This window comes from candidate division KSB1 bacterium, from assembly GCA_024655945.1.
Taxonomy (GTDB): Bacteria; Zhuqueibacterota; Zhuqueibacteria; order JANLFK01; family Oleimicrobiaceae; genus Oleimicrobium.
On the sequence record JANLFK010000003.1, the window covers coordinates 230,686 to 340,915 of the forward strand.

General features: G+C 62.2%; 92 protein-coding genes, 1 tRNA gene and 1 pseudogene. 54 read left to right on the forward strand and 40 right to left on the reverse strand.

Going from position 1 to position 110,230, the window contains the following annotated elements; translation table 11 throughout:
- Window positions 1-27 precede the first annotated feature (27 nt).
- The 35 genes and pseudogenes from NUW13_05980 to NUW13_06150 all read right to left on the reverse strand — a co-directional run bounded on the left by NUW13_05980 (window position 28) and on the right by NUW13_06150 (window position 33,899).
- The gene (locus NUW13_05980) at window positions 28-909 is read right to left on the reverse strand and encodes a rhomboid family intramembrane serine protease (protein ID MCR4438578.1); all 882 of its coding nucleotides are present in this window, start codon (window positions 907-909) and stop codon (window positions 28-30) included.
- Window positions 910-924: 15 nt separating this feature from the next.
- Window positions 925-1,575, reverse strand: coding sequence for a porin family protein (locus tag NUW13_05985; GenBank protein ID MCR4438579.1), 651 nt, complete (start codon window positions 1,573-1,575; stop codon window positions 925-927).
- 106 nt (window positions 1,576-1,681) lie between these two features.
- Window positions 1,682-2,461 carry a bifunctional hydroxymethylpyrimidine kinase/phosphomethylpyrimidine kinase gene (thiD, locus tag NUW13_05990; GenBank protein MCR4438580.1) on the reverse strand — a complete coding sequence of 260 codons (780 nt, stop codon included), beginning with the start codon at window positions 2,459-2,461 and terminating at the stop codon, window positions 1,682-1,684.
- 13 nt (window positions 2,462-2,474) lie between these two features.
- The gene (gene amrS / locus NUW13_05995; GenBank protein ID MCR4438581.1) at window positions 2,475-3,491 is read right to left on the reverse strand and encodes an AmmeMemoRadiSam system radical SAM enzyme; all 1,017 of its coding nucleotides are present in this window, start codon (window positions 3,489-3,491) and stop codon (window positions 2,475-2,477) included.
- Window positions 3,488-4,051, reverse strand: coding sequence for an epoxyqueuosine reductase QueH (locus NUW13_06000; GenBank protein ID MCR4438582.1), 564 nt, complete (start codon window positions 4,049-4,051; stop codon window positions 3,488-3,490). Before NUW13_06000 ends, amrS begins: the two co-directional genes overlap by 4 nt.
- Before the next feature lies 1 nt (window position 4,052).
- The gene (locus tag NUW13_06005) at window positions 4,053-5,330 is read right to left on the reverse strand and encodes a 1-acyl-sn-glycerol-3-phosphate acyltransferase (GenBank protein MCR4438583.1); all 1,278 of its coding nucleotides are present in this window, start codon (window positions 5,328-5,330) and stop codon (window positions 4,053-4,055) included.
- A gap of 200 nt (window positions 5,331-5,530) precedes the next feature.
- Window positions 5,531-8,203 (reverse strand): T9SS type A sorting domain-containing protein, encoded by a 2,673-nt coding sequence (locus tag NUW13_06010; GenBank protein MCR4438584.1) that lies wholly within the window; start codon window positions 8,201-8,203, stop codon window positions 5,531-5,533.
- Window positions 8,204-8,375: 172 nt separating this feature from the next.
- On the reverse strand, window positions 8,376-9,725 hold the full coding sequence (locus tag NUW13_06015; GenBank protein ID MCR4438585.1) for a TonB family protein: 1,350 nt from the start codon (window positions 9,723-9,725) through the stop codon (window positions 8,376-8,378).
- Between the two features lie 65 nt (window positions 9,726-9,790).
- Complete coding sequence (locus tag NUW13_06020) at window positions 9,791-10,303, reverse strand: biopolymer transporter ExbD (GenBank protein MCR4438586.1); 513 nt, start codon at window positions 10,301-10,303, stop codon at window positions 9,791-9,793.
- Between the two features lie 21 nt (window positions 10,304-10,324).
- Window positions 10,325-10,780, reverse strand: coding sequence for a biopolymer transporter ExbD (locus NUW13_06025; protein MCR4438587.1), 456 nt, complete (start codon window positions 10,778-10,780; stop codon window positions 10,325-10,327).
- Window positions 10,780-11,418, reverse strand: coding sequence for a MotA/TolQ/ExbB proton channel family protein (locus tag NUW13_06030; protein MCR4438588.1), 639 nt, complete (start codon window positions 11,416-11,418; stop codon window positions 10,780-10,782). The genes NUW13_06025 and NUW13_06030 overlap by 1 nt, the downstream gene beginning before the upstream one ends.
- Before the next feature lie 66 nt (window positions 11,419-11,484).
- Window positions 11,485-11,859, reverse strand: a complete 375-nt coding sequence (locus NUW13_06035) for a hypothetical protein (GenBank protein ID MCR4438589.1) — start codon at window positions 11,857-11,859, stop codon at window positions 11,485-11,487.
- 3 nt (window positions 11,860-11,862) lie between these two features.
- The gene (locus NUW13_06040; protein ID MCR4438590.1) at window positions 11,863-14,775 is read right to left on the reverse strand and encodes a tetratricopeptide repeat protein; all 2,913 of its coding nucleotides are present in this window, start codon (window positions 14,773-14,775) and stop codon (window positions 11,863-11,865) included.
- A gap of 1 nt (window position 14,776) precedes the next feature.
- Window positions 14,777-16,150: a tetratricopeptide repeat protein gene (locus NUW13_06045; GenBank protein MCR4438591.1), complete on the reverse strand. Its 1,374-nt coding sequence runs from the start codon at window positions 16,148-16,150 to the stop codon at window positions 14,777-14,779.
- 47 nt (window positions 16,151-16,197) lie between these two features.
- Complete coding sequence (locus tag NUW13_06050) at window positions 16,198-17,208, reverse strand: V-type proton ATPase subunit G (protein ID MCR4438592.1); 1,011 nt, start codon at window positions 17,206-17,208, stop codon at window positions 16,198-16,200.
- 242 nt (window positions 17,209-17,450) lie between these two features.
- Complete coding sequence (locus NUW13_06055; protein MCR4438593.1) at window positions 17,451-19,649, reverse strand: hypothetical protein; 2,199 nt, start codon at window positions 19,647-19,649, stop codon at window positions 17,451-17,453.
- The gene (tsaD, locus tag NUW13_06060) at window positions 19,634-20,662 is read right to left on the reverse strand and encodes a tRNA (adenosine(37)-N6)-threonylcarbamoyltransferase complex transferase subunit TsaD (protein ID MCR4438594.1); all 1,029 of its coding nucleotides are present in this window, start codon (window positions 20,660-20,662) and stop codon (window positions 19,634-19,636) included. The genes NUW13_06055 and tsaD overlap by 16 nt, the downstream gene beginning before the upstream one ends.
- 51 nt (window positions 20,663-20,713) lie before the next feature.
- A complete protein-coding gene (locus NUW13_06065) occupies window positions 20,714-21,652 on the reverse strand; it encodes a hypothetical protein (protein ID MCR4438595.1) in 939 nt (312 codons plus the stop codon).
- Between the two features lie 74 nt (window positions 21,653-21,726).
- Window positions 21,727-21,918, reverse strand: coding sequence for a hypothetical protein (locus tag NUW13_06070; GenBank protein ID MCR4438596.1), 192 nt, complete (start codon window positions 21,916-21,918; stop codon window positions 21,727-21,729).
- Between the two features lie 296 nt (window positions 21,919-22,214).
- A complete protein-coding gene (locus NUW13_06075) occupies window positions 22,215-22,934 on the reverse strand; it encodes a DUF3307 domain-containing protein (protein MCR4438597.1) in 720 nt (239 codons plus the stop codon).
- A 24-nt stretch (window positions 22,935-22,958) separates the two neighbouring features.
- Window positions 22,959-23,402 (reverse strand): 50S ribosomal protein L9, encoded by a 444-nt coding sequence (rplI, locus tag NUW13_06080; GenBank protein MCR4438598.1) that lies wholly within the window; start codon window positions 23,400-23,402, stop codon window positions 22,959-22,961.
- Window positions 23,403-23,420: 18 nt separating this feature from the next.
- Complete coding sequence (gene rpsR, locus NUW13_06085) at window positions 23,421-23,645, reverse strand: 30S ribosomal protein S18 (GenBank protein ID MCR4438599.1); 225 nt, start codon at window positions 23,643-23,645, stop codon at window positions 23,421-23,423.
- 63 nt (window positions 23,646-23,708) lie between these two features.
- The gene (gene ssb / locus NUW13_06090) at window positions 23,709-24,275 is read right to left on the reverse strand and encodes a single-stranded DNA-binding protein (protein MCR4438600.1); all 567 of its coding nucleotides are present in this window, start codon (window positions 24,273-24,275) and stop codon (window positions 23,709-23,711) included.
- A gap of 109 nt (window positions 24,276-24,384) precedes the next feature.
- Window positions 24,385-24,858 carry a 30S ribosomal protein S6 gene (gene rpsF / locus NUW13_06095; GenBank protein MCR4438601.1) on the reverse strand — a complete coding sequence of 158 codons (474 nt, stop codon included), beginning with the start codon at window positions 24,856-24,858 and terminating at the stop codon, window positions 24,385-24,387.
- A 47-nt stretch (window positions 24,859-24,905) separates the two neighbouring features.
- The gene (locus NUW13_06100) at window positions 24,906-26,933 is read right to left on the reverse strand and encodes a sodium-translocating pyrophosphatase (GenBank protein ID MCR4438602.1); all 2,028 of its coding nucleotides are present in this window, start codon (window positions 26,931-26,933) and stop codon (window positions 24,906-24,908) included.
- Between the two features lie 4 nt (window positions 26,934-26,937).
- Window positions 26,938-27,558, reverse strand: coding sequence for an aminoacyl-tRNA hydrolase (gene pth / locus NUW13_06105; GenBank protein MCR4438603.1), 621 nt, complete (start codon window positions 27,556-27,558; stop codon window positions 26,938-26,940).
- 29 nt (window positions 27,559-27,587) lie between these two features.
- Window positions 27,588-28,214 carry a 50S ribosomal protein L25 gene (locus tag NUW13_06110; GenBank protein ID MCR4438604.1) on the reverse strand — a complete coding sequence of 209 codons (627 nt, stop codon included), beginning with the start codon at window positions 28,212-28,214 and terminating at the stop codon, window positions 27,588-27,590.
- A gap of 38 nt (window positions 28,215-28,252) precedes the next feature.
- Window positions 28,253-29,197, reverse strand: coding sequence for a ribose-phosphate pyrophosphokinase (locus NUW13_06115; GenBank protein MCR4438605.1), 945 nt, complete (start codon window positions 29,195-29,197; stop codon window positions 28,253-28,255).
- A 78-nt stretch (window positions 29,198-29,275) separates the two neighbouring features.
- A tRNA-Gln gene (locus NUW13_06120) sits at window positions 29,276-29,347 on the reverse strand.
- Between the two features lie 28 nt (window positions 29,348-29,375).
- On the reverse strand, window positions 29,376-29,675 hold the full coding sequence (locus NUW13_06125) for a SpoVG family protein (GenBank protein MCR4438606.1): 300 nt from the start codon (window positions 29,673-29,675) through the stop codon (window positions 29,376-29,378).
- A gap of 65 nt (window positions 29,676-29,740) precedes the next feature.
- Window positions 29,741-30,643, reverse strand: coding sequence for a 4-(cytidine 5'-diphospho)-2-C-methyl-D-erythritol kinase (gene ispE, locus NUW13_06130; GenBank protein MCR4438607.1), 903 nt, complete (start codon window positions 30,641-30,643; stop codon window positions 29,741-29,743).
- A gap of 233 nt (window positions 30,644-30,876) precedes the next feature.
- A pseudogene (locus NUW13_06135) lies at window positions 30,877-31,140 on the reverse strand (BMC domain-containing protein).
- 33 nt (window positions 31,141-31,173) lie between these two features.
- Complete coding sequence (locus NUW13_06140; protein ID MCR4438608.1) at window positions 31,174-31,470, reverse strand: BMC domain-containing protein; 297 nt, start codon at window positions 31,468-31,470, stop codon at window positions 31,174-31,176.
- A gap of 105 nt (window positions 31,471-31,575) precedes the next feature.
- A complete protein-coding gene (locus NUW13_06145) occupies window positions 31,576-33,258 on the reverse strand; it encodes a M2 family metallopeptidase (GenBank protein MCR4438609.1) in 1,683 nt (560 codons plus the stop codon).
- A 77-nt stretch (window positions 33,259-33,335) separates the two neighbouring features.
- Window positions 33,336-33,899: a manganese efflux pump MntP family protein gene (locus NUW13_06150; protein MCR4438610.1), complete on the reverse strand. Its 564-nt coding sequence runs from the start codon at window positions 33,897-33,899 to the stop codon at window positions 33,336-33,338.
- 243 nt (window positions 33,900-34,142) lie between these two features.
- Between NUW13_06150 and NUW13_06155 the strand changes: the two genes are divergently transcribed.
- The 10 genes from NUW13_06155 to NUW13_06200 all read left to right on the forward strand — a co-directional run bounded on the left by NUW13_06155 (window position 34,143) and on the right by NUW13_06200 (window position 54,904).
- Entirely contained in the window at window positions 34,143-34,589 is a 447-nt protein-coding gene (locus NUW13_06155) for an Hsp20/alpha crystallin family protein (GenBank protein MCR4438611.1), read from the forward strand.
- Between the two features lie 23 nt (window positions 34,590-34,612).
- Window positions 34,613-36,991 (forward strand): endopeptidase La, encoded by a 2,379-nt coding sequence (gene lon / locus NUW13_06160; protein ID MCR4438612.1) that lies wholly within the window; start codon window positions 34,613-34,615, stop codon window positions 36,989-36,991.
- A gap of 126 nt (window positions 36,992-37,117) precedes the next feature.
- A complete protein-coding gene (locus NUW13_06165; GenBank protein MCR4438613.1) occupies window positions 37,118-38,551 on the forward strand; it encodes a UDPGP type 1 family protein in 1,434 nt (477 codons plus the stop codon).
- Window positions 38,552-38,636: 85 nt separating this feature from the next.
- Window positions 38,637-41,837 carry an AsmA family protein gene (locus tag NUW13_06170; GenBank protein MCR4438614.1) on the forward strand — a complete coding sequence of 1,067 codons (3,201 nt, stop codon included), beginning with the start codon at window positions 38,637-38,639 and terminating at the stop codon, window positions 41,835-41,837.
- A gap of 31 nt (window positions 41,838-41,868) precedes the next feature.
- Complete coding sequence (locus NUW13_06175; protein ID MCR4438615.1) at window positions 41,869-42,450, forward strand: YdbL family protein; 582 nt, start codon at window positions 41,869-41,871, stop codon at window positions 42,448-42,450.
- 9 nt (window positions 42,451-42,459) lie between these two features.
- Window positions 42,460-50,727, forward strand: coding sequence for a CHAT domain-containing protein (locus NUW13_06180; protein ID MCR4438616.1), 8,268 nt, complete (start codon window positions 42,460-42,462; stop codon window positions 50,725-50,727).
- Between the two features lie 5 nt (window positions 50,728-50,732).
- Window positions 50,733-52,040, forward strand: a complete 1,308-nt coding sequence (dgt, locus tag NUW13_06185; GenBank protein MCR4438617.1) for a dNTP triphosphohydrolase — start codon at window positions 50,733-50,735, stop codon at window positions 52,038-52,040.
- A complete protein-coding gene (locus NUW13_06190; protein ID MCR4438618.1) occupies window positions 52,037-52,879 on the forward strand; it encodes an ATP-binding cassette domain-containing protein in 843 nt (280 codons plus the stop codon). Before dgt ends, NUW13_06190 begins: the two co-directional genes overlap by 4 nt.
- A 323-nt stretch (window positions 52,880-53,202) precedes the next feature.
- Window positions 53,203-54,294: a sigma-54 dependent transcriptional regulator gene (locus tag NUW13_06195; GenBank protein MCR4438619.1), complete on the forward strand. Its 1,092-nt coding sequence runs from the start codon at window positions 53,203-53,205 to the stop codon at window positions 54,292-54,294.
- Between the two features lie 4 nt (window positions 54,295-54,298).
- Window positions 54,299-54,904 (forward strand): T9SS type A sorting domain-containing protein, encoded by a 606-nt coding sequence (locus tag NUW13_06200; protein MCR4438620.1) that lies wholly within the window; start codon window positions 54,299-54,301, stop codon window positions 54,902-54,904.
- Window positions 54,905-55,250: 346 nt separating this feature from the next.
- Here NUW13_06200 and NUW13_06205 read toward each other — a convergent pair whose 3' ends face one another.
- The 3 genes from NUW13_06205 to NUW13_06215 are packed head-to-tail and all read right to left on the reverse strand — an operon-like array spanning window position 55,251 to window position 58,170.
- Window positions 55,251-56,984: an NAD+ synthase gene (locus NUW13_06205; GenBank protein MCR4438621.1), complete on the reverse strand. Its 1,734-nt coding sequence runs from the start codon at window positions 56,982-56,984 to the stop codon at window positions 55,251-55,253.
- Window positions 56,985-56,991: 7 nt separating this feature from the next.
- On the reverse strand, window positions 56,992-57,945 hold the full coding sequence (locus NUW13_06210) for an SDR family oxidoreductase (protein MCR4438622.1): 954 nt from the start codon (window positions 57,943-57,945) through the stop codon (window positions 56,992-56,994).
- 6 nt (window positions 57,946-57,951) lie between these two features.
- The gene (locus NUW13_06215; GenBank protein ID MCR4438623.1) at window positions 57,952-58,170 is read right to left on the reverse strand and encodes a hypothetical protein; all 219 of its coding nucleotides are present in this window, start codon (window positions 58,168-58,170) and stop codon (window positions 57,952-57,954) included.
- 158 nt (window positions 58,171-58,328) lie between these two features.
- Between NUW13_06215 and NUW13_06220 the strand changes: the two genes are divergently transcribed.
- Complete coding sequence (locus tag NUW13_06220; protein ID MCR4438624.1) at window positions 58,329-58,796, forward strand: 23S rRNA (pseudouridine(1915)-N(3))-methyltransferase RlmH; 468 nt, start codon at window positions 58,329-58,331, stop codon at window positions 58,794-58,796.
- A 149-nt stretch (window positions 58,797-58,945) separates the two neighbouring features.
- On the opposite strand, the gene NUW13_06225 is transcribed toward NUW13_06220, so the two are convergent.
- Entirely contained in the window at window positions 58,946-59,176 is a 231-nt protein-coding gene (locus NUW13_06225; GenBank protein ID MCR4438625.1) for a KH domain-containing protein, read from the reverse strand.
- Window positions 59,177-59,665: 489 nt separating this feature from the next.
- Between NUW13_06225 and groES the strand changes: the two genes are divergently transcribed.
- The 43 genes from groES to NUW13_06440 all read left to right on the forward strand — a co-directional run bounded on the left by groES (window position 59,666) and on the right by NUW13_06440 (window position 109,747).
- Entirely contained in the window at window positions 59,666-59,950 is a 285-nt protein-coding gene (gene groES, locus NUW13_06230; GenBank protein ID MCR4438626.1) for a co-chaperone GroES, read from the forward strand.
- 47 nt (window positions 59,951-59,997) lie between these two features.
- Window positions 59,998-61,617: a chaperonin GroEL gene (gene groL / locus NUW13_06235; GenBank protein MCR4438627.1), complete on the forward strand. Its 1,620-nt coding sequence runs from the start codon at window positions 59,998-60,000 to the stop codon at window positions 61,615-61,617.
- Between the two features lie 155 nt (window positions 61,618-61,772).
- Window positions 61,773-62,147: a dihydroneopterin aldolase gene (gene folB / locus NUW13_06240; GenBank protein ID MCR4438628.1), complete on the forward strand. Its 375-nt coding sequence runs from the start codon at window positions 61,773-61,775 to the stop codon at window positions 62,145-62,147.
- Window positions 62,137-62,688 (forward strand): 2-amino-4-hydroxy-6-hydroxymethyldihydropteridine diphosphokinase, encoded by a 552-nt coding sequence (folK, locus tag NUW13_06245; GenBank protein ID MCR4438629.1) that lies wholly within the window; start codon window positions 62,137-62,139, stop codon window positions 62,686-62,688. The genes folB and folK overlap by 11 nt, the downstream gene beginning before the upstream one ends.
- Entirely contained in the window at window positions 62,685-63,320 is a 636-nt protein-coding gene (locus NUW13_06250; protein ID MCR4438630.1) for a deoxynucleoside kinase, read from the forward strand. The genes folK and NUW13_06250 overlap by 4 nt, the downstream gene beginning before the upstream one ends.
- 6 nt (window positions 63,321-63,326) lie before the next feature.
- The gene (locus NUW13_06255) at window positions 63,327-63,545 is read left to right on the forward strand and encodes a hypothetical protein (GenBank protein ID MCR4438631.1); all 219 of its coding nucleotides are present in this window, start codon (window positions 63,327-63,329) and stop codon (window positions 63,543-63,545) included.
- 107 nt (window positions 63,546-63,652) lie between these two features.
- Window positions 63,653-65,443, forward strand: coding sequence for an ABC transporter ATP-binding protein/permease (locus tag NUW13_06260; protein ID MCR4438632.1), 1,791 nt, complete (start codon window positions 63,653-63,655; stop codon window positions 65,441-65,443).
- Between the two features lie 33 nt (window positions 65,444-65,476).
- Entirely contained in the window at window positions 65,477-66,691 is a 1,215-nt protein-coding gene (locus NUW13_06265) for an O-antigen ligase family protein (GenBank protein ID MCR4438633.1), read from the forward strand.
- A 175-nt stretch (window positions 66,692-66,866) separates the two neighbouring features.
- On the forward strand, window positions 66,867-67,250 hold the full coding sequence (locus tag NUW13_06270; protein MCR4438634.1) for a RidA family protein: 384 nt from the start codon (window positions 66,867-66,869) through the stop codon (window positions 67,248-67,250).
- Between the two features lie 85 nt (window positions 67,251-67,335).
- The gene (locus NUW13_06275; protein MCR4438635.1) at window positions 67,336-67,770 is read left to right on the forward strand and encodes a DUF5683 domain-containing protein; all 435 of its coding nucleotides are present in this window, start codon (window positions 67,336-67,338) and stop codon (window positions 67,768-67,770) included.
- Window positions 67,771-67,798: 28 nt separating this feature from the next.
- Entirely contained in the window at window positions 67,799-69,358 is a 1,560-nt protein-coding gene (locus tag NUW13_06280) for a sodium-dependent transporter (protein ID MCR4438636.1), read from the forward strand.
- A gap of 14 nt (window positions 69,359-69,372) precedes the next feature.
- On the forward strand, window positions 69,373-69,918 hold the full coding sequence (locus tag NUW13_06285) for an HDIG domain-containing protein (GenBank protein ID MCR4438637.1): 546 nt from the start codon (window positions 69,373-69,375) through the stop codon (window positions 69,916-69,918).
- The gene (locus NUW13_06290) at window positions 69,919-70,311 is read left to right on the forward strand and encodes a hypothetical protein (GenBank protein ID MCR4438638.1); all 393 of its coding nucleotides are present in this window, start codon (window positions 69,919-69,921) and stop codon (window positions 70,309-70,311) included.
- 12 nt (window positions 70,312-70,323) lie between these two features.
- A complete protein-coding gene (purF, locus tag NUW13_06295; protein ID MCR4438639.1) occupies window positions 70,324-71,748 on the forward strand; it encodes an amidophosphoribosyltransferase in 1,425 nt (474 codons plus the stop codon).
- Window positions 71,749-71,785: 37 nt separating this feature from the next.
- Window positions 71,786-72,745, forward strand: a complete 960-nt coding sequence (locus tag NUW13_06300) for a UbiA family prenyltransferase (GenBank protein ID MCR4438640.1) — start codon at window positions 71,786-71,788, stop codon at window positions 72,743-72,745.
- Between the two features lies 1 nt (window position 72,746).
- Window positions 72,747-72,944, forward strand: a complete 198-nt coding sequence (locus NUW13_06305; GenBank protein ID MCR4438641.1) for a 4Fe-4S binding protein — start codon at window positions 72,747-72,749, stop codon at window positions 72,942-72,944.
- Window positions 72,928-74,097: an NAD(P)/FAD-dependent oxidoreductase gene (locus NUW13_06310; protein MCR4438642.1), complete on the forward strand. Its 1,170-nt coding sequence runs from the start codon at window positions 72,928-72,930 to the stop codon at window positions 74,095-74,097. The genes NUW13_06305 and NUW13_06310 overlap by 17 nt, the downstream gene beginning before the upstream one ends.
- 18 nt (window positions 74,098-74,115) lie before the next feature.
- Window positions 74,116-74,724, forward strand: a complete 609-nt coding sequence (locus NUW13_06315; protein ID MCR4438643.1) for a CDP-alcohol phosphatidyltransferase family protein — start codon at window positions 74,116-74,118, stop codon at window positions 74,722-74,724.
- Window positions 74,721-75,635, forward strand: coding sequence for a signal recognition particle-docking protein FtsY (gene ftsY / locus NUW13_06320; protein ID MCR4438644.1), 915 nt, complete (start codon window positions 74,721-74,723; stop codon window positions 75,633-75,635). Before NUW13_06315 ends, ftsY begins: the two co-directional genes overlap by 4 nt.
- Entirely contained in the window at window positions 75,632-76,987 is a 1,356-nt protein-coding gene (rimO, locus tag NUW13_06325) for a 30S ribosomal protein S12 methylthiotransferase RimO (protein ID MCR4438645.1), read from the forward strand. The genes ftsY and rimO overlap by 4 nt, the downstream gene beginning before the upstream one ends.
- A gap of 81 nt (window positions 76,988-77,068) precedes the next feature.
- Window positions 77,069-78,367, forward strand: coding sequence for a GWxTD domain-containing protein (locus NUW13_06330; GenBank protein MCR4438646.1), 1,299 nt, complete (start codon window positions 77,069-77,071; stop codon window positions 78,365-78,367).
- Between the two features lie 28 nt (window positions 78,368-78,395).
- Window positions 78,396-79,334 (forward strand): LD-carboxypeptidase, encoded by a 939-nt coding sequence (locus NUW13_06335; protein ID MCR4438647.1) that lies wholly within the window; start codon window positions 78,396-78,398, stop codon window positions 79,332-79,334.
- 25 nt (window positions 79,335-79,359) lie between these two features.
- Complete coding sequence (gene purN / locus NUW13_06340) at window positions 79,360-80,001, forward strand: phosphoribosylglycinamide formyltransferase (GenBank protein MCR4438648.1); 642 nt, start codon at window positions 79,360-79,362, stop codon at window positions 79,999-80,001.
- Window position 80,002: 1 nt separating this feature from the next.
- Window positions 80,003-80,638, forward strand: coding sequence for a D-alanyl-D-alanine dipeptidase (ddpX, locus tag NUW13_06345; protein MCR4438649.1), 636 nt, complete (start codon window positions 80,003-80,005; stop codon window positions 80,636-80,638).
- A gap of 21 nt (window positions 80,639-80,659) precedes the next feature.
- Entirely contained in the window at window positions 80,660-82,213 is a 1,554-nt protein-coding gene (purH, locus tag NUW13_06350; protein MCR4438650.1) for a bifunctional phosphoribosylaminoimidazolecarboxamide formyltransferase/IMP cyclohydrolase, read from the forward strand.
- A gap of 63 nt (window positions 82,214-82,276) precedes the next feature.
- Window positions 82,277-83,293, forward strand: a complete 1,017-nt coding sequence (locus NUW13_06355; GenBank protein ID MCR4438651.1) for a rod shape-determining protein — start codon at window positions 82,277-82,279, stop codon at window positions 83,291-83,293.
- Window positions 83,294-83,327: 34 nt separating this feature from the next.
- Complete coding sequence (mreC, locus tag NUW13_06360) at window positions 83,328-84,140, forward strand: rod shape-determining protein MreC (GenBank protein ID MCR4438652.1); 813 nt, start codon at window positions 83,328-83,330, stop codon at window positions 84,138-84,140.
- The gene (mreD, locus tag NUW13_06365; GenBank protein MCR4438653.1) at window positions 84,137-84,643 is read left to right on the forward strand and encodes a rod shape-determining protein MreD; all 507 of its coding nucleotides are present in this window, start codon (window positions 84,137-84,139) and stop codon (window positions 84,641-84,643) included. The genes mreC and mreD overlap by 4 nt, the downstream gene beginning before the upstream one ends.
- A complete protein-coding gene (gene mrdA, locus NUW13_06370; GenBank protein MCR4438654.1) occupies window positions 84,644-86,458 on the forward strand; it encodes a penicillin-binding protein 2 in 1,815 nt (604 codons plus the stop codon).
- 3 nt (window positions 86,459-86,461) lie between these two features.
- Window positions 86,462-87,667 (forward strand): rod shape-determining protein RodA, encoded by a 1,206-nt coding sequence (gene rodA / locus NUW13_06375; protein MCR4438655.1) that lies wholly within the window; start codon window positions 86,462-86,464, stop codon window positions 87,665-87,667.
- Window positions 87,668-87,685: 18 nt separating this feature from the next.
- Window positions 87,686-88,498: a prolipoprotein diacylglyceryl transferase gene (gene lgt, locus NUW13_06380; protein MCR4438656.1), complete on the forward strand. Its 813-nt coding sequence runs from the start codon at window positions 87,686-87,688 to the stop codon at window positions 88,496-88,498.
- Window positions 88,499-89,188: 690 nt separating this feature from the next.
- Window positions 89,189-95,104 carry a fibronectin type III domain-containing protein gene (locus NUW13_06385; protein ID MCR4438657.1) on the forward strand — a complete coding sequence of 1,972 codons (5,916 nt, stop codon included), beginning with the start codon at window positions 89,189-89,191 and terminating at the stop codon, window positions 95,102-95,104.
- 404 nt (window positions 95,105-95,508) lie between these two features.
- The gene (locus NUW13_06390; protein ID MCR4438658.1) at window positions 95,509-97,452 is read left to right on the forward strand and encodes an SLBB domain-containing protein; all 1,944 of its coding nucleotides are present in this window, start codon (window positions 95,509-95,511) and stop codon (window positions 97,450-97,452) included.
- Entirely contained in the window at window positions 97,449-98,759 is a 1,311-nt protein-coding gene (locus NUW13_06395) for a Wzz/FepE/Etk N-terminal domain-containing protein (GenBank protein ID MCR4438659.1), read from the forward strand. Before NUW13_06390 ends, NUW13_06395 begins: the two co-directional genes overlap by 4 nt.
- Window positions 98,756-99,862 (forward strand): UDP-N-acetylglucosamine 2-epimerase (non-hydrolyzing), encoded by a 1,107-nt coding sequence (wecB, locus tag NUW13_06400; protein ID MCR4438660.1) that lies wholly within the window; start codon window positions 98,756-98,758, stop codon window positions 99,860-99,862. Before NUW13_06395 ends, wecB begins: the two co-directional genes overlap by 4 nt.
- Window positions 99,840-101,591 (forward strand): capsule assembly Wzi family protein, encoded by a 1,752-nt coding sequence (locus NUW13_06405; GenBank protein MCR4438661.1) that lies wholly within the window; start codon window positions 99,840-99,842, stop codon window positions 101,589-101,591. Before wecB ends, NUW13_06405 begins: the two co-directional genes overlap by 23 nt.
- Window positions 101,588-102,886 carry an oligosaccharide flippase family protein gene (locus NUW13_06410; GenBank protein ID MCR4438662.1) on the forward strand — a complete coding sequence of 433 codons (1,299 nt, stop codon included), beginning with the start codon at window positions 101,588-101,590 and terminating at the stop codon, window positions 102,884-102,886. Before NUW13_06405 ends, NUW13_06410 begins: the two co-directional genes overlap by 4 nt.
- Window positions 102,883-103,971 carry a glycosyltransferase family 4 protein gene (locus NUW13_06415; protein MCR4438663.1) on the forward strand — a complete coding sequence of 363 codons (1,089 nt, stop codon included), beginning with the start codon at window positions 102,883-102,885 and terminating at the stop codon, window positions 103,969-103,971. The genes NUW13_06410 and NUW13_06415 overlap by 4 nt, the downstream gene beginning before the upstream one ends.
- Window positions 103,968-105,116 (forward strand): O-antigen ligase family protein, encoded by a 1,149-nt coding sequence (locus NUW13_06420; GenBank protein MCR4438664.1) that lies wholly within the window; start codon window positions 103,968-103,970, stop codon window positions 105,114-105,116. The genes NUW13_06415 and NUW13_06420 overlap by 4 nt, the downstream gene beginning before the upstream one ends.
- Window positions 105,109-106,098: a glycosyltransferase family 2 protein gene (locus tag NUW13_06425; GenBank protein MCR4438665.1), complete on the forward strand. Its 990-nt coding sequence runs from the start codon at window positions 105,109-105,111 to the stop codon at window positions 106,096-106,098. Before NUW13_06420 ends, NUW13_06425 begins: the two co-directional genes overlap by 8 nt.
- A complete protein-coding gene (locus tag NUW13_06430; protein ID MCR4438666.1) occupies window positions 106,095-107,252 on the forward strand; it encodes a glycosyltransferase family 4 protein in 1,158 nt (385 codons plus the stop codon). The genes NUW13_06425 and NUW13_06430 overlap by 4 nt, the downstream gene beginning before the upstream one ends.
- Window positions 107,249-108,637, forward strand: coding sequence for a glycosyltransferase family 4 protein (locus NUW13_06435; protein MCR4438667.1), 1,389 nt, complete (start codon window positions 107,249-107,251; stop codon window positions 108,635-108,637). Before NUW13_06430 ends, NUW13_06435 begins: the two co-directional genes overlap by 4 nt.
- 129 nt (window positions 108,638-108,766) lie before the next feature.
- Complete coding sequence (locus NUW13_06440) at window positions 108,767-109,747, forward strand: undecaprenyl/decaprenyl-phosphate alpha-N-acetylglucosaminyl 1-phosphate transferase (GenBank protein ID MCR4438668.1); 981 nt, start codon at window positions 108,767-108,769, stop codon at window positions 109,745-109,747.
- Between the two features lie 224 nt (window positions 109,748-109,971).
- Here the strand turns inward: NUW13_06440 and NUW13_06445 are convergent.
- A partial coding sequence (locus NUW13_06445; protein ID MCR4438669.1) for a hypothetical protein occupies window positions 109,972-110,230 on the reverse strand: 259 nt, incomplete at its 5' end.

The following is a 110,230-nucleotide window of genomic DNA, read 5'->3' on the forward strand; positions in this document are numbered from 1 at the left end:
ATCACCCGAGGTTGTACCTCCGCCCTTTCACTTCCGCGTCAGGTAGCGGCTGGCCTGCTTCAGCTCCTTCTTTTCCCTCGAGGTGAGGTTGTCATAGCCCACCTCGTTGATCTTGTCCAGGAGCATATCCACGCGCTGGCGATAGCGTTGCATCTTCTCCCAGCGGCGCTGCTGGGCCTCCACACGACGGTTCCGCCACCACTGCCGCACACGTACCAGTGGATTGCCAAACAGCCAGCCGCGACGCAAGTAGAAGTAACCGACGACCATGCCCCCAAGGTGGGCCAAGTGGGCGATGCCCCCCTCGCTGCCGAACAGGCTGCCAATCCCACCCAACAGTGACATCCCGCCGAAAAGCAACACCAAGTACTTCGCCCTGATCTGGATGGGGAGCACGAAGAATAAAAACAGGGTGATGACACGCTCCGGGAAAAGCAGGCCATAGGCCATGAGGAGGCCGTACACCGCCCCGGAAGCGCCCACCACAGGCACTGCCGAGTGCAGACGGAACACCAGATGGAAAACGCCCGCCCCAATCCCGCAGGTGAGGTAGTAGGACAGTAGGCGCCGCCAACCCCAGACCCGCTCCAGCTCCGCGCCGAACACCCACAGGAACAGCATGTTCACCAGGAGGTGGAGCAAGTTCCCGTGCAGGAACATGTAGGTGAAGATCTGCCACCACCATCCTTTGCCCACCACCCAGGCTGGGATGAGGGCAAGGAAGGCCTCCAGGCGAGGAATGCGCACCGGCAGAAGGAGCCTGCCCGAGACAACCATCGGCTGCAGGAATGCGTTCCCCAACTGCTGGACAATGAACATGACTATGTTGGCGGCCAACAGCCACTTCACCGCCCTGGGCATGGCCACCATGGCCAGGCTGAACCTGGTTCTCAGCCGGTCTTCATACATTCGGCTTGGCTACCCTTACCAGAGGCCCATCACCACGGTCACCCTGGCACCGATGCCCGACAGGTCCACCTGGTCCCACACGGGCAGCCCTGCAGGCGTCTCGGTACGATTGCGCGACACCTCGGCGCTGCTGTAGAACACCTCAGCGGAAATGTCCGACCGGCGCCCTAGCCTGTACATGATGCCGCCGCCAACCTGCCAGGTAAAACCGCTGTAGAAGCGCCTCTCTGAAATGTCCTGAGCAAAGTTCTGCTCCTTGTTCCACAGAAGCTCGTAGCCAAGGCTCCCGCGCAACAAGTAGGCATGCACTCTGCTGCCCCGCATTCTCACCAGCAGCTCTGCGAGGAGAGGCACAATCGTGGTGTTGTAGTCAACCTCTTTCTGGATGGTGGTCTCACTGACGCCGCTTTGGTACTCTGTGGTCGCCACTGCGGAAGTCTTCACATAGTGCCTGCGGAACAAGTCGGCGGCAATGCCGATGGACACTGCTTCATCTACCTCGGCGCCTAACGAGGCACCGATGGAAAAGCCAGACTTGGCGTCTTTGGGGCTGAGGAACCCAACTCTTACGCCTAACTGCTTTTCCCACTGCGCCGAAGAGGTGACGGGTACCAGCGCCATGCATAGCACCGTCAACACGACAGCTGTCGCCCACCTGCGTCTCATGGTATGCTCCTCCTCACTTGGGTAAAAGCGTTGCCGAAAGCTATAAAAGGGTACAAATATCACGGGAAAAAATCAAGGGAAATCAAGGTAATGGCTGTGGCGCCTGCTAAGGCTCCACAAAGTGGTTGAGGCCAGCGATGCCATTGCCCACCTGCTCGGCATGAGCGATGGCCTTGGTCACAAAGGCCTTGGCGCCACGCACCGCCTCGACAAGAGGCTTGCCCTTTGCCAGTCCTGCCGCGATGGCCGCCGAGAACGTGCAGCCGCTGCCATGAGTATGCGGATTGGCGAGCCGTTCCCCCCGCAGTTCCAGCATAGCCTGTCCATCGAAGAGCACGTCGGTGGCGTCCGAGGTGCGGTGTCCGCCCTTGACAACCACGGCGCGCGCGCCGCGGGCGAGGATGCGCTCTGCGGCACGCTTCATGTCGTCCAAGCTCTCGATGTGCATCTCTGCAAGAGCCTCCGCCTCGGGGATGTTCGGCGTTACCACCTCGGCCAGGGGCAGGAGCTCCTCCACCAGCGCCTGACGCGCCTCGGGCTGCAACAGAGGCTCGCCCCGCTTGGCCAGCATCACCGGGTCGACTACGACGTTGCGTACCTGGTGCCGACGCAGCTCGGCAGCCACGGCGCGCACGATCTGGACATTGGACAGCATACCCGTCTTCGCTGCATCGGCGCCGATGTCCTCCAGCACGCAGTGAAGTTGTTCGGCCACGAACTCCGCGGGCAGGGCGAAAATACCGTGCACCCCCATCGTGTTCTGCGCCGTCACCGCGGTGATGACCGACATCCCGTAGACCTTGAAGGCACAGAAGGTCTTGAGGTCAGCCTGAATACCTGCCCCGCCTCCGGAGTCGGAACCAGCGATGGTGAGTGCGCGTACCATGACTTCCTCGCCGTTACGGCAGCCCTATGCCATGAATTGGTGCCCCGCAGTGGGCACAGGCGCCTTCCCGCAAGCGCACCTGCCTGACGGAGAACCCGTGGCGCTCGATCACCGTCGCCCCACACTTGTAGCAGTAAGTGTGCTCGCCTTCGTCGCTCGGGACGTTGCCGCTGTACACGTAATGGAGTCCCGCCTCCAACCCTATCTGCCGCGCACGGTGCAGCGATGCCAAAGGAGTGGGAGGAAGATCAGTGAGCCGGTACTGAGGGTAGAAGCGCGTCACGTGCCAGGGGGTTTCTTTGCCCAACTCCTCGACAATGAAGCGGGCGATGGCCCGCAACTGGTCCTCCTGGTCCACGTGGGTTGGGACCAGAAGCGTCGTCACCTCCACCCACATGCCGAGCTCCTTCATCAGACGCAAGGTCTGCAGGACGCTGTCCAGTCTGCCGCCGACCACCTTGCGGTAGAACTGCTCGTCAAAGCCCTTCAGGTCGACGTTGGCCGCATGCAAGACTCCCTGCAGACGCCTGAGCGGTTCCTCGCAGATGAAACCATTGGTGACAAAGACATTCTTGATGCCGTGGGCAACCGCTCCTTGAGCGCACGCCTCCGCGTACTCGTAGAACACAGTCGGCTCCGTGTAGGTGTAGGCGATGGTACGACAATGGTGCCTGAGGGCGGCAGCCACCACCTCGTCCGGCGGGAGATCTTCCCCTGCCACGTGCCCGGTGTTGCGCGGCATCTGCGAAATGTCGGCGTTCTGGCAAAATCGACAGCTGAAGTTGCATCCTACCGTGGCCAGGGAAAACGAGCGCGACCCGGGGTACACATGGAACAAAGGCTTCTTCTCGATGGGGTCCACATGTACGGCGATCGCCTTGCCGTAGACCAGCGAGTAGAGCACCCCACCCTTGTTCTGGCGCACGCCGCAGACGCCCGTCTTTCCCTCGCCTATGATGCAGCGGTGCGGGCACAACTCGCAGCGCACTTTGCCCCCCTCGAGTTTGGCGTAGAACAGCGCCTCCTTCATTTCTCCTCCTGGCCACGGTTCCTGCGGCTGAACAGGCAGCCGCAGTAGTTCTGGCGATAGAGCCCCAGCGCCTTGCTCAGTTCGATGCTGCGCTCGAAGCCATCTTGCTTCTTGAAGTTTGCCCCCAGGAATTCCAGGCCGTATTGTGCGGCCAGCTCCTGCCCGAGCGCGCAAATGGTGCGCGCATCCTTGTGCGGGCTCACCGTCAGGGTGGTGGCGAAGACCGAAATGCTCAGGTGCTTCGCCTGGCGCGCGGTGGCTTCCAGACGCATTCGGAAACAGACATGGCAGCGCCGGCCCTTCTCCGGTTCCTCTTCCAGTCCCTTTACCATCGCCAACCAGAGCTGGTCTTCGTACGGGCCGACAACCAGTGGCACCTCCATCGCCTGCGCCACTTTCCGCATTTCTTCCAGGCGCAGGTCATACTCGGCGCGCGGGTGGATGTTCGGGTTGTAGAAGAACACCGTTACTTCCCACGCCGGCGACAGCCGTTCTATGGCCACGGTGGCGTCCGGGGCGCAGCAGGCAAACAGGAGAATGGGTCGGCGACTCTCGGTCACGCTATTTCTCCCCCAAGGCGAAAATGCGCTGCATGAGGAACTCGGCCACCTCTGGCAAACGATCCGCCGGAAACCGCAAGGCAAAGGGGTGCCCCACGGTGAGCGTGACTCGATGCCGTTGCACGTGACTGTCCCAGCGCGGCAGCACTTCGAATGAGCCACGGATGCGCACCGGCACGATGGGCACGCCGGCGCGGAGCACCAGACGCACGGTCCCCACCTTTGCTGGCAGCGGGCGACCGTCCCAGGTGCGCTCCCCCTCCACAAAAATCCCCACCGGTTCCCCGACTGACAAAATCCTCAGTGCATTGCGCACCACGGACGGGTCGACCTCATGACGACGGACCGGGATGACCCGCAATTGGCGCATCAGCCAGCGGACTGCCCCGTTCTCGAACTCCGAGTTCTTCGCCAGGTAAGCCACTTTGCGCGGCAAGAGCGCGAGCGTGAAGAAGGAATCCAAGTAGCCTTCGTGGTTGATCACCAGGATGAAGGGCCCGTTTCGTGGCACATTCTCGCGACCTTCCACTCGCACGCCGAACAAGGCTCTCAGCAGAAGTGCGAGCGCCATTTTCAGGGAAGAGTAGAGGAGCCTGGTGGCAAGCGATTCCCGCGGCGGTCGCTTTTCCACCTGCCACCGCACCAGATGTCGCCCCTCGGCGCGGCAGGGCCAACGGAAGGTAACCTGGGGTTGAAACTCCACGATTTCCGCTGCCCCGCGCCGACGCCAAAACGCTCGGAGCGCGTCCCGGCAGAGGCATTCATACTTCAACGGGCTTTCGTGGAGAAAGCGAATCTGGAAGTAACGCTGGTCGCGAGCCTTGAGCACAAAATAGTGCGCGTCCGTGGTCACGCAGGTCACCTCTTGCCAGGGAAATGTCCACTGTCGCTCCTTGCCCAAGAAGTGAAAAGCCTCGTCGGTGAGCTTGACCTGCCCTTGATCGACTGGTACCATGCGTTCCAACTCGGCCTCGACCCCCGCGTAGGTGCGGTATCGCCCTGCTGGGCGCGCCTGTCTGAGCACCGCCGCCTGGCTGAGGACAGTGAGGCCCACGTCCTGAGACACCCCTGCCCCTGGACGGTTCGCACGCAGTTCCGGCAGAGGCGCCATCTGGTCGAACCAGAAGGCGCAGTCTCGGAAGCGCCCGTTCACGCCCAGTAAGCGACCACGCCGTTTTACCTCTGCGCCACACTGCCTGCACACCGTCCTGCGCCCAGCCCTGGCAATGGCATCCGGAGTCTTGCACAACGGGCATACGTACAACAGATCGCCGATCATCCTGGCCCTTTTGCTGCGATTAGTGCCTCAACGTCGAGCGCCGATCAATCTGTGCAGCCGGCAAACAGCTGCGCGCGCCTGCTCCAACCTGGAGTCCTGGCAGAGCACCAGCAGCCGCCAGCCTGCTTTGCCAACTGAAAACTACAAAACGCAGGGACATGATGCAAGTTGATTCTTCACGGGTCTCCGGCGGGGAGCATTCAGTGCAGGCGCACAAGCTTCGTGGTCGTCACCAGGTTCGGGAGTCTTGCCTGCACCAGATAGATGCCGGAAGGAACTGGCACGCCTGATGAGTCTCTTCCGTCCCACGGCAGACGGTGCCGACCCGCCTCCAGTGGGCCTCGGGCCAGCAGGCGCACCCTGCGCCCGAGCAGGTCGTACACTGCCACCTCCACGGCGGCACATCCCTTCTCGAGCTGCAGGAGGACCGTCGCACTGGCCTTGAAAGGATTTGGGTAGACAGCGAGCGGCCCCTGTTCACCAACCGCCGTGCGAACCCGGATGGGCAAGGAGAAGTTTTGCTGGCGCGGCGCATTGGTCATCACCAGCAGGCGCGCCCGGGCATCCTGCTGCGCACAGCAGCGGACCGAAAGCGAAACGGTCCCACCTGGTGGCACGGCACCCTCTGTGGGCTCGACTTCCACCCAGGGCGCGAGTACGTGGGTGCGGAGCAGAGCAAGGTCGCCGCCGCTGTAGCCTTGTCCGAGAGGCGGCCATGCCACTGCCTGGCTCTCCAGGGGGCGATCTCCCAGCCGCTGCGCAAAAAACGAAAGGCGAGGCCAGGTCTGGTCCGGGCCAGCGACTGCCTGCAAGGCGATGCGCGCCTCCATCACCGCGCACGGCAGGCCATGTTCATCGACGCCCTGCCCATGCTCTACCGTGAAGGCCGGCTCTGCGTACCAGCGCTGCTCCCGGGCAGCGGCCTGCGACGACGAGCTGGCGATGAGGCTCATGCGCGGTCCGTCCGGCGCCGACTTTAATTGGACGCCGATCACATAGCGATCGGCATCCCGCAAGAAGTACCATTGCTGCCGCACGAAGAGCCAGTCTGCGTTGTTCTTCAGCTTGATGGTGCCGAGCACCTCGCCGTCACTGGCCACGGGCACTTCTGCTGCGTCCCACCAGCGCGCGGCGTCTAAGGCGTGCGGCACAACCTCAGCTGGCGGCGACAGAGCCTCGGTTGTCTCCTTTCCTTCTGGGAGCACCCGCGTCCGAAAGAGCATCAGGCCGTCACCCCGATTGGTCAGGCGGACAGCCTGCTCGCCACAATGCCCCGGGCGCACGAAGAGGCTAATCTCCTCAGGATGCACAGCTGCCAGCACCTGGCCCTGCACTGACGAGGCAAGAAATCCGGCAGATGGGAACCTGGCCTGGCAGCCCGAAGCGTCGCGAGCCACCAAGAAGTAGCGCACCGAGGTACCGCCCTCCTGAGGCGGGACGAGCCCTTGCCACCAACGGTGGCCGAGGGAGGCCAACGGCAGGCAGTGGAACTGCGCAAGGCTGTCCTGGGCATAGCAGAGCGTCACCTCCTCCGCGCGGTGGTCATCGAAGACCTCGCACTCGACCACATGGGGCTCACGCGTGGCAACTGCCGCCGGCAGGGGGCGTACCTGGCCAAACCGTGGCGGCTGATTCGGAACCAAGACGTCCACAAAAATGGTGTCGGCCCTTTGCCCGCGAATCCGGATGGCCACCCCCGTGTCGACGTCCTGCACAAGGCTGTCCGTCGAGCCTTCCACCAGGCGATAGCCCTGCGAACTGGGGTTGGTGAGCGGCCCGAAGTGGTGGCCGCCTGCCGTGGGCGAGCCGCTGCGGAAGAAGTCGGCCGCCGAGCCAGTATAGTCCGGCGAAAGATCCAGCGAGTCCAAACCGGCGATGCGGTCGGGAAGACCGGCCGTGTACAAGCCGGCGGCGCTCTCCACGTCCCACACCTCCGGCCCACTCCTGGGCAAGCCATCGTCCACCTTGATGTGCCAGATGAGCAATCCCCTCCCCGCGTATGCCGCGTCGTAGTCAGTCCCCTGATGGTTGCACACCCAGAAGTACTGGTTTGGCGTGGCGAAGATGCGCAGCACCGTGCCGCCCCGCCGCATGTCCGCCAGCGCAACGTTGCACAGCGTGTCCGTCACTTCCACCACCTGTGCAGCGTCGAGCCACCCCACGCGGTAGAGGTTCTCCACACATAAAGGCACCAGGCGATGGACCTTGGCGTCCATCAGGCAGTAGTCCGCGAAGTATTTTCGCTCATACCCCGGTGGGTGGACAAATCCGAGCAGATGGGCGTACTCGTGGGCGACAAGGCCGAAGAACATCTCCTTCGGCTGCACGTCCACCAGAATGCCCGGGCCGCGGTAGGCCGCGACCGCCGCACAGGGGAGATAGGCCACGCCGGAAACGCCCGGCAGGCAGTCTTGGAGAAAGGCTAACACCAAGACGTCCGTAGCCGCCAGGCCCTCGGGGTGGTCCCTCGCTAATGCGTTAACCACCTCTGTGCACAATCGGGGCAGGTCTGTAGTGGGGTTGAATTCTGCGTAGCTGGAGCTGGCGAGGTAACATCCAGTTCCCGACGCCCGACGCAGGAGGGTGTGCATCCTGGCGTGCTGCCGCCCACGTGACATTTTGAGAAAGTAGTCTGAGAAGAGAGTTTCCAGTTCCTGCCAAAATGGCGGCACCAGCGTGTCCGCCTGGTCGGGGAAGGCAACGTAGGCGATGCTGACCAGGACGCTGTCCCCGCCGGCCTGGGCGGTCACGGAAGCCACGCTCGGCGGCGTCCCGCAAATTCCCAACGCGGGCGCGCGAACGCCGCCGTGCGCCAGGGTTGTGCCCGCCAGCACCACGGCAACTGTCATCCCAACGGCTATTCGGGACTTCATTGTGGCGTCACAGGAAAGGACGATGAGGCATGGTTTCGCGAGGCAGCAGAAAGCACCTGCGCCCCGCGCGTGGCCGGGACCTGGAGTCAGCTCACGACTTGCTTACACTCCCCAGCGTGCCAGCCGCCGAGCGCAGATAAGCAACCTCCCTGCCCAGCTATCCCGACTACCTTCAGCTCTCGCGGTAGAAGACGAAGGGGTAATTCACCACCACGGTGCCACTTTCTATGGGCTCAAAGCGCCAGCGGCGCACCGCATTTACCAGTTCGTTGAGGAACTCGCGATCGGAGATGGTGCTCTCCACCACCTCCACCTTGCTTACCAGCCCACTGGCGGTAATGGTGATGTCCAGGCTGACTTTGCCTTGCAGATTCGGGTTTCGCTTCAGGTACTTGTTGTAGATATAGGTGATGCGCCCCATGTTGGCGCTGACCACCGCGCGCAGAGTTTCTGGGTCGCGACGGCCACGCGCCTCCTCGCTCCCGGTCACTGTGGCGGTGCGCTCAACAGAGACAGTCCCCTCCTTCTTCAACTCCACGCTTGGCACGGATGAGTCCAGGTCGCCGAGCAGGTCGTCGATGCCGCCGCGTTTTGTGGCGTCAAACAGTTCCTCCAGGCCGGAGCCTTTGCTACTGCCGCCTCCGTTGCGCCGCCCCACGCGCAGGTCGGTTTCGCCCGCCACCGCCGCCAACTCATGCACCAGCCCTTTGTCCATCAGGATATCCACCAAACTGCCGGAGCGCCCCCCTTGGCCCGTGCCGGAGATGAGGCCCAGCAACCCCTTGCTGGTGACGGTCCTGCCCTCGCCCCCACTTCGCTCGCCGCCACCGCGTTGTCCTTCCGAGGAACGCTCCGCCCCCTCTGTTTTCGGCTTTTCTGCCGTGGCGGGCGCCACCCCGCCGCGCCCTGTATCCGCGACCGGCGTCAGCTGCGAGCGCACCACAAAGCGTGCAAAGCGCTGCGGCACCTTCTCTAAGTCAACCGGCTTGCGCTCGGTAATGGTCATGCCGCTCAGTTGCCACACGGTCAAACCCACGACCAGAAGCAAGCTCGCCAGCACCAACTTGAAGAGCGGCTCGTCAGTGAACCTCTTGAGCAGGTTGTGGCCAAGTGAAAACTCCGTCGCCTGCGGAAGTACCGCCACTTTGGCCTTTTCGCAGGCAAAATCGACGCGCACCGGCCCGACGGTCAGAGAGCCCTGTTTGCCAGGCAGCAAAGGCAGAAGGTAGGAATTGGCCCGCCTGGGCAGCAAGCCGTGCTTCACCAGGTCGCGCACGTTGAGGCGAGAATCATCAACCCACACTTCACCGTGAACAAAACCCTGGATCTGGGCAACAAACCTCCCATTCAGCCAGCCAATCAGGACGTGGCGCTCCGGAAAGTCCTCTCCATAGACGACCACATCGTTGCCTGGCGACCGCCCCACGGTGAGCCGCTCCCCCTCGCCCAGCACACGCTGGCTCACGCCATCGCCCTGGCTCACCCTGACCCGCAACTGTTGGACTATGCGCTCTTTTGCCATCTGTTCCGCGTCACCCTCACCAACCCTGACCACCCGCGTGCATCGCTCTCGAAACTCATGCCCGTCTACTCGGTGCGCAGCACTGCGAGGTTCATATCGTTGTACCCCATGCGGCCGCACGTGACCATGACCCGCTTAAGCAGCTCAAACGGGGTGCTCTTGTCCCCCTGGATGGTGATGTTGCCGGCAAATGAGCTCACCGCGCCCAGTTGGCCGATCCCTTCGGTCAATGCCCGCAAGTCCTGAAGTTCTTTGAGCAGAGCAGCGATCACCAGGTCGCTGCGCGCCAAAACGTCGGCGTTGCGCACGATGGGCCGCCCGTCCAGCAGAATCCATTCGCGCGTGAGGGCCACGATTGAGGTCGTCTTCGGCGGCAAGGTGGCAGTGGACTGCGGCAGGCGCAAGTCGCGCGCAATAGTCATGATCTGCCCCTCGGCCGAGTAGCTCTTCAGCAGGAACACCAGCAAGATGGTGAACATGTCGATCATCGACGTCAGCCGCAAGGTAAAGCTGCCGGTGCGGCTCCGTCGCCGGGTTGGAAACAGCTGCCACCCTGTGCTCTCTGTGGAAAGGTTCATGGTCGCGATTGCATTCGCCTTTCAACCAGCCAACGAAATGTTAGGAAAACCCGCCTCTCGGCAGGTGTCCATCACCTTGACGATGACTTCGTAGAGAATTGTGGAGGCTGGGGAGATGACGATGTCCTCGCTCTCCGGGTACTTGGCCTTCACCGCCTTCAGCTGCGCGGTCAGGCCCTTGTAGTCAAAGGCGCCACCCACCTTAGGAAGCTTCGGGTGGTTCATGTAGGGGCTGTTCAGCTGAAAGCCATCCTCCTCCACCGCCAGAATGTTGAGGATCGCCGGTTTGTCTTGGGCAGCGACGGCGCTCTTGCGCCCTGCAGCCGGCAGGGAGAGCTCCAACACGGCGATCTTCACGAAAACCGCGGTCAACAGCAAGAAAGGGACGAGGATGAGGAAGAGATTCATGACGCCGATGATATTGACGTCGGCCTCGCCGCGAACCGTGCCCCTGCCGATTGCCGCCTTCAAGTTCATCACTTGCCTCCGCGCACCGTCAACCCTTGAAAGATGCGCGCCACGCTCTCATTGATCTCGTCGACGATGCCGTTGGTCTTCTCCTGCAGGTAGCCGTAGGCCAACAGGCAGGGGATGGCCACAATTAGGCCAAAGGCCGTGGTGTTCATGGCCTGCGAGATGCCCACCGACAATAGCTCCGCTTTCTGCGCTGCTTCTGCTTGCGCCACCGCCTGGAAAGAGACAATGAGACCGAAGATGGTTCCCAAGAGCCCGAGCAGCGTCGCCACATTGGCGATGGTAGAGAGGTAGTGGGTACGTTTCTCCAGCTTGGGCACTTCCACCAAGGCGGCCAGCTCGAAGGCACGCTGCACGTCCTTCTCACCTCCGCCGTTCTGGAACTGTTCCAGGCCAGCCCGCACGATGCGCGGCAGGGGCGCCTCCGAACGCCGCGCGTACTCGATAGCCCTCGCCACGTTGCCGGAATGCACTAACTCCTGAATGCGGTTCACAAATGCAGGGGTATCGATGCGCGTCCTAAACGCTAACACGATGATACGCTCGATGGCTATCGCATAGCCGAATACCATCGCTAAGGCGATGACATACATGAACGGCCCACCGTGCTTGAAAAACGCCGCAATGGTCTCCAAACTCACGCCCTCCTTCTTCTTCCCAAAGCGACTCGACCTTTCTTGTAAAGCTCAGCACCTGCTCACGCTCTCTCACCAGGGGATGTAGTCCCGGGCGTGGCGGTTGAGCGTCTTGCGCACCACGTCGCGTTCCACCGGCCGAAAGATTTCCTGGAAAAAAGACCGGTCGATGCCGATGTCATCCACGCGTGGATCGGTCCCGGGCACGATGAACACCGCCTGCGGCTTCTCAATGCGCCCGAGCACTTCGATCTTGTTCAAGATGATCTTGACCGCATCCTCGCCCACCGACGGGTCACGGCTGCTGACCTTTTGCTCCACGTCGGAGACGATCTTGTTGAGTTTCTCCTCCACAGGCTTCTGCGGCGCTCCTGCCACGCTCACCATCCCGCTGAGCATGGCCAGGCAAATGGCCGCCAGCCAGCGGAGGTTACTACATCCACGCATCGCTTACCCCTTGTTCGTCCCAGGCCTCTGGGCCGGGCCCAGGCCGCCTTCCGTACCGAGTTCGATGAGCAGCGCCTGCATGCGCTTGCGGCTTTCGGCAACCCACTCGTTCTCGATATTGCTCTCCTCAGCCCGCCTGACATTGGCCCGGTAGGTCTCCAGCGCCTGCACCTTGAATGGCTGGGCGGTCTCTGCCAGTTTCTCGTCATAGGTGAGGCGCTCATCAGGCGTCAGGTTGTCAGGCCGGGGCGACTCGAGGAACGCTCGCACAAACTCTTCAAAGGCAAGGCCAATCCGGTAGGACGCGGCCGTAGCCCATTCGGCGACCTTGTACTTGGCCGCTTCCTTGTACGCTTCAAGGACCAGCCTCAGCTCGTCGCGCTTGCGAGCGAGATTCTTGTCCAGCGGTGGCACCAATTGGATGCGACAATATTCATCGAAATGGATTTCGCCGAGCATGAACTGGGCATGGGCGGCCACGTAGTCATCAACCACCACGCCGCGCAGGATGTAGGTGTTGTACTGGCTGATGGTCTTGGCGAATGCATCCTGCGCCGCCCTGAAGTCTCGCTGGCGGAAGGCCATGTCGCCCACCTTGAACATCACCTCCAGGTATTCATCTGGCTCGGCCCCACCAAGAGCAACGTAACGTTCGTAAGCGCGGCGCGCTCCTTGCCAGTCCTGCAGATTTTCGCAGCAGGAGCCGGCGTGGAACAGCGCGCGCTGGGCGTACTTGGAGTTAGGCACCAGCTCCACCAGCCGCCCAAAGTCCTCGGCGGCCTCGCGCCATTGGCCGAGCCCTTGCCGCAGAACGCCGGCGCGGTACAGGGCCTCGTCGACCAGGGCGCTGCGCGGATGTCGGCGCGGTAACTGTTCGAAGAGCGCAACCGCCTTTTCGCTCTCCCCCTCTTTCTCCCGCAGGAGTGCCGCCTCGTACAGGGCCCGCTCTGCTACCTCCGGATCGCTGGCCGAAGCAGCGAGCTGCTCAAAGCCGGCGGCCGCCTCTGGCAATCGCCCTACATCCCGCAAGCTCTCGGCCGCCTTGAAGCGTGAGGAAGCGATCATGCGGTTTGCCCGCTCGGCAAACTCGGCCGAATCCGCGTAGGTAGTTGCCAGTCGCTGGTACCACTCCTCCGCCTTCTGGTAGTCTGCATTCTTGAAGTACGACTGGGCGATCATGTTCATGGCCTGGGCGGTGTAGGGACCGCGTTCCGCCATCTCTGCCACCTTGCGGTACGCCTGCACCGCCAGGTCGAAATTACCCAGCCCGTAGAGTGTCTCGCCCAACTTCATGAGCACCTCGGTGCGCTTGGGACTCTGCGACAGGAAGCGTTCAAAGTCGTTGCAGGCCTCCACCAACCGCGCCTGATTAGGATGCGCCACCACCACAGCCTGCATGATGCCCGAGGCCAAGAAGTCGTCAATGTACGCCGTGACAGTATCGGCCATGGCGCCCTTTTGGCAGAGGTTGTAGTAGCAGAGGATACGGTTGTAAGCTGCCTGCTCCTTGAACGTTGTCTCCTCGTACTGCGTCATGCACTGGTAGTACGCCTCGGCAGCCCCTTCGAAATCTCCCACCTCGTAGAGGCATTCGGCAAAGTAGTAGTTCACCCGATAGGCTTTCTCACCGCGGGGGAACTTGCTCAGGTATTGCGAGAACCTATCGATGGCCAGCCGGTAGTCGCGCACGCTGTTTCCCTCGTGCGCCTTTCGCTGGTAGTAGATGCCCAACTCGTAAAGCGCCTCTTGCGCCAAATGCAGGGCGTCGCTACGGATTTCCCCCTCAGGATACTGGGCAAGCCATGCGCTGCCCGGGCCGAAGTTCGTGGCGAGCACTTCGCGGGCCTCGTTCGCCTTCTCCTCATCGCCGGCGCGCTCATAGGTCTCGACGATCCGCTTGTAGAGCAGCGGCGCATCGTGGTAGAAGGGAAACACCTCCAGCATCGTCTTGTAAGTCTCGATGGCTTCGTCGTAGCCGTTGCGCGCGTTGTAGGTGTCTGCCATCTTCAGGAACACCTGAATGGGGTAGTCTCGGCCTTGCTTCTTCTCGAAAAAGGCGCGCGCCTTGGAAGGCCCGCCGAATTCGGTGAACGAGGCGGCTACGTACTCGATGGCCTCGCGCCGCAAGTCGGCTTTACTCTTGTTCCCTCCTCCGGCAACTCGCTTGCCCGCCGTCAGGGCGGTGGTCTCCTCGATGAGGTAGACAAAACTGCTAATTGCATTGGCAAAGTCGTTGCTGTTGTAATATGACCAACCCAGCTTGTATAGCCCCATCTCAAAGTAAGGGCTATCCCACTTGTCGAGCAGCCGTCGGTAATGGTTGATGGCCTCCTGAAACTCGCGCCGCTCAAAGTAGTACTCGCCCAAGCGAAAGTTCACCTCCGGCGCCAGCGGGCTGGAGGGCACCTCAGCAAGAAGGCGGACAAAGTACTCCTTGGCCTTCTCGCGATTCCCCTCGTCGAGGTAGCTCATGCCCAGCCGGTAGAGGACCCGGTCCTTGAAGTCGACATTGGGGAACTTTTCCAGAAGCTTGCTTGCCGTAGCAATAGTCTTTTGCAGGTTGATACGCGGCATGACCGGCTGGATCGCGAGGAGGCCTTGGTCGTACTTGGCCATCTCTGCCTCGTAGAGCGTCATCTGCCGCTGGAATTCCAAGTCGGCTTTGCGCGCATACAGCTCTGCCAACTGGAACATGACGGTGGGGGCAAACTCGGAGGCCGGGTACTTGCTCAGCAACATCTCGTTTTCCTTGATGGCCTCATCGAGTCGCGCCTCTTCTAAGGGCGAGATCCGGCCCTCCTGGACCGATTGCGCCAGGGGAGCATGCACCGGCATGCCCACAAGAAGACAGACCACACCCAAGATGAGGAAGGCCCTCATGTGCTTGTTGCCAGAGTCATTCCACCTCTGCCGCATGCTACCGCTCCTGTAGCCCTTCCTTCGTTGGCGTTCCACCCGTACCCCTGAGGAACAGGGCCCGCGACTTGCCATATTCCGCGTAGGCACGCCAGGTCTTGCGCTCCAGCTTCAAGTTCAGGTTCTCCCGCAGCGCCGAAATGGTGCTATGCATCTCCAGGAAGCGTTGCTGCTCCTGGACAATGTTCTCCAGGAGGGCGCGCCGTGTCTCGTCGAGCCGCGCCTTTTCCTCCTTGAGATGAGCGGGCACGCGCGATTGCCCACCTACCTGCAGCGCGTCCAGCAGGTTCGCCTCCAGCAGAAGCAAGTCCTCGCGTAAGCGCTCTATCTCTTGCTCCTGCGCACTCAGGAGACGGCTGAGCTGTTGCACCATTGCGGACAGATTGTCCTCTTCGGGAAACAGCTCGATGAGCTTATCGTACACCTTTACCGCATCGTCATAGACACCAAGCTGCACATAACAACGACCCAGCAAAAACAGTGCCTCTTCACTCTTTGGGTCTTGGGGGAAGCGCGACACGAGAGTCATTAGCGGCGCTACGGCCCCTGCATAGTCGGCCATCTTCACCGAGGCCCAGCCACAACCCAAGAGGGCCTCAGGGTAGCGGCGATGCTCGGCTGAAACGTCGGCAAAGTAGCCGCGCGCCTCTTTAAAGTAGCCTAGCTCATAGTAGAGATATCCCAGGGTGAGCCGACCCTCATCGACTACCGCACGACGCTCCTCTGATATTATCGGCAAAGAGACCAACTTGCGAAACACCGCTACCGACTTGGTCACCCGCTTCATCTTGAGTAGGGACAGGCCCACGGTATATAGGCCGTAGCCGTAGTAGTCGCTGCGCGGGTCCAGGTTGAGCAAGGCCTCCAGCGCGCTGGGATAGTCTTTGATGTTGTAGTAGCTCTGCCCCGCATAGTAACGGGCCTCGTCGTCGACGTCCACTGGGCGGGGCGCCTGCAGCAAGGCCTCGTACAGGTTGAGGCTCTCCTGGTACCTGCCCTGCTTGTACCGCGTCTTTTGTAGGCCGAGCAGCCCCTTGGCTAACAAAGGGCTCCCGAAGTGGTTCTTCACCAGGTAGGTGTAGGTGGAACTGGCGGCATTGTAGAGTTCCATCTCATACAGGCAGCCCCCCAGCAGGAGGAGCACCTCGTCGGTTCTCTTGAATTCCGGATAGTAGTCCAACAGGAGCGCGAGGTCGCGTGCCGCTTGCCAATAGGAGCCTGACTTGATGTAAGATTTGGCTTCGCTCAGCAGCCGGTCGGCCACCCGCTCAAGATCGCGGTCGGCAGCGCGCCCCACTGCCTGCGGATAGGCCGAGACGCAACACGCCAGCCAGACGCACGCCGCCAGGGCTATGTATCGCCATCCTGAAGACACCAGCACTCCCATCAGCCCCAAATCGGCCTGGGCAGCGTCGGCTACAGCTACCTTGGCTTCTCCGGCTTTTCCAGTTCCTTCTTCATGTTCTCCAGCTCGCGGGCGGCTTGCTCCCGGCGTTGCCGGAGGCGTTCGGCCTCCCGCTGGGCTTCCAATTGCCTGAGCCTTGCCTCGCGCGCCTTCTTGTCCAGCGTCCTGAACACCGTAAGCCGCCGCGACACGCCGAGAACAACCTTCCAGTCGGCATATCGCTTGTGAAACTCGTCGGTCACCTCCGGCCTGCGCGCCAGACTCACGTCCACCGCCAGGTCGGCCAGCAGTCCAAAGGGCGCAAGGAAGCGTATGCCCTGCGTCAGTCTCTGCGAATTATGATACCAGCGCACTGAGGTGTTGTTCAAGAACAGCTCGCCTGTGTACTCGGTGAAGAGGTAGGAAGAGCGCACAGGGATTTTGATCCCTACACCAAGCAAGACCTGATCGACGCGCGCGGTAAAGAACCGATCGTTGAGGTCGTGGTCGATATACCCCAAGTTGAAATGCGCCTTGAGCGGGGTCAGCGGAAAGGAGCGCCTCAGATCCCACGTGGCCACGCCGAGCAGCGCCACAGCGGTCTTTCCAGAAGAGTACGGCTCGAACGGCACGTTGTGGTACTCTGCCGTGGGCAATACCACCATCGGATAAAAGCCGAGGCGGAAGCTGCTCCATCTGAACGGCACCACTTTCAGGCCAAGCCGCGTGTCTCCGGGCATCGGCGTGAGCTGCTGACCGTCGTCCTGGTACAAAGCCATACCGGCGGTCAACTCAAATGTCTCCGAGAGGGCGAACGTCAGGCTGCTATTGATGGTAAAGTCTTTGACCATCACCGAGGCATTGCCCCGGGCCTCCACGAAACTCAGGCCGTGGAGGGTCATATTCATTTGCCCAGGAATCAAGGCCTCGGCCGACTGCACGCGCAACAAGCCTCTGCCTCCCAACATCGTAGATTGCGCTGGGACCGCCACGGGCAGCAAAAGCACGGTGAGCGCCAGAAATGCCTTGACAGAGGAGTGCTTTGTCACCTTGTCCCTCTCTGTTCCACAAGCCTTGGAGGACCCGCATTGCAGGGTTGCAACGCCACGCGTGCTCTCCCCGGCCGGAAAGGGGTTTTGCGCCTCTTCCCGGCAGGGAGTAGCAGCATTTTGATTTTTAAATTTACACGCAAAGCATCGGATATGCAAGCTCTTTTTCGCCCTTCAGCGGACGCGCCACGCTTCTCGCTCGCTGCACCTCCGCTTGGCACCCCTTGCCTTTGCCCCAGGGGTCACACCATGCCTCTGCGCCGCCGCAGAAACCATTCGCTGGCCAGGAGGGCCACCAGCACCGCCAGCACTGCCTCACAGCGCGCATAACGAAACTGCACCTGCGACTTCTTGCTCACCACGCGCAGGGGGAGCCCCTGGGCAAGAGGTTCTAGGTCGTTCCAAACTACCATGAATCCGCCGGAACGGCTAGCCATCTGCTTCAGCTCTTCCACCCGGCTGGTGGTCGACAGATACTCCACGCTCCAGCGTGTGACCGTGAAGCGCCCGGTGTCGGTAGACGCGACTCCCCTGCGCGGCATGGCCTCCGCAACGAATTCGTAGTCGCCTTCCACATCAGCAGTGGTCTTGGCCTCGTATCGCCCAGCGCCTGCCTCCTCCAACACCAGCTCTTTGCTTCCCGCCGGGCCGCTCACCTTAGCACGCACCTGCGCTCCTTCTAAGGGATTGAGGTCGGGGCCAAAAAGCTGTCCGACAAAGGTGACTGTCTCGCCGCTGCGATAGAACTCGCGGTCAGTTCGCACGTGGAAGAGCTTCTGCTCCTCCCGCAAGGAGAGCCAGCGCACACTGTTTTTTACAAAGGTGAGAAAGAGCGAATTGTCTTTGCCTATCCCCCACATCATCAGGTCCCAGCGCCAGAACCCGGAGGCGAGCAGCGCGACAGACCTGCTCTCTGGCGTCTGGCGGGCGACAATCAGCGGCGCACCCTTCGTTGCCCTTGCCGACGGCTCCGCACCAAAGGCGAGCACTTCGGCGTCGGGCCAGAGAGGGACGTCGGAAAACGACAAAATGACCGGGGGAAGTTCTTCCCAAGCTGCGGCGTTGGCAGGCCCACTCTCGGCGATTGCAGTAAGCGGGTGGAATGGCGCATCCTGCATGCGGACCGTGCGCAACTCAGGGCCGCGCAGGCGGGGCGTCCCGTTGAGGGGAAGGCTATCCCACAGCGTTGCCAGCCGCTCAAAGTCGATGCCCTCCCCTCCGGCCCAAAAGAGGGGCAGGTGGCGCGCGCGGATGGCACCTGCGACCTGGGCAACCAAGGCGGCGTCGCTTTCTGTTGCCGGAAAGTCCACCAGCAGCGCGCAGTCCGCTTCCCTGAGCGCTTGCACAAGGCTCTGCGCCGAGGCCCTGTAAAAGCCGCCCCCCTTGCGGCAGACGTAGATGTGCGCCGCCACATTGGCATCTGCTTCCAGTGCCTTGCCGAGGAAGACCACATCGTGGCTGGGGCGCCCTGCCAAGAGCACCACCTTTATCTTGCTGGCAAGGGCCTTGACGACGAACTCGGCGCGGTTGTTCTCGTAGGTCTGCTCGCCAGGCAGATGCGACACGGTGACCACGTAGCGCCGCGCTCCTGGGGCATCAGGCCGGAAACGGAGCGTCACTTGCGTCTCGGGCTGGCTTGCGGCGAGCGGCACGATGCGCCTGTCGAGCACCCGGCCGGCCGTCTGCAGTTCCACAACGAGGTTCGCCTGGTCAAAACCTCGGTTGAGAAGTCGCACTTCCACAGGCACTTCTGATCCCACGTAGGTGACCTCGTTGGCCAGCGCCGAGTGCACGATCAGATCGCGCGGCGGATTACTGCTGCCCACCGCCACCGGAAAGAGCGGCCATGCACTCTTTTCCCCGAGGCGCACGAGTCGCTCCCCCACATTCGCCGCTCCGTCGGTGGCAATGACCACCCCGGCCACGGGCTGGCCGCGCAGTTGCTCCGCCAAGTCCCTCAGCGCCGCCTCCAGGTTGGTTGCCAGTCCGTCGAAGCGGAGGGTGTCCTGCCCCGGCTGGAACTCCCCATCAAGGCCCGAGGAGAACAGGTAGAACGGCATGTGCGCGCGCGCGGCAAGGGAATGGAGCTGGCTGCTGCCCAGGACGGTAGCCACCTGCTGCGGCCGCGCGCCGCTGTCGTCCACCAACCCCATGCTGCCCGAGCGGTCCACAAGCACGGGCAAGAGTGGTTTTTCGCGCTTTGACAGGAGGAGTTCCAGCACCGGCTGGAAGACCAGCAGTATCACCCCCGCTAAGGAGAGCGCGCGCAGGCAAAGCAGGGTTTGCCGCAAGCGATTCGACACTACCGGATTCGTCCTCCGGTAAACCAAAACGGTGCAGAGCACCGCAACCAGCAAGGCAAGAAGCAGGAGCACTGTGCTCCCCGCCACCTCGAGCCGCACACTTGCCAGTGACCAGTGCCCCATCAGCGGCTTCCCCACGGCATCTGTTCCTCACCGCCGAGCGCCAAAGAGGGCTCTGGCCGGAGCTCATCGCCGGAGCGCTCACCGCGCGCCAGGCGGGAAATCCCGGCACGGGCAACCATTGCCGCATTGTCGGTGCAGAGCGCCGGTGGCGGCACAAAGAGCTTGCAGCCTCGCTCCGCAGCCGCAGCGGCAAGCGCCTCACGCAGGGCCTTGTTCGCGGCCACCCCACCCGCCAAACAGATGGTGTCAAGGCCGCAAAGCTTGGCCGCGGCCATGGTCTTTTGCACCAGCACCTCCACGACTGCGGCCTGAAAACTGGCGGCAATATCCGGGAGTTGTGCCCGAAGCTCCTCCGCTGAGAGGGCGCGCGCGTAGTAGAGGACCGCCGTCTTCACGCCGCTGAAGCTGAAATGGAAATTCCCCTCCTGCAGCAGGGCACGCGGGAAGGCGATTGCCCGAGGATTGCCCTGCTCCGCAAGCTGCGCCACCGCAGGCCCGCCGGGATAGCCAAGGCCCAACACCCGCGCCACTTTGTCAAAGGCCTCCCCTGCGGCATCGTCGATGGTTCGCCCGAGCGTGCGATAGCGACCCTCGTCTTCCACAACCACCAACTGCGTGTGCCCCCCGGAGACGATCAGGCAGAGAAATGGCATACCGGGCTTTTCTTCCAGGAGGAAATTGGCAAAGATGTGGCCCTCCAGATGATTGACGCCCACCCAGGGGATTTCCAGGGCCAACGCCATGCTCTTTGCCACGTTGAGGCCCACGAGAATGGAGCCTGCCAGGCCTGGGCCAAAGGTGACGGCGATGCCCTCGAGGTCGCGTTTGTCGACCCCTGCTTGCTGCAATGCGGCGCTGATCACCGGAAGCAACAGGCGCAAATGGGCACGCGAGGCGTACTCCGGTACCACACCACCATAGTGGCGATGGACCACTTGCGTGGAGATGACATTGGACAGGACGCGGTCGTTTTCGACGACCGCTGCGGCGCTGTCGTCGCAGGAAGTTTCGATGCCTAAGGTTACCATGTCTCAGGCCTGTTGCGGCCTACGGAATGAGCCGGTAGTGGCAGCCCCTGCTCAACGTTCCAGGACCACCTTGAACCGTGGCGGCGTGACGTCGCGCCATGTCACGCCTTCGGGCGTCTCGATGACTGCGGGCAGATCAATCTGTTCTGGCGAGGTGGGCTGGCGCCATTCCACGTAGGCGACGATTTGCTCGGCAGTGACCTTCGTGAGGAGATCGACCCCTCCCTCAAGAGTCAGGCTGAGCTTAGGGGGCACCACGAAGGCCTTGTATCCCGCCGGCACGTTGCGGGCCTCTACGGGAATGTCGTGCAGCACTCGTTCCATGAGCTTCTGCACGTCGGCAAAGGCTACCACTTCCCTGCGGCTCAGGGTCAACTTGTCGACGCGGGGCTGCTCAAGAGGCAGGCGTATGCGCACGTCGCGCGAGACGCGGTTCAGCTCGCGTCGCTCCGTGGGCCAGCGTCCCACCACCTCCCGCACCAGCGAGGCCGGCCCGCTCACTACCACCGACTCCGGCCCCACATGGACGCCGCCCACCACCGTGTAGCCGTTTAACGGCTGAACTTCGAGCCGGCTTTCCACGGCCACGCTCCGCTGCACTTTGGGCTCAAGCACCAGCACCACCTCCTTTGGGGAGAGCACCTCCACCGCCTCAACCTTGCGCCCATAGTGGGGGAGGCTAACGTTGTCCGTCCCGATGGTAATGCGATGGCTGCCCCGCCCCCTGTTGGCGTCGACGAACACTGCCAGGTCGCCTCCTATGCGCAGGGCGATGAACGCGCGTCCCTGGCCCCTGAGCCGCACCTTGGCAACCTGAGGCGGATCATTTGCCACCACCAAGCCAGCCGTCACGCCCTCCAGGCGCACGGGTGCCTCGAAGACCCAGTCGTAATACCCCTCGGTCTTGACGTACAGCCAGAGCAGCAGCGCCAGGAGGAAGACAACGCCCACAATTCTGTAGCGCCGGAGCAGTGAGCGCAGTTTTCCCACCGGGCTACCCGAGCCGTTGCTTGCGCTGCGGTGCTGAGGAGGGTCCATCCGGTCCGGTGCCGTCGGCAGCTGCACTACTTCTGGGAGAGGGTCGGTGCCTTGCCGATGCTAATTTCGCCGTTGTCGATCCGGATGTTGAATCCGCACTCCGGGTTGGAACAGATCCAGGCCTTGTACATGATTGAGGCCCCCTCACGCCCATAGTCGGAAAGAGGCAGCAAGACCCCTTTGCCACACTTCTGACACGCCGGAAATGCGTTCTCCATGGTCAATCCCTCTCCTCACGTTTCTCATTACCGCCCATCCCTCAGCAGCCTGCTGCCCGCAGCCCCGAGGACCTCACCACGTGCCGCACAGAACAAGGCGACACATCCGGAAAAGCCGGACCCACCCCACTGCGCGATGGCCGGTCAACGAAGGCACTCCCAAGAGTGGAGTTCCGGCGATTGTTCACCAAGCTGAACCGTCTTCCACCCCGCGATCTGGCGTGCGGCCCTTGCCCCGCACTCGGATTGCCGAAGCTCACCACCAGAAAGCAGCCAATAGAGGAACCCTGCAACCCCTATGCGGAGGTGAGCACGCGTGCCCACACGCCGCTCACCAGGCAGACTACCATCCCCACCACGGCCTCAATGGTGGCAGGGACGTTCCGCTCTCCACTGCGCAGAAACCACCGCACCACAATGGCGAGCAAGGCGATCAGCCCCAATCCGCCGCAATAGGCACCAGCGCTCGCCACCGTCCGCTCTACGTAGCCGGGCAGGCGGGCCCAGTAGGCAGGAAAGGGCGCCCTTTCTTCTTGCTTTCCCGGCCGCGCCAGTTCCTGCAGGTAGTAGATCAGGGGCGCGCTGGCGAACGATGCCGTCAGCAACGCCGTCGCCACGATGGCCACGTCCGTGTGAATCAGCAACGCCTTCAGCGCAGGCAATGGCGTTGGCGAAAAGCGCGTGCCGCAGAGTGCCACGACCGCCGCCACGATGCCGACAATGTGCAGCGTCTGGTCTCCTAGGAACATCCACAGTGTCTCCAGGCCGCGTCTTCGCCGCAATTCCCCTTTGAACCAATCCAGGAGCAAGTGCCAAGCGGTCAACAGGATGATCAAGGCCCACGGCCGCCAATGGCCAAGAAATGGCAGCAGAACCGCTACCATGGCCACGGCACAGATGCCCACGTGCAGCAAGACACCCCAGCGGCGCGTCAGCTTGTAGGAGAAGACGCGGTCCGTCTGCAGGACAAAGTCGCCCACGACGTGCGCCAGCAGCAGCAACCAGATGCAGTGCATGACGGCCGGGTCCTCCCAGCAGGCTCAGGCCTTCACCACCCAGACTTTCACCTTGGCCTCCACCTCCGGATGCAACCTGATGGCCACATCATAGATGCCCAAGGCCTTGATCGGCTCCTCCAAAAGGATCTTCTTCTTGTCAACGTCAAAGCCCTTCTCCCGCAATAGATCGGCGATTGTCTGGGAGGTCACAGAGCCGAATACGCGGTCTTCTTCGCCCACAGCCACTGGAGCGGTACAGGAGACGCCGTTAAGTTTCTCGGCAAGGGCCAGGGCGCTCCTCTTGGCCCGTTCCAGGCGGTGGCTCTCTAACCTCTTTTGCTCTTCAAACGCTCTCAGATTGCTGGGGGTCGCCTCCACCGCGATGCCGCGCGGCAGGAGGAAGTTGCGGGCATATCCCGCCTTGACTTCCACCACGTCGCCGGCGCTGCCCAGCTTGTCATGGTCCTGCGTCAGAATCACTTTCATAGTCTGTCCACCAGTCTGCTAACGTGTAACCTCTGCCACAAACGGGATCAAGGCAAGATGGCGAGCACGTTTCACTGCCTTCACCAGTTGCCGCTGGTGCCGCGCACACGTACCAGAAGTCCGCCTGGGGATTATCTTTCCCTCATCGGTGGTGAAACGCATCAACCTCTTGTCGTCCTTGTAATCGATGTAGGCAATACCTTCCTCACAAAAACGGCAGATCCGTTTCTTCCGCTTAAGCATGTGTTACTCCCTCATGTGGTTCACCCGGTGCACACCAACCCAGGATGCGAGCCAGTGGATTGGTTACAGCTTCAGCCCCCGATAGCCAAAGTCGAATTCGGTCTCCCCCACCTCCACCTCCTGGCGCTGCTCCCGTCGGTTCTGCTCCTCGCCGGCGGGCCGATCGCTGCGCCTCCCGCCGCTGGTGGGCTGCAGCTGACTGGACGGGTAGGCGACCTCCAACACCCTCTCTTCGGGCTCGGTGATGTCGGCAGTGTCCGGGATCTCGCCGCCCTCTTCGCCAGCCCGTCGATTCAGGAATTGGATGCGCCGCGCCTTGATTTCGACGACGTTGCGCGTGGTGCCGTCTTCGCTCCGCCAGCTCCGGCTCTGCAGCTCGCCATCGATGAGCACAGCGCTGCCCTTTTTCAGCGTCTCATAGCAGCTCTCCGCCAGCTTGTACCATGCAACCACCCCCACATAGCAGACGTTGTCGCGCCACTGTCCAGTGTTGTCTTTGAACTTGCGGTTGCAGGCGATGTAAAAGTTCGCTACGGGCGTGCCACTGGTCGTCTTCCGAAATGTGGGATCACACGTCAAGTGACCAGCAATGATCACGGTGTTGATGTCGGGCATCTTCAAGTCGACCATACGTCATCGCTCCTTCCCAAGCAAAAAGCATTTCAAAGAACAAGGCCTGTTTTGCCTTGTCTTTCTCACCCTGACCACTACACCCACGCGCCCCCTGAGAAAAGGTCTCCTACTGCTCCTCAGCGGGAGGGGCTGCTACCTCTTCGTTCTCCTCGGCCAGCGGAGTGGCCACAGCCTCATCGTCTTCAGTGCCGGCCGGGTCGCCAGGTGCCTCGGCAGGGGCCTCCACAGCCGGTGCAGGGGCTGTAGCAGCCGCCAGCGACTTTTCCTTGCCGAGCGCCTCGGCCTTCAGCGCCTGCTTGCTCAGCACCACGGTCAGGTAGCGTAGGATGGCCTCATTGAGCTGATATTCTCGCTCCAAGGCCCGAATGATTGACCCTTTTCCCGCGAAGCGGATGTGCACGTAGTAGCCGTACTGTCGCTTCTTGATCTCGTAAGCCAACCGTCGTTTCCCCCAGCGCTGCACCTCCAGAACTTGTCCACCGTTGACAGAGATGAAGCGTTCGAATCTCTTGACGATCTCGTCGATCTCACCGCTTTTCAGCTGCGAGTCGATGGCAAAGGTAGTCTCGTACTGCCTCAAACTGTTTACCTCCTCCTGCTATGAGTGAAAAACCCTCTTGCGGCTCCTCACACAAAGAGCGGTACACACACCAGGGCGACGACGGACATCAGCTTGATGAGGATGTTCAGCGACGGCCCGGCCGTGTCCTTGAAGGGGTCGCCCACCGTGTCGCCCACGACCGAGGCCTTGTGCGCGGCCGATCCTTTTCCTCCCAATTGCCCGGCCTCGATGTACTTTTTGGCGTTATCCCACGCTCCACCTGCATTGGCCATGAGCACCGCAAAAAGGAAGCCAGTGACGATGGCGCCCGCGAGCAGCCCGCCCAGCGCCTCGGGGCCGAACACCAGGCCCACCAGCAGCGGTGCCACCACCGCTAATGCCCCAGGCGCCACCATCTGGCGTAGGGCACGGCGCGTGCTGATGTCCACGCACCGGCGGTAGTCAGGCTTGGCGGTCCCTTGGCGCAGGCCCGGAATCTCCCGGAATTGCCGGCGCACCTCCTTGACCATCTCATAGCCGGCTTTGCCCACCGCATCCAAGGCCAAGGCACAGAAGACCACCGGCAACATTCCGCCAATGAACAGCCCGATTAGCGTGTTGGGGTCCTGGAGGCTCATCGCTATTTCGACGCCTCGCTCCCTCAGCGCCTGCGTGTAAGCCCAGAACAGCGCAAAGGCGGTGAACGCAGCCGAAGCGATGGCAAACCCCTTGCTGATGGCGGCAGTGGTGTTGCCCACGCTGTCCAAGGCCTCCGCCCGCCGTCGTGCCTCTTCGCCAAGCTCTGCCATCTGCGCTAAGCCAGCCGCGTTGTCGGTCACCGGACCATAGCCATCCACGGAGAGCACTGCCCCCACGCTGGCCAGTAAGCCCACGGCCACCATGCCCAGGCCGTACAGCCCCCCGAAGTGATAGGCGACAAAGATCGCCACCGCAGCAATGAGAATCGGCATGGCCGTACTGAGCATGCCGACACCAAGGCCGGCAAGGATGTTCATGGCTGCGCCGCTTTCCGCTGCTCTGGCAATTCGCTGCACTGGCTTGTTGCGGTCCGAAGTGTAATACTCGGTGCTCACGCCGATGAGCATCCCACCGATGATGCCCGCAACTGTCGCATAGTAGACGCCCACCTGGCCAATTTGCCAGCGCACCAGGAAGTAGCCACCAATGAGCACCAGCAGCACGGTGACCCACATCCCTGTGTTCAAAGCCATGCGCGCTTTGTGGGTCTGCTGCTGGAACGTCTCGTCCTTGCCCTCCTTCCAGCGTACAAAGAAGGAACCGCAGAGGCTGGCGACGATTCCCATCCCTGCAAACAGAAGGGGCAGTGCCGTGCCGGCGGCGCCGTAGGTAGCCAGCCCTATGGTCATGGCGCCGACAATGGAGGCAATATTCGACTCGAACAGGTCTGCCCCCATACCGGCGATGTCGCCCACGTTGTCGCCCACGTTATCGGCGATGACCGCAGGATTGCGCGGGTCGTCCTCCGGGATGTTCTCCTCGACCTTGCCTACCAGGTCGGCGCCGACATCCGCCCCCTTGGTGTAGATACCCCCGCCCACGCGCGCGAAGAGCGCCACAGAACTTGCCCCAAGGCTAAAGCCCGCTACGGTGTTGACCACACGGTGCAGGTCTCCTGCCAAGGCCCACGTGAGGCCCGCCAGCGTCAGCACCAGACCGAGCGCGCCCAAGCCGACGATGGTGAAGCCAAGCACGCTCCCACCGTTAAAGGCCACGCGCAAGGCGCGCCCGATGCTCTGCGTTGCTGCCTGCGCGGTTGGCGCACTGGCCCTCGTCGCTGCCCGCATGCTCAACCAGCCGGACAACCCCGAGCAGACCGCCCCCACCAGGAATGCGGCCCCGGTGAGGGGTTGAATGAATACGGCCAACAGAACAGCCACGCCCACCACAAAGAAGGACAGCCAGAGAAACTCCCGCCGCAGAAAAGCCATTGCCCCCACTCTGATGGCACTGGCGATCTCCACCACGCGTGCCGCCCCTGGGTCTTGGCGGCGCACCGCCAAGTCGTAAAGCCACGCCGCTGCCAGTCCGATACCGCCCGCACTGCCTACCAACACTAGCGTCCTTGCGTCCATTCCGTCACAACCTCCCAGTGTGTTCCGGTCCGCAACGCGCTGAGCTCTGTGGCTGCCGGTTGAACTGATTCATCGCCTCAGCCAGGGAAGAGGTCAGGAAGGTCAAGCAGGCATCGACCGCCCGGCCAATCACCCCTTCCAGCTGCAGCCATTCCTCATGCCCGAACTTGGACAGCACATACTCCACCATCTTTCCTGGGGGAAAGTGTGAACCGATGCCAATGCGCAGGCGCGGGAACCGCTGGGTGCCCAGCTCCGCGATGATGGAAGCCACCCCGTTGTGCCCGCCGTCACTTCCCTTGCCTCGCAGCCGCAGCCGCCCAAACGGCAAGTTCACGTCGTCGTGGACTACCAGGACTGCCTCGGGGGGGAGCGTCAAGTTTCGGAGGAGGGTGGCCACCGCTTGGCCGCTGTTGTTCATGAAGGTGAGCGGTTTTGCCACCACGAACCCCACACCCTCAACCTCCGCCCGGGCCAGTGTGTAGAGGCCGGTTCTGACCGCAAAGTGTGAGCCCACGCGCTCCGCCAGCGCGTCGGCCACTAAGAATCCGATGTTGTGGCGAGTCCTGAGGTACTTGCGGCCAGGATTGCCGAGCCCAACAACGGCCTTTGCGACCTCCGCCATTTGCCGTGCCGCCACCCTGCAGGAGGTTACTACTGCTCCTGTTCAGCCTCCGGTGCAGCCTCTTCCTCCTCGGCTTCCGCCACCTCAGGGGCCGCAGCCTCTGCCGCCTCGCGCACCACTGCCGGTGCGGTCACGGTGGCCACAGACAGCGTGGGATCTGTCAGGATGTGCGCCCGTTCCAGGACGAGATCCCTGACGTGTATCGACTCGCCGATACCCAGCTTCGAGACATCGACGTCAATGTGCTCCGGCAGGTCACCAGGCAGCGCCTCCACCTCAACCTCGCGCAGCACTTGCTGCAGGATGCCGCCGGCAGTTTTCACACCTTCCGGAATCCCCACCAAGCGCACCGGTACCATCAGGCTCACCTTCTGGTCCATGCGCACGCCCATCAAGTCCACGTGCACCGGCACGTCGCGGAGCGGATCAAATTGCACTTCGCGCACAATGCACTTGACCGCCTTGCCGTCAAGCTTCACATCGACGATGTTGGCTTCACTCTGCAGCACGGCACGCAGCGCCTTCTCCTCGATAGCAATGGGGGTCGGCTCCCCGCGCCCGCAATAGTAGATGCCGGGGAGCATGCCTTTGCGGCGAAGCTGCTTGGCAGCCTGCTTGCCAGTTCTCTCACGCCTCTCACAGATCAGTTCAGACATTGCAATTGCTCCATACGCAACGACCCATCAACCAAGAATCACGTAACGCTAAACAGCTTGCTAACCGACATGTTCCTGTGAATCCGCCATACGCCCTCGGCGAAGAGCTCCGCCACCGAGATCACCTCGAGCTTGTCGATGCGCTTCTCGGGCGGCAAGGCAATGGTATCGGTGACCACCAGCCGCTTGAGAGGGGACGCCTGCAGCTTCTCGACGGCTTGCCCAGAGAGCACGGCGTGGGTGCAGAGCGCGGATACCGCCTTGGCTCCCCGCTGCTCGATCAAGAACTTTGTCACCTCACAAAGGGTGTTGCCGGTGTCCACGATGTCATCCACCAGCAGCACATTCTTGCCCTCCACCTCGCCGATGAGGGTGCGTACCTCCGCTTCGTTCGGCCTCGGCCGCCTCTTGTCCACCAGTGCCAACGGTGCATGCAAACGGCGTGCGTAGGCACGTGCAATCTGGATGCCACCAACATCGGGCGAAGCGATGACCAGGTCGGGGATGCGCATCTTTTCGACAAACTTACACGCCACGGTGGCAGAGTACAGGTGGTCGACCGGTATGTCGAAAAAGCCCTGCAGCTGCGGCGCGTGCAGGTCCATGGTCAGCACGCGGTCGGCTCCGGCAGTGGTGATGAGATTGGCCACCAACTTGGCGGTGATGGCTACCCGTGGCCTGTCCTTGCGATCCTGGCGGGCATAGCCAAAGTATGGAATCACCGCCGTGATGCGCTTGGCCGAAGCACGGCGCGCGGCGTCGATCATCACCAGCAGTTCCATCAGATTGTCCGCCGGCGCATTGGTCGACTGGATGAGGAAGCAGTCTGCGCCGCGGACGTTCTCCTCGTACTTGACCCAGATTTCGCCATCGCTAAAGCGGCCCCGACTGATTACGCCCAGCTTTATGCGAAGGCTCTTGCAAATGGCCGTTGCCAAGGGCACGTTCGTCGAGCCGCTGAAAACCTTCAACCTTTCTGCCATAGGCGAGACTCTTTTCCTGCTCTTCTCCGAACGCACGGCGGAGCACCTTTGTCCTCTGTCAAGAGAAGGAGCACCTTGCTGGGGCGGGAGGATTCGAACCTCCGAATGCAGGAACCAAAATCCTGTGTCTTACCGCTTGACGACGCCCCAGTAGAAAGAGGCCGTCTACCACCCGACCTCAGCGCAACTCCGGCGGGAGTTGCTCCTCAGTCAACCCTTTCTCTTCCATCAACTTCTTGCGATACACCGCAAGGACGGTCTTCTCAAGGTATTCCCGAAATTCGGGCGTGACGGGGTGGGCAATGTCGCGGTAGGTACCGTCCTCAGCCTTGCGACTGGGCATGCTCACGAAGTAACCCGTGTTCCCGTGGATAACCTTCATACCCCGCACGACAAAGACGTTGTCGAAGGTCACGTTGACAAACGCCTTCAGCCTCTCCTCCTCGCGGAGGGTGATCGAGACCTCGGTGATTTCCATATGTAGCTCCCGGGCGGCGTTATCGAGACTGAATACTCGCTGCCGCCCTCCCACGGAAGAATGTCCTACGCGGTGCAAAGTTGACGCGCCACTGCCTCTACCACCTCCCGGCGACCATACCTCACTGGACGAACGAGCACTGCCCTGCTCACCCTGGAGAGGGCCGCGCGGGCGCGTCGCGCCTGCTCCCGGCGCGTGAACAGCCCAAACACTGCACCGCCGCTGCCTGACAAGCTACAGTAGAAGCCTCCCTCGCGACGCAGTTCCGCCTTCAACTGCGCAATAACCGGATACGCAGCAAACACCACCTCTTCAAAGTCGTTGTTCAGAAACTGCTCCCACTGCTGACGATCGCGCAGTTCCGCAACGCGGCAGGGAAATGTAATACTTTTCCGCCTCTTTGTCAAGTCAAATTTGGCCGCGCTGTAGGCCCATCTTGTAGATATTTCGACATTTGGAATTGCCAGCACGCACCAATAATCCGTCGGCAGCTCGATCGGGCGCAGCACTTCGCCCCGTCCCTCACCGACGGCACTCCCTCCCAGGAGGAAGAAGGGCACATCAGAGCCAATCTGAGCAGCTAAGGACAGAAGTTCCTCCTCCGGGAGCCGCGTACCCCAGATTTCGTTGAGCGCAGCCAGCACCACCGCCGCGTTGCTGCTTCCGCCTCCCAAGCCCGCACCCACCGGGATGCGCTTGCGCAAGGTGATGCGCGCTCCTCGTCTGCAACCGGTGGCCATCTGCAAGGCTGCAGCCGCCCGCCAACAGAGGTTGTCCCTCCCTGGGGCTACACCAGGCTGACGGCACACCACCGTGACCTCCTCGCCATCGGGCGCCACGATGATATCATCGCCCAAGGAGACCTGCTGGAAGATGGTGCAAATGTCGTGGTAGCCGTCGCTGCGCCTGCCCAGGACGCGCAGCCCCAAGTTGATCTTTGCAAAAGAACGGAGGTAGACTCTCGCCATAGCGCACAATTGAAAAAGGCCTCACGGGATCGTGAAGCCTTGTCTCATCTGCCGAGGACTCGCCGGAGTTCGGCGAGCAGTGTTTCCCTGTCTGCCCGTGAGACCTCCCTACCGTGAATTTTGACCCCTGGAGTTTCTCGTGCCAGCTGCCGCAACTTGCGCACGGGGAGCCGCTCGAGCTCCTCGCTGGTGAGGGTGGCCCCTTGCTCAGTCGGCGGGCCCCCTTCGTCGTAGACGATCGACTCGGTATCGGCGTGCGGGCGAGGAATGACGTGCGTGGCCACCAGCTCACCCACTCGTGCGGCTGCCGCCTGCCCTGCGGCGACTGCCGCGCGCACCGCTGCCACCTCGCCCACAACCTTGACCACCACCAGCCCGCCGGTGCTCAGCTCCTTGCCAATCAGCCGCACCCGGGCCGCCTTAACCATCGCGTCAGCCGCCTCGATGGCCCCCACCAGTCCCCTGGTTTCAATAAGGCCTAAGGCTCGTTCATACATGCGCGTCACCGACCCTCGTGGTGCGGCGCTCGCCTACTCATTGACCTCCACATTGGGGCGCTTGGGCAGAATCATCTCCACATCAGAGTGCGGCCGCGGGATGACATGCACGGAGACCAGCTCCCCCACCTTCTCTGCGGCCGCCGCACCTGCGTCCACGGCTGCTTTGACGGCGCCCACGTCGCCGCGCACCATCACCGTCACATAGCCTCCCCCCACCTTCTCCTTGCCGATGAGCTGCACCTTTGCTGCCTTGACCATCGCATCTGCCGCTTCGATGGCACCCACCAGGCCCTTGGTCTCGATCAATCCCAGGGCATCGAGCGTCATAGACTCCTCCGCATCTTGCCTGTGCACGTCCTACCGCACTCGCGGCTAAGTTAACAAAACTTTGCCAAATTGTCAACCCATTTTTCCTGGCGCGCCCGCAGAAGGTCACTGCTGTGCATACTGCTGGGCAAAGTAGGTGGCGGTGAGCGGCTCGCCTGTTGCCCGCTGGATGAGCTCATCCCAATGGTAGCGCGAGCCAGGGGCGAATACCCGCTGCCGCAGAAACTCCCCTATGCGCCGCTGCCCCACGTAGCCCAACCCCTGCTCGTCCGCGGCGCGCAGCAGCGAAGTGACAAGGTAGTGATGGAGTTGCGATGCAAACAGCTCGCCAAGCATGTAGTTGTGATAGTACACCGGAGAGGAAGAGAAGTGAATCTTGGCTGCCCAGTCCGGGGCCTTGCGGTTTTCCGGCCTGCGCACCAGTTGATACCTCTCCACCAGATCCCACCACAAGCAGTTCAAGTCCTGGTCAGGATCGCGGTAGAGTTCTCGTTCAAAGTTCACCATCACCTGGCACCAGCGTGCAAACACGAGCTGTTTCAATCGGGCGCTGCGCAGCATTGCCTGCTCACACTCCGCACGTTGCTGGTCGCTGAGCTGCAAGATGCTTTGCAACCAACTGGGATTGAGCGCCAGACGGCCAAACAATTCGGCGATCCCCTCGGTGGTAAAGGCATGTGCCGGCTCGCGCACGAGGTAAGGCAGACGCCGGTCGATGTAGACGTCGTACACGGCGTGGCCGAGCTCGTGCAGCATCGTGTCCATCCAGCGGGCATCGCTACGCACGTTGGCCAGCACCCGGACGTCCCCCTCGCGGTCAATATCCGTGCAGAAAGCGTGCGGGTTCTTGCCCGGCTTCTCGAAGAGGTCACTCCTGGCCAACACGGAGTCCACGTCCAGCCCGATGCCGCGATAGAAAGTGCGCGCCAGCTCCACCACGTCTCGGTCCTGGTAGTAGCGGTCCAGGTCCAATTCCTGGATTCGCGGCGCCTCCTGGAGGAACGGGTCCTGGTAGTGCCACGGTCGCAACTGGTCAGGAGCAATGCCATAACGTGCGGCCAGTACGGAGTCCACCTCCCGTTTGGCACGGCCGAAAGGCTCGTCGGTGAGCTCGGCCAGCTCTGCAAAAATGGCCTCCAGGTTCTCTACGTCTTGTTCGGCCAGGGCGAGCGCCATAACGTAGTAGTCCTCAAACCCCAAGGCACGAGCTGCCTGATTGCGCAGCTTGGCCAATTGAATGAGGTCGGCTGCCACCTTGGCGCCCACTTCCTTGCTGGCCTCCCACGCCCGCTGCCGCAGCTGGCTATCGGTCGAAGTGCGCAGCACCTCGGCAATGTCGTTGGAGCTCACCGGCCTGCCGTCCAGCGTGGGGCGAAAGGTGTTGAACGCCTGCTCAACCTTCGTGCTCAACGCCACAATCTGACCCAGCAACTCGGCGGGGATCTGGTTCGCCAGGAACTGCTTGTAGAGCAGGGTAAGCTGCCGCGCCACCAAGGGGTCGTGCACCGCCTTTGACTCCTTGAATGACTTCACTTTGGCAAACGCTGCGCTGTCGGACAGCACTTGTCGCAAGGCAAGTTGGTACTGGGCGTACTGGTCGTAGAACTCCTGCTCCCCGGTCACGCACGCCCGCCAGTAGGCCAGGTTCATGGCCTTCTCCAGCGGACGGACCTTCTGGACGTGGGCATCCAGGAAAGCGCGTGCCTCCTGTTCGACAGCACGTCGGCCACACCCCCCGAGCATGCCAAGGAGGGCAATTGCCATCATAGCCGCTGCGAACCTTTGCATGTCTTCACCTCCCTTTCCTTGCCGGCAGCCGCTCCCCTACTTGCGGGACGAGACCTGCCAGCCGGTCTCCGGACGACTCATATCCCCCTCTGCAAGTGGGCCACGAGAATGCGCAGCGCCACAGCCACCAAGATCGCGGCCCCCACCAACTGGGTGCTCTTGCCAAACACCCTGTGGGTGTGATGGCCTAACAGGCCACCGAGGCCGCTGAGAGAAAACGCCACCACCCCGATGATCGCGCACGAATAGAGCACGGCCAAACCCAGGAGCGCTAAGGAGAACCCCACCGCTAAGGCGTCGATGCTGGTAGCAACAGACAGCACCACCAGGGTGAGGCCACGGGTAGGATCGTTCTTGGGAAGCTCCGGCGGTCGCTTAGCCTCGTGCACCATGTGTCCGGCCACGCCTACGAGCAGCGCGAAGGCGACCCAATGGTCGTACCTCTCCAGCCAGCTACTGACCACCGCGCCAATTGCCCAGCCGATGAGTGGCATCAGGAACTGAAACAGACCAAAGTGCAAGGACAGACGGAGTATTGCCCGGGCCCGCCAGGGGCGGAGGTTGGCCCCCACTCCTACCGCCACCGCGGTCGCATCCATGGCCAGGCCCACAGCGATAACGAAGACGGTCAGGAACTCCATCCAGTCGGTCCCTTCCGCACGGCACAACGACTACGGCACTTGGCTCACCCGCAGGAGCACGCTTTGGCCAAAGGGCCGGTGGTCAGTCGGACGGCGGCCTAATATACGAAATCTGCGCGCCAATAGCAAAGGGCGAAATTGCCTTGCCCCTTGCGTCGCCTGAAGTTTGGGGTTGAAAATCAACCGCAAGTTGCATATATTTTCTACAGCTTGGTGCAAAGGTGTCCACTGGAGGAAGTAGGTATGCCAATCGCGAGGCGGCTCGCTGCCATGGGCCTTGGCGAGGGAGGCGACGAGCCGGGCATGAGAGCGGGGGTCGTATTCACCAAGAACGTGAGCTATTGGGTCAGTGACCTGGGATGGAGCCCCAACACCGATATCTTCGAGACCGAGCAAGCACTGGTGATCCGCTTGGAGATTGCCGGGGTCGAGCGGGATCACATGGAGATCACCCTGCGGGAGAACACCCTCACGGTGCGCGGCTACCGGCACAGCAGCCCGCATGCGCAGCGGGTGTACTTCCACCAGGCGGAAATTAGCTACGGCCCGTTCGAGAAGGTCATTGTTCTGCCGGAACGCCTGGTTGCCGGCAGGGTTGAGGCACGCTACCGCCAGGGATTCCTGGAGATAACCATCGCCAAGGAGCAAGACGCCTTGCACGAAGCACGCGAAGTTCAGATCGAAGATTGACTCAATCGGAGCAAACTACCTTTATGACCGAGCAGGGTAACAACACAGTCCCGGAATCGCCGTCCAAGATCGAGATACCTGCGGAGTTGCCGGTTTTGCCGCTGCGCGATACCGTGGTGTTTCCTTTCGTGGCCACGCCGCTGATTGTGGCCAGGCGGCCATCCGTGCAACTGATCGACGATGTGCTGAGTGGCGATCGCTTGCTGGCCCTGGTGGCGCAGCGTAAGCCCGAGCTCGAGGAGCCGAAGCCAGAGGATATCTACACCGTAGGCACGGCTGCCATCGTGCTCAAGATGCTCAAGTTCCCGGACGGCAGCCTGCGGGTGCTTGTGCAGGGGATCGAGCGCATCAAGGTGCTGGAGTACTCGTCGTCCGAGCCTTACTACCGGGCGAGAATCAAGGTGGTCAGGGAGTCGTATCGGCCCAGCACCACGATCGAAGCGCTGATGCGCAACGTGCAGATTCAGTTCCAGAAGATTGTCAGCCTGGTGCCGCACCTCCCTGACGAGCTGCAGGTGGTGGCCATGAACCTGCAGGACCCGGGTCGGCTGGCGGACCTGGTGGCTTCCAACATCAACCTGAGCCTGCAGGAGAAGCAGGAAATCCTCGAGCATGCCGACGTCGAGCGGCGCTTGGAGAGGCTCACTGTCTTCCTCACTCGCGAGCTGGAAGTCTTAGAACTCGGCTCCAAGATCCAGAGCCAGGTGCAGAGCGAGTTGGGCAAGAATCAGCGCGAGTACTTCTTGCGCGAACAGCTCAAGGCCATCCAGCAGGAGCTGGGCATCGGCGACGAACGTTCTGCGGAGATCAACGAGCTCCGCAAGGCAATCGAAGAAGCGAAGATGCCGGAGCAGGCCTATAAGGAGGCGATGCGGGAGTTGGATCGCCTCGCCAAGATGCAGCCCGGCGCCGCCGAGTACACGGTCTCGCGCACCTACATCGACTGGCTGGTCGCCCTGCCGTGGTCGGTTTCCACCCAGGACAACTTGGACATCGAAGCCGCGCGCAGAGTGCTGGATGAAGACCACTACGACTTAGAGAAGGTCAAAGAGCGCATCCTCGAATACCTGGCAGTGCGCAAGCTGAAGCCCGATTCCAAAGGGCCTATCCTCTGCTTCGTGGGCCCGCCGGGTGTGGGCAAGACCTCCGTCGGGCGCTCCATTGCCCGGGCGCTGGGGCGCAAGTTCGTGCGCATGTCCTTGGGTGGGGTGCGCGACGAGGCGGAGATCCGCGGCCACCGCCGCACCTACATCGGCGCCCTCCCAGGCCGCATCATTCAGGGGCTGAAGAACGCGCGCGCCAACAATCCGGTGTTCATGCTCGACGAGGTGGACAAGATCGGCGCTGACTTTCGCGGTGATCCCTCGTCGGCGCTGCTGGAAGTGCTCGACCCAGAACAGAACTTCTCCTTCTCCGACCACTACTTGGAGGTGCCCTTCGATCTGTCCAAGGTGATGTTTATCACCACGGCCAACGTCTTGGACACCATTCCCCCAGCGTTGCGCGACCGAATGGAGGTGTTGGAGTTGCCCGGCTACATCGCCGAGGAGAAACTGCATATCGCCTTCAAATACCTCATCCCGCGCCAGATCGAGGAGAATGGCCTCAAGCCGAAGCACATCACTTTCACCCACGCCGCCGTGCGCAAGATCATCCAGGCGTATACACGAGAGGCGGGCGTGCGCAACTTGGAGCGAGAAATCGCCTCCATCTGCCGCAAAGTGGCCAAAGAGGTCGCTGCCCACGGCGACACCAAGCACATCATCACGCCGGACAAGCTGCGGGAGTACTTAGGGCCGGCCAAGTTCTACTCCGAGGTCAAGGAGCGCACCAGCGAGCCGGGTGTGGCCACCGGTCTTGCCTGGACGCCGGTCGGCGGCGACATCCTCTTTGTCGAGGCGACCAAGATGCGCGGCAATAACAAGCTTACCCTCACCGGCCAGCTTGGCGAAGTGATGCGCGAGTCGGCGCAGGCTGCGCTCTCCTACGTCCGCTCCCGCGCTGCGCAGTTGGGCATCAGCGAGGAGGTCTTTGAAAAGCACGACATCCATGTGCACGTCCCCCAGGGAGCCATTCCGAAGGACGGCCCGTCTGCGGGCGTGACCATCGCCACCTCGCTGGTGTCGCTGCTCACCGATCGGCCTATCCGCAGCGACATCGCAATGACCGGGGAGATCACCCTGCGTGGCAAGGTGCTTCCGGTGGGGGGCATCAAGGAGAAGGTGCTGGCTGCCCGGCGCGCCGGTATCCGCCACATCATTCTGCCCAGCAAGAATGAGAAGGATTTGGCCGAGATCCCAGAAGAATTGCGCAAGGAAATCACGTTCTACTTTGTCGACAACATGGATCAGGTCTTGGAGTTGGCCCTGCGCAAGAATGGCCGTTTGCGCTCCCGCAGTTAGCCGGAATTGCTGGCGGGGGCGTGCACCAGGGCTGTTGTCGCACAGCCCTTTTTGCTTGCTGCCGTTTGCAGTCGAGGGCCATGTCCCGTATGAAGTAACAGAATTCAAGCAGAGAGGCTGATCGGCGTGGCACAGGTGGACTACCGAGAGGTGAGACGGCGCTTCGAGCAAGCTGGCCAGGGACATGTGTTCCGCTTTTGGGAGGAGCTGACCCCCACAGAAAGAGAGCGACTCTTGAGGCAAGCAGCCGGCATCGACTTAGCCTTCATGCAGGATTTGTGGCGTCGCTACATTCTCACACCCCAGGACCGCTTTTTTAAGGGCGAGCTTGACCAACCCGACGTCATCCCCATACCGGGCACGCCGGAACAGATGGCGCAAGCGGCGCAGGCACGCCTGCGCGGCGAGGAGGCCCTGCGCACCGGCCTCGTGGGGGTCATTCTGGTCGCAGGGGGACAAAGTTCGCGCTTAGGACAGCCTTATCCTAAGGGACTACTGCCCATAGGGCCCATTACCGGCAAGAGCCTGTTGCAGTTTCACGCCGAGAAGATTTTGGCCATCAGCCGGCGTGTCGGGAAGCCCATCCCCTGGTACATCATGACCAGCGAGACTACCCACACCGCAACAGTCGCCCACTTTCGGGAAAACCGCTTCTTTGGCCTCCCGGAGGACTCGGTGCACTTTTTCCAGCAGAACATGATCCCCGCCATGGACAGTCAGGGCAAGTTCTTCTTGGAGGCCCGCGACCGCATCTTTGTCAACCCTGATGGCCATGGCGGGCTGCTTCGGGCTCTCAGCAGAAGTGGCGCCCTTGACGACATGCAAGCGCGCGGGCTGAAGTGGCTCTTCTACTTCCAGGTCGACAATGTGCTGATCAAGATCTGCGATCCGGTATTTCTCGGCTATCACTTGCGCGAAGGTGCGGAGGTGTCCGCAAAGGTGCTCCGGCGGCGAGATGGCCAGGAGAAGATGGGCATTGCCGGCAAAGTCGGCGGCAGGCCGGTGGTGATCGAGTACAGCGACTTGCACGAGGAGCGATTGGCCTCTCTGCTGCCGGACGGCAACCTTCGCTACTGGGCCGGCAGCATTGCCATTCACGTGTTCAATGTCGACCTGCTGGAGCGGTTACAGGACTCTGGGTTCAGCCTGCCGTACCACGTCGCCCACAAGAAGATCCCCCACCTCGATGCCGCAGGAAGGATGGTGGAACCTAAGAAGGAGAACGGCTACAAGTTCGAGCAGTTCATCTTCGATGTGCTACCGCAGGCCCGCAAAGTTGTCTTCATGGAGGTGGCCAGGGGCGAAGAGTTCAGCGCGCTCAAGTACTCGCAAGGGACTGACTCGCCGGCCACCGCTCAGAAGGACATGATGCGCCTATGGGCTCGCTGGCTGGAGAAGGCTGGCTGCCGGGTAGCGCGTGGCGCCGACGGCGACCCTAAGCATCCCATAGAAATCAGCCCACTCCGCGCCTTAGATGCCGAAGAACTTGCCGCCAGCTTGTCCGCCCCGCTTACCATGGAGGGGCCCATCAATTTGGAGGCGGAAGAGCCTCCCCGGTAGCTTTGACGCGGCCGCTGAAAAGGCCACCCTTGCTATGCATGGTCAGGCACAGACATTCCGACCCACGAGGGGACGCTGGCTAAAGGTGCTGGGGCTTGCGCTGGCCCTCTACGTTCTTGCTTTCGTCGTCGGGGGTCTCCTGCTGCGAGTCTTGGTGCCTGCGGACCGCCTATCTGAAGCGGTGCTGGCTACCCTTGAACAGAGCCTCGGCCGGGAGCTCTCCGTAGAGAGCATCCAGTTCGGGCTGTTCAGAGGCATCACCCTCAATGGGGTGCGCATGACCACCCCTGCGGGCGGCGACAGCATCGCGTTCCCAATCAGGAGTGCGACTGCCGAGCGCTTTGTCCTCCACTATCGTCTGCGTTCCCTTTTCAAACGTCGCCTCGAGATTACGGAGGTCTCCCTGCACAACCCCCGGCTTGAGCTGTTCTTCTCTGGGCCCTCGGCTACAATGCCGGCGGCGACGCCCCAAGACTCGTTGCCACGGGCGGTTTCCGTTCCGGTGAGCGTGGCATTGCAGCGGCTGGAAATCCGCGATGCCCACTGCACGGTGACCATCGCCACCGACACGTCACGCTTGGAATTCGGCCTCGCTGGGCTCACCTTTGTGGCGTCCAAGCTCTATCTGCCGCGGGGCAAGGGTGAGGCATGGCACCAGGCGACCGGTAAGATCGCGCTCACGTGCGACAAGGCTCCCCTCTTTTTCCGGCAGGAACTGGCAAGTGCGGGGCGCACAGAGGTGAAGTGCCTTTTGGACTTGCAACTGGCCGCGGAGTCGCGCGGGCTCGCGGACGTGGAGGCGAGGCTGCTCATCGCCGCGCACCGGGGGCAGGTCCAGCTGTCGGGCGGCCCAGCCTTCTCGGGTACCTTGCCATCTGTGGAAATCACCACCACGCTTCGCGGGAACGTGCCCCAAGGGGAGTTTCTTGTGGACAGGCTGAGTCTGGGCCTTGGCGGACAGGAGCTTCTGGAATGCCGTGGCCAGCTCAGTAGCCTCGGCAGCCAGCCGAAGGTGCACGCGGAGGTGGTAGAGGGCGAGATTTCCTTAGGCAAGCTTCTGGCGACCGTGCGGCCCCTCCTCACCGAGACGGCATTCGCCGGCCTGTTGCCCGAGCGGCTCTCCGGGAGGCTTTCTTTTGCCGGCACGAGCCTCGACTGGGCCTTCCCTTCCCTCGCGGGCGGGAGTTCTTTGGACGCAAATGCTGCGGTGGATCTGCGCGACCTGTCGCTGGTCGTGCGCGACGTAGCGACGGTGGAACACCTCACGCTCTCTGCACGGTGGGCCGCATCGGCGGACAGCGCCGGTCTGCGCACGGGAGGAGCCTCTGCCTCGTTGGCCTTTGACCAGGTGAGGTACAATTCGCCGGGGCTCCCCATGAGCGCTTTCCGGGGGAAGCTGGAGTTGAAGGCACTCGCCGGCGAGCGGCTGAGCTCGTTGATCACGGATTTCACGCTGAAGGTGGCCAGCCTCATGGGAGGGGAGCTGGAGGGCGAAGTGCATCTGTCAGCAGGCCAGGCCGCTGCAGCCTGGCGCGGCAACGTAGTCATGGCCGTGCGCCGTCTCCCCTTGGCGCCACTTACCGCAGGACAGGTACGTGGCAGCACCACCAGCTCCTTAGCTGCAAGGGTACGAGGCCTCAGCGACATCGGGCTGGAGCTCACTGTGGGCGTTGATTCCTTGGCTGCTCTCCTGCAAGGTCGCGAGCAGAGCCTGTCTCCGTTAGAGCTCACCGCGCTCGGCAAGCTGCGCACTAACGTGCGTTTCGATGCGGTGACGGTGGACTCGTTGTTGCTCCAGCTTGCCGACATGGTTTCGGCGCGCCTGGCAGGAAGCTTTGGGCTCCAGGACGAGCGCTTTTCCTTTACTTTGCACGACCTGACGCTCCACCATCGCCCCCTGCCGCGCCTGCTGCCGGTTGAACTTGGCGAGCAGATTGGAGTTATCTCGCTGGCAGGGGCCACTCATGTGCGCGGCAGCGCTTCTGGCCAACTACTCCCCGACAACTCTCGTTTTGAAGTGCAAGGTTCCGTAAGCTCTTCTATCGGCGCGTCGCTGCCGGCGCTGGGGCTGCAGGTATCGGGCGTAAGGCTCGGGGCTGAGCTGGCGATGACGCCCTCCCTTGCCCGGGCCACAATCGAGGCCCGCTTGGATACGGCAATCATCGCGCAGATGCGGGCGGCGCCTATCACCGGCAGCGGCGCTCGTTTTGAGGTGTCCCTGCCAGAGCTGCAGAGCCTCGTGCTGACGCGAGGTGAACTCTGGGTGCCGGCCTTTGCCGCAAAGGGAGAGCTGTCCGGTCACATGGCACCAGGTGCAGCAGGGCCAACAGGCGCGGTGGATGTGGCCTTCTCCCTGGACGCGACAGACACCGTGCACGTCACGGACACGGTGAGTTTGTTGGGCAGGGTACTGGCCAAGGCAAAGCTGCGCATGGATGGCTCGGTGGCGGGTGTGGAAGGCAACATCTCCATCCCCGGCCTTGCCGTGTATCTGCCAGGGGGGACCTCGCTGAAGGGTATCCGCGCCGCAATCCCCTTCTCTCAGGCCTTTGACCTCCAGCGCATGGAGCTTGTCCTGTCACCCCTCGAACGGTACGCTTACTCGGGCCCGGCCGGCGCCTATCCATCGCTCTTCGCCGCCCACTTCGCCGATGCACTGCCCGAGCAGGGGTGGCTGACCATCGATCGGCTATCCTTTGCCGCCTACGGCGCTCGCAACCTCCGCATGCGCCTCTTTGTCGGCGGGGGCAAGCTCATGGTGCCGACCATGCTCCTGGATGCCTATGACGGCAACTTTGGCGGCAGCTTGGCAGTGGAGTTTCCCGCCCTGGATTTGGCGCGGGTGCAGTACAGGGTAGAGGGGCACCTGTCCGGGCTAAATTCCGCCCTTCTGGCAGCAAGGAGCGGACAGCCGCTGGAGAAGGGGATTATCAATGCCAACTTCCGCTTCACCGGTACCGGACTGGATGTGCAGAAGGGGATAGAGGTCGAGGGGTTCTTTCGCATCACCGACATTGGGCCACGGGTGGCCGACAATCTGCTGCGCTCTCTGGACCCTCAGGGCCTGGATGCCGGCATTCGCAGCGCGCGCTTTTTCATCAACCACGGGTTCAAGCCGCGCGAGATGTCCTTTGACCTGCGGCACGCCCACCTCTACCCCAGCATCCACCTCTCGCAACCCTGGTACTTCCCGGTGCGGGTCGGCGGCGGCAAAGTGGAGCTGGCGCGCATTCCGGTGGCCTTCTTCTTGCAGATGATCAAACAGGAAGCCGTACCGACGTACTGAAACAACAAACATTGCGAAAGGAGGACGGCCCATGGCGCGACACATCGCAGCAGCAGTGGTACTGGCCGGCATAGTGGCCAGCTGCAGTATCCGCGCACCTGAAGTGCAGGTGACCGGCGAGAAGACCGCCTTGGAGAACCAGGTGATCGGCACCTACCAACAGGTGGCCGACGAGAGCTGGATGATCGCTTCCACGCGGGCGGCAGACAGCGACCAGAAGGCGCAAATGGCCACCGAGAAGAAAGAGGTTCTCGATGCGGTGCAAAACCGCAAGTTCAACAAAGACGACATCGACGAGTTCAAGCGGGATGGCGCCTTGGGCGAGAACAATCAAGGTTTTCTGGAGCTCCGTCGCCTGCCCAGACTGGATCAGGACCCGGAGTATCGTAGCCTGGTGGTCAGGATCATGAACGAAGAGAATCGGGATCGCAAGATCATCTACGATCGGGTCTTGGAGCTCAACCCCAACGCGGGCCGCGCCGGTACGGCTGCCGTCTATGCGGTCTTTGCCAAGATGAACAGCGAAGAGTCCGTCCCGGGCACCTGGGTACAGGCTGAGGACGGCACCTGGTATCGCAAAGGCAAGGAGGCTGCCCCCAACGAGAAGAAGTAGCGGCAATACATGAGCTCAGTGCGGCGCGACATATTCTCCGTTCTGCCTCTGCTGTGGCTTCTGGCGAGCCCACCGCCGTGCGCTCTGGCGGGCGGGCAACCGCTGCTGCCTCATCAGGTGACCACGCACCCTGCAGACGATTTGAGTCCTGCCCTTTCTCCTGACGGCAAGTGGGTTGCGTTCACCTCCACGCGCAGCGGCAACCAGGATGTGTGGGTGCGGCCAGTCCATGGTGGCAAGGCGTACCAGATTACCACCCACCAGGCGGACGACTATTGCCCGGCCTGGAGTCGCAATGGTGACCGCCTGGTTTTTGTGTCCAAGCGTTCCGACGCGGCCGGCGACATCTGGATGGTGGAGCTTCGCCGCACAGGCAAGGCGATTCTTGCCAGGGGCGAACCAGTCAGACTGACCGACTATTTGGGCGAAGATGCCTTTCCCTCCTTTTCGCCCGACGGCACGGAGGTGGCCTTCTGTTCTGACCGCACCGGTCGGACGGAGATCTGGGTGCTGAGGCTAAAGCCGAGGTCCCTGACCCGGGTGACCTGGCAGGGCGGAAAAGAGCCCAATTGGTCGCCCGACGGGACATGGCTCGTCTACACCGCTTTCGATAGTCTTCGCCGCAACGGTACCATCGCCGTGACCCCCGCGCACCCGGACAGTCGGCCAGAGCTGCCCAAGGAAGTGCCTATCACCGATGGCTCGTGGTTCGATTGCCAGCCGGCTTGGTCGCCCACAGGCCACGAAGTTGTCTTCTGCCGCTTCCCCTACGACACGAATCACGACGGCAGAATAACGCCTGACGACAATCCGGTAATCGTCCGGGCGGCGGTGAGCCTGCCCTCGTCCCCTTCGCAGCTTCCTTCCGCTCCGCGCGAGCTGCAAGTGTGGCTCACCAGTGGTACGGATTTCGCCTTCGGCCCGAACTGGGCGAGCGGCGAATTGGTGTGCTACGCCTCCGATCGCAGCGGCAACCTGGACATCTGGGCAGTGCCTGCAGATGGGCTCATCCCTCGCCATGCATCGGCCATGGGGCAGCTGTCCTATGCGCGTGACGCTTTTCCCCTCCCCGCTTCGCCCCTTTCAGCCTTGTCCGCGCAGCAGAGGACGGGTCTTTACGAACGCCTGTTGGCCCTGCGGCGGGTGCGTGACTTTTTTCCGGCGGAACGGTCCTTCGTGGCCTTGGCCACCTTGGAGATGGCGCGCACCTACCGCGCACTTGGGGACGAAGCCATGGCACGTCAGGCGCTCCAGGAGCTGGAGGCGGAGTTCGCCGAGCAGGAGGAGGCGCGTGTTTTGGCGGCCGTGGAGAACATCGACATGGACATGGCCGAAGGGAGGATCGATTCCCTCGCTGCAATGCGCGCCTTGGCACGCCTTTTGGAAGTTCACCGATCTCAACCGCAGCTGGCGGTGCCCATTGCCATGCGCTTGGGCGGCCTGCAATTTGCCGCCGCTCAGTACGGGGAGGCGCTCACCTCCTACGGTTGGGTGCTGCAGCAGCAGGGCGCAGACCGCGAGGCGGCGGCCGAAAGCCAGCTGCGCATTGGCGACTGCCTTGACGCCCTTAGGCGCGAGGAGGAGGCAGAACGCGCCTACGCTCTGCTGGTGGACCGCTATCCTGAGCAGGAGACGACGGCGGCGCAGGCTATGGAGCGTCTGCTGCGGGAGAGGCAGCTCGCCGGCGACCGGCTGGCACTCTTGCGCCGCTGCCGTGAGGTGAGCAGCGCCTACCGCCTGCGCATGCCGCGCGTCGCGGCCTTTGCACAACTGCGCGCAGCAGAGCTTCTCCTGGCGGCCGGCGACTTCGAGGCGGCCCAGATTGAGCTGGCAGCCCTCCAGTCCGACTTTCCCGACCAGCGCACGCTGGTCGCCCGCAGCCGATTACTCCTTGCCAAGGCCTACCAGGACGGTGGCGACTGGCGCAAGGCAGTGAGCGTTCTTCAACAGGCACAGGCAGAATTCGACACGGTTGCCGGAGGTCGTTGGGCAGAAGCGGCACGGCAGGCACTCTTCCGCGCCCTCATGCAATCTGGCGAGCAGCTACTCCAGGCCGCCTACTTTGCGCTCGCCGCAGCCCGCTATCGCCAGGCGCTGGAAGTGGCACCTAACGACATCGAGGCCCACCGCGGCTACATCCAGGCGCAGTACTACGGCCGAGCGATTGACCAGGCCACCCGCGAATACCAGGCACGCCTGGTGCAACACCCCGATGACCCGCTGCTCCTGTACTGCCTGGGCCTGTGCCTGTCCTTCAAAGCCACCGAGCAAGCGGAGCTCTATGGCCACCAGGGCAGAATCGACCCTGAGCTCCTGGCTCGCTCCAATAGCCTCCTTGACAGGGCCCTGGAGGCCGACTATCGGATGGTCTACGCCTACCTGACCAAGAGCTACAACTACGAGATGTTAGAGACCTATGACCGCCTGCGTCGCAGCAGACCGCAGACCCTCCCGCGAAGGGTCCTTGAGGCGATCTCGGCGCCGCTTGTTTCGGTGCTCAGAACGGTCACCATGGCCAAGGAAGAGGCCCAGGTGGGCAATTACGAACGAGCCATCGATGCACTCACCATTGCCCTCGGCCTCAATGACGAAAATGAAAACCCAAAGTTGGAGGCCCGCCTCTGCCGCAACTTGGCGAACAACTACTACAACCTGGCCGAGTTCGGCTACCAAAAGGCCTACGAGTATTACCACCTCGCCCTGCGGTTTGATTCGACCTTCGCGAGCCGCCGGGATGAAGCAGTGATGATGGAAAGGATGGGCCACTGCGCGTTGGTGGTGGAGGACTTTGAACGGGGGCCCACCTACCTGCGCCGCGCCATCGACTTGTACCGCGACCTCGGCAGAGAGGAGCTGGTGCTGCTCAACATAAAGCGGCTGGCCATGCTCTATCAGATGGCAGAGGACTATCTCTCGGCTGCCGAGTACTTTGAACAAGCCGTCGCCATGGAGACGCGGCGCGGTAACCTCGGGGAGGTGCAGCGCCTCCATCGCAATCTCGCTTACAACTACTGGCTGTTGGGCGAGCCAACCGACGCCTACACGCATGCCATTCGCGCCCGTGACCTTCTGGACAGCGGCAAGCTCAAGGAGGCCAAGGGCACATCCTCGCGCATCCAGGTCGGCGTGCTGGGGTGGTACGTCCCCATTCCCTTTGTCGATCTGAGCAAAATGGGGGCAATTGGCGGCAGCGCAGCCTTCGGCTTCACTACCGTCGAGGAACGAGCTCTGGTCTACACGATCCTCGGCAACATCTTAGTGGAGACGAAACGCTACGAGGAAGCCATCCGCGAAAACGTGAAGAAGCTTGCCCTCTACCGCAAGCGGAAAGATGTCCGCGCTGAGGCAGCGGTGCTCAACAACCTCGGCTATCTACAACTGCTGAAGGGGGATCCACTGGGCGCTTGGCAGCAGTGCGAGCGCAGCTACGACCTTTGCCTGAAGCAGAAGGTGGTAGCCGGCGTGGTCGTCAACGCCATCAATCTTGGCCAACTGGCGCTGCTCCTTTCGGATCCTGCCCTATGCGATGCTGCTGCAACTCGTCTGGACCGCGCGTTGAGTTTCACGGAGGGGCAGTCGCGGGTTCTCGTGCAGCGGCGCGCCCAGCTCCTCAACCTCCTCGGCGCCCTCACCTTGGAGCACCAAGCCCAGCGCGCCGCGGAGGCCGATTTTCAGGATTCCCTGCGCCACACTGTGGAAATATTCCAACGCGCCGGCTATGCGCAGACGTACTTCGAAGAAGCGCTCAACCTCAGTCTGCGGCGGCGGCTGCCGCGCGAAGAGGCCCTTTCCAGGATGAATTTGGCGCGCTGTTGGGCCGTGCTCGGCGAATGGGAGCACGCCGCTCTTCATCTCTTGCAGGCGCGTCGCCTCTGCCAGACCAGGGGGTATGGCGACCTGCTCTGGCAGGTCAACCAGGGGCTCGCCGAGCTTGCTGACCGCCTCGATGAACGGGCCCGGACCGATTTAAGACTCAGCCCCCCACGCGTCTACTTTGCCGAGGCGCTCACCGAATTGCGCGCGGCGAGCGAGGCTGGCATCACCCGTCTGGTGCTCCCCATGGAACGCAGCCGCCACCGCCAACTGTACGAGGAGTATGCATTCCATCTGGCGACCATCGGCGATACGCTTGGCGCTCTCCAGGCTGCAGAGGAGCTGCGGGCCCAGGCTTTCTTGGATGCCACCTCAGGGGAGGCCATTCGCCTAAGCAGCCCCACGCGCACCAATCTGCTCAACTGGGTGCGTACCTTTCGGGAGGAGTTAACCGCCTCAGAGCTCAAGGTGCGGCAGCTGAGCGCCGTGCTGCAGCGGAACGCCCCCGAGCTCATCAGGTGGCGCGCAGCGCAAGACAGCCTCCGCCGCGAATACGAACAGGCATTGGCACGACTCCGCCAGGAAGCGCCTGCACTGGAAGCGCTGGTGACAGTCCACTCCCCCTCGTTGGCGGCCGTGCAGCATGCCCTGGAAGGCGACGAAGTGGCGTTGGCCTTCCTGGTGGGCGCCCGACACACGCTGCTCTGGGCAGTCACTCCCCGGCGTGTAGCCATGTTCCGCATTCCCACTGGCGCCGAAGGGATCCGCCAGCTCACCGAAGGCTTTCTCAAAAGCTCGCCAGACGACAGCTCGCGCCAAATGATAGCCAGGCTCTTCATGCCTGCGGCGGGCCTGCTCCGAAGAGCGCGCCGGGCCATCATCGTCCCGGATGGCTTTCTTTTCCGGTTGCCGATGCAGGCGGCAGTGCTGGCGTCGTTGGGCCAGGAGGCGCCAGCGGTCACTGTCTGCTCCAGCCTGAGCAGCTACGTGCTTGCCGCAAACCGCCGCACAGTCGGTGGCCCAGTCGTTTTCCTCGCCGACACGCTCCTGCAACACCCGCTGCAGGAGCTCGGCTACGAGGTCGTCTCCCTCCCCAGATTGCCGGGTAAGGAAACGCAGGCACGGGAGGTTTCCCAGGTCCTTCTGGGGAGCAACATCGTGCACTGGCGAGCCACCTGGCAGTGGCAAGAGACAGCCCCGCTGCACTCGGCTCTGCAACTCGCCGATGGGCAGGGGGGCTTTACGCTGCGTCTGCTGGATCTTTTCGAGGTCATCTCCAACGCGACCGTGTGCGTCATAGACGGAGGGGAGACGGCCGCGTACGGGTCGGCTGCGCAGTTGGTTGACCGCTTGCTGGCACTGAGTGGCAGCGCTGCAGGCTTGCTGGTGGGCGACGAAACATCACCCGAGGCACGTCTTACCTTCTACGAGGCATTCTACCGCCAGCTCCTGGAGAAACCTCCCGCCGAAGCCTTCCGTGCCGCGGTGCAGGCGGCTATAAAAAAGGGCATGGGCAATCTGTCCGCCCAACTGGTGGGTTACGGCGGCATGAGCAGGGTTGAGGCCAGCACCTATGCCGAACGCGCGCTGGCCGGCAAGGTACGAGCAGGGCTGCAGGCAGAGCAAGACAAGGACTGGGGCGACGCGGTACGGTTCTACGAGGAGGCTTTGGCCATGGCCACCGCGCGCCAGGACAGCGCGAGCATCCAGCGCCTCCGCCTGCTGATCGTGCGCGCCTCTGCCAGCGGCGGCCTTGTGCGCAAGACCATTCAGTACCAGCGCTTGCTGGCCGCCGAGGCCGACCGCAAGGGAGATCCGCAGCTCCAGGTGCGGCGCTCCCGCAATCTCGCTTCGCTCTACGCCCAGGCCGAGGACTATGCTGCGGCCATTGCGGCGATGGAGCACGTCAGAGAGGTTGCGAGCAGCTCTCAAGAACAGCTGTTACCTGAGCTGCACCGGGAGTTGGGGATCGTGCACGAGCGGGCCGGGCATTATCAGGCCGCCCTGGAGCAGTACGAGGCCTCGCGCGCCCTGTATGCCGCGGCGGGCGCCAGCGAAGGTCAAGCGCTGAATCTGAGCGACATGGGGCGCGTGGCCCTGCGCTACCTGGAAGACTACCCCCTGGCCCTCCAGCACTTGTCCGCTGGCCTTGCCCTCTTGGAGGCGCAGGGCCCGTCCGCAACGCTGGTGGAGGTGCTGAACAACCTGGGCCTCGCCCACGAAATGATGGCCGACTACCGCGCAGCCGTCGACGCACAGCGCCGTGCCAGAGAGCAGGCGGAAAGACTCAAACTTCCGGACAAGGTGGCCTTGTGCGAACACTACCTTGCCAACCTTGCCTGGAAAATGGGTGACTATCAGGAAGCCCTGCAGCACAACCGGCGGGCCTTGCAGGCCTTCGAAAAACAGGGCGACTTGTCCCTGCAGGCACTGGCCTTAGCGACCCGGGGCCTCATTCAGCTGAGCATCGGCAACGCACCGCAGGCGTTGCGCGACCAGCACAACGCCTTGGAGATAGCAATTCGCACCGGCGAGCTCCTCGACCAGGCCACCATTCGCAAAAACATCGGGCTGGTGCACGTCACCTTGGGCGAGTATGAAAAGGCGCTGGTGGAATTCACCGCTGCCGCCCACCTCGACAGCACTATCGGTAGGCAACGAGGCCTGTCCTATGACCTGCGCAACATGGGTGCCCTGTTGCTGCAGAAGGGGCAATTGACAGGGGCCGACGAATCGCTGCGGGCAGCCCTGACCCTCAGCAAGGAGGTTGGCGACCGCCGTAACGAAGCGCAATGCCTCTACTACATTGGGGCGGTGCGGCGCGCGCAGCGGAACAGGGAACAGGCTGTCCTTTACCTGGAGCAAGCAGCTGCTCTTGCGCGCTCCCTGTTCGTCCCAGAGGTGGAATGGCGGGCGCTGCACCAATTGGGTCTGTTGCAGCGGGAAGCGCGCCGTCTCGAGGAAAGCCGCGCCAGCCTGCTGCAGGCGGTGCAGGTCGTCGAACAGATGCGCGCGCGCATCAAGGTGGCCGAGCATCAGGCAGGCTTCATCAACGACAAACAAGAGGTCTACGCCGACCTTATCGACCTGCTGATTGAGATGGGCCGTGACGAGGAGGCTTTTGCCATCGCCGAACGAGCTCGCTCACGCGGCTTCTTGGACATGCTCGGCAACCGCCAGCTCGCCTTCGGTGCGCGCACCAGCCAGGAGTTGTACGATGCGCTTACCGGCGTGGAAGCGCAGATGCGCAACGTGCAAGAGGAGATCGCCCGCCTGCGCAGCGTAGAACCAGAACAAGCGAGCGCGGCGCAGAAGGAACGATTGCAACAACTGAGCGCAGAACTGACCAAGCTGCGCAGCACCTATGAGAGCCAGCTGATCAGGCTCAAGGAATCAGATCCTCGCCTGGCAGATATGGTCACCGTCGACCCCTGGCCGCCATCACGTGTGCAGGCGCTGTTGCCCCCAGGCGTGGCCGTGGTGGAGTACTTTGTCGGCAAGGATCGTCTGTTCATCTGGCTGGTGACCAGCGCGACGCTCAAGGCCTGGGCAACACCGCTCGGCCAAGAGGAGCTCTACAAGGAAGTGGGCCAGGTGCGCCAGGCAATCAGCCAGCTCTCCACCGTGAGGCAGCGCAGTGCGCGGCTGTGGCAGGCGCTCATCGCGCCGGCCGCTCCCTCGCTGCAAGGGGTCTCCACTCTGGTCATCATCCCGCACGGGCCTCTGCACTACTTGCCCTTTGCCTGCCTGGTGGACCCGCAGGGCCGGTATCTGATAGAGACTTTTTCCTTGGCAACCGCGCCCAGCGGCACCGTACTGGGCATGTGCATGGAGGGCGGAAGCCGGTTCCTCTCCACGCCACGCCAGGAGTTCCGCGTGCTTGCCTTGGGCAATCCCACACTGCCAGGCCAGCCGCGGCCCCTCCCCATGGCAGCCAAGGAGGTGGAGAGCATCTCCCGGAGTTTTGCCAAGGTGGACAAGTTCCTCGGCACCTCTGCCACCGAGACGGTGGTGAAAGCTGCTCAGAGCCCGTACGATGTCTACCTCTTCTCCTGCCACGGCGAATACGATTCCGCCAACCCTCTGTTTTCGTCACTCCTGCTGGCGCCCGACAAGGAGAACGACGGGCGGCTCGAGGCACGGGAGGTCTTCTCCTTGCGCCTGGAGAGCTATCTGGTGGCCATGAGTGCCTGCGAGACGGCGCTGAGTTCCATTGCCGGTGGCGATGAGATCATTGGCCTCACGCGCAGTTTCGTCTTCGCCGGGGCCTCTTCGTTGTTCGCCAGCCTGTGGAAAGTCGATGACTTGGCCACTGCGGTCATGGTGAAGCGCTTTGTGCGGTACTTGGCGGAGGGCGAAAGCAGAGCCCGGGCGCTGCAGCGCGCCCAACTGCTCGTGATGAGCGAGGTCAATGCCCATCCGGCCTACTGGGCAGCGTTCCAGTTGATAGGGGACTTCCGGTGAACACGATGGATAGAGAACCGTCGCAAGTCATGGCGCATGGCGTAACCATCCGGTCTCGCCTGCAATTGCAGGCAATCGAGGAACGTGTGCTTGCCCCTTATGCGGCGCGCTCATCGCAAGGAGAAACGACCCGCTTGCACCCGGAAGAGCCGCATCCTTATCGCACCGCCTTCCAGCGTGATCGCGACCGGCTGGTGCACTCCCGTGCCTTCCGGCGGCTGAAGCACAAGCGCCAAGTGTTCCTCACCGACGAGGGCGACCACTACCGCACGCGCCTCACGCACACGCTAGAGGTCTCACAGTTGTCGCGCACCTTAGCCAAGGCGCTGGGGCTCAACGAAGAGCTGGTGGAGGCGATCGCTCTTGGCCACGACCTTGGCCACACCCCCTTCGGCCATATAGGCGAAGTGGTCTTGGGCAAGATCATGGCCGGCGAAGACACGCTGGACGGCCTCCTGACCTCGGGACCCTTAGGTGGCTTCAAGCACAACTACCAGAGCCTGCGCGTGGTGGACTACATCGAACGCAAGTACGCGCGCCCCGGGCTGAACCTGACCGCACCGGTGCGCGAAGGCATTCTCAAGCACACGCGACTGCAAGAGGGGATAGACTACCCCAACTTTCAGAGCGAGGGCCTCTCCCTGGAGCAGGAGGTGGCCGGCACCTTGGAGGGACAGGTAGTTGCCATCTGCGACGAGATCGCGCAACACACTCATGACCTGGAAGACGGCATCCGCGCCGGCTTTGTCGCGCTCGAGCAGGTGCGCAAGGTGGGCATTGTCCAACGCCTGGAGCACGAGCACCGCATCGACGCGCTGTGCGAACGCGACCCCTTCCTCTACCGTAACCTGCTCATCAAAGCCCTGATCGATGCCCTCATCTCCGACCTCCTGCACACTACCGTCCGAAACTTGGAGCGCATAAGGAGGAAGGGGCCTTTTCCCAAACGCTTCACGCAGGTGGTCGTGCACTTTGGCGAGGAGTTGGAGCCGCTCCACCGCGAACTCGATGAGTTTGTCGACGAAGAGATCATCTATCACGCCTCCATCTATCGGGCCGACGATGTGGCGGTGCGCACCATCCGCGAACTGTTCAAGTTCTACCTTCGCTTTCCGTCGCAACTACCTGAGTATGTGCTGGGCCGCATCTCCTGTCGGGAGAATCGAGCGCAATTGGTGCGCGCAATCTGTGACCACATCGCGGGAATGAGTGACAACTACGCCCAGACGGAATTGACCCGCGTGGAACAGATCGTGCGCAACATGGACGAGAGCCGCCCGCAAGGAGCCGCCAGCGACCAGGAGCTCGCGTGAGGCTGACCCTCGACAACGTCTCCTACCGCTACCGCCAGGCAGGACCCGCTAGCCGCTTGGCACTTGACGGCGTGAGCCTTGAAATCAAGGAGTGCGAGTTTGTCGCCTTGGTGGGGCCGAGTGGCTCAGGCAAGACCACCCTCATCCAGCACTTCACTGGCCTGCTCCGCCCAAGCGCCGGACGTGTACTGGTGGATGGCCAAGAGCTCCCCGAGCGTGGGCCTGCCCTGACCGCCTTGCGTCGGCGCATCGGGCTGGTATTCCAATCTCCGGAGCTGCAACTTTTCGAGGAAACGGTTTTCGAGGACGTGGCCTTTGGGCCGCGCAGACTGGGTCTGCCGGAACAGGAAATTGCGGCGCGCGTGGACTGGGCCCTGCGAGCAATGGGCCTTGACCCCGCAGCATTTGCCTCGCGCTCCCCTCACCGGCTGAGTGAAGGGGAGAAACGCCGGGTAGCAGTGGCCGGTGTGCTGGCGATGGACCCGGAGATGCTTGTCTTGGACGAACCCACCGCCGGCATGGACCCGGCAAGCGTACGGAGAATTGCCGACATTCTCGAGAATCTGCACCGGGAGGGTAAAACCATCGTCCTTGTGTCCCACAATATCGACTTGGTCTACCGCCTGGCGCAGCGGGTGATCGTCCTTGTGGCAGGGCGGATGGTGCTCGACTGCCCAAAAGAAGAGCTCGTCGCCCACGAGGCCCTCCTCGTGCGCCATGGCTTGGCATTGCCACGTCTGTTGCGCGTGCTGCGAAGAAACCCGCCGCCGCTGCCAATTGACCTGCGCCAGCTTCTCTCGGTGGAGGCAGTGGAGCAAGCGCTGCAGAACTTGAAGTGACCGGATACTTGCCACGCTCCAAGGCCTCTGTTCGGAAAGACGACACGATTACACCCCAATTACGGATTTGAAATTGTGATGCAGAGCACAGGCTCAAATGTGAAGAAAATGACAAGGGCTCGAAGAGGAGCGGTTTCCCGGGCGCTCGCTGCTGCTTGTCCCAAGACCATGTGTTCCTGTGGACTTGCCCTCGCAGCTTGGACGCTTGCCGTGTCGACCATCGCCCCGTCCTTGGCGGCGAGTGGTCGATTTTTTGCACACCTTGGCGTGGCCCCGAGGTGCTCGGGCCATGGCAAGCTGAACCACAACGAGGTGTGCGAGGCATGAGGGACGAGTTGACGGACACCCTTGCCGGGGTGTCAGTGGTGGGGTGCGACTTCCCGGAGGTGGCGGAGAAGAGTGGCAGCAGTGCCTTTGGGTTTGACTACTACTACCCCATGGTCAGTCACAACCCACAGATTCGGCAGATGCTCTCGCTCATCAGGAAAGTAGCGCGGAGCAACGCCACCGTGCTCATCCAGGGCGAGACGGGCACCGGCAAGGAGATGATGGCCGGCCTCATCCAGATGCTCAGCCTGCGTGCCGACAAGCCTTTTGTCCAGGTGAACTGCGCGGCCCTGCCAGACCAGCTCTTGGAGAGTGAGCTGTTCGGCCACGAGCGTGGCGCCTATACCGGCGCCTACACCACGCGCATCGGTAAGTTCGAGCTGGCCGACAAGGGGACGCTCTTTCTGGACGAGGTTGGGGATATGGCCCTGCCCACCCAGGCCAAGATCCTGCGCGTGCTGCAGGAGCAGCGCTTCAATCGCTTAGGTGGCAACCGCATGATCAATGTGGACGTCCGCGTAATCGCAGCCACCAACAAGGACCTGGAGCGGGAGATTGAGCTGGGCAACTTCCGGCTGGACCTGTACTATCGACTGAATGTGGTACAGATCAACATTCCCCCTTTGCGTGAGCGGCGCGAAGATATCCCCATTCTTGCCGAATATTTCCGGCGCAAGTTCGCCTCGGAAATGAAGAAAGAGGTGGGAGGATTCACGCAAGAGACGATGCGCCTGCTACAGAACCATTCCTGGCCGGGGAACATCCGCGAGCTGAAGAATTTGGTGGAGAGGGCGGTCATCGTCGTCGGCGAAGGGCAACAGATTACGCCCAACGACCTCTCCCTCTCCGGCCGTGACTACTTTGCCGCGGGTGGCCAGAATCGCCGCCGCCTGGAAAGCGACTGCGGCGGCAGACTCACCACCCTCAACCTTGCCGAGCTGGAGCGCACTGCAATTCTGCAGGCATTAGAGAGGACAGGCTGGGTGCAGAAGGAGGCGGCTGCGCTCCTCGGCATTTCGCCGCGGGCGCTCAACTACAAGATCAGTCAGCACAACATCACCCACGAGTCGTGGAAAAAGCATGTGTGAGGCGATGGGAAGAGAGGCTACGAAGTTCTTGCTTGCTGTAACCTTGTCCGTATTCTTGTCCACCGTTGCTCAGGCTGGCCACCTGGTGATTGTCTGGGAGCCAAACCACGAACCGGATGTGGCCGGCTACATCGTCCACTACGGCACGCGGCCCGGCACATACGAGGCGTCCCTCGACGTGGGCGCAAAGACCCGCGTTCTGGTGGGCCCATTGGCAGACAGCGTGCGCTACTACTTTGCGGTGTCCGCCTACGACAGGTGGAACAACGAGAGTGCCCTGTCGCGAGAGGTGAGCGGCGTGGTGGGCCAAGGGGAGATTCTACCCACCGAGTTTGTCCTCTACCCCAGCTTTCCCAATCCCTTTGCGACCGATACGTGGCTTGCCTTTGATCTGCCTTCCTCCGAAGAGGTTGAGCTCCGCATTTTCGACATCAACGGCAAACTGGTGCGCACCCTGCGTCCGGCTGCCACCAATCCCGGAGCAAATGCCCCTGTGCTCTGGGACGGTCTTGACGACTCCGGCCGTCCTGTGCCGAGCGGCATCTACTACTGCCGTGGCTTTGCCTCCACTTTCCGCAGCCAGACTATTCGCATCATCCGCCTGCGCTGAGGATTGGACTGGGCCTTGAGCGGATGCGGGGCCCCTGGTCAAGTGACGCTCACGGCCTCCCCGGGTCAGCCTCGCCCGCTGCCGGGAAAGGCTTCAATCCTTGCGCAGCGGACCCCGCCCCTCACAGCGACAGCAAAGGCCCCACGTTCCTCAACAGGGAGCTTGCGCCATCCGATTTGACGCCTACGTTCTTCGCCACCATGCGGAAACGTTCGGCCTGCGGCCTGATTCCTTGCGATGGCCCTGCCGACGCCCAGAGCCAGCCGCCGCCTGCCCTTTGTTCGGCCTTACGCCGTGCCTGCGCGGCGAGTTGGCAGCCAGGAGGTCCGCTCCGCCGGCCGACCTCCTACTCCTCGCGGTAGCGATTGGTGATGGGCATGCGTCGATCCTTGCCAAAGGCGCGCGGCGTGATCTTGATGCCCGGGGCCGCCTGCCGGCGTTTGTACTCGCTCATGTCGACCATCCGCACCACCCGCCGGACGGTCGCCTCGTCGAAACCCTGACCGACGATGTCGGCTATGCTCAGGTCGCGCTCGACGTAGGCCTCAAGAATCGGATCCAGAACCCTGTACGGCGGCAGCGAGTCTTCGTCTTTCTGGTTGGGGCGCAGTTCGGCAGTGGGCGCCCTTTCGATGACCGACCTCGGGATGACCTCTCTGCCGCTGCGCGCGTTGACATGGTGGGCCAATCGATAAACCAACGTCTTCGGCACGTCCTTGAGCACTGCAAAGCCGCCCACCATATCGCCGTAGATGGTGCAGTAGCCCACAGCCACCTCGCTCTTGTTGCCGGTTGCCAGCACCAGCCAATTGAACTTGTTGGCAAAGGCCATGAGAATGTTCCCGCGGATGCGCGCCTGAATGTTCTCCTCGGTGACGTCTTCGGGCAGGCCGCGGAAGTGTTCGGCCAGGAGCTGGCGGTAGACAGTCACGGCCTGCTGAATCGGCACGGTGATGAGGTTTATCCCGAGGTTCATCGCCACCTGCTGCGCATCGGTCATGCTCTGCTCGCTGGTGTAGACCGAGGGCATCCGCACGCCGGTCAGGTGCTGGGGGCCCACGGCCTCAGCGGCAATGGCGGCGACCAGGGCGGAGTCTATGCCACCGCTCAGGCCGAGGACCACGTCCCGGAAACCATTCTTGCAGACATAGTCGCGCGTGCCAAGCACCAGGGCGCGCCAGACCTCTTCCTCCATGTCGAGGTTTTCGAAGGCGCCTGGTGCAAGCGGCTGCTTTGGAAAATGATGCTCTGCGCCGGAGAGCACTACCTCGCGCTGCGGGTAGGGGGCCGCGAAACCCTTTTGCCGCGCGATGAATTCGTTGTCGGCAGCGCGCAGGGCGTGCACTTGCTGTGGGTCGATATCCACCAGGATCATCTCTTCGGCAAAGGCTCTGCCATGCGCCAACACCTCGCCCGAGGGCGCTATCACCAGGCTCTGCCCGTCGAAAACCAACTCCTCCTGCCCGCCGACCAGATTGCAGTAGGCGAGGAACACCCTGCACCTCTTGGCGCGCGCCGTCATCATCTGCGCCCGCTCCTGGCCCTTCAGGGCGTGGAACGGCGAGCACGAAATGTTCACCACCACCTGCGCCCCAGCGGCATACGCGAGCGTCTCCACTACCCCTTCCGGCACCCAGAGGTCCTCGCAGATGGAAACCCCTATCCGCACCCCAGCGACGTCCAGGACGAGTACCTCACCTCCCGGCACAAAGTAGCGCTTTTCGTCGAACACCCCGTAGTTGGGCAGACAGATCTTGTGGTAGGTGGCCACCAGTTGACCGTCGCGCATCACAGCAGCAGCGTTGTGAAGACCCGCCGCGTCGTGGTCGGCGAATCCTACCACTGCCACAAGGCCCTTTGCGGCTGCTACCACGCTCTCCAGCGCCAAGCGGTTATCTTCCGCAAAACGGCGCCGCAGGAGCAGGTCCTCAGGCGGGTACCCGGTCAACACCAGCTCGGGGAACACGGCCACATCGGCGCCCACTCCCCTGGCCTTCTGCACGCCACTGATGACGAGTTGGGCGTTTCCCTTGAGGTCTCCCACCGTTGGGTTAATCTGAAAGAGGGCGATCCTTAGCATTCCTGTCCTACTCCTGGCTCTGCTGACCCGCTGTGCTCGAGGTCACCGCTGCTCGGTATCCAGCGTGGGCGATCATGCGCCGCAGCCCATCCTGAACGCCATGGAGCCTCGTGGCAAGCAGTCTCTGGGCTCGCTCGGTGCACAGGCTGACGTCCCGAGGCCTGGGTGCGCCAAGAGGGACCTCCGCCATAGTGCGCTTCAGCAGCAGGGACGTGTTGTGACTCAAAAGGTGCGCCAGCTGCCAGCCGAAGGCAAAACGGTCCGTGCGCTCCGGGCCGGCAAGGTGGAGCACGCCAACAAACCCCCTGCCCGCCAGTTCCACCAGCGCTGCCGCCAGGTCGGAGACCAGAATCGGCGTGCGGTATTGGTCGACAAACAGGGGCACCGGTTCGCCTGCCGCCAGGCGCTGCTCAATCCAGGTAGAAAACGACGATCCACCGGTGCGCGGCCGCCCGTAGATGAGAGCCGACCGGGCGATAACATGATTGGCGCAAAAAGCCTGCACGGCTTGTTCTGCTTCCACCTTGGTTGCTCCATAGACATTGACCGCGTGGGGACTGTCCGTCTCCCGGTACCAGCCAAGGCTGCCGTCGAAAACCATGTCCGAGGAAAGAAAGATCAGGCGGGCTGCATTGACGCCACACCACTCCGCTATGGTTTTGGTGGCCTCCACGTTGATGAGCTGCGCCGCATCTGGATGAGCCTCGCAGTAATCCAGATCGGTGAGTGCCGCACAGTGGATCACCACCTGGGGGCGCACCGTGTCCAGCAGACGGCGCACGGCGCGCTCATCGCCCAGCCGGAGCTGAATGGCCTCCACTCCACGCAGGCAGAAGGGGTGCTCCTGCCAGGTGCCGTACACAGACCAGTGGCGCGCAGCTAAATAGGCCACATGGCCACCCAAAAAGCCGCTCGCGCCGGTGACTAAGAGTCGCCCAAGGCTGCTCTTGCCGCCTCTCATGAAGCCTCACAGGTTCGCCTTTGGTCGACGCCTGCCAAACTGCACGGCACAGGGCGCATTCTTCGGCACCAGCGCCTGCAGCTGTGCACACCAGAGCGCGGCAAAGGTGCGACAGCTACGCGCTCCGTCCAATGCCTCTTCTTTGGGGAAGGAGGCATGCTCGCAACGCAAGTCGCAAAACTTGATGCGCGCGGTGGTCACTCCTGCATTATCGTCTTCGCCCATCCTGCCACCTCACCGCCTGTCTGCCTCGCGATTCGGGTAACGTTGAGCCTTCCTTTTTAGGCTCACGGACACAAATCTGTTGACATTGGCGCGAATGTTTCGTATAGTAAAACGTCTGCCGCTGATGGCTGCCTCACTGTGCGAAGGAGGCCCCTTCGGTGCGTGTGAAGCTGATTGTCGTGGGCGCGCCAAAAAACACCCACGTCCGTGCATTGGCTGCAGATTACCTGCAGCGCCTCGCTCGCTATGCCAACGTAGAAGCCACCTACGTGAAAGAGGAGCGTCCTGGTGGCCGGTTTGGGACCAGCGCCCCCACGCGAGAGGAACGCAGGGTCCTGGAGCGCCTCACAGCACGCGACTTCGTCGTGGCTTTAGATGCCAAGGGCCGAATGATGAGCTCCCCTGAACTTGCGCAGTTTCTGGCCGCTCGTGCCAATGCGCCTGCCAGCTCCACCGTGTTCATCATCGGAGGTCCTGAGGGTCTTGGTCCCCACCTCAAGAACCGAGCTGACCTTACGTTGTCGCTTTCGCCAATGACCTTCCCCCACGAGCTCTGCCTGGTGCTGGTCTTGGAACAACTCTACCGCGCCTTCACCATCCTCAAAGGCGAGCCCTATCACAAATAGCCCTGGGAAGGGGTGAGACAAAAAAGCGCCGTCTCCGCATCGGCGCGCGCTCTTGCTCTGCCAGGACTGGCTGACTTGCGGGCCGTCGTCCCCCCGGCCAAGGGCACCCCCTGTGGAAGCACAATGCGTGGATAACGAGGATAGCCACTCTACTCGAGGATTTCCAGCGTGGCGTGCCTCCCCGACTTGCGGGCCACCGCGCTCAACAACACGCGGATGGCATGGGCGGTACGCCCATTCTTGCCAATGACCTTCCCCATATCCTGCCGGGCCACGCGCAGTTCATAGACGATCGTCGTCTCCCCGTACACCTCGGACACCCTGACCTGATCCGGGTCGTCCACCAGGTGCTTGACGATGTACTCCACGAATTCCTTCATGGCTATCCCCTTCCTTTCGACTGGTCCGTTCCGCGATAGCCGGCGAGCCCCAGACCATCGGGCGTCAGGAGAGAGGCGAGATGCCTACTGCGGGTGCACCTGCGAGTTGTCGCGAACACACCGGCCATTGTCCTTAGCGACTCTGTGCATAATATACCCCACTGCATCTACATTGTCAAGGAAAAAGTGAAGCACTTGCCTCCGCGGAACACCACCCTGTGCCTGGGCTGCCAGTCGCAGACAGCAAGACCGGAAGCCAAAAATTGCCAAATGATGGCAGGAGGTGCAGCTATCTGCCGGGAAGGGTAACTATGCTCGGCCATGTCCCAGATGGCGATGAAGCCTCCACAAGCTGAGGCAAGAGGCGTCTTGACATTTGGGCGCGGAACGTTATATTTGTAAGGCGTTTGTTAGCACTCACTACCAGGGAGTGCTAACAAGTGCGTCTCAGCTGTCCAAGTGTCAGTCTCATAGCAAGGAGGTGTAGGTATGAACATCAAGCCGTTAGCTGATCGAGTGGTTGTCAAGCCCATTGAAGCTGAGGAGAAGAAGCAAGGGGGCATCATCATCCCCGACACTGCCAAGGAGAAGCCGCAGCAGGGGGAAGTTATTGCGGTCGGCCCTGGCAAGGTGAGCGAATCTGGGCAGAAGATCCCGATGGAGGTGAAGAAAGGCGATCGTGTGCTGTACGGCAAGTACTCCGGCACAGAAGTGACCGTGGACGGCGAGGACCTGCTCATCATGCGCGAGAGCGATATTCTCGCCATCATCTGAACGCAGTGAAGACGTGGACCGATGTCTAACCGATGGGAGGCAAGGCAATGCCAAAGATCATGAGTTTCAATGCAGAAGCAAGGGCAGCGATCAAGTGCGGTGTAGATAAGCTGGCCGACGCGGTGCGGGTGACGTTGGGGCCCAAGGGGCGCAACGTGGTCATTGATAAGAAGTTCGGCGCCCCGACCAGCACCAAGGACGGCGTGACGGTGGCAAAGGAAATCGAGCTCGAAGACCCCTTTGAGAACATGGGCGCTCAGCTGGTGAAGGAGGTCGCCTCTAAGACCAGCGACGTGGCTGGCGACGGCACTACCACGGCCACCATCTTCGCCCAGGGCATCTTCCACGAAGGAATGAAAAACGTGACGGCGGGCGCCAACCCGGCTCATCTGAAGCGCGGTATCGAGATGGCCGTGGCGGCGGTGGTCGAAGAAATCAAGCGCCTCAGCAAACCCCTCCCGGGCAAGACCGAAATTGCCCAGGTGGGTGCCATCTCCGCCAACAACGATAAGAGCATCGGCGACCTGATTGCCGACGCCATGGAGAAAGTTGGCAAAGATGGTGTCATCACTGTGGAAGAGGCCAAGTCCACCGAGACCACCCTCGAGGTCGTCGAGGGCATGCAGTTCGACCGTGGCTACATTTCGCCTTACTTCGTCACCGACCCGGACAACATGGAGGCAGTGCTGGAGGAGCCGCTGATTCTTATCCACGACAAGAAGATCAGCGTCATGAAGGACCTGCTGCCCGTGTTGGAGAAGGTCGCACAGATGGGGCGCTCGCTCCTGGTGATCGCTGAGGACGTCGAGGGCGAAGCTTTGGCCACCTTGGTGGTGAACAAGCTGCGTGGCACGCTCAAGGTCGCCGCAGTGAAGGCGCCTGGCTTTGGCGATCGGCGCAAGGCAATGCTGGAGGATATCGCCATCCTGACTGGCGGCCGGGTCATCTCCGAAGAGGCCGGCTTCAAACTGGAGAACGCTACCATCGGCGACCTGGGCCGCGCCAAGCGAGTGACCGTGGACAAGGACAACACCACCATTGTCGAGGGTGGCGGTGATCCGGCGGCCATCAAGGGGCGCATTGCCCAGATCAAGAAGCAGATCGAAACGACCACCTCTGACTATGACCGCGAGAAGCTGCAGGAGCGTCTTGCCAAGCTGGCCGGCGGTGTGGCAGTGCTCAATGTGGGCGCGGCCACTGAGGTGGAGATGAAGGAGAAGAAGGCCCGCGTCGAGGACGCTCTCCACGCCACCAGAGCAGCGGTGGAAGAGGGCATCGTGCCGGGTGGCGGTGTGGTGTTCATTCGCGCCCTTCCGGCCCTGGACAAGCTGAAAGTGGAAGGCGACGAGAAGGTGGGTGTGGACATCGTCCGCCGCGTCCTTGAGGAGCCGGTGCGGCAGATCGCCGAGAATGCGGGCAGGGAAGGCTCCATTGTCGTGCAAAAGGTGAAAGATGGCGAGGGCGCCTTCGGCTTCAACGCCGAGACGGAGAAGTTCGAAGACCTGATGAAGGCGGGCGTCATCGACCCCACCAAGGTCGCGCGCGTCGCCCTGCAGAATGCCGCCAGCGTAGCCGGCCTCATGCTCATGACCGAGGCGGTCATTGCCGAGAAACCGGAGAAGGAGAAGTCTACACCCTCCATGCCGCCCGGCAGCGACATGTATTGATGCACACATCTCAGGCTGAAAACCCCTGCGCCCGTGCGCAGGGGTTTTTTGTTTGCGGCAGGGAATTGCCTTGACTTTGTGCTATTATTTTGATAAATTGAAAGCCCAAAAAAACAATGCCTCGGGCATCGGTGCGCAGCAGTGTACAATTGCTCGTGGAGTCTGCTCTCTGCTTGGACGTCATCAGGTTAAGCAACATGGTCTTCTACGCCTACCACGGCGTGGATGAGAACGAGCGCGACGCCGGCCAGCGTTTCGAGGTGGACGTGGAGCTGGCCGCTGACTTGCGCTTGCCCGGGCACACGGACCGCTTGCGCGACACCATAGACGCCCGCGAAGTGTACCGAGTGGTGGAAGAGGTGGTCATCCAAGGGGATTTTCGACTGGTGGAGGCGCTCGCCGAGAACATCGCGGCGGCACTGTTGGAGCGTTTCGCCGTACATGGGGTGGTCGTCCGGGTGCGCAAACCTTTCGCGCCCATCCCCGGGGTGTGCGACGGTATCGAGGTGGAGATTGCCCGTGAAGCCTGAGCCCTCAGAGGGCGTGCACGCCTTTCTAAGCCTGGGAAGCAATCTCGGTGACCGCCTGCGGAACCTCGCCTTAGGCATGGAAGCAGTGGCAGCTCTGCCCGCAACGTGGGTGGTGCGTACCTCCCGGCTCTATGAAACCGAGCCAGTTGGGCTCCGAGAGCAGCGGCCATTTCTGAATGCAGTGATGCAGATAGCAACCGGCCTGTCGCCTCACTGCCTGCTCAGGGAGCTGCAGGCAATTGAGCGCAGGCTGGGGCGGCAGCGCGTGCAGCGGTGGGGTCCGCGCACCTTGGACATCGATATTGTGCTCTACGGCAACGTGCTTTTCTCTGACGCGGTGCTCACCGTGCCGCATCCACGCTTTGCCGAGCGCCGCTTCGTGTTGGCCCCGCTCGCCGAGATAGCGCCCACCATGATTCCTCCCGGCACGAACGGGCGCACCGTTGTGGAGTTGCTGGCGAACTGCCCAGACAGGAGCGCGGTACGGCTCTTGGACAACGCAGAAACAAGCAGTATGGCCATAGTTCGGGGTAGAGCGTGAAACGCGACTACATCGCTATTGAAGGTGTGATTGGCGTGGGCAAGACCAGTCTGGCCACCAAGCTGGGGGAAAGGTACAACGCGCGCATCGTGTACGAGAAACACGAGGAAAACCCGTTCCTGGCGGATTTCTACCGCGACCCGCGACGGTACGCATTTCAGACGCAGATGTTCTTTCTGCTCAGCAGGTACCGTCAGCAACAAGAGATTCCTCAGCGCGACCTTTTTCACGAAATGGTGATTGCCGACTACCTCTTCGCCAAGGACAGAATCTTTGCCCATCTGACCTTGGAAGACCGGGAGCTGTGGTTGTACGACCATATCGCTTCGCTGCTGGAGCAGGACATTCCCAAGCCTGCTCTGGTCATCTATCTACAGTGCAGCCTGGAGAGGCTGATGCAGAACATCCGCAAGCGGGGGCGGACGTACGAACGCAACATCTCTGAGGACTATTTGCGCTCGCTCAATGACGCCTACAACCAGTTCTTCTTCCACTATGACGCCACTCCGCTCTTGGTGGTGAACACGACGCAGATTGACTTTGTCAACAATGACGAGCACTTTGAGGATTTGGTGCGGCAAATCGAGCGCCCGCTCTCTGGGACCGAGTACTACTCCCCTTCACCCTGGTGACCTCCGATGCTCTTCTTCCGTCTACTCCTGATTGCCCTCCTCATCTACTTGGCCGTGAAGGTGTGGAGGTCACTGTCTGCCCTGTTTGGCTCCGACAGAATGGAGGTCAGAGGGGCGCAGCGCCGGGGGAAGCCGCCTCTTGACCTGGAGGGCAAGGACGTCGAAGACGCCAAGTATCGGGAGATCCCACCTGCCGAGGATGAGCAGAGCAAGCGCTCTTCGTGAGGGGCCGAGCGGGAATTGAGGAGAAAGGCTATCGCAAGCTTATGCGCATCTACAGACGTGTCATTAAATATGTGCTGCGCTATTGGAAGGAGCTCGTGGCTTCCTGTATGTGCATGGTATTTTTCGTTGCCTTCAGCACCGTGTCCGTCGGCTTGGTGATGCCCTTCGTCAACCTCCTTTTTGGCTCACAGGAGCAGAGTGCGCCTGCGGTGACTCAACCAGCCGGCGGGGCCATCTCCGTTATGCATGCGGACAAGTCTGTGCCGAATCTGCGGCAGCAGCTGGAGAACTGGCTTCAAGGGCTGTTCACTCGCTACAGCCGGCCCCACGCGCTGCGCCTGCTCTGCGTGGTTATGCTGGTCGGCTTCTTCTTGAAAAACCTCTTCCGCTTCGGCCAGACCTACTTCATGGCCCCTGTGGAGCAGGGGGTGATCCGCGACCTGCGCAATGACCTCTACCGGCATTTCCAGCGCCTCTCGCTGGACTTTTTCCACGGGGAGCGGGCAGGGCAGCTGATCTCCCGCGTCACCTACGACGTCACGGTGATCAACGCCTCCATCACTGCGGCCATCAACAGCATTTTCCGCGACCCGCTCATGATCGTGATCTACCTGGCCGTCATGGTCATCCTCAGTTGGAAGCTGACGTTGCTGGCCCTTTTGGTCTTCCCAGGAGCCGGGTACTTCATCGCTCAGTTCGGCAACAAGCTGAAGCGAGATAGCTTGCGCCAACAGGAGCGGATTGCAGACCTGACGTCCATCATCCAGGAGGCCATCTACGGGGCGCGAGTCATCAAGGCCTTTGCCAGAGAAAGGTATGAGATTAAGCGCTTCGAGAGGGAGAACCAGCGCTTCTTTGATACGGTGGTGCGCATGACCCGCATTAGAAAGTTGGGTCCGTGTGTAACCGAGTACATCGGAGTCATCATCGGTGTTCTGGTCCTGTACGTGGGCGGCATGGAGGTGCTGCGCGCCAACCAGACACTTTCCCCGGGTGGCTTTGTCCTCTTCCTTGGCGCGCTCTTTTCCATCATGGAGCCGCTCAAGCTGCTGGGACAACTGCACAACGCCCTGAAGGAGGGTGTGGTGGCTGCCCAGCGCGTGTTCGCGGTGTTGGACACGCCCCCCCACGTTGCTGACCGACCTGGGGCTATCGCCCTCGATGGCTTCCACGATGAGATTGTCTACGACCACGTCTCCTTTCGCTACGACCGGGACGTCGAGGTCCTCACGGACGTTTCCCTGCGCATCAAACGGGGCCAAGTGGTGGCGATTGTAGGACCGTCCGGAAGTGGCAAGTCGACCTTAGTCGACCTCCTCGTCAGGTTCTACGATCCTACGGCTGGTCGCATCCTCATTGACGGCCACGATCTCAGGGAGGTTACCTTAGAGTCCCTGCGCAGGTTGTTGGGCATCGTCACGCAGGAGACCATCCTGTTCAACGACACCGTGCGCAACAACATCGCCTATGGCCTGGATGGGGTGGCGATGGAGAAGGTCATCGCCGCGGCGCGGGCCGCCAACGCCCACGACTTTATCATGGAAATGCCCAACGGCTACGACACGGTCATCGGCGATCGAGGGGTGAAGGTCTCGGGAGGGGAGAAGCAACGACTGGCCATTGCGCGCGCCATCCTCCGCGATCCGCCTATTCTGGTTTTCGACGAGGCCACTTCTGCTCTGGATACCGAGTCGGAGATTCTCGTGCAGGATGCGATCAAGAACCTCTTGCAGGGGCGAACCTCGCTGGTGATTGCGCACCGCCTGTCCACGGTACGTCATGCCGACAGGATCGTGGTCCTGCATGACGGCAAGATCGTGCAAGAGGGCGCGCACGACGAGCTAATGAGCCGGGGCGGTCTGTACCGCAGGTTGTATGAAATGCAATTCAGCGAATAGGGCCAGCGCCCGCCCATTGGGAAGAGAATGGAGATGAGCGTATCTACTGCCGGAACAATGCCCCAGGTCAGTGCCCGCCTTGCCGCGGTGACGCGAGGCGCGCTCTACGTGACGGTGGCAGCGATGCCGTTCAGCATCGCCCTGACGCAGACTGCTCTGGCAGTGGCCATCCTTACCTGGCTGGCACGCATGGCCCTGGAGCGGCGGCTTCTGGTACGTCGAACGCGCTTGGAGGTAGCATTTCTCCTTTACATGGCTGCTGAGCTCATCTCCTTGGCATTTTCCATCAATGTGCCGAACGCGGTAATCTACCTCAAGCGCTTGCTCCTCATCCCCACGGTCTACGTGGTGGCCAGCAATGTGGAGAGCGAGCGGACTCTGAACCGTCTGGTAGCCACTTTCCTTGCCGCCATGTCGCTCTACTCTCTGTGGGGCATAGGTTCTTTTGCGCTGAACCCATCGCTGCGCGTGCGGCATATTCAGAACTCCATGACGGCTGGCGGCCTCACCATGATCGCGGCGGTGGTCGGCCTGGCCCTCGCGGCGGCCAGCACGAGCAAGAAGGTGCGCCTCTGGGCAGGAGCATCGGCAGTGGTCAATGCAACCTGTCTGTTTTTCACCAACACCCGCGGCTCCTGGCTTGGCTTTGCCGTGGCTCTGGTCCTCATGGCCGTTCTCACCAACTGGAGGCTGCTCCTCGTCATCCCGGTACTGGCCGTGGTCGCCTACGTTGCCGTGCCAGGAGAGTACAAGGCGCGCGTGACGCACTTCTTCGATCCTCACTACCGCACCAACGCCTATCGCCTCACCTGGTGGAAGACGGGCTGGCGGATTTTCAAGGACTATCCCATCACCGGGGTGGGCGATATCGACACGGTGGAAATCTATCGGCGGTACCTGAGCCCCGAGGAAACCCAGGCCGTCGGACATTTCCACAACAACTTTGTGCACATCGCCGTCACCTTGGGGAGCATTGGACTTGTCGCCTTCAGCTATCTGAAGGCCAGAATCGCCATATTCATGGGCCAGACCTTGCGTGTGGCGCGCCCGCCATCCTTGCGGGCGGTGGCGCTGGCCGGTCTGTGCTCGTTTGTGGCCTTTCTGGTCAACGGCCTTTTCGAGTGGAACTATGGCGACGCTGAGGTGGTAACCGTCATCTGGTGGCTTGTGGGCATGGTGGCGGCCACGGCCACCTTGCTCAAGAGGTCACAGGCGCTGGAGACCGTGGTTGTGGAAGTCCTCAGCTAAGGCGGAAAGGCCTCTTCCCACAGGTGCCAGAACTTGTGGCGTTTCCATGAGCCGGGGTGTGCGCCGTGGGGCTTTGCCTCGGTCCGGAGACTGACGCGCGGACTCTGACGGGGCGGTTTACCTCTTTGGGGGTCGATGATAGACCTCGAGTCCTGATTTGCGAACGGAGGCGGAAGTGAGACAAATCGTCCGGGCATCGGATGCACCGAAGGCTATTGGGCCCTATAGCCATGCGGTAATCAGCAGTGGCGAATTGGTGTATACGGCTGGCCAGCTCGGCATAGATCCCGCAACTGGCGAACTGGTTGGTCCCGGCATAGAAGAGCAGACCCGGCAGGTGCTGACCAACTTGGCTGCCGTTCTGCGTGCGGCAGGCTCGGGTTTGGACAAGGTGGTCAAGACCACGGTCTTTTTGGCCGACATGAACGATTTTGCAGCCATGAACGGCGTATATGCCGAGTTTTTCACCAGCGACCCGCCAGCGCGCTCAGCGGTACAGGTGGCGCGGTTGCCCAAGGGCGCCAGAGTGGAAATCGAGGCTGTGGCGACACGTGGATAGCCCGTTTCGCGCTGCCAGGACAGCGCTGATTCTGATAATCCTATCGGTCCTGGGAGCCCAAGGGTTGCTCGGCCAGGAGACGAGGGTGCAAGGGCAGGGGCGCGACCCCGTCACCAGCCCGGCCGATTCCCAGATTGTCCAAAGACGGTCCCCGAATGGAGCAATGGTGCGCTCGTTGCTTGTGCCAGGTTGGGGACAATGGTATAACGGGAAGAGGTGGAAGGCGGCGCTGGCCTTTGGCGCGGAGGTGGGCCTGGCGGCCAACGCTGTCGTGCAGAACCAATATCTGCAGCGCGCCGAGGACCCTGTAACCCGAGAATACCACCTGAGCAATCGCAATACCTCGAACTGGTTCCTGGCAGTGGTGGTTTTGCTCAGCATGCTCGACGCCTACGTCGACGCACACTTTTCGGACTTTGACGAAAGTCCGGAGTTAGCTAACTGGCCTCCCCCGGCGCCCGAGGGTTCTGCCCGGTGTGGCTTCGGGGGTGTGCGGGTCTCTCTGTCTTTGAGCTTCTGAGGACACGGCGCTGACGCAGGAGGTCTCGGTGGTGGAACAGCACGGACAACGGGGAACCTGGGGTTCGACGGTAGGCTTCATCTTGGCTTCTGCCGGGTCGGCGGTCGGACTGGGCAATATCTGGCGTTTCCCGTATGTGGTGGGAGAAAACGGCGGGGCTGCCTTCGTGCTTCTCTACCTTCTCTGCGTGCTCTTCATCTCTGCGCCCGTGATGATCGCGGAGCTTGCCCTGGGGCGCCATACCCAGCGCAACCCCATCGGCGCCTTCTCTGCCCTGGTGCCGGGCAGCCGTTGGAAGCTGGTTGGGGCCCTCGGCGTGCTCACTGGCGTAGGGATTCTCTCGTTCTATTCGGTGATCGCCGGGTGGACACTGCAGTATGCCGTACGTTCGATAGCGACGCCCGGCTACATTCGCTACAGCCAGGCGGAGGGCGACAGCCTGTGGGCGCATTTTGTTGCCGACCCGAAGAACCTCGCGCAGGCCCTGATGGAGGAAGGAGTGCTGTCCGCCGAACCTTCCACTCGGTCCGAACAGGAGGTGAGCGAGGCGTGGCAGGCGTTCACTAACGAAGCGCGTTTCTCCGCTTACAAGGAGAAGATGATTGGGCGGCTGCACAATCTATCATTGTTCGAGAAGTTTGCCAGTAATGGCTGGGGGCCAGTTTTGTACCTGTTCTTGTTCATCCTCCTTACCGGAGCGGTGGTGGCCGGGGGCGTTGCCGCGGGCATCGAGCGGTGGTCGCGGGTGCTGATGCCGGTCCTGTTTGTCCTGCTCGTGCTGCTGGCCCTACGGGCGATTACTCTCAAAGGAGCCTCGCAAGGCCTGGTCTTCTACCTTAAGCCAGACCTGAGCAAGCTCACACTGGAATCGTTTGCGCGCGCCCTTGGCCAAGCCTTCTTCTCCCTGAGCTTAGGCATGGGGACCATGATCACCTATGGGAGCTACCTTTCACGGCGGGACAACATTCCACGTTCGGCTGCGTGGGTGTGCCTGTCCGATACCATGGTGGCGCTCATCGCCGGACTGGTCATCTTCCCCGCTCTGTTTGCCATGGGCTTCCGGCCGGATGCCGGCGTGAGTCTGGTCTTCGTGGTGCTGCCGTCCATTTTTGCGCATATGCCTGCCGGCGCCTTTTTCGCCGCGGCATTCTTCCTCTTGCTGTGCGTGGCGGCCCTGACCTCGACCATTTCGCTTTTGGAGGTACCCGTTGCCTACTTGGTTGACGAGCACCGGTGGCCGCGCCGACGGGCCGTGGTGGTGACCAGCGCAGTAGCCTTTGTGCTGGGCATCGCCTCTGCGCTTTCCACAGGGGCGATCCCCGCCTTGAGCAAGCTGCCCGGAGTGGGAATCGGCGTGTTGGAGTTCTTCAATGCGCTGTTTGGCAACTATGCGCTGTCGATTGGCGCCTTAGGCGTCGCCCTCTTTGTCGGCTACCGTTGGGGGACGAAGGCCGTGGCCGCCGAAGTCGAGCAGCATGGCAACGAGTTCTACCTTCGTCGCACCTGGTCGGCGATGATCCGCTACGTTTCGCCGCTGGGCATCGCCTTGGTGTTGGTCTACATCCTTCTCACTGGCAAGTACTTTTGAGGCATGCAACGATGATGACGCGAGAAGAGGCATATCGCCTGGCAGAGTCGCGCTTTTCCAACCGCAACCTTTTCAAGCACGTTTTGGCCGTGGAGGCGGTGATGCGCGCCCTGGCGGGGCGCTTTGGCCAAGACGTGGCGAGATGGGGCCTTGCCGGCCTGCTTCACGACCTCGACTACGAGGAGACCGCCCAGACGCCTGAGCGGCATGGTTTGCGCACGGTGGAGCTGCTGGCCGACTATGACGTCGACGCCGAGATCATTCACGCCATCAAGAGCCACAACAACCACGTGCCGCGGGAAAGCCTGATGGACAAGGCCATCTACGCGGCCGACCCGGTCACGGGGCTGATCGTGGCCGCGGCCCTTATGCACCCGAGCAAGAAGCTGGCCGAATTGGATGTGCCTTTCATCCTGCGGCGGTTCAAGGAGAAGGCGTTCGCCAAAGGTGCCAATCGCGTGCAAATCAAAGCCTGCGAGGAGTTCGGCTTGCCGCTGGACGAATTCTTGCGGCTGGCGCTCAAGGCTATGCAAGGCATTCACCAGGAGCTGGGCCTGTAGATGCGCTGCTGGCTGACAACTGTCCTGTTCCTGCTGAGTATTGCCGCGCCCATGCGGGCCCAAGGGCTGCAAAGCACGGCATCAGACACGGCCACGAAGCCGGCGGCCATGCTCACGATGCCTATGCGCGATTCCCTGCTGGGCGAGGACAAGGCCCACCATGCGCTGCTGAGCGTGTTCTTGGCAGCCGCCGGCTACTATCTGGCCAGAGACGAGGCTTCGTGGTCGAAAAAGAGCTCGGTGGCTTTTGCCGCGGGCTTTTCTTTCTCCTTTGGCGTGGGCAAGGAGGTCTATGACAAACGGAGCGGCCGCGGGCACGCCAGCATTGGCGACTTGGTTGCCGACGTTGCAGGCCTTGCTTTCGGCTTAGCGCTGTTCGCCGGGCACTTTTGAATGGAAACACGCATGCTCCTATCGTCGCTTGACAAACCTCTCTGCAACTGTGGCATCGTCGGAGTGTACGGGCACCCTGAGGCTGCGCGGCTGGTTTACCTTTGCCTCTACGCCCTGCAGCACCGCGGGCAAGAGAGTGCAGGAATAGCCGCCAGCGACTTTATGCGCATGCGCCGGCATGCGGGGTTGGGCCTTGTCGCCGACGTGTTTTCCGACGCCTCCACCCTGTCGGCCCTTGCGGGCTCGCTGGCAATCGGGCACAACCGCTATTCCACTACCGGCTCCACGCAGCTTGCCAATGCCCAGCCGATCGTGGTGAATGCCCACGACGGCCCCCTGGCTATTGCCCACAACGGCAATCTGGTCAATTCGGGTTCCTGTCGGCGCCGGCTGGTGCGGGATGGGGCCATTTTCCAGACGAGTACCGACACCGAGGTCGTCTTGCACCTCATCGCCCGCTCCAAACGGGCCACCTTGGTGGAGCGCCTGATGGAGGCTCTCGGCCAGGTGCAAGGGGCCTACTCACTGGTCCTCATGAACCGCACCCAGCTCATTGCCGTGCGCGACCCGCGCGGTTTTCGACCGTTGTCCTTGGGATGCAAGGACGACGCCTACGTGGTCGCCTCCGAGACCTGCGCCATGGATTTGATAGGAGCAGAGTACCTCAGGGAGGTGGAGCCCGGCGAGGTGCTGGTCAGCGACCGCGACGGGCTGCACAGCCTGCGGCTGCCTGAGCAGGCTCCGCGCGCGGCGTGCATCTTTGAGTTCATCTACTTTTCGCGTCCGGACAGCAAAATCTTTGACGAAAACGTCGACAAGTGCCGGCGCAAATTGGGCAAGACGCTGGCGTTAGAGCATCCGGCGGATGCCGACATTGTCATCGCCGTGCCGGACTCCAGCAACACGGCGGCCGTGGGCTATTCGCGACGCTCGGGGATCAAGTTCGAGCTGGGGCTGATTCGCAACCATTACATCGGCCGCACCTTCATCCACCCGGAGCAGGATGTGCGCGACTTTAGCGTGCGCGTCAAGTTCAATCCGGTGCGCGGGGTGCTCGAGGGGCGCAGGGTGGTGATTGTGGAGGACTCGATCGTGCGCGGCACCACCCTGAAACACCTCGTGGGCATGGTGCGCGCCGCCGGGGCAAAGGAAGTCCACGTGCGCGTCACCTCGTCGCCCATCATTTCCCCTTGCTACTACGGCATGGATTTTCCCACCCGGGACGAGCTCATCGCCTCTTCGCGCACCGTGGAGGAGATCCGCCAATTCATTCGCGCCGACACGCTCGGCTATCTCTCGATGGAGGGGATGCTGGCTTCGGTTCCCCAGGAGCGGGGCGGCTACTGCCACGCCTGTTTTGACGGCAACTACCCACTGCCGCCTGAGCGCGTCAGCAAGTTCCAACACGAGCAAGAGTGCTGGGTGCCTCATCAATGAGTGGAGATTTCCGGCTCGGTTTGACGAGGAATGAGCGATGGGGGCAGTCGTGAAACGCGCGTTGCGCTTGCTGGATTTTGTCTTTGTGCTTCGTCCCACACTCATGTTTCCGGTGTGGACCGTGTTCTTGGCTGGGCATGCGGCACAGCTCCGGTTCGGCTCTTGGCCGGTGCGCGTTGCCTGGCGCGCCGCGTGGGAGGTGGACTACCTGCTGGTGGGTGCCCTCCTCACGTTGTGCCTGGGCGCCACGTTCGTGCTCAATCAACTGACCGATGTGGAAAGCGATAGGCTCAACAACAAGCTGTTTCTCTTGGCCACAGGCGAGCTGACTGTCAGGCAAGCCATGGTGGAACTGGCGCTTCTCGCGGGCCTGTCTATCGGCATCGGCTTTGTGCTCAAACCGGCGCTGGGGGCAGCGCTGCTCCTCTGTTTCCTCGTCGCCGGTGTTCTCTACAGCTGCCCACCCTTTCTGTGCAAAGACCGCCCTTATGCCGGTCTGGTGTGCAACGGCCTGGGTGCGCTGGGCGTGTTCTCTACAGGTTGGCTGGTGCGGGGTCAGGTGGGCTCGGCCATGTGGCTGCACTCGCTCCCCTTCATCCTGGCCCTGTGGTCGCTATATTTTTTCACGACGCTGCCCGATGTGGAGGGAGACCGCGCGGCCGGCAAAATGACTATCGGCGTACTGTTTGGGCCGAGGGTGTGTGCGCGCCTGGCCTTGTTGGCGGAACTGGGCACTTTGGCCACGTCGTATCTCTTGCGCGACTGGTTCATTTTCGGCCCGGCGCTGGCCGCCTTGCCCCTGTTTGTAATCGCTGCTGCGAAGGGAACTGTCGCCGCCGGGGTGCGCACCACCAAGTTCGGTTTGCTTTTCGTGGCGCTCTCTTACTGTTTTCTTTTTCCTGGTTTCCTGCTCCTTCTGGCCCTTGTGTTTGTGGCGTGCAAGTTCTATTACCGAAAGCGCTTCAACCTCAACTACCCAAGTTTTGATGCAGGTTAGCATGGGAAGGAAAGCCATTCGACTGAAAGACGATCTGTGTGACCTGTGCGGTACATGTGTGGCTGTCTGTCCGGCCGACGCGCTGGAACTGACCGAGTGCCGGTTGCTCATCGACATGGAGCGTTGCACGCTGTGCGCCAATTGCGTGCATGCCTGCCCCCTCGGATGCCTGGAGGTCCGCGATGAAGTCCCGGTATGACGTGGTCGTGGTGGGAGCAGGGCCCGCAGGCTCTACTGCCGCGCGGTTCGCCGCTATGGGAGGAACCAGCGTGCTCCTCCTGGAAAAAGACCGCGAGGTGGGCATTCCGGTGCGCTGCGCCGAAGGCGTGGGCGAAAAGGGGCTCCGCCAGGTCGTTGAGCCCCAGGAACGATGGATCGATCGCGTCATCAAGGGTGCCTTTCTTTACGCGCCGAACGGCGTGCGCATCTGTTTGGAGACCAACGACATCGGCTTTATCCTGAACCGCAAGGTGTTCGACTATGACTTGGCGCGTTTGGCGGCGCAGGCTGGCGCCGAGGTGGTCAGCAAGGCTTACGTCACCAACCTGCTGCTCCGTGAGGGCCAGGTCTGCGGCATCCAGGTCAATCACCTCGGGCGCCCGCTCACCATCGAGTGCGGCATCGTCATCGGTGCGGACGGAGTGGAGTCCAGGGTGGGACGATGGGCCGGTCTGCGCACCCATGTGGGGCTGCATGACATCGAGAGCTGTGCCCAAGTGACGGCGAGCAACGTGGACATCGAAGACACCCACTGCCACTTCTTCTTCGGTCGCCAGGTCGCTCCGGGTGGATACGCCTGGGTCTTTCCCAAAGGCAATGGACTTGCCAATATCGGCTTAGGCGTGTCCGGCGACTGCGCGCGCAACAAGCCGGCGTGGGCCTACCTGGAGGAGTTCCTGGCCAAGCGCTTCCCGCGCGTGTCCGTGTTGACCGTGGTGACCGGGGGCGTGCCGGTGGCTAGACCCTTGAAGCGGCTGGTCGCCAACGGCCTCATGCTGGTGGGGGATGCAGCGCGCCAGGCAAATCCTGTCTCAGGAGGCGGCATCGTCTCCGGCATGATTGCGGCCAAGATTGCCGGCCAGGTGGCAGCCCAGGCCATCCACCAAAGGGATGTCTCCGAGGCGCGCCTGCAGGAATATGTGACCCGGTGGCATCAGCAAGAAGGCAAGGCCCACGAGCGCTTCTACAAGCTCAAGGAGGCCATCTGGCGGCTGACTGACGAAGACCTGAACCGCACCGCCGAAGGCTACCTCCACACGGCCCCGGAGAAGCGTTCATTGCTGAGCCTGTTCGCCACGGCCTTGGTCACTCAGCCGAAGTTGATTCTTGAGGCAGCCAAGGTGTTCGTGTGAGATCGCAAGGAAGTGGAGATGCCGTACCTCTTTGACCCCAAAGAAAGCCGTGTCCTGACCGTGCCCAACGTGCTCACGGTACTCCGCTTTATCTTTCTGGTGCCCATCTACCTATGTCTACGGCAGAACGCGCCGCGAACGGATTTCATAGCGGCAGGGCTGATGGTGGCGGCCGCAGCCAGCGACTTTTTCGACGGGATACTTGCCCGCCATCTGCGGCAGACGTCCAATGTGGGGCGCATCCTCGACCCGCTGGCGGACAAGGTGTGCGCAATCTTCGTGCTTGCCATGCTCGTGGGCCTGGGGAGGGTGTCAAGGTGGTATCTTGCTGCAGTGGTGGCGCGCGACCTGCTCATCCTTGCCGCAGGAGCGTATCTGATTCTGGGCAAACGCTTCGTCTCCGAGTCGAATCTGGTGGGCAAGATGACCGCCGCCTCCGTGGTGCTGGTCATCCTGGCCAGCACGCTACGGCTCGGCATGGTCGCCACGTTGCTGGTGTGCCTGTCGAGTCTGCTGCTTCTGGCATCCGTGGTAAGTTACGGGCTGGTGTTCGCACGACTTGTGCGCAGTGTTCCTTCGCCGGAAAAAGTGGCAAGCGCCCGCGCCATCGAGGGGGAGAGGCTATGAGTGGCGTGATTGGCCGGCTCCGCTCCGGCCTGCTGAAGAGTAGACTCGCTCTAAGCGACGGCTTGGCGCGGGTAGTGGGGACAAAGAGGCCCCTGGACAGCGAGTTTCTGGCGGAGCTGGCAGAAGTGCTCATCGCTGCGGACGTAGGTGTTGCGGCAACCGAAAAGCTTGAGGCGCAGCTGCAAGAAGCACTCCGCACTCTGCCGACATCTGACTCGCAGCGGGTCATCAAGCTCCTACAGGAACAGCTGGTCATGCTCCTTGACGGCGGTTCTTCGGATGCGCCGGCACCTGCCCACCGGCCGCACGTCATCCTGGTGGTCGGGGTCAACGGCACCGGCAAGACTACCAGCATCGGCAAGCTGGCCTTCTACTACCGCCAACAGGGCAAGAGGGTGCTGCTGGCGGCGGCGGACACGTTTCGCGCTGCCGCCACCGAGCAGTTGGCCATCTGGGCACAGCGGGCAGGGGCGGACATGGTACGGACCAATCCGGGCGCAGACCCGGCAGCACTGGCCTTCGACGCGCTGAACGCCGCCATGGCGCGAGGGGTGGATGTGCTGCTTGTCGACACCGCCGGCCGCCTGCACACCAAGGTGAACCTCATGGAGGAGGTGCGCAAGATCCGCCGCGTGCTGGACCGCCGTCTGCCTGGCGCTCCGCACGAGGTGCTGTTGGTCATCGACGCCACCACCGGCCAGAACGGCCTGTCGCAAGCGCGGGAGTTCACCCAGGCCACCGGGGTGACCGGCATCGTGCTCACCAAGCTCGACGGCACGGCAAAGGGCGGCATCGCGGTGGGCATCCGGCAGGAGCTCGCCGTCCCGGTGCGCTGGGTTGGCCTTGGCGAGGGCATCAGCGACCTCGCCCCGTTCGATGCGCGGGAGTTCGTGGAAGGACTGTTCGGATGAAGATCGCGCCGATAGACCTGGGCTGCCCCAAGAACACCGTGGACCTCGAGAAGGTGGTGGGCCTGCTTGTCCGCCCGGAGCTGCGCATCGTTGGTGACCCGCGCGAGGCAGATGTCGTCATCATCAACACCTGCGCGTTCATCCGCCCAGCGGTCGAGGAGGCGTTAGAAACAATTATAGAGACGGCCCGGTTAAAAAAGCAGGGCATCCCCAGGGTCGTGGTCACCGGCTGCCTGCCGCAGCGCTTTGGCAGGGAGTTGGCGGGCCTGCTTCCGGAGGCCGAGCTGGTGGTCACCGCTCGCGACCCAGCCCGCATCGCCGCACGCATCCGCCGCTTTCTCGGCTTGCGCGCAACCAGGCACGAGGCGACGCGCTGGTCGTTGACGCCCCCGCACTATGCTTACCTGAAGATTGCCGGGGGGTGCGACAACCGGTGTGCCTACTGTACCATCCCGCTGATCAAGGGGCGGTACCGGAGCAAGCCGGCGGAAGCTATCATGGCGGAAGCGCGGGAATTGGTGCGCCGCGGGGCACAGGAGCTCATCGTGGTGGCACAGGACACCACGCTCTACGGCGCCGAGAGGGGAAGCCCCTCTGCCTTGCCCGAGCTCCTGCGCGCATTAGGCCAAGTGGATGGGCCCCGCTGGATCCGGCTGATGTACACCCATCCGGCTCATGTGGATGAGGCGGTGATTGCCACCATCGCCGGCGAGGAGCGCATCTGCAAGTACATCGATCTGCCGGTACAACACGGCTCCGACCGCATTCTGGCGGCGATGGGGCGCAAGACCACGAGGGCGCAGCTCGAGCAGCTGGTGCACCACCTTCGCCAGCAGATCCCCTCGCTCGCCATCCGGTCTACGGTGATGGTGGGGTTCCCTGGCGAGACCGAGGAAGACTTTGAAATGCTCCTCGACTTCTTGGAAACGGTGCGTTTTGACCACTTAGGGGTCTTCACTTACTGGCCGGAAGAAGAGACCCGAGCGGCCGCCATGGCAGGGCAAGTTCCGGAGGAAGAAAAGAATGCCCGCCAGGCTCAGGTCCTCGACCTGCAGAGCCGCATCAGCAGCGCGCGCACAGCCTCATTGCAGGGAAGGACAGTGCAGGTCCTGGTAGACGAGGTCGACAAGACCCTGGGCATCTCCTGGGGCAGGACAGAGTGGGACGCGCCTGAGGTCGATAGTCGTGTGCGGATTGACGACATATTGGAACTGGGACACTTTGCAGCAGTTCGCATCACAGGTTCGGACGGATTTGACCTTTACGCCACCCCGGCGAGCAGGAGTAGCACGTCTGCTGCGGCTGGGGAAGGCGCGGAGTTGAACGTGCCGAGGGAAGTTTCTCGTGCTTGAGGAGTGGCTGGACTCATCTTGCTCAGCTTTGGCAAAGCGGCTCACTTCGTCACACCGAGCTTTCCCCGGTGGGAGGGAACGATGAGAAGGGTTTTCTCACTGTTGGTCGCCACCGTGCTCCTGGTGGCTATAGTGGCACCCCCCACCTTGTTGTGGGCCCAGACAGAGATGAGCCAGGAAGCCAACGAGCTGGGGCCGCGATTTCACTTCGACGTCTCGACAATGGCCTCGCCGCAGGACTCCACCAAGAGCCGCGTGCACGTCTACGTCAAGATCACCTTCGACGAGATCCAGTTCGTGCGCAGCGATTCCGGCTACAGCGGCTCCTACGAGGTGACGGTGGTGGTGCTCGACAAGGCGCGCGACCAGGTGGCCGGCGAGGTGTGGCGGGACGAAATGGCCACCCAGGCCTACGAACAGACCACCTCCCGGCGCGACTTTAACACCAGTTACGCCAGCTTTGACATCCCCCCTGGCGAGTACACGATGACCATCGGCGTGACCGACTTGGAGACACGCGAACGCCGCCAGGTTACGCAGCCGCTCAAGGTGCGCGACTTTCGCGCGCTGCCCCTGGCTCTCAGCGACATCACCTTCGCCTCCGTGGTGGAGAGCGACTCGCTTGGCCTGAAGTCAATTCGACCAGATGTCTCGGACAACACCATCGGCATAAGCAGGACTCTCTATGCCTGTTTCGAAATCTACACCCGGCGACCACGCCAGACTGTCACTCTTTCCTACCGCGTGGTGAACGCGCGCAACAAAGTGGTGCTGGCCCGATCCTACAAGCGCTCTCTTGCCGCCTGGCGGACGCTGGACTACTTTCCACTCTGCCCGGACAGCTTGGGGTACGGCAGGTACACCCTCCGCCTGGAGGTGAAAGGCGACGGTGTAGACGACCAGGTGGAGAAGATGTTCAACGTGCGGTGGAGTGGTTTGCCGGCAACGGTCTCTGACTTGGACTTGGCCATCGAACAGGTCAGGTACGTGGCCGAGAAGAAGGAATACGACGCGCTCCGCAAGGCACCGGAGGAAAAGAAGCTCAGCGAGTTCATGCGCTTCTGGAAGCGCCGCGACCCAACGCCGGGTACCGAAGAAAACGAGGCCATGGACGAGCACTACCGACGCGTGGAGTACGCCAACGAACGCTTCACCGTGTTCCGCGAGGGGTGGAAGACCGATATGGGCATGGTCTACATCATCTTGGGCCCGCCCAACGACATCGAGCGCCACCCCTATCCGGCCGGGGACAAGCCGTATGAGATCTGGTACTACTATCGCATCAACAGGCAGTTCGTCTTCTACGATCCCACAGGATTTGGCGAATACCGGCTCTTGAATCCGTATTCGCTTTACGACCTCAACCGGCTTCGCGAATGAGGCAGAAGGCACTGAGTAAAGGAGGCGCATGAACCCCATACGACCCCCACGACTTCGGCCTGGGGACACCATCGGCATCGTCACCCCGGCCAGCCCCATGATCCCGGAACGGCTTGCCAAAGGCGTCGCCTACTTGCAGGAGCACGGCTTCAAGGTAATCCAGGGCGAGCATGTGTACGCGCAACGCGGTTACCTGGCAGGTACTGACCAGGAGCGCGTCGAGGACCTCAACCGCATGTTCGCCGACCCAGAGGTCAAAGCGGTGTTCTGCTCACGTGGCGGCTACGGGGTGTCGCGTCTACTTGAGCGCATCGACTATCAAGCCCTGCGTGCCAACCCGAAGATCTTCGTGGGGTACAGCGACTTGACGGCCCTTGAGCTGGCCATTTGGCGAGAGATCGGCCTGGTCACTTTTTCCGGGCCAATGGTGGCTGTGGAGATGGGCAAGGGCATTCACCCGTTCACCGAGGAGCACTTCTGGCGAATGGTCACGGCCGATGACGTCAATGGGCAGTTGCCCCACCCAGAAGGACAAGTGCTCACCTGTCTGCGCCCTGGCCGGGCACGCGGTCGTCTGCTGGGCGGCTGCCTGTCGCTGATCTCCCCGCTCATGGGGACGCCCTTCATGCCCGAGCTCGAAGGTGCCATCCTTGTGCTTGAGGACATCGACGAGGAAGTCTATCGCATCGATCGCTACTTTGCCCAGCTCCGCAGCGCGGGAATTCTCGACCGCATAGCCGGACTGGTCTTCGGCACTTTCATCAACTGGGAGCCGAGCGAAACTGACAAGCCCTATCTGACCTTGGAACAGGTGATCGATGACTATGTGAGAGACTTGCCCATACCGGTGGCTGCAGGCCTTGCCTACGGACACGGCGAGGCCAAAGTGACCTTGCCCATCGGCGTGCAGGCGGAGCTGGATGCCGATCAAGGCACGTTGAGCATACTGGAACCTGCGGTGGCGTAGAATCTTTGCTCTGGAGGGAGCGACCATGCCCCACCTGCGCCTTGCCGTGCTGGCCTCTGGCCGTGGCTCCAATCTGGAGGCCATCCTCCGGGCCATAGACCGCGGAGAGCTTGACGCCGAAGTCGCGGCGGTCATCAGCAACAAGTCCACTGCTGGCGCCTTGGAGATTGCGCGCTCCCGCGGGATACCGGCCGTGCACCTGTCCGCGCTCCAGTTCTCATCGCAGGAGGAATTCGACAAGGCCTTGCTTCAGCTCTTGGAGCGACATGCTGTGAACTTTATCGCCCTGGCCGGGTACTTGAAGATGCTGAGCCCCACCATCGTGCGGGCCTTTCGCCATCGCATTCTGAACATTCACCCGGCGCTGCTCCCTTCCTTCGGTGGCAAAGGACTTTATGGCCACTACGTGCACGAAGCCGTGCTTGCCTACGGCTGCAAGGTCTCCGGTGCAACCGTGCACCTCGTGGACGAGGAGTACGACACCGGCCCGCCCGTGATTCAGGAGTGTGTGCCCGTGTTGGAAGACGACACCCCAGAGACCCTGGCGGCGCGCGTGCTGACTGTGGAACATCGCATCTATGCCCAGGCCCTGCAGCTCTTTGCCGAAGACCGCGTGGTCGTGGAGGGCAGGCGCGTGCGCATTTTGCCGGCAAAGAGGGAAGGCTGAGGTGGCGCGCCGACCGTCGCTCCTGGTCGGCCTGCTGCTCGGCGGGTTGCTGATTGGCTTCTGCGCCACGCCCCCGGCCGACCTTGTGGACATTCGTAGCCTCGATTCTACGATTGTGGTCGACCTGAAATACGCGACGGCGGACAATTTCGTGGGCGACACGCTGTACGCGGCCAACGTCTGCTTTCTGCGCCAGGCAACGGCCGAGCGCCTGGTGCGCGTGCAGCGCCGGCTGCGCCAAGCAGGGCTGGGCGTCAAGGTGTACGACTGCTATCGCCCCTTGTCGGTGCAATGGCGCATGTGGGAGCTGGTACCCGATACCCGCTACGTGGCCGACCCGCGCAAGGGTTCACGCCACAATCGCGGCGCTGCAGTGGACCTCACCCTGGTGGACAGCAGTGGGCAGGAGCTGCTCATGCCCAGCGCCTTCGACGACTTTACCGAACGGGCCAGCCGCTCGTTCACCGGGGCATCGCCAGAGGCTCTCCGCCACCGCGCCCTTCTCGAGGAGGCGATGACCGCCGAGGGCTTTCTCCCCTTGCCTTCGGAATGGTGGCATTTCGATGACCCGGAGTGGCAAAGGTACCCGGTTCTGGACATACCTCTTGAGAAGCTGCAGGAACGCCCTGCCAAGTGACGCCTGAACGGCACGAGGGAGATGATGAAACGACGAGCCCTGATTAGCGTGTTCGACAAGACCGGCGCCGTGGACTTTGCACGGGGCCTCCATGAACTCGGCTTTGAGATCGTCTCCACCGGCGGGACCGAAAAGGCACTGCGCCAGGCACAGGTGCCGGTCACCGCGATTTCTCAGATAACCGGCTTCCCGGAGATGCTCTCCGGTCGCGTCAAGACCCTGCACCCGCTGATCCTCGGCGGCATCTTAGCGGTGCGCAGCGACCCGCAGCATATGGCCGAGCTTCAGGAACACGGCATCACGCCCATAGACCTCGTGGCGGTCAACCTCTACCCCTTCGAAAGCAGCGTGGCGCGGCCGGGAGTCACTGTGGCAGAGGCCACGGAAAACATCGACATCGGTGGGCCGGCTATGATCCGCTCGGCCGCCAAGAACTTTGCCTACGTGGCGGTGGTCACCCGTCCTGACCAGTACGGCTGCGTCCTGGAGGAGCTGCGCGCAACTGGTGGCACTCTTTCTGAGGACTCACGCCGCCGCCTGGCAGCAGAGGCGTTTGCGCTTACCAGTCGCTACGACGCCGCAATCGAAAGCTACGTGCGCTCTCTCGGCGAGGGCCAGGGGGCGATGCCTGCGCGGCTATGGGCGTGCCTGGACAAAGTTGCCGAGCTGCGCTACGGCGAGAATCCCCACCAGCGGGCGGCCCTGTACGCCAGGCACGGGGCAAACGACGCCGGCCTGTTGGGAGCCCAACGGCTGCAGGGCAAACAGCTCTCCTTCAACAATTATCTCGACGCGCACGCTGCCTTGGGCCTCTTGCTGGAATTCGAGGAACCGTGTGCCGTGATCCTCAAGCACAACAACCCCTGTGGCGCGGCAGTGGCCGACGGGGTGCTGGGTGCCTATCGCAAGGCGCTGGCAACCGACCCGGTCTCTGCCTTCGGCGGCATTGTCGGCCTCAATCGCCCGGTGAGCAGGGAGCTTGCCGAAGAGCTTTCGCAACTCTTCCTGGAAGTGGTGCTGGCGCCGTCGTTCGAGCCTGCGGCGCTGGAAATTCTCGGCAAGAAGAAGAACCTCCGCCTGTTAGCCTTGGGGGACGTGCTCGCAAGGGCCAGCGACGGCTTTGACATCAAGACAATCGCCGGCGGCTTTTTGGTGCAGGACCCGGATCAGGAGCCGCCAGCCACGTTCAAGGTCGTTACCAAGCGCGCCCCCAGCGAGGCGGAGTGGCAGGCGCTGCGCTTTGGCTGGAAGGTGGTCAAGTGGGTCAAGTCCAACGCCGTGGTCTTTGTCGGCCCGGACCGCACGCTGGGGATCGGCGCCGGGCAGATGTCGCGGGTGGATTCCTCCCGTTTGGCCGTGATGAAGGCCAAGGCGGCAGGCCTGAATCTGCAAGGTTCGGCGGTGGCCTCCGATGCCTTCTTCCCCTTCCGCGACGGCGTGGACGCAGCGGCAGAGGCTGGCGCCACAGCCATCATTCAACCGGGCGGTTCGGTGCGAGACGAGGAGGTGATCGCCGCTGCTGATGAACACAACATGGCAATGGTCTTTACCGGCGTTCGTCACTTCCGGCACTAATGAACGACACGATGCAACGGATGCAGACTGGCAGCAAAGGACCAACCAGGGATCGATATCGACATGGGACTCTTCTCAAGTGACATTGCCATCGACCTCGGCACGGCGAACACGCTGGTCGCGGTCAAAGGGCGAGGGATAGTGGTCAACGAGCCTTCGGTGGTGGCGGTGCGCAGGGACGACCAGGAGATCGTCGCCTTCGGCGCCGCTGCCAAGGAAATGGTCGGGCGCACCCCCCGGGAAATTGTCACCGTACGGCCGTTGCGCGATGGGGTGATCGCCGACTTTGAACTGGCCGAGCAGATGATTCGCTACTTCATCCGCAAGGCGCAGTCCACCCTCTTGTTGCGACCGCGCATGGCCATTTGCGTGCCCTCAGGAGTCACTGAGGTGGAAAGGAGAGCAGTGCGCGACTCGGCCGAGCAGGCGGGCGCCAGGCAGGTCTTTCTCATCGAGGAACCGATGGCTGCAGCCATCGGTGTCGGCCTGCCGGTCGAGGATGCGGTCGGCAGCATGATCATCGACATCGGTGGGGGCACCACCGAAATGGCGGTCATCGCCATGAACGGCATCGTCAGCTCGGTTTCCATCCGCGTTGCCGGCGACGAGATGACCGAGGCCATCATCCAGTATTACAAGAAGAATTACAACCTGCTGCTCGGGGAAAACACCGCCGAGTACATCAAATGCACCACTGGCTCGGCGGCTCCGTATGACGAGCGCGGCACGTTGACCGTCAAGGGGCGCGACCTGGTGAGCGGCATTCCCAAGACGGTCGAGGCCAAAGGACCGGAGGTGCAGGAAGCCCTGGCCGAGGCGGTGACGCTCATCGTGGAGTCGACCAAGAAGTGCTTGGATCAAACGCCACCCGAACTGGCAGCCGACCTGGTAGACCGCGGCATCATCATCTCCGGAGGTGGGGCCTTGTTGAAAGGTCTCGATGAACGTCTCCGCCAGGAGACGAATCTGCCGGTTATTGTGGCCGAGGACCCGATGACCTGCGTGGTGCGTGGCACCAGCAAAATCCTGGAAGACTTGCCCCGCTACGAGAAGGTCCTCAGCCGGGCCAAACGCTATTGACTCTTGTCTCGTTTTCCAAGGCGATTGGAGACTGATGCGACGTCGTCTGCCCACTCTTCTGCCACCGCGCGAATACACCATCTTGGCGCTGTTGGTGTTTTTGGCCGTGGCCTTGACCACTTCCAGCACGCGCACGTCCATGGACGGCCCCCGTTTGGCGGTGCTGGCCATCGTAGCCAAGGCCGCACGGCCCGTTGCCGCCTTGGAGCAGTGGGTGGAGCTCGGCAGAGAAAACGCCGAGTTGCGGCGCATCAACGCCCAGTTGGTGCTGGAGAATGCCGTCCTGGCCGAGGCCAAGGCCGAGAACGAAAGGCTGCGCGCCCTGCTGGCATTCACCAGTCAGGCCCCGCTCAGCTTTGTGCCAGCGCGGGTGGTCGGCACGTCCACACAGGGCTTTGTCAACTGCGTCATCCTGGACGTGGGCAGTAGCAGGGGGCTGCGCAAGAACATGCCGGTGGTCTGCGCCGAAGGCCTGGTTGGCAAGCTGTACACTGTTGGCCGCGACCAGTCGTTGGCTCAGTTGCTCACCGACCGGAACGCACGTGTGAGCGCGCGCGTGCAGCGAAGCCGGGTGACCGGCATCGTGCGCAGTGTCCATGCCAATCTGTTTCTCTTGGAACAAGTGCCCAAACGGGCTGACGTGCGCGTGGGGGACGTCGTCGTCACTTCTGGGCTGACGCCCATGTTCCCCCCGGGGTTGAGAATCGGCACAGTCAGCGCTGTGTCCGAGGAGACGCCTGGCCTCTTCATGACCATCGCCTTGCAGCCTGCTGCCGACTTCAGTCGCCTGGAGGAGCTGCTGGTGGTGCGTGCTCTTGCGGAAGCGAACCGAGCGCTGCAGCCATGAGGTATCTGTCCTACATCGTGCTTCTGCTGGCAGGCGTGGTAGTGCAGGTAGGGGTGCTCCGTTTCGCCAGTGTCATGGGCGTTGCGCCGGACCTGCTTCTGCTGGCGACGGTCGTGGTGGGGCTGCGCAGCGGACAGGTTCCCGGGATGGTCTTCGGTTTTCTTGCCGGCTTGGCAATCGACCTGGTTACCGCCACCCTCGTGGGCCCTTCTGCTTTGAGCAAGACGGTCGTGGGCTTCATCGCTGGCCTGTGGCATGGTTACACCGTAAGCTTTAGCAAAAATGCCTCCCTCCTGGTGCTGTTCGTGTGCGTGTCGATACACGAGCTCCTCATGGCAGCTGTGCAACTGCTCGCGCCCGGGGCCACCTTTGGCTTTGTGCTCCTACGCTGGACGCTGCCGCGCGCCATCTACAGCTTAGCTTTGGGCCTGCTGGTGTTCCTGCTGCTTCCGCACAAGCTCTGGCGGGCGCGCGCGACACCTCTATTCGGGGGGCGTGCGTAGATGCAGTCACCAACAATCGAACATAACCGGCTGCTGTTCAAAGTGGGACTCTACGTTGCGTTCGGCGCCATTGCCCTGCGCCTGTTCCAGCTACAGGTGCTGTCGGCAGAACGCTACACGCGCGAGGCGGAACGCAACCGGATTCGCGCCGTCCCCTTGGAGGCCACCCGCGGCGTGATCTACGACGTGAACGGCACCGTCCTCGTGGAAAACCGGCCAGCATATTCGGTTTCGGTAATTCCCTACGAGGTGACCGGACACGACTCCGTGCTTACGCTGCTCGGGCAGATTCTTGGCCTATCACGCGAAGAGCTTGCCACGCGCATCCAACGCAACAAGTGGGGCACGTTCACTCCCACCAAAGTCAGCCACCAGATCGGCGAGTTAGCTTTAGCCCGCCTGGAGGAACACCGTTTGGACCTTCCAGGGGTCATATTTGAAGTGGAGCCACGGCGTCGCTATCCGCTGGGTCCGCTGGCGCCTCATGCCTTTGGCTATTTAGGGGAGATTTCTCCCGCAGAATTAACCTCCTTGCGCGATGCCGGCTACGTGATGGGCGACCTGCTCGGCAAGAAGGGGCTGGAAAGGCAGTATGAACCCCTCTTGCGCGGGCAGAAGGGCTATCTTTACCTGGAAGTGGACACTTTTGGACGCGAGATCCGCACCTTGGACAAGCCTGCTCCCACGCCGCCGCGTGAGGGTCAGAGCCTTCTCACCGGCCTGGATGCCGACATGCAAGCCCGCTTGGTGGAGGGCATGGCGGGAAGGAAGGGGGGCGCCGTTTTCTTGAACTGCCGCAACGGGGAGGTGCTTGCCATCGCCAGCTTTCCCTTCTTTGATGTGGAGGCGTTGTCAGGCATGCTCAGCCCCCAGTCCTGGATAGCCGTGCTCAACGATCCAGACAAGCCCCTGTTCGATCGTGTCATTCAAGGGGCCTTTCCGGCGGGGTCCACATTCAAGCTGGTCATCGCCGCTGCCGCCTTAGAAAGTCGGGCGCTCACTAAGGACTTTGCCGTGACCTGCAATGGTTTCACCCGCCTGGGCACCCACACCTTCGATTGCTGGAAGAAACAGGGACATGGGCGCTTGCAAATGATCGAGGCCATCGAGCAGTCCTGCAACGTCTATTTCTACAACGTGGGCCTGCATGTGGACATCGACACCTGGGCGCACTGTGCGAGGAATTTCGGGTTTGGCCGACCCACCGGGATCGATCTGCCCAATGAGAGCCCTGGCAACCTGCCCGATCGGGCGTTCCTCGATGCCCGCTACGGCAAAGATGCCTGGAAGCGTGGCATGATGTTGAACTTGGCAGTGGGGCAAGGCGACCTGTTGGTGACACCCCTGCAAATGGCGCAACTGGCCATGGCTATCGCCAACGAAGGCGTCTACTATCGACCTCACCTGGTGCGAGGGACAGTGGAACCGGCCGATGGCAGCGTCAAGTGGGTAAGCGTTGAGGAACACCGCGTCCAGGGGGTGTCGCCGGAAACTTACGCAGTCCTCAAGGAGGGCATGTGGCGTGTGGTCCAGGGCGAAAGAGGCACGGGAGCCGCATGCCGCCTGCCCAACGTGCAGGTGGCGGGCAAAACGGGCACGGCCCAGAATCCGCACGGCGAAGACCACGCGTGGTTCATCGGCTTTGCACCGTTTTCGAGTCCTGAGGTGGCATTCGCCGTCTTTGTGGAAAACGGTGGCAAAGGCGGCGCGGTTGCCGCCCCAGTGGCCAGGCGGGTGTTGGAGGTCTATTTCCAGAAGCACCCGCCGCAATCACCACCACTTGCCACTGCCCGCGCACTGCAGGAGGGCCGGTAGCTCATGGTTAGCCGCCTGGACACGCCCATACTCGCCTGCATGATGCTGCTGATGGCCGTCGGCCTGCTTGCCATCTACAGCGCCACCGCACACCACGAATCGTCTTTTCTGCGCGGCGGCTTCACCAGGCAGGCGATTTGGGTGGTCAGCGGCCTGGTGGTCGCAGGCATCGCCACCGTAGTCCCATTTCGCACGATCGAGCGGTTCGCCTACGTCATCTATGGGGCCATTCTGGTCATGCTGGTCGCGGTGTTGTTCGTCGGGCAGGGGGCGAATGCCCGTTGGTTCGCCCTTGGTCCGGCCCGCCTGCAGCCTGCGGAATTCGCCAAGGTGGGCGTCATCATCGCGCTGGCCCGCTTTCTCACCGGCCGCCGCACCGATGTCAATAGCGCCAAGGGCATCCTGATTGCGGCAGCGCTCGTGGCGGTGCCGACTCTACTGGTGCTGAAGCAACCAGACCTTGGCACGGCTTTGGTGTTCTTAGGGGCACTGCTCCCACTTCTCTACTGGGCCGGGGTTAGAGGGTTCACTCTTCTTCTCATCGTGGCACCGGCCGTCACTGCCTTAGCCTCCTTCAAGTTCATCACTTTCTTCCTGGTGACGCTCGGCCTGGCAACGCTGCTTTACTTCTCCCGGCGGGGTCGCCGCGTGCTTGTTTTCAACCTTCTGCTCAACCTGGGCGTGGGCATCGTGGCGCCGGTGCTTTACAACAGGCTAGCCCCCTATCAGCAAAATCGCATTCTGGCCTTCCTTGGCCTCAGAACAGACCCGCACGGAGTCAGCTACCAGGTCATCCAGTCAAAGGTGGCGATTGGCTCCGGTGGCCTTTTCGGCAAAGGGTTCATGCAAGGTTCCCAGACGCAGCTCCGCTTTGTTCCTGAGCAGCACACCGACTTTATCTTCTCTGTCATCGGCGAGGAGTTCGGCTTTGTGGGATCGCTCTTCGTGTTGACCCTGTTCTTCTTCTTGCTCTTTCGCGCTCTGCGCATCGCCGCCACGGCCAGAAACCAGTTCATTAGCCTGGTAGTAGCAGGCGCCGTGACAGTCATTGCGCTCCATGTGATCATCAACATCGGGGTGACCTTGGGCATCATGCCGGTTACCGGTTTGCCGTTGCCCTTTGTGAGTTACGGCGGCTCATCCCTCTGGACGTTCGCCATTTTGGTAGGCCTCATGTGGAACGGCTCGCTACATCGTCTGGACTATTAACCAAGCAAGGAGTCAACCGTGCATCCAGTTCTCTTCAAACTCGGCCCCTTGGAGATTCATTCGTACGGCCTCATGCTGGCCGTCTCGTTTGTGCTGGGCATTCTGCTGGCCGCCCGGCGTGCCAAGCAAGTGGGCATCGACCCCAATCGGATTATGGACCTCGGCGTGTTGGTCGCGGTGAGCGCCATTGTCGGTGCGCGGCTGTTCTATGTGGCCTTCCACCTGGACGAGTTCCGTGGCCACTGGACCGACACGTTCAACCCGTTTCAGAGCAGCGGGCAGGTGGGCATCGGCGGTCTCACCCTCTTAGGCGGGGTGATCCTTGCCATCATTACCAGCTACATCTACCTGCGGCTGAAAAACCTCTCCTTCCTCCGCGTTGCCGACGTTGTGGCGCCGTCCCTGGGATTGGGGATTTTCCTCACGCGCGTCGGTTGCTTTCTCAACGGCTGCTGTTTCGGCGTGCCCTCTCACCTGCCATGGGCAGTGAGCTTCCCCTACGGTGGTCCGGCGCACTACCACTATGGCGCCGTGCCGATCCACCCCACGCAACTTTACTCTTCGCTCGGCGGGCTCGTCATGTTCGGCGCCTTGCTGGCGCTGGATCGCCGTCGCCGGTTCGACGGGTATCTGTTCTACTTTTTCCTTGTCTTCTATGGCATCGGGCGGTTTCTCGTGGACTTTGTCCGATACTACGAGCCGAGCATGGTCCTTGTGCGCCTCGGCTCCGTGGCCATCTCCATGAACCAGGGCATCAGCCTATTGATGCTGGCTGCGGGGATCGCGGGGTTGGTCCAGGGGCACAAGAGACTTCAGGCTGAAGCCGCGTAAAAGCGCGAATCAGAACACTCTCTGAAAGGACTCCGTGCAAAAAACCGGTGTCCTGGGCTTACGGGGAGGTTTCTGGCCTCCTCGCCCGGGTAGGTGCCAAGAGTCCACGGGCCAGGCAGGGAGCCCGGGCGCGCTAGATTGCCACGGGGTGGCAGGTCCTTGCCCTCCGTGCCGGTGAGTGGCACGGGGCGTTTATGGTCGCTGGTGCGTGTCCAGACTGCAAGGCTGCCCCAAAGAGGGAGCAGTTGCCGGCGGAGCAGGATGGGACCTGCCCCGCGCCGGCGCGAGATCGATCGGCGCACTGGCGGCGAGGCACGGATGTTCCTTCGGCTTAGCGACCCCGGCGGCACCACCTCGCAGACGCCTGCCGTCCTTTTCCCCTGGTCTGCGCTGAACAACAAACGTCTCCGTGGCTCGAGTGGGTTGTGTCCGCGCGCAATCCACCCCTGGTGCCTTCCGGTCTCGTGCTCATGTTGGCCCCTTGCGCGGAAGCCGCCGAATTACGAATCCGCAACTGCTTCGTCTCTGTCTCCACCAGTTTTGTAACACGTCCCTTTCCAACGCCCTCCCTGGTGCTCTTGTAAGTCTTTGATTCCACGACCCCTGCTGGCGCCTCAGTTTGCTGGCACGAAGCTTGTGGGCAGCCGTGTGGGGTTATATTCCATGGAAGGATTGGTGGAGGGTCAAGACATGAGAGCAAAAGCTAGGGGCATTGCCAGAGGAGCCCTTTTTGTGTGGGGGCTCACCCTTGTGGGCAGGCTGGCAGCGGAGTCGATCACCGTGCGCTGGAACCCGAACACCGACGCAGACCTCGCCGGGTACAAGGTGTACTATGGCACCACCTCAGGGCGCTACTCCGAAGTGATAGATGTCAACCTCACCACCGTTGCAGTCGTTGACGGGCTGCAGCCGGCCACGCGCTACTACTTTGTGGTCACCGCTTACGACTCGGCAGGCAACGAGAGCGAGCCATCTGAGGAAGTTTACGCCACTACGCTGGACCAGACACCGCCCACGCTCGTCTCGGCGACAGTTAGGACTGCGACTGAGCTACTGGTTGCCTTCTCAGAGCCGGTAGCCACACCTTCGGCCGAACAGCTCAGCAACTACAGCATTGATGGCGGCGTGACAGTCACGAGGGCCACCCTCACCGCTGACCCAAAGGTCGTCCTTCTCACCACTTCTCCACATACAAACGGGCGCAGCTACACACTCACGGTGAGCGGGGTAGCCGATCGTGCAGCGCCTGCCAACGTGATACGGCCCAACAGCACGCTCCAGTACCGATGCGAATACCAGGACATTACGCCGCCACAGCTTGTAGCCGCCACGCTCTTGGACGCCACCACGCTGGAGGTCCAGTTCAGCGAGCCGGTGGACAGCACCGCGGCCGGGAACATCGCCAACTATGCCATCAACAATGGCATCCGCATTTCTGCCGTGGCACTGAACGCCACAGGAGAGACGGTGACCCTGCACACATCTCCCCATAGCGGGGGCGTGGTCTATGTCCTGACGGTGAACAACATCATCGATCGGGCCCCCGCGCCGAATTTCATCGCTCCTAATTCGACTGTGTTCTACACCTATGACCCTGGTGACACGCAGGGTCCGCGCATCCTCACGCTGACCCTGCCAGAAGCCACGCAGGTCCTCGTCAAGTTTGACGAACCACTGGAGCCGACTTCTGCCCAGGCGCCGGCGAACTATGCCATCAGCAATGGGGTGGTCGTGCTCTCCGCTGCGCTGGATTCTACCGGCTGCACAGTTAGCCTGACCACCACGCAGCACAGCCCCGGCATCCCCTACGTACTGACGGTCAACAATGTGACAGACCGTGCCAGACAGCCGAACCCTATAAGCCCGAATAGCTCTTACGGCTACCTCTTCGATCCGGGGGATATTGAGCCCCCCAGGCTTCTGGCCGCTTCTTTGCTGGACGCCACGCACCTGCTCATCAGTTTCAACGAGCCGGTGCAACAGCTCAGCGCCGAGCTGCCGTACAACTATGCCAGCAACAACGGCATCGGTGTGCGCTCCGCACTGCTCCTTGCAGATGGGAGGACGGTGCTCCTGGAAACCTCCCCGCACGTGTCCACGGCCACCTACATCGTCACGGTCAACAACGTGGCAGATCGGGCCTCGCCGCCCAATGTCATTGCCGCCAACAGTTCTATCACATACGTGTACGCCCCGCAGGACCTCACCGGTCCCACCATTGTCATGGTGACGGTCCTCAGTGCGACCCAATTGGAGGTCTCTTTCAGCGAACGCGTGGACAGCGCCAGCGCGGAGGAGGCGGGCAACTACACCATTAGCAACGGCGTCACCGTGCTGGCGGCGCGCCGTACTGCCTCCGGGCATGCGGTGCGTCTGACCACCACCCCGCACGCCACCAACCAGATCTACATCCTCATGGTTAGCAACGTCGCTGACGTGGCCAATCCCCCGAACGCCATCTTGCCCAACAGTCCCTATTCGTACCTCGTGCAGCCCATGGACGACGTGCCGCCCGTGCTGGTATCGGTCACCGTGGTGGACGAGAGAACGCTGGACGTTCGCTTCAGCGAGGAAGTACAAAGAGAGTCGGCCGAGCGCACAGGTAACTACATCATCAACGATGGCGTCACCGTAGAGCGGGCACAACTTGACAACTCGGCACGGGTTGTGCGCCTCACCACGTCGCCCCATGAGTTCGGCAAGGTCTACTTGCTGTCCGTGAGCAACGTGACCGACTGCGCAACGCCGCCGAACGCCATCGCGCCGAATTCACCGTATGCGTATGCGCTCTCGCCCGGTGACCGTACTCCACCCACCTTGGCGGGGGCGCGACTGCTGGATGCGACCACGCTGGAACTCACTTTCAACAAGCCGGTGGAGCAGAGCTCGGCTGAAACGGTGAGCAACTACCAGATCGATAACGGTGTGCAGGTGCGCAGCGCTACGCTTGACACCAGTGGCCGGGTCGTACGTCTCGAGACGACCCTTCACCAGGTCGGGCGGGTACACGTCCTCTTGGTGAGCAACGTGCGCGACCGGGCAGTGCCGCCGAACGTCATTGCGCCCAACAGCCCGTTCACCTACGTCTATCGCCCTCCCGATGAGACGCCGCCTACGCTGGTCTTGGTGCGGGCAGTCAGCCTGACGCAGATAGAGGTGCTCTTCAGCGAGCCGGTGGCCCGCAGGGAAGCGGAAAACCCCTCAAGCTACCGGATCAACAACGGCACCCAGGTGACGGCGGCAGAACTGGACGTCTCTGGCCAGTTGGTGCGCCTCACGACCACCGCACACACGCCGAACCGGCTGTATGTCCTCGTCGTCAACGGCATCTCCGATCTTGCCGTGCCTCCGAACACCATTGCCCAGAATTCCTCCTACTCGTACACCTATGAACCGCCCGCAGTGGTGGCGCCGACCATTTCTTCTGCGCGTCTGCTGGACAGCCAGACGCTGGAGGTGACGTTCACTAAGCAGGTTGACCAGACACAGGCTGAAAAGGTCGAAAACTACTCCATCAGCAACGGCGTGACCGTGTACAGCGCCATGCTCCAGGGCTTGGGCAATGTGGTTCGTCTGCGCACTTCGCCACATGTGCCCAACACCCTGTACATCCTGCTTGTCAACGGCATCAAGGACCGGGAAGTGGTGCCGACCACCATCGCCCCCAATACGCCGTGCCTGTACACCTATCATCCCGACGACCAGGAGGCGCCCTTCATCGTGGCGGTGCGCGTGGTCGACGCCTCCCGGCTGGACGTGGAATTCAGCGAGGCGCTGGAGCCAGGGTCAGCACAAACTGCGAGCAATTACACCATCAACAACGGCGTGCAAGTGCTGGGCGCAGTGCTCTCCGCAGACGGGCGAGTGGTGCACCTGACCACCTCGCCGCATGTGCCGGACCGCATCTACATCCTGCTCCTGCGCGGGATCGCCGACAGGGCGCCTTATCCTAACGTCATTGCGCCCAACACCTCCTACACTTACACCTACACTCCCCCCGACCGGAGTGGGCCCACCATCCGCCTGGTCACCGTCCGGACCGCAACAGAGCTCAATGTGCTCTTTAGCGAGCCTGTGGAGCACACGGGCGCGGAAACCGTGAGCAACTACGTCATCAGCCACGGTGTACAGGTGCTGGCTGCCCAGCTTGACAGCTCATCGACCACCGTCACTCTGACCACCACGCCGCATGCGCCCTCTGTGGTGCACATCCTCATGGTGAGCAACATCACCGATGTGTCTCCGGCAAAGAACGCCATTGTGGCTAACAGTCCCTACTCGTACGTCTTCACCCCTGCCGATCAGACGGAGCCCACCATTGTCAAGGTGACGCCACTTGATCGGTCGCACCTGGAGGTGCAGTTCAGCGAAGCGGTCGAGCGCTCTTCCGCCGAAGAGGTGGGCAATTACCAGGTCACCGGCCTTGCGGTGCAGAGCGCTGTGCTCGATCCCAGCGGAGTGACGGTGCATCTGACCACCACGGCGTGTGTGCCGGGACAAGTTTACATCCTGTTGGTGAGCAACATCACCGACCGGGCCGTCCCGCCAAATCGCATCCATCAGAACAGTCCCTATGCCTTCACCTTCCGGCCAGCGGATACGACGCCACCCACCATCACCGCCGTGCAGGCGGCCGATGCCAATTCGCTGCAAGTCTTCTTCAGCAAACCTCTCGAGCGAAACTCGGCGACGACCACGGCCAACTACACGATCAGCAGCGGCGTAACGGTCCTCGGGGCCAGCCTGGACCCCTCGGGTGCGCTCGTTCACCTGAGCACTACCACTCACCAGCCGGGCCTTGTGTACGTGCTCATGGTGAGCAACGTGGCCGATACCTGTCGCCCAGCCAATGTGATCTCCCCGAATAGTTCCTATGCGTACACCTATCACCAGGAAGACAGAACGGCACCCACCATCGTCATGGCCTCGCCGCGCGATGCCACTCACGTGAGCGTGGTGTTCAGCGAACCGGTCGACGAGCTGACCGCAGTGCAGACGAGCAACTATCGGTTGAACAACGGCATGAATGTGCTCGGCGCGACCCTGGAAAGCGCCACCACGGTACTGCTCACCACGACGCAGCACGAGCCGGGCAAGATCTACATCCTCATGGTAAGTGACGTGCGGGATCGAGCGCCGGTGCCGAACCCCATCGCCGGTAACACCCCCTACTCCTACGTGTTCACGCCGGTGGACTTGACTGCGCCAGTGATTACCGCGGTCGATGTGCGGGACGACACCCACCTGGATGTGTCCTTCAGCAAAGAGCTGGAACGGCAATCTGCGGAAACTGCCGGGAACTATCGCATCAGCGGAGGTGTACAGGTCACAGCCGCCACCTTGGATGCGGCGGGACGAACGGTGCGTCTGGTAACCTCGGCGCACACGCCGGGCAAGCTCTACATCCTGATGGTCAGCAACGTGCGCGACAGGGCCGCAGTGCCCAATCAGATCGCGGCGAACAGTCCGTATCTCTACACCTACGACCCGTTGGAGCGCAGGACGCTTGCCGTGGCGCTGGTGGAAGTGGTGGAGGAGACTCTCCTAAGAGTGACCTTCACCACCCAGGTCGATCCGGTCACCGCCAGCGACCACCGCAACTACACCGTGGACAACGGCATCCTGGTGATTCGGGCAGAACCTTCGCCAGATGGCCTCAGTGTATTGCTGGTGACCACGCCGCATGCCCCTGGGCGCGCATACACTCTCACGGTGTCGAACGTCAAGGATAGAGCTGCGGTACCGCAAGCCATCAGGCCGTTCACGACCTTTTCCTACTCCTACATGCCGGCGCTGACAGTGGCCATCCTCAGCACCATCGAGTGCGAAAAGTCTTTTGTCGGCCTGGGCAAGGAGTACTATGTGGACCGTCACTACTTCATAACCTCCTTCCCGGCCGAGATGGACGGCGCCCTTATGCTCAAGCTGGCAAACGGAGACAAAGGACGCACCGAATCGGAGTTCCTGCGCTTCGAGGTGGATCGTGACGTGGAAGTCTCGGTAGCCTATGATAGCAGGGCTACCACTTTCCCCAGCTGGCTGACCAAGCACTTCACCAAGACCAACCAGTACATTGGCGTCACCGACGGCGCCAAGCGACTTGACCTGTGGGTGCAACGCTTTAAGAAGGGGGTCATTGCCCTTGGCGCGAACATGGCCGCCGGGGCAGTGGAGCCACGCAGCATGTACTTGGTCATCGTGCAGTCGGCGGCCAGCTCCGGAGGCGACAGAGGCGGCAGCGGCCACGAGGCAGAGGGTGCAGACGACTTTGACTCGGGCGGCGTGCCGCGGCAATATGCCTTGCGGCAAAACTTTCCCAATCCGTTCAACCCGGATACTGAGATCCGCTACCAGCTTCCGCAAGCGGCCAAGGTGAAGGTGGTCGTCTACAACGTGCTGGGGCGAAGGGTCAAGACCCTGTTCGAGGGGGAGCGCGAGCCAGGGTACTATCGCGCTTACTGGAATGCGGTGGACGAGGAGGGCTTTCCCGTGGCGACCGGCCTCTACCTGTGTCGCATCGAATGCCGCAACCAAAAGGAACGGAATGGCGTGATGGTAGAGATGGTGGACTTTGAAGCAACCATTAAGTTGATGTACATGAAGTAGCCCCGTCGTCCCTTTACCCGCACCAGCCGAGGCCAGGAGGGTATGCAGCCCTTCTGGCCTTTGGCTTCCCGGGTGGGCCTCGCCGACCGTTGCGCATCCTGCCTGGCACGCTTTCGCCAGTCGGCTGTCGTTCTCTTCCACCGGCCGCCAGTAAGGGGAGAGTGACCGACCTTGCCAGCGCCCTGCCGGCGTGCGAACCAGGCGGCCAACAAGAGGCGACTGGCGTGCCTAAGGAGTGGTTCCTTAGCTGAGGCCGCCACGGCACGTCTCAAAAAAATGCGTTGACTGACTGACCATATTTCTGTATATTACCCCGGCCTGGGAAAGGACTCCTCTGACCGTGCTCCACGCGTCTGCCTGCGACATGGCACCGCCAGGCACTCCAAATTGCAGCCAAAGCAAGAATGAGAACCTTTACCGCCCTCATTGCTCTCGTTTGCACAGTGTCGCTGGGGGCCGCGCAGCAGGCGCCTGCACCGGCTGCCTTGCCTGCGGGCTACCCCTATGAGGAACTGCTCCGCAGCTTGCGCACCACGCCGCAAGCTGAGGCCTCCCCCTCTTTGCCTGGCGGGCAAGAACTGAGCCTGTTTGGGCATGACTTTTTCCGGGTGCCGCGCGAACTGGCCACCACCGCCGTCCGCCTGCCCGAGCATTATGCATTGGGTCCTGGCGACCGCCTCGGGATATTCCTCACGGGCAAGATCCAGAAGGAACTGGAGGTCACGGTCAACCTGGAAGGGAAGATCTACGTCCCCCCTGCCGGCGTGCTCACCGTGCAGGGGATGACCATGCGCGACCTTCAGCAGCAGCTGCAGAAGGTCATGGCGCACTATTTCCAGAACTTTACTCTGCAGGTGATGCTTATCGCGCCGAAACCGGTGCAGGTGACGGTGGTGGGCGAAGTCCAGCAACCCGGCCGCTTCACCCTCACCGCCTTGAACACGGTCTTTGACGCCTTGTGCACCGCAGGGGGGCCGAGTCCGCGGGGCTCCTTGCGCGCGATCAATCTCTACCGCGGCGACTCCCTATTTGCCGTGGTGGACCTCTACGGCCTGCTCACTAATCGGGACCCCGCCCAAGACCTGCTCTTGTTGGGTGGCGACCGCCTCTACGTGCCGATCGCAACCGCGCTCGTGGCCGTCGTCGGCGAAGTCAAGCGACCAGCGGCCTACGAACTGCGCCCAGACCTCAGAGAGACACTGGCGGACATCGTCGAAATAGCTGGGGGTCTCACGGACTACGCCCTTCGCAGCCGCGTGGAGGTGAGTCGGCTGCTACCCAACGGTGAACGCATCCTCCACTTTGTGAACCTGGACAGCACGGCGCAGGTGCGCGCCCTATGCCTGCGCAACAATGACCGCGTGCGCGTCTTCTCAAAGCAGGATCTCCTCCACGACCGGGTGGTCACCATTTCCGGTGCGGTCACGCGCCCCGGGCAGTACTTGCTCGAAGACAACATGCACTTGAGCGACCTCATCCTCAAGGCCGGCAATGTGACGCGGAGCGCCGATCTCCTGGAGGCCGAGGTCGCCAAGATCGACCCTAAGCAGCCACCGACGTACATCAAGGTCAACTTGCGCAGACTGCTCCTCGAGGGCGACACCTCGCAAGACCTCCTGCTGGAGGAAGACGACCATGTCTTTGTCCGCGAGATCCCCAAGTGGCTGGTGGGCCCCACAGTGGAGGTGCACGGTGAGGTCCTGTACCCAGGAGTCTACGCCATCGTCAAGGACAGCACCACCCTCGGCGAGATCATGGCCAAGTGCGGTGGCTTTACCGACGAAGCACTCATCCGTGAGGCAAGGCTCATCCGCAGGAGCGCCCCCTCGCTGGTGGACAAGGAGTACGAACGCCTGAAGACTATGACCCGCGACCAGATGAGCGACTTGGAGTACGACTATCTGGTCATGAAGGAAAACTCGCGCGACATCGGGCGGGTGGTCGTCGATTTCTACAAGCTGGTCGTCCAGCACGATGCGCGGGAAGACGTGCTGCTGGAGGACGGCGACATCATCGAAGTTCCCAAGGCACCGGTGGTGGTGGGCGTCACCGGCCGGGTAGCCAGGCCTGGCGGGGTGGTACATGTGCCCGGCGCAAAGGTGAGCTACTACGTCAAGCGCGCCGGCGGCTTTGCGTGGGATGCCAACAAGCGCAAGACCAAGGTCATCAAGGTGACCGGCGAAGTGGTGGACGACGAAGATGTCAAGCAGTTGGTGCCAGGGGACATCATCTACGTACCGAGGCGCAGGCCACGGGACTACTGGGCGCTGTTCCGCGACCTCATGCTTGTCGCCTCGCAGATTGCCACGGTGGCTTTGGTCATCGACAACGTGGTGAATCGTCGATGAATGCGGGACGCACACAGTCTCCGCCCCCTGCGGGCCGGCAACTGGATGTTGTCGGGCTGATCGGCAGAATAGTGGCCAAACGCTGGCTCATCGTGCGCAACGCCGTCGTCGCTTACGTCGCGGTGGGCGCATTGAGCTTCTTGATGCCCCGCCGCTACACGGCAGTGACTACCTTGTTGCCCCCGGCGGAGTTACAGCAAAGCGCCCTGCAGGGAATGTTGGCCGAGCTCCCTTCTGTGCCGCTGAGCCTTCCCAAAGCGACCACGCCGGCGGCCCTATTCGTTGAGATACTCAAGAGCCGCTCGGTGCGGGAGATGGTGCTCCTGCGCACCTTTGCCACAAAGAAGCGCCAGGCGCCTCTCCAGAAACTGCTGCACGCCAAGTCACTGGAAGGCGGTCTGGCTCGGCTGCAAAGGTGCACCACGGTATACCCTTCTGAACAGGGAGTGATCACCATCAAGGTGGAGATGTCGGAGCCGCAGCTTGCCGCGGACGTGGCCAACGCCATGGTCGAGGCATTGGACCGCGTCAACCGCGAGAAGAGCGTCTCGCGCGCAAAGAACTCGCGCGTGTACATCGAGCAGCAGCTTGCCTTGACGGAACAGAAGTTGCAGGAGGCCAGCCAGGCCCTGGCTGAGTTTCAACAGACCCACAAGGCCATCTCCTTGGAGGAACAGACCAAGGCGGCTATCGAGGGCGCCGGCGACCTGAAGGGGCGCATCATCGCCAAGCAGGTGGAGCTGGGCACGCTCCGCCTGACCATGCGCCCGGATAACCCCCAGGTGGTCATGGCACAGCGCGAGTTGGACGAGATGCAGGCGCGCTACAATGCACTGCAGTTCGGCGAAGACTCGGCAAGCGCGCACAACGACGAGGTCTACATCCCCATTGCCCAGCTTCCCGAGGTGGCGCGCCAGCTCGCCGCTTTGATCCGCGAGGTGAAGGTCCAGGAGACCGTCTGGGAGCTCCTGAACCAGCAGTACTATCAGGCCAAGATTCAGGAGGCGCGTGATACGCCCACCGTCCAACAGCTGGACCGGGCGGTGCCGCCAGAGCGCCCCAGCAAACCAAGGCGCCTGCTGCTCATGGTTGTCGCTGGGCTAGTGGCTGGCGTGTTGTCCATGCTGTGGGTCACCGTGGCGCCGCTGGTCTCCTTCGCACCTGGGGACAGGGAGCGATTCCGCGACATGGGCAAAGAGCTCGCCGGCGACTGGCAATTGGCCAGAGAAAGGATTGTCAGGCTCGTTCAGGTGCTGCGACACAGACGAGGACACAAGCGTCGCGTTGCCAGGCGCGCCCGCAAATGAAAGGACGCCCATCAGTGAAAGTCATCTCGATCGTCGGCGCGCGCCCCCAGTTCATCAAGGCCGCGCTTCTTTGTAAGCTGCTGCGGCAGAAACACCAGGAGGTGCTGGTGCACACGGGCCAGCACTATGACGAAAACATGTCCGAGGTGTTTTTCCGCGAAATGGAAATCCCAGAGCCGGAGTACAACCTCGAGGTAGGCTCTGGGCCGCACGGCGAACAAACTGCAGAGATGCTCGTGCGCATCGAGCGTGTGCTGATGGCCGAGAAGCCCGACGTGGTGCTGGTTTATGGCGACACCAATTCCACCCTCGCCGGCGCGCTCGCCGCAGCAAAGTTGTGCATTCCGGTGGCCCACGTTGAGGCAGGACTGCGCAGCTACAATCGCACGATGCCCGAGGAGATCAATCGCGTCTTGGCCGACCGAGCCTCTGAGCTGCTCTTCTGCCCGACACGGGCCGCTGTGGAAAACCTGCGGCGCGAGGGAATTACGGCCGGCGTGTACTTGGTCGGAGACGTCATGTACGACGCCGCCCTGCATTTTGGGCAAATGGCCGCGCAACGTTCCACCGTGCTCGAACAGCTGCAATTGCGCCCGCTGGGCTACCTCTTGGCCACGGTCCACCGCGCCCACAGCACCGACGATGCCGACCACCTGCGGAGCATCCTCACGGCATTTGCCAGCGTATCCGAGCGCATCGTCTTCCCCATCCATCCCCGCACACGCCGCTTTATCAAGGAACACGGCCTGGAGCAGCTCCTCCACGGGGCCGCCAACGTGCTGAGCACAGAGCCCGTCAGCTACCTGGACATGCTGCAATTGGAGCGGAACGCGCGCGCCATCCTCACCGACTCTGGGGGCGTGCAGAAGGAGGCCTATGTCTTCGGCGTGCCGTGCATCACCATGCGGGCGGAAACCGAGTGGCTGGAGACCGTAGCGGACGGCTGGAATTGCCTGGTGGGTACCGACACCCAGGCCATCGTCGCTGCTATCCGGTCATTTGCCCCCCATGGGCCGCGCAACAACCATTACGGCGACGGCACCGCTTGTCAACGCATCGTTACCGTGCTGGAGCAGTTCCATGCGCAGCGGTGCAAGGCCTGATCTGCACCAGGCGACTGTCTCAGGCAAGCGAGGGAGGCGAAGGGTAACCCTCGCGCTCGCGGCTTTTTCTGCTATCGTCTGCTTCGCGTGGCCAGCCCCGGCGCAGACGGTCTACGTGCCACTCCAGCACTGGGCGTACGAGTTCCTGGAACGCATGGAGACTAAGGGCATGCTACCTGGCCTCCTGGGCAATTCGCGACCTTTCACCAGGATGGAGGTAGCTCACGCTTTGGCCGCCTTAGGCAAACAGAGGAGCACCCACCGCTTGACCAGTGTTGAGGCAGAAGCCTTGGATTTTCTGCAGCGTGAGTTTGCCGAGGAACTGGGCCGACTTGGTTCTGAGGTCCCCGCTGCCCCGACGCGCCTGAACAAGCTCGTGCACAGCCGCTGGCTTGATCCTCTCCTTGCCGATGTTCTTTACGCAAATGGAAGGAACTTTCTGACCATCAGCAGTCCGCCGTTTCAGCTCTTTTGGGACCCCATTTTCGTGCGCCGACGCCTGTTTGCCAGGGCGGACTCCCTTGCTCGCCAGGAACGTGTGTTCGAAGACACCAACGGCTTCACGGTCTGGGGGACAGTGGGCAGATACTTAGGCTTTTCGGTGGATGTGCGCGACTCCCGCCAGTGGGGCACAAGGACATATCCTGCGGCCGGCACCAATTACACGCTGGAGGGATTGGGCTTTGTGCGCAGCGCCGGCACGTCTGCCGATCATGACGAGACGCGCGCCTCGCTGGTCTTCACCTGGTCGTTTCTCACCGTGCAATACGGCAAGGACAGCAACCGCTGGGGGCCAGGACGGCGCGGGCAACTTGGCCTCTCTGACCATCCGACCTCCTACGACCTGCTGAAGATCCAGCTGGCCGGCACGCACCTCAAGTTGACCAGCATGATGGCCTGGCTGCAGCACTACTCGCCCACATTCTTCCACGGTGGACATCAGGAGAAGGGACTGGCGGCCCATCGTCTGGAGTTCTCCTTGGGCAAAGGGGTGGACATTGCCGTGTACGAGACGGTCGTCTTTGCCGGTAGGCGTCTGGAGCCGGCCTACCTCAATCCCGTGATGTTCTTTCGCTCAGCGGAACACTACTTGGGCGACCGGGACAACGCCACCATGGGAGCAGACCTGGAACTCAAGGTCATCCCCAAGACAAGGCTCTACGGCGAGTTGTTCATCGATGACCTGAGCACCGGCAAGCTGGGCACCGGGTTTTATGGCAACAAGACGGCGTTTCTGGTCGGGGCACAGCTGGTGGACCCGTGCGGCTTGTCGGACGTTGATCTGCGCGTCGAATACGCGCGTGTCCGGCCGTTCACCTATTCCCACGCCCGGGACGTGACCAGCTATGTGCACTATGCCACCTGTCTTGGCCACTGGATTGGCCCCAATGCCGATGACCTCTACGCGGAGGCAAGCTACCGCCCCACTTTTTGGTGGGAGTTGCGCGTCTGGGGCGAACTGCACCGCCATGGGGCGAACCCGGCTGACCAGAACGTCGGCGGCGACCTGCGTGTCCCGCACGAGTACCCACGCGACCCAGAGTACGTGCCCTTTCTGGCCGGAGTACGTGGTCAGACAACTGCCACAGGCGTAGCTGCCAGCTACCAGCTCGTGCGCAACGCCTTTGTGTCGGTGGGTTATCGCCACTTCTGGGCCAGCGCCCAACGGCCAGGTGGCGGGCCTGGCAAGCGGGGCGAGTGGGACATCGTTCTGAGCCTGAACCCGTGAAGGCCCACGCGCAGAGGCAGGATGCCCCGGAGTGGGGATGGCTTCCTGCGGTGCATTCCCTATACGGCGACATTTTGCTCTCCACAGGTGGGCGCACAGGAGCCGCAGCACTGACTTTTGCAAAGACCGTGCTTCTGGTGAGGCTGCTGCAGCCTGCAGTATACGGCGGCATTGCGGTGCTTCTCTCTTGGGGCTCCATCGCCTCGGCGCTCGCTGAGCTCGGGTGTGGGGCGGCGTTCCTCGTGTTCGAAAGTGGTGCCAGCAGGGACGAACAGCACGCGCGCTTCTGGAGCTTTGTGCGCGGGAGAGTCGCGGTGAGTCTGGTGCTTGCGTCCATCTGGCTGGCCACCACAGCGGTGGGCCTGATGCCGCGCTCTGGCGTGGGCGGCGCCGCGCTTCTCTTTGGCTTAGGGCAGAACATCTGCCATGCGCCTGAGTTTCTTTTCCAGGCAAAGAGGCGATTCGGCTCCTACTCGCGCTTTCTAATAGCAGTGGCGCTTTTGCAGCTGCTGTGGACGGCCGCCGCGCTCGGCGTCTACCAGCGGTGGCAGCTCAGCCAACAATCGTTTTGGGCTCTGCTCGCCATGGCACCCTGGTTTGCCGCGCTGGTTACTCTGACGCCCCTGGCGCTCCCGGAGCGCTCCTTGCTCCATCCGCAGCCGACCGCCGACTGGGCCTACTTGAAGAGGATGGTGGCCTTTGGCAAGTGGGTGGCCTTGGGGGGGCTGCTCATGTACCTTTACCAAAGGTGGGCGGTGATTGCCCTGGCCCGTGGTGGAAGCGCTGAGGCGGCCGGGGCATACGACGTCGCAGTTACCTGCGCGCAGGTGGTGAACTTGGTAACTCTGTCGGCAGTGAGCGCGCTCTCGCCGCGCTTCGCCTCCAGCCACGACCCCACGCTGGTGCGGCGTGGCCTGCTGCGCCTGTTCACGCGCGGCGGCCCAGTGGTGGCGGGTGCGCTGGCGGTCTACTACGTGGTGCGCGGCCCAGTCATCAGCATGGTCTTTGGCGCGTCCTACAGCAACAGCACCGTAGCCCTGGATGCTCTGATGCCGAGTTTTCTGCTGACGCTCTTGACGGAGCCGATGGTCGCCTACGCGACCTTTGGCCTGAAGGCACCTCAGGTGGTCTTCTGGGCAGCGTTGTTCCGCACCGCGGCCTTAATGTTCGGAGCTAGTGCCGCAGTGCATTATCACGGCGTTGCCGGGTTAGCCATCCTGCAGTCGGCATTACGCATCGGCGAGCACCTGTTCATCACCCTTTTCGCCCTGTACCGACGGAGGTCATATCAGTGAGAGTCACCTTCGTGCTACCCTTTACGAGTCTTACAGGCGGGGTAAAAATCGTGCTGGAACATGCCAACTGGTTTGTTGACCACGGCCACCAGGTGACGATCGTCTATCCCCTGCTCCCGTACCGCTTTGGCGAGGGAGTGGCCAGCTGGCGTGCTACCTGGGAGCAGCTGCGCGGCCTGGCGGCGAACCTGGCCAAACGCAACCGCATCAAGTGGTTTCCCTCGCGGGCCACATTGCGCGGCGTGCCGGCAATCAAAGACAGGTTCCTGCCCGACGCCGACGCGGTGATTGCCACCGCCTGGCCGACTGCCTACTCGGTGGCGGCCCTTGCCGCCAGCAAGGGTGAAAAGTTTTACTTCGTTCAGCACTATGAGGCCTGGCGCGGACCCAAGAAGCTTGTGGACGAGTCCTATCGTCTGCCGCTGAAAGTGGTCGTGGTCTCCACTTGGTTAGAGCGCCTCATGCGCGAGCAATTTGGCGCAACCGTGGTCGGAAAGGTCATCAACGGCGTTGATCCCGCGGTCTTTTACAATGATAACAAGCGCTTCAATGAACCGCGGCGGGTGCTTCTGCCTTACAGCCGCCCGCCCTGGAAGGGCACGGCCGACGGCCTGGCGGCGGTAGCGCTCGCCCGGCGCACGCACCCGGAGCTGCAGTTGGTCATGTACGGCCTCGAGCGCGGCCCAGATATCCCAAAGGACGCCGAGTTCCACCTTCGCCCCATGGGCGAACGCCTGCGCCAACTCTACTGCTCGTGCGACATCTTCCTCTTCCCTAGCCGGACCGAGGGTTTCGGTCTGCCGCCATTGGAAGCCATGGCCTGCAAGTGTGCGGTCGTGGCCACCCGCGTGGGTGGCATCCCGGACTATACGGTCGAGGGAGAGACGGTGCTCACGGCACCGCCTGGAGACGTGGAGGGGTTGGCCGGCCACCTGGTCCGCCTCCTGGAGGACCCGCCGCTTCTGGAGAAACTCTCCTTGGCTTCGTGCAATTACCTTGCGCAATTCTCCCAAGAGCAGTCCTCGGCGCGGCTGGCCCGTACCTTACAGTCTAATCTCCCTGCCGCACGGAGGGGCCGCCCATGATTCTGCGCCTGGCCGGCACGTATGTCCATTTGCTGGAGCTCCCTCTGCTCCTCTTTCTTGCCGGGGCAGCTACCTTTCGGCTTGCCAGGACTGGGCTCCGGCTCCAGGTCACAGACCTCGGTGCGCCCCTGTTGCTCTTTTCGTCTCTCGTGCTCTATCTGTGTGCCATAGCCCTTTCCGCCTGGAATGCGTTGGACGTGAGTTTGGTCCTCAAGTCGGGCCTCAAGTGGACCGAGGTGGTGGTGCTCGTTGCCCTCGTCTTCCTGTACGTGCAGAGCCAAAAGGATTTTGCCCTCATCTATTGGGTCCTCGCTCTCTCGGGAATCTTGGCGATTATTCGAGTCGCAGCGCTGGTCATCGCAGGCCGGATCCCCCTTTTCGGCTATCGCGTCTTCCCCGGGCCGGAGGCGCTTTTCTCGCTCGCGCTGGTTCTGCCGTTTGTCCGCCGGGAAAAGGCCTGGAGCGTGGCGATCGGCGGGGTGTGCCTGCTCTCCGCCGTTCTCTCGATGTCGCGAATCGTGTGGGTTGCTCTCCCTCTCCTCCTCTTTCTTGCTCACCGCTATCGCCTGGTGGCGCCACGGCATTTTGCCTACTTGCTGGCGGGAACGATGGCCATTTTGCTCTTCATGGTGGTGGCGGAAAAAAACGTCCTCCTCTATCGTTGGTCTGAGCTTTTCGCACCCCGGCATGTCTCAAACGTCGAGCGTATGCTTCTTCTCAAGACTGCCCTCGCCTTCTTCGTGCGCCATCCGCTGCTGGGCATCGGCTCTTTGAATTTCCCACGCGCGCTGCTCGAGCAGGGGCACCTCCTTGCGCTTTCTGCGCCGGATCCGAACGTGCTGGAGCCGCACAACGCCTTTCTGCAGGTGCTGGCAGAGGAGGGGGCGCTCGGTTTCGCCTTCTTCACGTTGTCCCTGGTCGCCGTGATCGTTTTACTGCGTTCCAGCTCGCGCGCCAGCGGGGTCAGCCGCCCCTATCGGGTTGGACTGGCCGTGTTCTGGCTCACCATGGCTGTGTACCTCCTCTTCGGCTTCATTTCGGCGCAGTTCCGTTTCTTTCTGGGCCTAGGTTACGGCCTCGCTGTTGCCTCCGCGAAGGTCTTGCCAGAAGGGCCAGGCACACCCGGGGAGGCTCAGCATGGCTGAACCGGTAGCGGCATCGGTCATCGTCGTCAGCTGGAACACGAAAGAACTCACCCTTCGTTGCGTCGAGTCCGTTTTCGCGAAGAACCGGCAGGCGAGACTCGAGGTCATCGTGGTGGACAATGGCTCTGCAGATGGCACCACGGCTGCGCTGCGCAGCACTTACCCGCAGGTGCGGGTGGTCGCCAACCGCGAGAACTTGGGCTTTGCCCGCGCGGTGAACCAGGGCCTTGCGGCCGCTAAGGGAGCCATGCTGGTGGTGATGAATGCCGACGCAGTTATGCTTTCCGAAGAGCCGGTCCTTCGCATCCAGTCCTTCTTGCGCGCTCAGCCACGCGTGGGCATTGTCGGCGCCACCCTGGTCGCGCCTGACGGCAAGGTCCTCGCACGAGGGCGGCATTTTCAGAATGTGGCGAACCTCGCCAAGATGCACCTCATGTTCGCCTCAGCGCCGGTCCTTGGTGGCCGCAAGGGGATGGCCAACAACAAGCCGCTCTGGGTCGACTATGTAGACGGTGCCTTTCTGGCCGTGCGCAGGGAGGTAGTGGCAGAAGTCGGCCCAATGGACGAAGCATATTTCCTGTACGGGGAGGACATGGAGTGGTGCCTCCGTGCGCGCAGGGCGGGCTGGCAGGTAGTCGTGCTGCCCGACCTGGTCGTGCGGCACCATCAGGGCAGCAGCGCCACGCAGCACTTGGCACGCGCCCTCTGCCACAACGCCGTGAACGTCAGCCATTTCGTGGGCCAGATGTATGGCTGGCAGCAGGCACGCGTCGCCTGGCGCATCTTGCTCCTCGGCATGCTCTTGCGCATCCCCATCGCCCTTGTCCGCCGCTCTGGTCTGGCTGCTCATTACTGGCAGGCTCTGCGCAGTTGCCTGCTGCTTTCGCGCGACCTCGGCGACCTGCTCAGGGACCCTTGGCCTCAGGCTCTCTGGACTGCAGAGAAGGCCTTGCGGCCCGCTTGCCCCGGGAGTGAGCAATGAGACGGGTGGGCATTAACGCCATTGTGCTCAATCAATGGAGCGGAGGCCTGGGCGTGTACCTGCGCCATCTCATCGACTATCTTCTGCGCGAAGAGGTGCCGTTTCAGCCCGTGGTCTTCACTGCGTCGGACTTTGCGCCGCCCCCTGCCTGGCAGCAAGCCGGGGCCATCGTGCGCACTCCGGTCAAGTCGTTCCGGCCCATCATGCGCATTGCCAAAGAGGCGCTGTTCTGGAAGAGGCTGCTTGCCCGGCACAAAATCGACCTCCTCCACTCGCCCATTTCGTATGTGCCACTTGGCGTGACCGTGCCGACGGCGGTGACCATCCACGACCTGCGCTGGTTCCACCTGCCTCGCGCCTGCGGGCCGGTGCGCCATTGGTACCTGCGCGCCATGATCCGGCGCAGCGCTATGCGCGCCTGCCATATCTTCACCGTCTCGGAATTCAGCAAGCGGGACATAGTGCAAGTCTTAGGGATCCCGGAGGCGCGGGTGTCGGCCATCCCCGAAGGGTTTGACCCTACGCCGTTCAGTCGCCCCCAGGCCGCCGCCAGATGGGACACCGTGCAGCAGCGCTACGGCCTGTCCGAACGCTACATCCTCTCGGTGGGCCATCTGGAACCGCATAAGAACTTTGTCCGGCTCATAGAGGCCTTTCGGCGCCTTGTCGACCAGGAACACCAGGAGTTGCGCCTGGTAATCGTCGGCAAGAAGAGCTGGGGTACAGCCGAGGTCTACCGTGCAGTGGAAGAGCTCGACCTTGGCAGCCGCGTGGTCATCGCAGGCTTTGTAGCGGACCAGGACCTGCCGGCAGTGTACCAGCACGCGCAGCTCTTTGTGGCGCCCTCCCTGTTCGAGGGGTTCGGCTTTACGCCGTTGGAGAGCATGGCAGCAGGAGTGCCGGTTGCGGCAGCACGCGCCACTTCCCTGCCGGAGATTGTGGGCGACGCAGCTATTCTTTTTGATCCCTATGATGTGGCCGAGATGGCGCAGGCCATGGCACGGCTGCTCCACGACCAGGAGCTGCGGCGCACCTTGGTGGCGGGGGGGTACCAGAACCTTCGCCGCTTCGACTGGCGCACCTGCTGCGTGCGCACTGCCGATGAGCTGGCCCGCCTTGTGCACAGCGTGCCGGAGGTACGTCCTTGCAGATGAGAAAGAGAATACGCATCTGCCACCTACAGCTCTTGCCCCTCATGACCGGCGTGCAACGCGCCATGCTCGAGGTGCTGAAGCGCCTGGACCCCCAGCGTTTTGAAGTCTGGGTCCTGTGCAAGTCCGCCGGGGAGCTAACGGAAGAGCTGGACAAACTGGGCGCCAATGTACTTCTGGTGCCAACTCTGGTGCGCCAGATTCACCCGCTCAACGACCTGCACGCCTTGGTCACGATGATGCGCCTTTTCAAGCGCCACGGCTTCCGCATCGCCCACACGCACTCCTCCAAGACTGGCGCATTGGGGAGGTTGGCCGCGCGCTTGGCAGGAGTAGATGTCGTCTTCCACACCGTGCACGGCCTGCCGTTCCATGAGTTCTCCGGTAAGCGCGAGCGGGTCTGGTACGGCCTTGTCGAGAGGCTCGCCGGCCTGTGCACCGACAAGGTCATCTTCGTCAACCACGAGGAGAGGGAGCTTGCCATCCGCTCGCGGCTGATCCCTGCCTCTCGCGCAGTGACCGTGTACAACGGCGTCGACCACGCGCTGGTGGCGAGTGCGAATACCACCGATGCCCGCGCTTCCTTTCGACGCGCCTGGGGCATCCCACAGGATGCCTTCGTGGTCGCCTATGTTGGCCGGCTCTGGGAGCAAAAGGACCCCGTGACCTTAGCGGCGGTCATTGAGCGCTGCATAGAGCTCCCCGTGCACTTTCTCGTCGTGGGCGATGGCCCCTTCTACGCCTGGCTGGCGACGCGCTTCCACGGCCGACGCCAGGTGACCATGACCGGCTGGCTTCGTGACCCCATGGCCATGTACCCGGCCATCGACGTGCTCCTGCTTCCTTCCCTGTGGGAAGGCCTGTCCATGACCCTGATCGAAGCCATGGCCTTTGGCAAGCCGTTAGTTGCCAGTAACATCAAAGGCAATCGCGAGTGTGTACGCGACGGCTTCAACGGCTTCCTGTGCACGCCGCGGGCGCCGGAGGAGTCTATCCAGGCAATCGAGAGACTGCGCAAGGACAGGGGCTTGTATCGGACGATGAGCCGCAATTGTGTGGCAGTGAGCAAAGAGCTCTTCGACATCGAGGTGAACGCCCGTGCCGTTACTCGGCTCTACGACGAGGTCTGGGAGCATATTTCGGGCAGGCGACGCCCAGGGCGGGCACAGGATTCGCTTCAGACCGACGTCCCAAGGCCGAGCAACCGCGCAGCAGGCCGCCTCCCCTCGCGGGAAAGGCGGAGCCCGGAATGTGGCCACGACCCCAGGACTTCGCAGGATTGGCCGCTGGGCCTAGGCGACCTCAGGCTTGGCAATCCCTTGGGCGTGGAGGGGGAGAAGGAGTCTCGACGTGCGCATCGCCAAGGCCCCGACAACGTGGCAAGGTAGTTGCAGATGTGCTGGGCTGCGCGCGTGCGCACAGAAGCCGGGTGCATTTTGTATCAACCTGAACCATCTACTGGGCGGATATCGTCCGCTGTCGATCCCATGGAGTAGGTAGAGCGAGGAAGCGCCCTCATGACGCCTTGGATAGGCTTAGCCGGCTGTTCGCTGCTCATTGCGTTGAGTGCCACACCGTTGTGTCGGCGGCTGGCGATCCGCCTTGGCATCCTGGCCCGCCACAACCACAGGACCATTCACTCCGGCAGAATCTCCAAGCTGGGAGGCGCGGCCCTTTTTGTAGCCGTGGTGGTCCCGGCGCTCGTTTTGGCCTTGGCGCCAGGGCTGTGGACAAGAGAGCTCACCGGTGTGCTGCTGGCGAGCACAGTGCTCTTCCTGGTGGGCGCCGTTGATGATGTGCGCGGTCTGGGCTGCAACTTGAAGCTCCTTTTGCAGTCCTCAGGCGCTTTGCTGCTGGTGGCATTCGGCTTCAAGATCGAAACCTTGGTGCTGCCAGGCATAGGCAGCCTTTCCCTCGGCTGGGCCAGTCTCCCGTTCACCCTGCTGTGGATTGTGGGCATTACCAACGCCATCAACCTCATCGATGGCCTGGACGGCCTAGCTGTGGGCGTGGCCTTGTCCGCCATCGCCTTAGCGGGCGGCCTGGCCTTCGCCCATGGCGAATGGACGGTGGTGACTGTGGCCGCGCTGCTAATTGCGTCGCTGCTGGGCTTTTTGCCCTACAACCTCCACCCGGCCTCCATTTTCATGGGGGATTCGGGGAGCCTGTTCTTGGGACTACTGGTTGCTTGGATCACCGCGGCAGGCGCACGCATCGGGCCCGGAAAGGTGATGATCCTCCTTCCTCTCCTCTCCCTGGCCCTGCCGGTGACGGATACATTGTGGGCCATCATCAGGCGGGTGCGGCGTGGCATTCACCCTTTTGTTGCTGACCGCGAGCACATTCACCACCGCTTGCTCAATGCAGGCCTGTCGCACGGCACTGCCTCCCTTCTCCTGTCGGCGGGCAGCTTAGCGCTGGCGGTGGCGGCGTTGCTGCTGGCAGGCAGGTGGGAATCGTCGCTTCCTCCCCTCCTTTCCTCCTGCCTTGCTCCCTGAAGAAGTGCTTCCCCGTTGCGTCCCACCAGCCTCTGACCGGGGTGGTCGGGGCGTTCGCACTATGCGACGCCCCGCGTGTGCTTCCTGGCCCATGCCTTTTCCTGCTACCGCGGCGAGACGAAGTAACTGCCTGGTGGATGTGCGTGGAGCTGTTCTGGGAAGGACAATCAAAGAACTGGCCCCCAGCACAGAGAGACAAACAGGGCTGTCACGATTTTGCACATTTAGCGTGCCTGTACGCGCGCCTTGGTTGACCTCTCCAGCAATTGCAAACTTTTGACATAGCCAGGCAAGACCTTCCCAGTGGTGTCGTGGTCGGGCTGGTGGAGGAGTTGGGCGGGGGTGAGGGCAGGTCTTGCCTCATGGGGCAGTCCGTAGTGGGGGCGGTGGAGGTGAGAGAACAGCAGGTAGCTGGCGGTCTTGTCCACCAGCTCGCGCTCGCAGGTGATGGGCTCGGTCTTGTAGAGTTCCTGCTCGATGCGG

Bases quoted from the DNA above. Each gene is read 5' to 3' on its own strand.
- NUW13_05980 (MCR4438578.1), bottom strand. From the start codon at position 909: ATGTATGAAGACCGGCTGAGAACCAGGTTCAGCCTGGCCATGGTGGCC.
- NUW13_05985 (MCR4438579.1), bottom strand. From the start codon at position 1,575: ATGAGACGCAGGTGGGCGACAGCTGTCGTGTTGACGGTGCTATGCATG.
- thiD (MCR4438580.1), bottom strand. From the start codon at position 2,461: ATGGTACGCGCACTCACCATCGCTGGTTCCGACTCCGGAGGCGGGGCA.
- amrS (MCR4438581.1), bottom strand. From the start codon at position 3,491: ATGAAGGAGGCGCTGTTCTACGCCAAACTCGAGGGGGGCAAAGTGCGC.
- NUW13_06005 (MCR4438583.1), bottom strand. From the start codon at position 5,330: ATGATCGGCGATCTGTTGTACGTATGCCCGTTGTGCAAGACTCCGGAT.
- NUW13_06010 (MCR4438584.1), bottom strand. From the start codon at position 8,203: ATGAAGTCCCGAATAGCCGTTGGGATGACAGTTGCCGTGGTGCTGGCG.
- NUW13_06015 (MCR4438585.1), bottom strand. From the start codon at position 9,725: ATGGCAAAAGAGCGCATAGTCCAACAGTTGCGGGTCAGGGTGAGCCAG.
- NUW13_06020 (MCR4438586.1), bottom strand. From the start codon at position 10,303: ATGAACCTTTCCACAGAGAGCACAGGGTGGCAGCTGTTTCCAACCCGG.
- NUW13_06025 (MCR4438587.1), bottom strand. From the start codon at position 10,780: ATGAACTTGAAGGCGGCAATCGGCAGGGGCACGGTTCGCGGCGAGGCC.
- NUW13_06035 (MCR4438589.1), bottom strand. From the start codon at position 11,859: ATGCGTGGATGTAGTAACCTCCGCTGGCTGGCGGCCATTTGCCTGGCC.
- NUW13_06040 (MCR4438590.1), bottom strand. From the start codon at position 14,775: ATGCGGCAGAGGTGGAATGACTCTGGCAACAAGCACATGAGGGCCTTC.
- tsaD (MCR4438594.1), bottom strand. From the start codon at position 20,662: ATGGTAACCTTAGGCATCGAAACTTCCTGCGACGACAGCGCCGCAGCG.
- NUW13_06070 (MCR4438596.1), bottom strand. From the start codon at position 21,918: ATGGAGAACGCATTTCCGGCGTGTCAGAAGTGTGGCAAAGGGGTCTTG.
- NUW13_06075 (MCR4438597.1), bottom strand. From the start codon at position 22,934: ATGCACTGCATCTGGTTGCTGCTGCTGGCGCACGTCGTGGGCGACTTT.
- rplI (MCR4438598.1), bottom strand. From the start codon at position 23,402: ATGAAAGTGATTCTGACGCAGGACCATGACAAGCTGGGCAGCGCCGGC.
- rpsR (MCR4438599.1), bottom strand. From the start codon at position 23,645: ATGCTTAAGCGGAAGAAACGGATCTGCCGTTTTTGTGAGGAAGGTATT.
- ssb (MCR4438600.1), bottom strand. From the start codon at position 24,275: ATGGTCGACTTGAAGATGCCCGACATCAACACCGTGATCATTGCTGGT.
- NUW13_06100 (MCR4438602.1), bottom strand. From the start codon at position 26,933: ATGGACGCAAGGACGCTAGTGTTGGTAGGCAGTGCGGGCGGTATCGGA.
- pth (MCR4438603.1), bottom strand. From the start codon at position 27,558: ATGGCGGAGGTCGCAAAGGCCGTTGTTGGGCTCGGCAATCCTGGCCGC.
- NUW13_06110 (MCR4438604.1), bottom strand. From the start codon at position 28,214: ATGTCTGAACTGATCTGTGAGAGGCGTGAGAGAACTGGCAAGCAGGCT.
- NUW13_06115 (MCR4438605.1), bottom strand. From the start codon at position 29,197: ATGGCAGAAAGGTTGAAGGTTTTCAGCGGCTCGACGAACGTGCCCTTG.
- NUW13_06125 (MCR4438606.1), bottom strand. From the start codon at position 29,675: ATGGAAATCACCGAGGTCTCGATCACCCTCCGCGAGGAGGAGAGGCTG.
- ispE (MCR4438607.1), bottom strand. From the start codon at position 30,643: ATGGCGAGAGTCTACCTCCGTTCTTTTGCAAAGATCAACTTGGGGCTG.
- NUW13_06140 (MCR4438608.1), bottom strand. From the start codon at position 31,470: ATGACGCTCGATGCCCTGGGATTGATCGAGACCAAGGGCCTGGTGGGT.
- NUW13_06145 (MCR4438609.1), bottom strand. From the start codon at position 33,258: ATGCAAAGGTTCGCAGCGGCTATGATGGCAATTGCCCTCCTTGGCATG.
- NUW13_06150 (MCR4438610.1), bottom strand. From the start codon at position 33,899: ATGGAGTTCCTGACCGTCTTCGTTATCGCTGTGGGCCTGGCCATGGAT.
- NUW13_06155 (MCR4438611.1), top strand. From the start codon at position 34,143: ATGCCAATCGCGAGGCGGCTCGCTGCCATGGGCCTTGGCGAGGGAGGC.
- lon (MCR4438612.1), top strand. From the start codon at position 34,613: ATGACCGAGCAGGGTAACAACACAGTCCCGGAATCGCCGTCCAAGATC.
- NUW13_06175 (MCR4438615.1), top strand. From the start codon at position 41,869: ATGGCGCGACACATCGCAGCAGCAGTGGTACTGGCCGGCATAGTGGCC.
- NUW13_06180 (MCR4438616.1), top strand. From the start codon at position 42,460: ATGAGCTCAGTGCGGCGCGACATATTCTCCGTTCTGCCTCTGCTGTGG.
- dgt (MCR4438617.1), top strand. From the start codon at position 50,733: ATGGATAGAGAACCGTCGCAAGTCATGGCGCATGGCGTAACCATCCGG.
- NUW13_06195 (MCR4438619.1), top strand. From the start codon at position 53,203: ATGAGGGACGAGTTGACGGACACCCTTGCCGGGGTGTCAGTGGTGGGG.
- NUW13_06200 (MCR4438620.1), top strand. From the start codon at position 54,299: ATGGGAAGAGAGGCTACGAAGTTCTTGCTTGCTGTAACCTTGTCCGTA.
- NUW13_06205 (MCR4438621.1), bottom strand. From the start codon at position 56,984: ATGCTAAGGATCGCCCTCTTTCAGATTAACCCAACGGTGGGAGACCTC.
- NUW13_06210 (MCR4438622.1), bottom strand. From the start codon at position 57,945: ATGAGAGGCGGCAAGAGCAGCCTTGGGCGACTCTTAGTCACCGGCGCG.
- NUW13_06215 (MCR4438623.1), bottom strand. From the start codon at position 58,170: ATGGGCGAAGACGATAATGCAGGAGTGACCACCGCGCGCATCAAGTTT.
- NUW13_06225 (MCR4438625.1), bottom strand. From the start codon at position 59,176: ATGAAGGAATTCGTGGAGTACATCGTCAAGCACCTGGTGGACGACCCG.
- groES (MCR4438626.1), top strand. From the start codon at position 59,666: ATGAACATCAAGCCGTTAGCTGATCGAGTGGTTGTCAAGCCCATTGAA.
- groL (MCR4438627.1), top strand. From the start codon at position 59,998: ATGCCAAAGATCATGAGTTTCAATGCAGAAGCAAGGGCAGCGATCAAG.
- NUW13_06255 (MCR4438631.1), top strand. From the start codon at position 63,327: ATGCTCTTCTTCCGTCTACTCCTGATTGCCCTCCTCATCTACTTGGCC.
- NUW13_06260 (MCR4438632.1), top strand. From the start codon at position 63,653: ATGTGCATGGTATTTTTCGTTGCCTTCAGCACCGTGTCCGTCGGCTTG.
- NUW13_06265 (MCR4438633.1), top strand. From the start codon at position 65,477: ATGAGCGTATCTACTGCCGGAACAATGCCCCAGGTCAGTGCCCGCCTT.
- NUW13_06285 (MCR4438637.1), top strand. From the start codon at position 69,373: ATGACGCGAGAAGAGGCATATCGCCTGGCAGAGTCGCGCTTTTCCAAC.
- NUW13_06290 (MCR4438638.1), top strand. From the start codon at position 69,919: ATGCGCTGCTGGCTGACAACTGTCCTGTTCCTGCTGAGTATTGCCGCG.
- purF (MCR4438639.1), top strand. From the start codon at position 70,324: ATGCTCCTATCGTCGCTTGACAAACCTCTCTGCAACTGTGGCATCGTC.
- NUW13_06300 (MCR4438640.1), top strand. From the start codon at position 71,786: ATGGGGGCAGTCGTGAAACGCGCGTTGCGCTTGCTGGATTTTGTCTTT.
- NUW13_06305 (MCR4438641.1), top strand. From the start codon at position 72,747: ATGGGAAGGAAAGCCATTCGACTGAAAGACGATCTGTGTGACCTGTGC.
- NUW13_06310 (MCR4438642.1), top strand. From the start codon at position 72,928: ATGAAGTCCCGGTATGACGTGGTCGTGGTGGGAGCAGGGCCCGCAGGC.
- NUW13_06315 (MCR4438643.1), top strand. From the start codon at position 74,116: ATGCCGTACCTCTTTGACCCCAAAGAAAGCCGTGTCCTGACCGTGCCC.
- ftsY (MCR4438644.1), top strand. From the start codon at position 74,721: ATGAGTGGCGTGATTGGCCGGCTCCGCTCCGGCCTGCTGAAGAGTAGA.
- rimO (MCR4438645.1), top strand. From the start codon at position 75,632: ATGAAGATCGCGCCGATAGACCTGGGCTGCCCCAAGAACACCGTGGAC.
- NUW13_06330 (MCR4438646.1), top strand. From the start codon at position 77,069: ATGAGAAGGGTTTTCTCACTGTTGGTCGCCACCGTGCTCCTGGTGGCT.
- NUW13_06335 (MCR4438647.1), top strand. From the start codon at position 78,396: ATGAACCCCATACGACCCCCACGACTTCGGCCTGGGGACACCATCGGC.
- purN (MCR4438648.1), top strand. From the start codon at position 79,360: ATGCCCCACCTGCGCCTTGCCGTGCTGGCCTCTGGCCGTGGCTCCAAT.
- purH (MCR4438650.1), top strand. From the start codon at position 80,660: ATGATGAAACGACGAGCCCTGATTAGCGTGTTCGACAAGACCGGCGCC.
- NUW13_06355 (MCR4438651.1), top strand. From the start codon at position 82,277: ATGGGACTCTTCTCAAGTGACATTGCCATCGACCTCGGCACGGCGAAC.
- mreC (MCR4438652.1), top strand. From the start codon at position 83,328: ATGCGACGTCGTCTGCCCACTCTTCTGCCACCGCGCGAATACACCATC.
- mreD (MCR4438653.1), top strand. From the start codon at position 84,137: ATGAGGTATCTGTCCTACATCGTGCTTCTGCTGGCAGGCGTGGTAGTG.
- mrdA (MCR4438654.1), top strand. From the start codon at position 84,644: ATGCAGTCACCAACAATCGAACATAACCGGCTGCTGTTCAAAGTGGGA.
- rodA (MCR4438655.1), top strand. From the start codon at position 86,462: ATGGTTAGCCGCCTGGACACGCCCATACTCGCCTGCATGATGCTGCTG.
- NUW13_06385 (MCR4438657.1), top strand. From the start codon at position 89,189: ATGAGAGCAAAAGCTAGGGGCATTGCCAGAGGAGCCCTTTTTGTGTGG.
- NUW13_06390 (MCR4438658.1), top strand. From the start codon at position 95,509: ATGAGAACCTTTACCGCCCTCATTGCTCTCGTTTGCACAGTGTCGCTG.
- NUW13_06395 (MCR4438659.1), top strand. From the start codon at position 97,449: ATGAATGCGGGACGCACACAGTCTCCGCCCCCTGCGGGCCGGCAACTG.
- wecB (MCR4438660.1), top strand. From the start codon at position 98,756: ATGAAAGGACGCCCATCAGTGAAAGTCATCTCGATCGTCGGCGCGCGC.
- NUW13_06405 (MCR4438661.1), top strand. From the start codon at position 99,840: ATGCGCAGCGGTGCAAGGCCTGATCTGCACCAGGCGACTGTCTCAGGC.
- NUW13_06420 (MCR4438664.1), top strand. From the start codon at position 103,968: ATGATTCTGCGCCTGGCCGGCACGTATGTCCATTTGCTGGAGCTCCCT.
- NUW13_06425 (MCR4438665.1), top strand. From the start codon at position 105,109: ATGGCTGAACCGGTAGCGGCATCGGTCATCGTCGTCAGCTGGAACACG.
- NUW13_06430 (MCR4438666.1), top strand. From the start codon at position 106,095: ATGAGACGGGTGGGCATTAACGCCATTGTGCTCAATCAATGGAGCGGA.
- NUW13_06435 (MCR4438667.1), top strand. From the start codon at position 107,249: ATGAGAAAGAGAATACGCATCTGCCACCTACAGCTCTTGCCCCTCATG.
- NUW13_06440 (MCR4438668.1), top strand. From the start codon at position 108,767: ATGACGCCTTGGATAGGCTTAGCCGGCTGTTCGCTGCTCATTGCGTTG.